The following is a 115343-nucleotide window of genomic DNA, read 5'->3' as shown; positions in this document are numbered from 1 at the left end:
GTTGTGACCGCGTGCTGCATGGGGTACAGTACGCGAACCATTATTTTATCGCCAAGATTTTATTGTTGTGAGTGCCATAGCCAAGTTGAATCGTTCACCGGAAACCAGCGTCAATCAACGCGATTGGCATGCAGAGTTGTTACAACACAATCCTGATGCCATTTATGTGTTTGTTGACAATGTGCTCATGTACGCGAATCCGGCTGGCCTGAGCTTATTAAAAGCCACAACGAGCAGCCAACTGCTAGGACAACAGGCGGAAAACCTGTTTTCCATTCCTGGTGATACCAATCCCATGCCATCTGTTCTTGACTGCCTGTTAGCTCAGCAAAACAAATTATCCTTTCAGCACTGCCACTGCCACTGCCGCCAGATGGATGGTGAATACCGGCAGGTCGACGTACGCGGTACCCGCTTTGTACAAGACAACAAGCAAACGACGCAATTGACCGTCAGGGAGCTCAGCGCATCCGCTCTCGCAAACAGTGCGTCCAATGTGCTCAATGCATCGAACGCTACCGGCACGTCGCATTACGTCACCCGTCAAAAATCTAGCCGCGTCCACGAAGCACTGCATCACGAGAAAGAAATTCTCGAGATGATTGCGCTGGACAAGCCTCTTGCCCATATTCTCGAAGACGTCTGTGACCGCATGGAGCGCTTGCTGGACAACGACGGCATGTGCTCCATCATGTTGTATGACGCCCATAACCAGCGCCTGACGTTAGGTGCAGCGCCATCGTTGCCCATCAGTTTTTGTACTGCACTGGAAAGCGTTCCGGTGGGACTGGAATATGGATCCAGCTCGGCCGCAATTCATTTCAACCGGATTATTCTGGTACCGGATATTGCAGAAAGCCCGCTGTGGGTAAAAGACCGGGCACTGGCCCTGCAACATGGTTTGCAATCCTGCTGGTCGGTACCGATCACAACGGCATTCAATACGGTATTAGGCACTGTCGACGTCTATCATCAGACCACCCGCAGTCCGAGTGAAGATGAGCAGGCGCTGATCAAAGATGCGACCGATCTGATCGCGCTGGCGATCGATAAAAAAAACATGGAGCAGAGTCTGGAAGAAAGCGAGGAGCGTTATCGCTCTGTCGTGACCAACCTGACCGAGGGCATTATGGTGGTAGCGCCAGGCGGCCAGATCCTGACCTGCAATCCTAGTGCTATGCGTATCTTAAAAATTACTGATGATGACGCAAAAAATGCTGGACGCCGTCACCGCTACTTCAAGCGCATCATCAACGAAGATGGCAGCGAACAAAAGATGGGGGACGATCCCGCCTCTAAAGTATTCCGCACCAATGTCCCTATTCTGAATTTATCCGTCGGCCTTGAATTGCGTGACCGCTCCATCGCCTGGTTACTGGTCAATGTATTACCAATCAGTCAGGTCAGTAATAACGCCACGACTGCCGTATTGATTTCGTTCACGGATACGACGGAAGTCAGAGAGACCCAGCGCCAGTTACAATACATTGCCGCACATGATGCCTTGACGGGATTACCGAACCGGCATCAGTTGAACAACCGCTTGCAACATGCCTTGTTTAACGCGCGTCACAGCGAACATAAAGTCGCCGTCTTGTTTCTCGATCTTGACCGTTTCAAAAACGTCAATGACACTGCAGGACATGCTGCGGGCGATACCCTGCTCAAGGATGTCGCAACACGCCTGAATTCATGTATCCGCACCACCGATATGCTAGCGCGTCTGGGGGGTGATGAGTTTGTGATTGTGGCAGAGGCATTTGATAATGCACTGCATCTGAAAGAGTTGGCAGAACGGGTCTTGGCAAGAATGCGCGAGCCCTTCCTGATCGATAACAACGAATACCATTTAGGTACATCCATCGGGATTAGTATTTTTCCGCATGATGCAGAAGACGCACCGACCTTATTACGTTGTGCTGACTCGGCGATGTACCACGCAAAAGAATCGGGGCGTAATAATTACCAGTTCTTTACAACGGAACTCAACGTACGTGCGCAGCATCGTTATACTCTGGAAAAAAATCTGCGCCGGGCGCTGGCTGAGAAAGAATTCCTGGTCTATTACCAGCCAAAAATCAGCCTGAATACCTCCAGAATTGTCGGTGCTGAAGCACTGATACGCTGGCAGATGCCAGAGATGGGGCTGATTCCACCGAATGACTTTATCCCGATCTCAGAAGAAATTGGCCTCATCTTGCCGATCGGACGCTGGGTGCTGGAACAAGCCTGCCAGCAGACAAAGCAATGGCGAGACACCCTGATTCCCGATCTGGTTATCAGCGTCAATATCTCGCCAAGACAATTCCAGGATCCGGGATTGGCACGATTTATTCAGCAAGTGTTAGACGACACAGGCTTGCCTGCTCATGTACTACAACTTGAAATCACCGAAGGCTTGCTAATGGGCGAGATCGATGTATTACGCCCGGTTTTCAATGCGATTAAAAAATTAGGTGTCAGTATCTCGCTAGACGATTTTGGTACTGGCTTCTCATCTTTATCTTACTTACAGCGCTTCCCAATCGATAATTTGAAAATCGATCGTTCATTTATCCGCGATATTCCCCAAAATCAGGATTCCGTGATTTTGACCCGTGCAATTATTGCGATGGCAAACGCGCTTGGTATGAGCGTCACTGCCGAAGGCGTGGAAAAGGCCGATCAGATGTTTTTCCTGACCGATTCCGGTTGTCAGGAAATGCAAGGCTACTACTTCAGCAAACCCTTGCCTAAAGACGAATTCGAAAAACTGTTACAAACCCACGCGATTTAATCTGCAACGATACTTCAGCAGCATCGTCTCTCCCTTACGCGAACCCGTCCCTAAAGTTCATACACAGTACAGACATGGAAACGATGCGTCTCCCCTGTGTCGTGCGTCTGAGCCTGTATCATGAAGCATCCGTGAGCTGCCACAAACTCACTCAAACCTTCTCTTAAAAGTTTGTCGGCAAGCGCATCTCGCGCCGTTTTTGACCCCATTCACACCATACTCCTGCTTTTAATCGCATACGATTTGTCCACGTTGCCGCCTCTGTTTAGTCTGTGCATATCGCTTCACTTACCCATGCACAAAGGAGACCATCATGTACATCACACAAAAAAATAGTGCCACGAAATCCGTTCTTTCTCGTACCTCATTGTCGAAGTTAGCGCTATCTACCTTGCTTGCGCTGAGTATCAGCAGTAATGCAGTAGCCTATTCAGAACCGCAATTTCAATCGGCCTTTCAGCATTTCATGGCTCCCTCAGGTCAGGGGGATGAAGAAAAAGCCGCAGACGCCTTCAACACACTACTCAAGCAAGAACCTGCGAACCCGTTGTTAATGGCCTACGCCGGTGCTACCACCAGCAAATTAGCAACGACGACCATCTTCCCCTGGAAAAAAATGTCGTATGCCGAAGAAGGGCTGGCAATGCTGGATAAGGCACTGCAAATCGCCGCTAATAGCACAGCCCTGCATGACAGCACACCGGTGATACTGGAAGTGAAACTTGTCGCAGCCAATACCTTCCTCGCTGTACCCGGCTTCATGAACCGCAGTGTGCGCGGCAGCAAATTACTGTCTGAAGTAATCGACAATCCTCAGCTGGAAAAAACGCATGTGAGCTTTCGCGGTGCCGTCTGGATGCGTGCGGCAGCCCTCGCCCTTGAGCAAAAGCGACCTGATGATGCGAAACGTTTTCTCAACAACATCATCCAGAACAATGCGCCGCAAGCTGAGGCAGCCAAGGGCATGCTGAAAGGAGTATCGCCATGAGTCTGCCTGCGGCTGTCATCGAGTTAAGGAATGTACATAAATCCTACCAGCTTGGCTCGTATCTTATCCGCGCTTTACAAGGTGTCAATCTGACCGTGCAGCGGGGCGAGTTACTCGCCCTCACCGGGCCATCTGGCAGCGGTAAAAGCACGATACTCAATCTCTGCGGTCTGATCGATCAGGCCGACGCTGGCGAAGTACTATTGAACGGCACACCAGTAGATCAATGGACCGAAACCGAACGTACTTTACAACGACGCGATGGCATTGGTTTTATCTTTCAGAACTTTAATCTGATTCCTGTCATGACGGTCGCCGAGAATGTCGACTACCCCCTGTTTTTAACGGGAGTGCCACTGAACGAGCGGCGTGAACGGGTTGCTGCGCAACTACGTGCGGTTGGCCTGCACGAGCACGCCCAGCATCTGCCAGACGCACTATCTGGCGGACAACGTCAACGCGTTGCCATTGCGCGTGCACTGATTAAACGACCTAGCCTGGTGATTGCGGATGAACCAACCGCAAGCCTGGATTCGCAGACGGCGGATCAGGTTCTGGATCTGATGCGCGAACGCGGCCATGCCGAAGGTGCGGCGTTTGTGATTGCAAGCCACGACGACAGACTGACACGTCGCAGTGACCGTATCGTCTCTCTATTGGATGGACAACTGCAATGAGTATTTCTCCGATTGACCTGACCTGGGTACGCTTCGCTTTTTATAATACTTTGCGCAATCGCCGCCGCTCCAGCGTCACAATAGCCATCGCAGCGCTGGGTACCGCAGCGATTTTACTGGCTGGTGGATTTGCTTATTCGACTTACGAAGGTCTGGCGCAAGCAGCCGCCCGCAGTACCGGACATCTGATTGTCGGTCAACCGGCACATTTCACTACCGATGAAGATGTCCCTCTGCAACATGGCATCACAGATGCCTCAGCGATACAAGCACAGATCCTGAGTGATCCTGCAGTGCGATACGTGCTGCCGCGCGTCGACCTGACTGGTCTGATCAGCAACGGCGAAAAGTCGACCATCATGCTCGCGGTCGGCATTGATCCTGATGCAGAATTTTCAGTGAAGGGGCCATTTCTGAAAGTCATCGAAGGCAGTATTTTAGAAAACAATGCGCAGCAGGCAGAGATCGTACTCGGCGATGCCCTGGCTCGCAGCCTGAAAGCCCGAACCGGGAGCAATCTGACTCTCATGACCAGCACTACGGATGGGGCCTTAAATGCGCTGGATGTCATCGTCAAAGGTATCGTTTCTACCGGCATTCCCGACATGGATAAGCGCCTGGTGTACACCGACATCAAAACTGCACAAAAATTATTGAATACAACAAAAGTATCAAGTCTCGGTGTCTTTCTGAACACGATGGATGCCACAGGACCAGCGCAGCAACGGATTGCCGCGTTATTGCCAGGCATGACCGTGCAAAGCTGGCTGGCGCAGGCATTTTTTTACAAGTCAGTCCGGGATTTATACAACCGTATTTTTGGCGCTTTAGGGTTCATCATCAGCTTCATCGTTGTGTTCGTGGTGGCGAATGCGATGGCCATGGCAATCATCGAACGCACCCGTGAAATTGGCAGCCTGCGGGCGATGGGAACCTTGCCAAGGCAACTGATACGCAGCTTCTCTTTCGAAGGTATGTTTCTTGGCGGCGCCGGTGCGCTTGCCGGTGCTGCACTTGCTTTAATAATTGCCCTGCTGCTGACAATATTCCCAGTAGAAATGCCACCGCCACCGGGACGCTCAACCGGCTATCCGCTGATGGTCAGCATCGATGCGACGCTCTATGTCACCACGATCGTGATGATGATTGTGTTAGCGATGCTGTCGTCCGCCTGGATCGCCCGCCGCACCATGCGTCAGTCCATCGTTGATGCGCTCGCTCACAATTAATCTGGAGATGATAATGAAAAAAAATCCCTTAATCCGTACTGCGACCAGTAGCCTGATCCGGGCAAGCACGCTTGTACTGCTTGCTGCATCGTCTAGCGTCATGGCGGATGATGTGAATAGCTTGCTAAAAGCTGCTGACCAGTTCCGGCTGAATAGCGACAACATGCAAGTGGAAACACAAATCACGACATTTAACCGCGACGGCAGCAAGGAAAAAGAACGACGCTATATTGTGTTTGCACAGGCAAAACGTCAGTCACTGGTATTGATGCAAAGTCCCTCAGAACAAGGCCAAAAAGTGCTGATGCTTGGCGATGATTTCTGGATGCTTTTACCTGGCAGCCAGCGCCCCTTGCGCATCACGCCCATGCAAAAACTGCTGGGTGATGCATCGATAGGCGATATCGCAACCACCAGCTGGGCGCAAGACTATGACGGTAAAGTCGTTGCCGAAGAACGTTGTGATGACAAACCATGTCTGCATTTAACATTAAATGCGAACCGTAAAAGTGTCGCCTATCAGCGCATCGAATTATGGCTTGGCAAATCGCGACATGAGCCTGTCAAGGCAGAGCTTTATGTCCAGTCGGACAAACTTGCCAAGCAGGCGAGCTTTGTCATGGATAAACCAGCTGCACCTACAAGCGTGATCGAGATGGTGCTGCAAGATCAGTTAAGCAGCCATAAAGAAACTCGCATGCGTTACCTGGCCCGCAAGGAGCGCAGCGTGCCGGAACAATGGCTCAATCCTATGTATCTCGCCAAAAATCCATCTCTGGAATAAGCAATGCATTTCTCCTTTTCATTCTCCGCCCCAAGACCTGTATCGATATTGGGTATGATCGTCGCCATCGCTATCCAGACCGGCAACGCCGTTGCAGACGATGTTCAATGGACTGGCCAGGTCCGGGGTTTGGTATCCGCGCAATCGGACAGCATGAACAGTCCATTGACTCTGGCCGGACAACTCGCCCCCGGCTTGATCACCGCCTCCGTCAATACTGCGGTGCTGGAGACAGAACTACACCTCAGTAATCGTCATCTGTCAGTCATCGCTACGGTACAGGGCCGGATTGATGATATTGCACATACCAATACCAGCGCGTCATCCATCTGGGTAAATGAACTGGTGAGCAGTATTGACCGGGGGGCCTGGCAATTTAGTGCCGGCAAAAAAATTGTTGGCTGGGACGTCGCTTATGGTTTCCGCCCCAATGACGTGGTGCAGCAGGAAAAACGTCGCTCGCTGATCAGCACGACAGTGATTGGCCGGCCACTATTGATGGCGGAATATTTCAATGCCGATACCGCAGTGTCTTTCGTCTGGGTCAATCCCCTACGATCCCGTGACACTATCAGCAATAGTGCAGACATCGCCGAAGAGCAGGCGTTTGCAACACGGCTCTACTATCGCGCTGGCAGTCTCGATCTGCATGCATTTACACGCCTGGGTCAGCACACGGGAGGTAGTGTCGGCAGCGCCGCCGCGTGGGTCGCAACAGAAGCGCTGGAACTTCATGCGTCTTTACGCTATCTGCAACGCTGCCCCGTCAGCACTATCGAAACGGATAACAGTCTGATACAGCGTAGCTCTCCCTGGAGCAGCAGTATAAAAAAACATGTAGGTCAAGCTCTCCTTGGCGGGACCTGGACTAGCGAAGACCAGCATAGCTTTTTACTCGAAGCCTGGTGGGATGGTACCGCGCTGTCCGGCCAGCAATGGCGCGCGTGGACCACGAAAAATCAGCAACTGCGTAGCAGCGTCAATACCCTGCCACAACTCAGCCGCGAAATCGCCTATAACCTTGCATGGCAAAGTCAGCCTTTGTCCAGCAGCGCGAATCTGCGGCGCAATAATGTCTTCGCACGCTGGAGCTGGCAGACCTCGACCTGGCAACCAGCGATCGACGTACTCTGGACGCCCGAAGATGGCGGACGCATTGCGACAGCCTCACTTGGCTGGCAAGGCGACCAATGGCGTATCGATGGCGGTTTTCGCCAATATGGCGGCCCGTCCACCGCCGTGCTGGCACAATTACCGGCACGGCAAACGGCCTACGCCTCCGCCAGCTGGTCGTTTTAAAATACAGCCCTTTGAGCGATCAGGGAGCGAATGTTTGCGGTGCCTGTTTCAAAGCGCATTCATGAACGCCTTGTGTATCTGACGACCGCATTTAACAGAAGCGACATAGGCACCCGTTGACCTGTCATGGCGTGACAAGATGCCATAGTCTGTTCTGCCAACCTAAATTCATCCATAAAACTTTCTTTGCCAGAGCCGATACTGACGTCGCCGTCACCTACTCCTAGGATATGCAGCCTGGCAGCATTAATTCGCAGTTGGTCGCATTTAACGAGACTTGTTTTAGTATTGCTTTACAGTACACCGCATATTCTTTTGTGATTGGAAAAAGCATGATATTACGAGTCTCGATGTTGTTGATATACCTGATACCCGGATGGGTGCTGGCGGCAGGAGAAGAACAATGGCTGTTGCAGCTTGATCGCTGGGGCAATATTTCTTACCAGACTATGACTCTGAAAACAGCAGGCAATACCATCAGCGGTCAAATCGACGGGGACAACCTGGCTGGCACTCGCAATGCGGGACGCATCAGCTTTGCCGTGACCGACAAGGATAAGGCCAGCTATACCTACAGCGGCACGGTGACACAGGATGCGATGCAGGGAGTGGCGGATTTTCCCGATACGAATAATCCACAGGCCAGGGCTAGCCATACCTTTAGTGCCCGCCGCTTGCCTGAACGTCCGGCGGGAGCGGCGCGTGTCTATAACTTCCAGCCTAACGATTATTCGAATGAATTCAGCCCGCATCGCTTGCCGGTGCTGACGGTCTGGCCCGGTGATACGGTGCACACCAAGACCATTGATTCAGGTGGTGTGGATGAACATGGCGTGACCAAAGCCCTGTATGGCAACCCGCAGACTGGTCCATTTTATGTGTCCACGGCCGAGCCCGGCGACACCCTCGTGATTCACCTGAAGCGCCTGCGCCTGAACCGCGATTATGCAGACAGCCTGGACAGTATCGTTGGCAGGGCGATGAGTCCTGGCCTGGCCGCCAAAGCTGGCGACCTTGGCAAACCCATACGCTGGAAGCTTGATCGTGAACGCGGGTTAGCCAGCCCGGAAAAACCGACAGCAGGCTTACAATCGCTCAGCCTGCCAGTCCGGCCCATGCTGGGTGGCCTGGCAGTGGCACCTGGCAATGGTTCGCCGCCCATTTCTACCGGTGACACCGGCCGCTTTGGCGGCAATATGGATTTCAATGAAGTGATCGAAGGCAATACCGTTTACCTGACGGTGCAGCAACCGGGCGCCTTGCTTTACCTAGGTGACGCCCATGCCTTGCAAGGCGATGGCGAGACTTCACAATATGCGCTGGAAACTTCCATGGATGTGGAATTTAGCGTTGATGTCATCAAAGGGAAGTCAGTTGCATCACCTAGGGTAGAGTCACCAACCCAGATCATGGTGCTGGGTCAGGCCGGTTCACTGGATGATGCTCTGCGTGTTGCCACCAGCGGCATGGTGCAATGGCTGCAACAGGAGTATGGACTCAGCCTGTCTGAATGCGCCCAGATACTTGGTAGCGCCGTCCATTTCAGCATCCCCAATCTGGCGGGCCGCAGCGTCGGCGTGGCAGCCAAACTCGACAAGAGCGTGCTGGCAACTTTGCGTCGTAAATAAATCAGGTGCATGCGATACATGATCATGTATGCTAGATCTAACCCCAGCATTATCGAGCCAGATTATGCTGACAAACATGAATTTAAGTCCGTGCCAGTGCCAGATACCTGTTCGACCTAACGCAGGATTACCCCCTCAGAGCCGCATGGAATACGCTGACCGGCGAGGCCTATCTCATCAACGCTACACAGGCAGCAGTGGGCGCTCAGGCGCGCTGCATAGGGGTAAATGGCTTGTCCATGGGTATTGAATATGTGTCCTACAAACCGAATGAAGTGGCAGCTGTCAAGATGGTCAGCGGGCCATATATCTTCGATCAGTTTGCCGGCGGCTGGCATTTCAAGGCCTTGTCGGATGAGCCCACCCGTGTGCGCTTCTCGTATAACATCATCGCCAAGCAACGCTGGCTGTCATGGGTGTTGACACCCATCCTGTGCCAGAAATTCAAACGTGAAACTGAAAAGCGCATCGTTGCCCTGACCGCCTATGCGGAACGGCATTTTATTACCGCTCCGGCAGTGCTTTCTTGAATTCCTGCTCTACAGCGCGTTCATAAAAGCCTTACGTATCTGACGACCGCATTTAACGGAAGCAACATAGGCACCAGTTGCCCTGTCATGGCGTGACAAGATGCCATAGTACTTTCTGTCGGGTGAAATCCATGGGTAGAAACCCCATTTTCCGGGACTGGAATAGGCATCAATACTGCCCTTGCCCTGCTCGGATTCTACCCAGTGGTTATTCGAATATGTCCAGGGTTCGTTCAGCAACTGGATCGGCGAATACACTACCTTGCCAGGACAGGCAGATGCCAGTGCGCAGACTGCCTGATCGCCGAGATAGCGGCCGATTTCCAGCTCCTGTTTCATGATTTTTTTCAGGAACAGAGAGTAGTCAGTAGCCGTACCCAGCATACCACCCGCCATCAGCGGGTCTAGCGGCGCCATGTTGAAGCCCTTGCTCAGGCCTATGGTATTTTGGTATTCGGTATCAAGCTGGGCGGCAGTGAAATTGCCCAATCCCAAATCTACGCTGGCGAGTTTCTGATCGTGTCCGCTGTCATAATCAAACAGGTTAACAGTCGTCGGATCAGGCTGACTGGTCTTGCCGCTGGTGCCGTCCATACCAGCAATAAAGCAGCTATTGATAGTGAGTTTACCTGTGCAGGCTTCTTCATCAAAACCGGTATAACCGGACATAAAACGCAGGCCATTACTCAGTGAGGTATTGCTGCGCACCTGGTCTATGCCTTTCTTTTCCAGCACATAGGCACCAAAAATCCATTTCGATGCAGAGGCGATATTGAAATACGTCGTGGCGGTAACGCTGCCTGCACCTTGTGAACCGGATACCACAGGCGCGCTATCCGTCGCATTACCGACTTCCCAGTAAAAATCACCAAGCTTATCAACGCTGCACAGCGGGTCGGTGCTGGCAGCTGTTTTGGCGGCAGCAATCGCAGCAGTAATTCTGGAAATAGTATTTCCGGTGCTGGTGCCCGTTGTTGTTCCGGTTGTTCCGGTTGTTCCGGTTGTTCCGGTTGTTCCGGTTGTTCCCGTCGTACCTGTATTGCTTGTTGTACTTGTAGTACTCGACGGTGGCGTGGTGGCATCAGTACTGCCGGATCCGCCACCACAAGCACTGAGCAGACCGCTGGCGGCGGCAATCGCAGACACAGTCAACACGATAGAAAAAGAGGGATAGTGCATAGTCATCTCCAGTAACGACAAAAGCGTGAGTGAAATCTTGTAGTTACTGTAAACAGCAATTCTGTAATTTTGATGGAAGTCATCCTGAGGAGATTCGCTATGGCAAAATGAAGGCACATTATTTGTTACCACTTGTTTCAGCATCCATGATTCCAGCAATTCACGTTCTGTTTGTCGAAGACGATCCCATGATCGCACGTACCTTAAGTATGGGCTTGCGATATGAGGGTTTTGCGCTCAGTCACGCAGCCAGCGTGGCGGCAGCTATGCAACTACTGCAACAGCAAGCGTTTGAATTACTCTTGCTGGATGTGGGCTTGCCTGACGGTGATGGGATCGCTTTGTGTCAGCAATTGCGGGGGCTGCATCCCACTACGCCGATATTGATGCTGTCCGCCAGAACGGATGAAAGCGCGGTCGTTGCCAGCATAGAAGGCGGTGCGGACGATTACATCCGCAAGCCCTGCGGCCTGCGTGAACTCAGTGCGCGTATGCGACGTTTGCTAGCACGTCACCAGCCTGCCGCCTTACACAGACAGGTGATCAGTTTTGACAGCATCCAGATGGATATTCAGCGCCGTAAGGCGAGTGTCGCCGGTACCTTACTGCAATTAGGTAAGAAAGAATATGAAGTGCTGATGCTACTGGTGCAGGCCAATGGTGATGCCATTACCCGCGAACAGATACTGAATCAGTTTGAAGACAACAACGCTATTTACGACCGTACGATTGATTCTCACCTCAGTCATTTACGTCGCAAATTAAAAGATGCCGGTGCCATCGAACGTATCGTTGCCATCTACGGCGTGGGTTACAAACTGGAGTCAGCATGAGTCGTCCTCTGTGGTTACGTTTTTTGGTAATCAGTGTATTTTTTTCCGTGTTACTGAGCCTGCTGTATCTGTGGATGATCAGGGAGGTAACAACGCGACCGGGGGACGAAGTCCAGCGCAGTATGTATCTGTTTATCGCCCGCATTGTCGAAGGAGATAATTATGCAGAGGGTCTGCGGCGAGTACAGACATATCGCAGTGAATCGCCGGCAATCTCACTGGACATGTGGGTCGTCAATAGGGATAATCAGATGCTGGCAAGCAGTGTGAAAGATGCGCCGCCCGCCAGCCTGCTGGAACGTAAAAAACCTGACCTGATCCATCAGGTGCTGACCCGGGGGCGTTTCTTTTCAGGTAGTGCAGCATCCGGCATCGTGCGCCTGCAATCAGCGGAACCGGTGTACCTTCTGGTGAATAATCCGGGCACACCGGCCCGGGGTGCGGTTTTGACGATGGGAATCCTGTTTGTGGTGACATTGATTACCGCTATTTTGCTGGGATTATTATTGCTGACTCTGTATTTGCGCGGACGCTCTGCCGAAGCACGGCAGGTAATACATAGCATAGAAGCAGGCGACCTGACAGCGCGGTTCACCTCGGGCCGGTTGGATGCTATAGGCGGCCTGATGCAGCACTTTAATACCATGGCCGACGAAATACAGCGGCTGGTGGTCCAGTTACAGACGATTGAAAAAACGCGACGGGAATTATTACAGGAGCTAGGACATGATTTACGCACGCCACTAACAAGTCTGCGTACGGCAATTGACACGATCGCCGTGCATGGTGAAAGCATGGAGCGGCAGGAACGCCAGGAATTTTTTAGTGTCATTACGAGTGAACTGGATTATTTCACCCGCCTGATCGACGATCTGTTTTTTATTGCACATATTGATGAGCCTCGTTATCGCAATATGGCTCATCTGGCTAGCCGTCTGGATTTATGCGACTTGTTAAAAACCGAAACTAGCCATTCACTGCACGCACAGCAGCAGGCAGAGCGACCAATTACTTTCGAATTAGAGCTAAGTGCCGCCTGCGCTCATACTTGCCATATCAGTGGTGATGCCTATCTGATCACCAGGTTGTTGCACAATGTGTTTGATAATGCGGCCAGATATGCCCAAAGCCGGGTGCGCATACGATTGCAACCTGTCGCCGATACGCTGGAGCTGATCGTTGAGGATGATGGCCCGGGTTTGTCCGCCGATGGCATTGCACGCTTTGGACAAAGGCGGGACACGCGACTGATGTTTGCCGGTTTACCAAGCAGGCAGACTGGCATTTCTCTAGGTTTGGGCTCAGTCATCATCAAGACGATTGTCGAGCTGCACGGCGGTGACTACGAGATCAGTAACGGCGAGGCACATCAAGATTTCCCCGGAGCCCGCCTGAGATTGGTTTTTCCTGCGCACCCGTCAGGCTCTTAGCCGATAAAGCGAGTTTGTGTATTTATCTGCCGGATAGGATCAACCCATCGTCTTATAAAGTTGCTTCATCGATTAAGGTCAAACCTCGTTTTACTACGCTAAGTTACGCTTTAAACAAATCGAAATTTGAAGAGTAATAAGCATAAAAAACATCAAAAAATCATAAAAAGCTGAGGTTTTTGTGTCTTTATTACACTTTCAGCAGATATTTTGTGGTTTCTGTTTCTCGCTCCCGGGAGGTTTACGCAGACAGTGAAAAGAAGCCTATAATTTGTCAGCTTTGCGCTACGCGCCGGGCATTTCCCGCTGTAACACTGATCTTGTGTCATGACAAATATTGCAAAAATACTGCCTCTTGCTAACGTCCTTCTGGATCTAGAAGTTTCCAGTAAAAAAAGAGCCTTCGAACAAGCTGGCTTGTTATTTGAAAACAACTGCAGCATTGCCCGCTCTACGGTCTCCGATAATCTGTTCGCCCGCGAACGTTTAGGATCGACTGGCTTGGGTCATGGCGTCGCGATTCCGCACGGCCGTATCAAAGGTCTTAAAGCACCGATTGCTGCTTTTGTGCGTCTGGCAGAACCTATTCCCTTCGAATCTCCTGATGGTGAGCCGGTTAGCATTTTGATTTTTCTTCTGATGCCCGACAATGTCACACAACAGCATCTGGAAATTTTATCGGAAATTGCCGAAATGCTTTCTAATGAAAGCTTCCGCGACACCTTGAATACGGAACCAGGTGCCGAAGCGATTTATGAAAAAATCGTCACTTGGCAGCCGAATCCCCAGTCGGTATCCTGATGAGCCGCGGCCGGTGCTGCGCTGCTTGTTTCAGGCGAATAGTATAAGTCACCTCCGCGTCTCATCACCATAGATTGCATCCCCACCATTTCTCATCAGATTGTGTAAGCCGCCATGCCATTACTGACCGAACTGACTATACAAAAAATCTTCGACGACAATCGTGATGCAATGCAGTTGGGATGGTTTGCCGGTTTCTCTGGCGGCGACAAACAAATTACTGGCGATGCAACCTCATCTGCGGATCAGGTTGGTCATCTGAATTTTATTCACCCAGGACGCATTCAGGTTCTAGGTCATCAGGAACTCGCTTACTATCATCGCCTGTCTACCGTTTCACGCGGTAATTTGATCAAAGAACTGATTGCCGGTGCGCCACCTGCCCTGATCGTTGCACAGGGATTAGAAACACCGCAAGCGATTCTGACCGCTTGTGACGATCACAATATTCCGCTGTTCTCTACACCACTGCCATCCGCGCAGGTCATCGATTTTTTACGCGTCTATCTATCCAAAAAACTCGCACAGCGCACCACGATGCACGGCGTATTTATGGACGTTCTCGGCGTCGGTGTCCTGATCACGGGAGAATCGGGTTTAGGTAAAAGCGAGTTGGGACTGGAGCTGATTTCACGTAGTCACGGTCTGGTCGCTGATGATGCCGTCGAATTTTCACGCATCGCGCCGAACATGATTGAGGGTCGCTGTCCTGAGCTGCTGCAAAATCTGCTGGAAGTACGTGGCCTAGGCTTACTCGATATCAAGGCAATTTTTGGTGAAACCGCTGTGCGTCGCAAGATGCGTCTGAAACTCATCGTGCATCTGGTCAAACGTAGTACATTGGAAGAACATTACGAACGCCTGCCGATTGATTCGCAGAGTCAGGAAGTGCTGGGTCTACCAATACGCAAGGTCGTCATCCCGGTCGCTGCCGGCCGCAACATCGCGGTGCTCTTAGAGGCTGCAGTACGCAATACGATCCTGCAATTACGTGGCATCAACACCCTGGACGAGTTCATGGAACGTCAGCGGCGCGCAATGAACGAAGATTCAGAATAAGTGTCAAACTAACGTTTGGTATTTTTTTCCTTTCTCTTTCTACATCGTCAATGTTCAGGCGACGGCAACAACAGCACTCGTAATGCAGAAACGTCATTAAACACTCTCATCGTTCTCAGTCCACATCATGCGCATATTACTGATCTCAGGTATTTCCGGTTCCGGCAAATCAGTGGCACTGAATGTTGTCGAGGATGCGGGCTTCTATTGTGTCGATAACCTGCCACCGAGCCTGCTTCCGGAACTGGTCAAAACACTGATCAGCGAAGGCATCCAATCTGCTGCGATGGCAATCGACTCGCGCAGCGCGCATCTGCTGACCAGCTTGCCAGACACGGTGCAGACCTTGCGCGCAGAAGGTCATGAAGTCAAAATTCTGTTTTTAACCGCCAGCACCGAATCACTGGTCGCCCGTTTCTCTGAAACCCGCCGCAGCCATCCTTTATCACACCGGCTACAAAAAGATCAGGCCATGGGTGATCGCCTGAGCCTGACCGAATGCATACAGGAAGAACGTGAAATTCTGGCGACGATACAATTCCTGGCTCATGTCATCGACACCTCCAATCTGAGCGCCAACAAACTACGTGAATGGGTCAAAAATATCATTCAGATTCAGCACTCACCGCTGACGCTGATGTTCGAATCCTTCGCATTTAAAATTGGTGTCCCGCTAGATGCTGATTTTGTCTTCGACGTCAGGATGCTGCCGAATCCCTACTATGATCTGCAACTGCGACCACTGACCGGACGCGATCAAGCCGTGATTCATTTCTTGGATGAACAGGCAATGGTGCAGGAGCTGTATCGCGACATCCAGCAATTCATCGAGAAGTGGCTGCCAAATTTCAAGCACGACAACCGCAGCTATCTGACCGTTGCGATCGGCTGTACCGGCGGCCAGCATCGCTCGGTATTTATGGTGGAAAAACTCGCCGAATATTTTGAAGATACAGAGCAAGTCCTCGTTCGACACAGACGTCTTGGTCTTTAGATACTTATCCCCAGTATATAAAACACCCTCAATAAAATCCGGCGGGTAAACATGCATTTTAGAAAATGATGGGGGAGTATATTTTTTCTCTACGTTTTGATATCTTTTCATTCAAAAAAGTAACCTTCTTATCGGAATATCTAGCTGAACACATAAGCTGATTTGACTCCATGCAACATCAATCACAAACCTGCAACATTGTTTAACGATTTCTACTATTTCTTTTAAAAATTTCCTCGTAGACTTAGATCGTTAGAAAATCTGACGACTTCAGGTTTTCTCATTTACTTAAAAACTGAGGGCAAACTCGTTGAAAAGCGAGGACGCAAAGCCACCGGCCTACAGCGCGCAAGCGCCACGGCAGCGGGGTTGCCAACAATGCGATTTATTCTTGCAAACGCTGCAAATTAACCGCCTGTTGTCATGAAGTGGCCCTCGCCCAAATTGGAGCGTTGTTGCCATGAAAAAAACACCCCACGAAACAGAACAATATCGCGCAGGCGGATGGATACTCGCTGCTTGTGCAGCAGCGCTTTTGAGTGCGTGCGGCGGCACATCGACCGGCGAATCAACCACGCAACAAATCAAGGCACAAGTTGCCAGCGGTGTTACGGTATTGCAAGTTGATGTTCCTGCTTTACCTGATGCGGTTGCGATGCAGATCGCACAACCGGCTTTTCATTTAGCACCTGTGTTATTAACAACCCCGGATAATGAAGATGCGAACTTCAACAGTACTTCTGCAAGATTCGCTCCGCGTCAGCAAGCTATCCCCGCAGAATTTCGCCATCTGTCCAGTCGTCACCTAACAGTAGGCACGATGGAAATGGCACGTAACATTCGTACACGCAGTGCGTTGGCACAAAGTCTCGACACGGTTGCAACACCGATGGCAACCAGCAGTGTTGCCACATATACGCCAGCACAAATTCGTGCCGCTTACGGCTTACCCGCCCTTCCGGCGTCCATGACTGGCCTCACAGCGGCCCAAGCAGCACAGCTTGGCGCAGGCCAAACCATCTACATCGTCGACGCAATGCACGATCCTAACGTCGTGGCCGAACTTACCGCTTTTAATCAAAAATTTGGCTTGCCAACTTGTATTACAAAAACGATCGCAACAAATGCCAAGTTACCACTTGCGGCCGCGTCTTCCAGTACGTGTGAATTAGCCATTGTCTACAATACTGCAGCCGGTGGCATGACCAGCGCGGCGCCCGCTTACGACTCCGGCTGGGCAACGGAAATCACCCTAGATGTACAGTGGGCGCATGCAACTGCGCCGTTAGCTCGCATTGTTTTAATCGAAGCGGCAGACGCCTCTCTAAACAGTTTGCTTGGCGCAGTCAAATTAGCCAACGCAATGGGCCCAGGTGTTGTATCGATGAGTTTCGGCGCAAATGAGGGAAGCTGGACAGCATCAGTGGACGCAGCTTTTACCGCAGCGAATATGACCTACTTAGCAGCTACTGGTGATAATGGCGCCGCAGTCGAATGGCCATCCGTTTCTCCTAATGTCGTTGCGGTTGGCGGTACAACATTGACCTATTCAGGAACTGGTGCCCGCAGTGAAATCAGTTGGTCTGGTACCGGCGGTGGTACAAGTGCCTACACAGCAACGCCAAGCTACCAAACATCGTCAGTGCCTGGAATGGGTAGTGTGGCAAGACGCACTGTTGCAGACGTGGCTTTCAACGCAGATCCGTCGAGCGGGCAATATGTCGCCACAATCACTCTTGGCAGCACGGCCGTTAACTGGGTTAGCGCTGGCGGAACCAGTTTATCTACACCACAGTGGGCAGGCATTATTGCGATCGCCAATGCGTCCAGAGCAGCCGCAGCAAAACCAGCAATTGGCGCTCCGCATGCGATGTTGTACGGACAAATTGCAACGGTTCCCGGTACTTATGCAAACGCCTTTGCGGACATTACCAAAGGATCAGATGGTACTTGTACCACATGTACAGCGAAAACTGGCTACGACCAATTAACCGGACTTGGAACACCCAATGTTACCGGGTTACTAAGTAGGCTTACAGGTACCGTAACGGCAGCAGCACCTGTAGTGACGCCGGCAACCATTACCGGTCAGGTAGGCAATGCACTGTCGTTCACAGTATCTGCCACTTCCGCCAATTCATTGAGCTACAGTCTGACTGGTGCACCATCTGGGATGTCGATCAACAGCACCGCCGCGGTCACATGGACGACTCCTGTTACAGGAACCTATTCGGTAACAGTGACTGCAACTGACACCAAATCGGGTCTGAGCGGCAAAGGCGTATATACCGTCACCATCGCCGCAGCAACACCACCATCGGTTGCAGCAGCAACAATTACAGGAAAAGTTGGCACTGCATTATCCTTCTCTGCAGCAGCTACAGCCACGAATCCGGTCACGTACTCAATAACTGGCGCACCAACTGGTATGAGTACAACTACTGCTGGCCTGGTCAGTTGGGCTACCCCAGTTCTCGGGACATATTCAGTCACCGTGACGGCAACGGACAGCAAAACGGGGCTGAGTGGAAAAGGCATTTACACGATCAACATTGCCAACATCCCTGCACCGGTCGTTGCTGCTGGTTCGGCCAATGGTAAGGTCGGTGCTGCTTTGTCTTTTAGCATTGCAGTGACGGCATCTAATCCTGTGACATACGCACTATCCGGCGCACCTTCTGGAATGGCAATCAGCACATCAGGCGTTGTGAGCTGGACTACACCAGTTGTGGGAACATATTCAGTAACTGCAACTGCAAAAGATAGCAAAACTGGCTTAACCGGGCAGGCGATCTATGTAGTCACTATCGTGGCAGCAAGCCCGGCAGGACCAGTAATCACAATACCCGTAATGAATGGTGTAGCAGGTAAAGCGTTAACCGGCACAATTAGCATCTCAGATCCGGGAGTGACCTCACTGTCAATCAGTATTTCCGGCGCACCAATGGGAATGAGTTTTGGATTGAGTGGTATGAACATTATTGCGAGTTGGGCAAGCCCTATAACAGGAGGCTACAGTTTAAAAGTATCCGTTACTGACTCTGCGGGCCGTACCGCGCAAGTCACAATTCCGATCACCGTTGCAGCAAAATAAAGCCAGACAAAAAAAGAGCTGCGCGTTACTGGCAGCTCTTTTTTCTTTGTATCATCAATTTTCTTCTATTAAGGCAACCACTTTCATAAATGCTTAATGAGCGTTAAATGTCTGCAAATTCAATGCGATTGCGGCCGTTTTCCTTTGCTCGGTATAAGGCTCTATCGCTACGCAATAAAGACGCATCAGCCGACACATCATTAGCGTCAATTGAGGCGATACCAATACTGACGGTAATGTGAAGGGCTTTGTCATTGATTATTAGGGGAATATTAGCAATTTCCTGTTGTAGGCGGAGGGCAAAGACATGTGCTTCTTTGGGAGTTACATCAGAGAGAATAACCGCGAACTCCTCTCCTCCAACACGCCCAACCATATCGTTATTGCGCAACTGAACAGAGAGCGTCGAGGCAAAATGTTTGAGCACAAGATCCCCAACCGCATGACCAAAACGATCATTAATACTTTTGAAGAAATCAAGATCACACATTAATACTGTTGTGCGTGTACTCGCAATACGCTTTACTCTCGCCAGCTCCTCCTCCATTCGGCCCATGAAATAGCGGCGATTCGGTAGCTGGGTCAAAAAATCGATTGTGGCAAATTCTTTTAATTCAAGTTCAATTCGCTTCCGCTCGGTAATATCACTTATAAAGCCGTGCCACAAGATGCTGCCATCAGGTGCGCGACATGGCTGCGCGCTTCCATAGCACCACTTCAAACCCTGACGCGGCAATACAACGCGATACTCCAATTGCCAAGGCGTCAGATGGCGTGCAGATATCTCAAGCGAACGCCGATAATTTGCAAAGTCTTCAGGATGAATTCGTTGATGCAATAAAGAAGCATCGGTGGCGATCTGGTCTGGCATAAGTTCATAAATTTGATGAGCACCTTCACTCACATACGAAAAAAACTCCTCTCCGTTCGGATGCAACCGATATTGATATACCAGTCCTGGAATTTCATTAGTAAGTGAAGTAATAAGATCAATACTTTGTTGCAACCGGTCTGAAATTGCACGTATTGCGCTGATGTCAGTAGTCGTTCCAACCATACGTAAAGGTACGCCATAAGGATCACGACTCACTACTTTTCCGCGGCTCGAAATCCACTTATAACTGCCGTCTTTACACAAAATACGATGGTCAACCTCGTAACTATCGGTTTTTTGATCAAAGTGATTCTGTATCGCCGTCCTTACAAAATCAAGATCTTCAGGGTGAACTCTCGTATAACTCTCTTCAATCTTATTGGATAAGGAATCAGAATCACCGTAGCCAAGTATCGCTTTCCACCCTGATGAATAATCTATCTTATTCTTACCAATATCTCTGTCCCAAATCCCTGTTGCACTCCCCTCGATGGCTAGTGCCATTCTATTTTTTTCACTCTCCGTCTCCTCTATTCTAGTCTCCATATGCGCTAACCGAACTCGGCTTTCTTCGGCTGAAATGGCAATCGCAATCAGATTGACCACTTGTGCTACCGCAGGGGGTACATCAACATCGTTGTCGACATTTTCGTTAAAAAGAAAAAAAACGCCTGATAATCGCCCGTCAGCTAGCCGTATTGGCACAATCAAACGCGGAAAAACACCCACCTTTGCAGTGTGATCATAAAAAATATGACGGATCTGGTAAGCAGGGGTACTTCTATCAAATTTACTGTCGATCCAAGTAATGTTTTCCCACTCGGTTGGATCAATTTCTATTTCAGTGATAGAAGTTGATAATTCTTTTGATAGCGAGGGAGCCGCTCCAATTTGTAATTGGTTGTTCCGGTCGAGCAGATAAATGGCCCAAGCTGCACAGGGAATACCGCGTTCACACTCGGTGGCAATCGATAACAAAATGTCAGACAGAACAGCTCCGCAAGCTAGTCTCGCAAGGCCTGTTGAACACAGCGAATTCGTTATAGACATCGAACGGGTATCCCTGATTGAGAAATCGATGGACTCTGAGAGGCGGACAACATTTGATCCGAGATCATGTTATTCAAACCTTAATACTCGACAATTTATCGTAAAAAAACGACAAGCACTAGCGGGCGGTGAATCTGGAGTGTAACAAGAGAAAAACCGCACATACACAATCTAAATTAATATCAAGTAGGCAGTATCTGAGCGGATTTTCAAGAACATTTACCCCATAACGACTCTGCGCATTTTTTGCGCCACATAGGCCAGGCTCACGACAGTCATACCAGCACATACCAGTAGCGCAGTGGTCACCGCTACCATGCTGACGGCCTCTCCTTTTAAGACCTGATTCATCATCTGATTTTGTGCCAGCACAGGAACCCATTGAAACCAGGCGGGCTCGCGTCCGGGAAAAATAATAGGCATCAGCGTAATCATCGGCACAAACATACTGATCATCTGGTTACGGACTTGCGCTTCTTTATACCCTTTACAATCCAGCGCAATCGCAATCTGAATTGCCGCGAGACTGGCGGCAAGCGGCAGCAATACCCATAAAAATCCGAGTGCATCATGGATACCGAACTGAAATTCAGCACGCAGAGTCTCATTACGTATCAGCCATTGCGACGGGAAAAAACTAAAAATGGTTAGCACCACGACACCCATACTCACCGCCGCGACCGCTCCCCATTTGCCAACGGCTAGTTGCCAGCCGGAGACCGGATTCATCATCAGCGGCTCCAGCGAGCCACGCTCACGCTCACCCGCGGTGGTATCGATTGCTGCATACATGCCGCCCAAAACAATCGCCATCAATACCATCATCGGCAACATCGTTGTGATCGTCGCCTTGCGCTCGTCTGCACTTTGCAAATGACGCTCCTTCACTTCCATCAATTGCAAAATTTCTGGCGACACCCCGCGCATCATCAGGCTTAGGGAAGCATTCTCCTGCGAATAGCCATCGAGTATCCGTTTCAATGGCCGCAAACCGAATTCAGCCTGACGGTTCGAGGTATCGTAGGCAATGACCAGAGTGACTTTTTCACCGGCAGATAACTTCTCCTGAAAATGCTCGGGAATTAATAGAACAGGCTGATCAATTTCTTTGTTCCTCGATTTGGCTTCGTAGTCAGAGGGAGCCTGTTTGATCTGATACCCCTGACGAAGAATAAAATTCTCCAACGCGGGAGCGTGCTGCATGCCGACCACCAGCACGCTGCGTTTTTCCTCCTGCGACTCTACTTGAGAGAGCACAACTGAAAAAATAAACAAAATCAGAGGTACGCCGAGCAATGATCCGAGCAGGGCAACCAGCAAAGTGCGGCGGTCGCGCAAGGCATCTTTAATCTCTTTACGAAAAATAGCAAACATAGCGTTCATCCATTGCCTCTTGTGATGGTTGTGGCTGGCGTCAAAAATGCCAGCTTGACGAATGCATCTTCAAAATTTGGTTCAGCCGCGTATTGCAATAACTCGGATACCGTACCACTCGCCACATTACGTCCCTGTGCAACGATCACGACTTGATCGCAGAGCCGTTCAACTTCCTGCATGATGTGCGTAGAAAAAATAATACATTTTCCTCCGCCTTCCGGCGATCTGAGCCAGCGCAAAAATTCACGTAAAGCTCGGGTAGCGACCACATCCAGTCCGTTAGTCGGCTCATCGAGAATGATATTCTTGGGATCATGGATCAAGGCACGTGCCAGCGCTGTTTTCATCCTCTCACCCTGACTGAACCCTTCGGTACGCCGATCCAGCAAGGCCTGCATATCTAACCAACGCGCAAGCTGATGCGTGCGTTGCTCGATCAGGCCGCGCTCCATGCCATGCAAGCTGCCGTAATACTGAATATTTTCCCGCGCAGTCAACCGTGGGTATAAGCCGCGGGCGTCTGATAACACTCCCATTGTTGATTGCGTTCCCTGCTGGCCCGCTTTGACTTGGACGCCATCCACCGTGATGTCACCGCGGTCGGGCGCCAGTAAAGAAGCAATCATCCGCAGACTGGTTGTTTTACCAGCACCATTCGCTCCGAGCAAACCAGTAATCGCGCCGTCTTCAGCGCGAAAACTTACACCATCAACGGCCTTCACTGACTCTTGCTGTCGCTTGCCAAAATTCAGATTGAGCTTAAATACCGGTTTGCCCTGACGGATAAATGCCTTATGTAAATCATTCACGATAATCATGGTTTGACTCCCGGTTGAGTCGCAACTGAGGTGTCAGGCGTACTGACTGGACCAGTCACAGACTTCGCTTTGGGCAGTTGCCATGCTAGCGGTCGCGGAATCTGACGGACACAAGTCGCATCAACTTTGAGCGCATCCGCATCTTCTTTTGCATTCAGATAGCGATACACCACATCCCGGACACAACCCTGTGTCAGCAAGCCATGCCCTGCATTATCAATACTCAGATGCCGCGCATTCGCTCCCAGCGCTTTCGCGACGCCCTCGCCATGGCGGGTTGGAGTAACAGGATCAATCCCCCCGCTCAGCAACAAGACGGGTGCCGGGCTAACAGGAACCGTATAAAAACCTGCCGGGATAGTCGCGTGTGGCCAGGCGCTGCAAACAGATTCATACAGTTGCTCCATGACTTTTTCAAACTCATCGGCAGCAGGCTTGCTGGCTGGCCGGCCAAATGCTTCACCACACCAGACCGAGAAATGCATGCCGTAAGAGATGCCTATCGGCGACGGCAATCCGAAGGAACCGCTGAGGGTGACCAAGGGCGAGTAATTCCCTTGTTCGGCCTGTGTCAGTGCATACGGCAAAGCAGAGACGCTAGTCGGTACATACAAGGTTTTATGCACCATCCCTAATAACATATCCTGCGTAATCGTCGCAGAAACCGGCGATCCCAAACGGGGGTGGATAAACGATGTTTTCTGCGGCAGGCTGGCTAATAATTTTTTCCAGCGCAGCGCCAGCTCAGGATATGCCGCGTTGCACGCACTATCTCTGGTGCAATAAGTAAATAGTCCATCGAGTCCCCTCTGGGCATCTTCAGCCGGCAGGCGCATATCCGGCGGCACCACGCCATCAATCACCATACGCTTCACCGATTGCGGATACTGACGTAAAAATTCCAGACCTGCACGGGTGCCATAAGAGGCGCCAACCAGATTGATCTTGCCGTAGCCCTGATGCAATCGCACGGCCTCTAAATCCTGTACCGAAATACTGGTACTGAAATACCGCAGATCTCCATAAGGCAGTGCTTGCAGGTTTTTCATGCAGGTCAGCGTCAATTGCAGTGATTGTTCTTTGCTGATCAATTCACTGCCGTTTTCTAATTCAGGACATCGCAAGGGTGCACTGCGCCCGGTGCCGCGCTGATCAACAAAGACCAGATCACGGCGACGGTTCAGACGTCCCAATACCAGCTGCCCCCAGGCCGCGACATTGATCGCACTCTGACCGGGACCACCAGCCAAAACAAAGACGGCATCAGATAATTTATTTTTATCCTGAGATGGCACCACAACAAAATGAACATCGATTTTCTTCCCGTCCGGCTGTGCGGGATCAAGCGGTCGCTGTATCTGTCCGCACTGCACTTCCTGAGGAAAATCCGGAATCCGGCATGGCTTGGTCGCCGCCTGATTGGTTGCTGCCTGTACTGCCATAGGACTACTCAGGCTCAATGCCAGACTCAGGCCAGCCATTCTGACGATCGTAGTGAAAAACAAATCCATCTCCTTTCAATAAACTTTTCTGCAACGGCATTGGATCTTGCCAGCTTTATTCTTTGTTATGCAAACCTGCGACGGAACACTGCCTCATGCGACGAACTAGCCTAAATCGACGACTAATAATCAATCAGGACTTACGCAATACGACAAATTATTTATCAATCGCCACATAAAATCCGCAGGCTGGATGCGGCTTGCAGAGGCATTTCGTGCTAACAGGCGCAATCCGCTTGCGGATTAGTTAGGGTTGTAATATTTCATACTGGCGCTTACTCCTGCCTTTTTTCTGTGTCTCTGTGTCTCCGTGCCTCATTGGTGAGAGGTCTTAGTTTTTTGTGCAAGTCCATCAATATTCAATGAGCCGACCACAGTCACTTCTCCGGTATCAGGTATATGGTGTCACATCGACAGCAAATATTTTTTTACAGGTGCGGGTAATGCAGCCTGCTCTACCTGCGCCATATCTAACCAGACCCAGCGTGGTTCAGCGACTTGTAAACTGAGACGAGCCACATTAAATTGCAACACAGATGCGTATAGTTTGAAATGGGTAAATCCATGCGAAAACCCCGGCAATTGCTGAATTCCTTCGATATCACCGAAGCGGGCAGCATACTTTTTTGCGGCCAGACTTTGCTCAGGAAAATCATGTATTTCGTCAGCAGACGCATCAGGATTACGCTCTTGCATACCATCCAGCTCAGGTAAAGAAAGCAAGCCGCCCCAGATGCCACTATCAGGCCGCTGCTCCAATAAGACTTTGCTCTGATACCGCAACACCAGCATCAGCGTATGTTTTTCCTTGGATTCTTTTTTGGGCTTACGTGTTGGCAGCTCGGCGGTGCGCTGCTCTGCATAAGCCACGCAACTCTCCTGCATTGGACAACGCCCGCACGAAGGACTGCTACGCGTACATAAAGTAGCCCCCATATCCATCAATCCCTGGGTATAGGATTCAATATCAGTTTCCGGCAATAGCGCCCGCGCCCGCAGCCACATATCGTCTTCAATTTTCTTCATTCCGGGATACCCGGCAATACCAAAAACCCGGGCGAATACGCGCTTGACATTCCCATCCAGAATTGCCGCACGGGTACCATAAGAAAATGCCGCAACCGCTGCTGCAGTCGATCTCCCTATACCTGGCAATTGCTGTAATAGCTGAGGATCACTAGGGAAGCGTCCCGCGTAAAGCGCAACGACTTGCTTGGCACATTGATGCAAATTACGCGCGCGGGTGTAATAACCAAGCCCGCTCCAATGCGCCATCACATTCTCTGACGCTGCCTCAGCGAGCGCAAAAATGCTAGGGAAGCTATCGAGAAAACGTTGATAGTAGGGAATCACTGCCGCTACCTGAGTTTGCTGCAACATGATTTCAGACAGCCAGACCCGATAGGCATCGCTGGTGTTCTGCCAGGGCAGCTCGTGACGCCCATATTGTTTTTGCCATTGAATTAATGTGGCAGAAAAACTGGGATCGGCATACGCAGATTCTGGCAGCGCACTGACTGCATGGTTCAAGGAGACCGCTTTTGTGGTGCCAGCCGTCATAGAGCATGCCACATCACTCTTCGCCGCACTTGTTTTGGAGGTGCTTGATTTCATTAAACACAAACAGAAAAGAAAGTGCATTAAGTATAAAGGTAATTTTGTCAATTTGATGACAGAAATACCCGAGACTCCCGCCTCAATCCTGCGAGCTCAGAATCAATTCTGTATTCTATTAAGATGAATTTTTACCATCGAATTCCTCTACAAAATTCAAACGCAGACTAGCGCAAAAAATGTGCAACTTAACTTGCAAAGAAAGCCGAAGCCTAGGATAATCGCGTCCTCTGTTCATCCTTGAATAAAGATGAAGAAAGCCCGCTTTCACCAGCGGGCTTTTTTCATCTTTGATTGAGGGACGCTCGCTGATTGGCTTTCAAGCTCCCTACGCGTATTAATTTGTTGTCGTACTAGATTTCGTTACATGAAAAATAATTCAACTGATTCCACTGGCTTACCTCTTCAAAAAAGCGCATCAACTCTTACCCTCGGCATTAAAAAACGTCTGAGCATAGGAACTAAAGAAGCTAAAGAACCGGCTCACTCTGCGATCGAAGCAAAAACAATTGCGGTGCAAGCTGTCGTGCATGAGCAAATCATGGCAGACGCAATGCCCGTTGTATCTGCTCAGGTTACCGTCATCACCAAACGTCGGTCCAAGCTCGCACCCGTGCTGACGCCAGCCTCGCAGTCCGAACCGGAATGCCTGACGAGCACCGAGCTTGACACGCCAGCATTGCCAAGCGAAGAAGTCGCAGAGACGAAGCCAAAAATAGGTGCTGAAAAACAGGCAGAAGAAGCGGTAAAAGAAACAGTACAAGAACAGATAACAGAAACCGCCGCAGCGGACGTCGCGTTATCAGAGGTTTCTGACAACGCAGAGACCATAGCAGATCCGGTCAAACAAGAAATCCTGTCGCAGGTACCGGCGACAGCGGCAGAAAGTGAATTCACTGATTACACCGTGGGCAGCGTTAACAATGTTGCAGCACCGGTTGTTGTCGTAAAAAAATCGAGCTCACGCTTAAGTAAAAAGTTGATCGTGACACCTGAAACTAACGCGGCACTGTCCGTGTCTTCTGTTTCAGTTTCAGCACCACCTGTTGCAGCAAACATCGTACAAAGCGCAGTACAAAGCGAGCCAGCGCAAATTGAATCCAGTACCGTCACCAAACGTGCACCTCGCGTCTGGAAACAAGAAGCGGCACCCGTTGTCAAAGTCAATATCGCGACTGTTGATACCTCGGCTTACGTATTGCCAACGATAAAAGAAGCCGCCAAACGCGGACGTAAGCCAAGTGAATTCCAGTTTGAAAATGACGAAATCCGCGCGCTAAATGCAGTGGAGTCTGCCGAGCTGAAATCCGTTGCCAGAGCCAAGGCAAGAAAAGCGTCAACAGGTACGGCAAGTGCAACATCCGCCGAACAGTTAGAGCAATATCGTAAAAAACTGACCAAGCTGATACAGATCGGTAAGGACCGTGGTTATCTGACGCATGCAGAAATCAATGATCATTTGCCGGAAAACGTCTCCGATCCTGAAATGGTACAAGGCATCATCAGTACACTCAACGATATGGGCGTTGCTGTGTACGATCAGGCACCGGATGCCACGATGCTGCTACTGACTGACAGCGTCGTGACGGCGGTCAGCGATGACGAAGCCGAAGCTACCGCTGCTGCGGCACTTTCAACCGTCGACGCTGATTTTGGCCGCACCACCGATCCTGTACGTATGTATATGCGCGAAATGGGCGGCGTCGAATTATTAACCCGCAGCGGCGAAATCGAGATTGCTAAACGCATCGAAGACGGCTTGAAAGATATGCTGCAAGCCATCTCAGCCAGTCCAAGTACGATTGCAGAAATGCTGGCAATTGCCGACAAGATCGCTAAGGATGACATCAAGATTGATGACATCATTGATGGTCTGATCGATCCTGACGCCAAGGAAGATAATAGTCTGACCAGCATCGCTGCGGCTCAAGATGATAGCGACGAAGCAGATGAGGAAGACGAAGAAGATGCCGTCAGTGCAGACGCTGTCAGTGAAGAGCAATTACTGCAATTAAAAAATGCAGCACTGCTCAAATTTGCCGTCATCGGCCGCCAGTTTGAAAAGATGCGCGAACTGGAATCTAAAGAAGGCTATCAATCTTCCAATTATGTAAAAGCGCAAGAGCGTATTTCGCAAGAGCTGCTGGGCATACGTTTTACCGTAAAGACGACAGAAAAATTATGCGACACCTTACGCAAGCAAATGGCAGAGCTGCGTCAGATAGAGAAAAAAATGCAGGATTTGCTGATTAATAAATGCGGCATGCCACGCGCGCATTTCATCGCTAAATTCCCTGGCAATGAAACGAATGCCACATGGTTGGGTAACGAGATCGACAGTAACCAAGTACATAGCGCGGCCCTGCAACGCCATATCCATGCAGCGAATGAGCTGCAGCAGAAGTTCGTCGCACTGGAAGAAAAAGTGTCCATGCCACTCAGCGATTTGCGTAAGACCAATAAGCAAATGGTGGCAGGCGAAAAACGTGCGGCAGATGCCAAGCGTGCGATGACTGAGGCCAATTTGCGGCTGGTGATTTCGATTGCAAAGAAATATGTGAATCGTGGACTGCAATTCCTTGATCTGATTCAGGAAGGCAATATCGGCTTACTCAAAGCCGTTGATAAGTTTGAATATCGTCGTGGTTATAAATTCTCAACCTATGCGACCTGGTGGATACGCCAGGCGATTTCGCGGGCGATTGCTGATCAGGCCAGAACCATCCGCGTACCTGTGCATATGATAGAGACCATCAATAAGATGAACCGTATCAAACGTCAGTTGATGCAGGAAAGCGGCGTAGAACCTGATCCGGCAATCATTGCGAAGAAGATGGAAATATCCGAAAGCAAAATCCGCGAAATCATGAAGATCGCGAAAGAGCCGGTGTCAATGGATACGCCTATCGGTGACGACGGCGACTCTCAACTCGGCGATTTCATTGAGGATAGTCACACTCTGTCGCCAATGGCTGCGGCAATGCAGGCCTCTGTTCAGGAGAAGTTGAAAGAAGTACTGGACTCACTCAGCCCGCGCGAAGCAAAAGTATTACGCATGCGCTTTGGTCTGGAAATGGTCAGCGACTATACTCTGGAAGAAGTCGGTAAGCAGTTTGAAGTGACGAGGGAGCGGATACGCCAGATTGAAGCGAAGGCAATGAAAAAATTGCGCCACCCTTCTCGCTCAGATCAGTTGAAGAGTTTGCTGGAAAGTCACTAATTCCCGGATGCCAACTCACGCCAGATAAGACTACGCGTGAGTTGGTCTGCGGATACTCCACACAGTTGCGTACCCTGCCCGGGATAAACAGCATCGTTTATCCAAAGTCCTACACTCGGATAACGCCGTGAGCGGCATTTAGACAAACCCGCATTGCAAGATCATATTTATTTATATGATATAAACGACATCCCGGCTTGCAAGACACGAGAGCTTTCTTTAGCATCAACGCTATCAGTATTTTCTTCAGAACTGCCGATTCAGACCACCATGAACAAAGCATTTTTTGCCGGCACCCTCCTCAGTCTGAGTCTTGCATCTGTCTACGCGCAAGACCCTGTGTATCTGATTTATTCAGACCGCGTTCCTTATACAGAAACCAGCAAAGACGGAGATGTGCAAGGGGTCATTGCGGATCCGGTGAAACAAGTTTTTCGACGGGCAAAGATCGACTACCAGTGGAGAAATGTACCGATCAACCGGCAGTTGCAAATCATAGAAAACAATCAGGAAAAAGCCTGTCTGATTGGTTTTTTTAAAAACCATCAGCGCGCATTACTAGGTAAATTTACCCGTGCTATCTATCAGGACGGCCCGACCATCGCTGTTGTCGCCAGCGACAATTCGCAACTGGGTGACATCAAGACAATCGACGACCTGCTCAGTAATCAAAAGCTGATTTTACTTAATAAATCCAGCTATTCTTACGGCGCACAAGTTGATAAAAAAATTAAGCAGTGGGATCCAACGATAGAGCTGACCACCGCGGATAATCTGCATCTGTTTCAGATGATTTCTTACCGGCGTGCAGATTACTTTTTTCTGACACTTGACGAGGCAATGCAATTAGTAAGGCGATTCGAGCTTAATCCTAATGCTTACCGCTACCTGTCTTTTCCGGAATTAGGTCCCGGCAATCAGCGCCATATATGGTGTACCAGGCAGGTCAGTGATACGACCATCGAAAAACTGAACAAAGAAATTGAAAAGCTCACCAATAAATAATTGGTGAGCTTTTTTATGTGGTTTGATCTGTATTGAACTACAGATCAACTTGAAGAAATTTTAAAAAAACTGATTCGTAATACGATCAAAAAAAACAGCCTATCAAGCCGCCTTGAGCGCACTCAACTCGGCTGACAAAGCATTTTTCAGTTTCGCTTCCATCTCATTCAGTTTGCCCTTCTGTGCATCCATCTCTGCCTGAATCGCCTCGAAGGAATTGATTTTTTCTTCCAGACTATCCGTTGCCACATGAATCCGTTGTATCGATTGCATACGGTTTTTCAACTGACCTTTGTGTTCGCGGATCTGCGCCTCTAACGGTGCCATCACAACTTTTTGCCAGGCTTCGACATCACGGTTTGCTTGTAAAAAACTTTGTTTTACGCGCGCGGCAATTGAGTCAAAAAACTTTTGCATGACCACCACACGGGGCTTGGTCAGCAAAGTCGTAGCGCTGAATTGCTTTTGAAATACCGCTTCTACCGCATTGACTTCCTGTATGTATTTTTGCAAAGAAAACGGCATCGGCGCAGTCAATGCCAAGCCGTGTTCTGTCGAAAATTTACGGTACATGATCGTCATCATCTCCGAAATTTCGTCAGTCTTTTTATTTGAGGCCTGGAGATTAAATTTGATATTGCTAAAGAATTGTTTGACCGCATCCTTCAGTCCAGATGAAAAATTACTGCTCTCCATTTCATCACGGGCTTTACGAATCTCTTCACGCAGAATATCCATACCCAGGCTTGTATAAACTTCGGTAGAGAGACGGGTGAAGACTGCGCGCGTTCCCTGCATTTTGATCAGGCTGGCATCAAATTCTTTTTTCTCTGCATCGATACGACGCATCATGTGTTCGATCACATTGACGTTCTTGCCACGCAAGCTTTTCAGCTCCATCATCTGTTCAACAACACTACGGCTGCGGGCAGAGAGAATCGCCTGCTGTCCGCCTGTGATTTCGTTGATATCAGACGACATCTGGGCACGAATAATTTCCTGTTTCGACGGGATTAATTCTTTAGACAGTGCATATTCCAGGGTAGGCAAGCGGCTCTTGGCAAGTAACGGTGCATCTTTATTGATTTTGGCGACCAAGCCTTTTTGTGCAGAGACCGGGAAAATTTGTTTTTCATCGATAGACAGATTATGTGCCACCGTCGAGATCTGATGCTTGATCTGACTCTCGATTTCTTCGGGTGTGCGTAACTCATCCCACATGCTATCAATCTTATTCAGCACAACCATGCGACCTGGACCACCGCCGATGTGATTGCGCCAAACATCGATATCGCTCTTGGTCACGCCAGTGTCGGCAGCCAGAATAAACAAAACCGCATGCGCGTTCGGAATCAGATTCAGCGTCAATTCAGGCTCGGTACCAATCGCATTCAAGCCTGGTGTATCAACGATGATCAAGCCTTCTTTGAGCAAAGGGTGCGGGAAATTCACAATCGCATGACGCCATTGAGAAATTTCGACCATGCCGTTTTCATCGATTTCTAGCGGCGCATCGGGGTCATCTTCGTCAAACAGTCCATAGGATTTTGCTTCTTCTATGGATACTTTTTTCGTCAGGCTAACTTGCTTAAATGCTTCGAGCATACCGTCGCCAGAGCTGATATTCAGCGGCAGCACGGTCCAGACGTTGTGCTGGCCTTTGTAATCGCTGGTCGATTGCGCTTCTTTGCGAGTCTCAATCGGCAGCAGACGAATGCAAGGCGGGATTGTTTCGTCATACAACAACTCAGTCGGGCACATGGTGGTGCGACCGGCTGATGACGGCAAAATACGCTGACCATAATCCGCAAAGAAAATCGCGTTAATTAATTCAGATTTGCCACGTGAAAATTCCGCAACAAAGGCGATAGATAATTTGTCATCCACCAGTCTTTCCAACAAACGCGAAATACGCTGATCGCTGGCGGCATCGGCCATATCCGATCCACTTATCCACGCGCGATATTGTTCAAGCGCGTTCACCACACCTTTGCGCCAATCGCTGTATTCCTGGAATTTTTGAACCAGATTACTCATGTTGCCCTCAAATAATATTTTTAGTATCCGGAGAATCTAGCATTTTGGCCTATTTTTGACAATTTATGCAGTAAAAAGTGCTGCGTTGGCCTTGTTTGATCTGTCGTATTGTTGTTCCGCAGAGCCGACATTGCTCGCCAGCACGATCATATACGAAATATGACTGCTGAAAATAGCCTGTTTGTCCATCAACACCGATGAAATCACGCAAAGTACTGCCACCTTTCTCGATAGCAGCCCGCAACGTCAGGCGAATTTCTTCTGCTAGCAGGCGATATCTTGCCAAACTGATACGATGGGCCGAGATTTTTGGGTTGATTTTTGCCCGGAACAGACTTTCGGATGCATAGATGTTGCCAACTCCGACCACAATATCGCCAGCCAGCAAGACTTGCTTGATCGCTGCCCTGCGCTGGCGTGTCTGCTTGTACAACAACTCAGCAGTAAATACATCCTCTAGCGGCTCAACACCCAAAGCTCGCAATAAGAGATGCTGATTCACGTCGCCGTCCTCAGCATCGTGCCAGAGTACAGCACCAAATCGCCGAGGGTCCGTCATGCGTAAAGCCTGTTTGCCAACAACGATATCAATATGGTCGTGTTTTTGCGCTGGCGTCGTCGCAGGAATGATACGTAAATGTCCCGACATACCCAGATGAATTAAGACTGTTCCGTGGTGAAATTCCAGCAACAGATATTTACCGCGCCGACTGGCAGCAAGAACCGTTTGTCCTAGGAGCAATTCCGGCAAATTTTCAGGAAAAGGCCAGCGCAAACCCGCACGCCGGAGAACTACTTGCGTAACTTGTTGTCCGATAAGATGCGGTGCGACACCACGGCGAGTAACTTCAACTTCGGGGAGTTCTGGCATAATTTTATAGGCTGATTAGCTAACCGCCATGTGCAATCGATCAATGAAAAAATTGCGCACCGCCATTGCTGGCACGTGCGGCAACGAAGAAGGTACAAATAAGTATTACGAAAAAATGCTCTCGTCAGGTTGTTTTATACAAACCCTGCGTGATTACAATTTGACACAGAGTCCCGCATCGAAGGTCCCACGCAGATGCGGCTTCAGCGTAAAATCAATCATCGTCAGTCAAATTTGGATATAGTTTTGAAAACTGTTTCGCACACTCATCGCAGCAAAGTTGCATTGCCTTCCACAGCATCCTCCAATTCCAATAATGGCAAGACCGCGTCTATTGTAACGGCTCTGCGAGCAATTGCTCCGACGCTTGCCATCTCCATCCTGCTATCGGCGTGTAACGGTATGTCCCCGCTGAAGTCCGGCATGTCAGAAGACGCGCATCAGGCAGCCGGTGCAACGGATGCGGCGCAAGCAGCGCTGGCGGCAGAGCATGCGATGGGCGAAGGGCAGATCAGCAAACGTGGTGAAGAGAATTTGCCTTCAGTCGCCCTCACTGACGAATTGCTATATAAAATATTGACCTCCGAAATCGCTTTTCAGCGTGGCAACTGGCAGGCCGCCTATGTCACTATTCTTAGCGTTGCTCAGCAAACCCGCGATCCCCGCCTCGCCCGGCGTGCCTCTGAAATAGCGCTTGCCGCCAAACAACCAGGTGAATCACTAACGGCAATCCGCCTCTGGCGCGAACTCGCTCCCAACTCCAACGAGGCGACGCAGTATTACCTCGGCTTCATGGTGATGAATAATAATCTGGCCGAAATTCAATCAGTCTTTGCCGACAAACTCCGTAGCGCAGAATCTAAACAATACGCCTTGCTCATGCTGCAGGCACAGCGCCTGTTAGCGCGTGCGCGTGATAAGAGCGCCGCATTCGACACGCTGGAAGAAATTGTCGCGCCGTACAAAACCACGCCGGAAGCACATCTGGCGCTGGCTCAGGGCGCTTACGCCAGGGGCGACAACAAGCGCGCAGTAACTGAGGCCGAGCTGGTGCTGCAGGCGAAACCTGATTCTCAACTGGCGGTACTCACGATCGCGCAAGCATCCAAACAAGGCGATGCCATGAAAGCGATGGCAGCATTTTTGCAAAAAAATCCAAAAGCTCGTGACGTGCGCCTGGCCTATGGCAGCATTCTGATCGATCAGCATCAGATGGATAAGGCGACGCAAGAATTTGAACAACTGCTGCGCGACAAACCCGACGATATCAATGTGCTTTACACCCTCGGCATCCTGACCATGGAAGGCAAAAAGAAGCCCGGCAATAATCAACTCGCCGAACAATACCTGAGTCGCTATCTGACCGAACTGGAAGCCAACCCGACCGAAGAACGCGACCCGACGCCAGCGCTACTGAACCTGGCTCAACTCGCCGTCGAGCGCGACGATTATCCTGCAGCACAAGCGTGGCTGGCGAAAGTCGAGTCCTATGATGGCCGCAATGCCGCCTATTTCAACACCCAAATCCGGCGCGCTCAGTTGATGGCAAAAGAAGGCAAACTGGCAGATGCAAGACTGTTTTTACGCGATTACAAAGCCGCTAATGACACGGAGCAAGCGCAACTCGCACAAGCCGAAGCGCAACTGCTACGCGAAGCAAAACAAGCTGACGAGGCAAATCGCGTCATGGAAGCCGCCTTGCAACGCTATCCAGACAACACCGATCTGCTGTACGACTACGCCATGCTGGCAGAGTCGCAGAAAAAAAATGAGCTCATGGAAACCGCATTGCGTCGCGTCATTGCACTGGCACCGAATAGCCAGCATGCGTATAACGCGCTTGGCTATTCATTTGCGGATCGTAATATTCATCTGGATGAGGCGCTGACGCTGATTGAAAAAGCCTCCAGCCTGGCACCAAATGACGCCTTTATTCTTGATAGCCTGGGCTGGGTCAAATTCCGCCTGGCGAGATTGGATGACGCAGAAAAAGATCTGCGCCGCGCTTATGAACTACGTCAGGATGCCGAGATCGCAATTCACTTAGGCGAAGTGTTATGGATGCAAGGTCACAAAGAAGATGCAAAAAAACTCTGGCGCGAAGCGAAGGCTGAAGATCCTGAAAACGAGAGCTTAAAAACGACACTACAGCGCTTAAACGTCAAACTGTAATCAGAAAAACTGCATCAACCCGCGTCAGCAACCGAAGATAATCGCCAGTTGATGCAGCTGGCTCTTAAAATATACTCCACCCCAGCATATACAATCCACATCAAATGCACCAAAAAAACAGTGCGGCATCGCCGCATCCAACAAGATACTCCCCTATTTTTTTATTATTGCTATGCCTGAGCATATGCCTAAGCGGTTGCGCCAGCGCACCACGCAAGCCCGCAGATAATGCACCGGAGCGCCGCTACCACAGCAACATACAGATCAATGGCCGCATTCTGGTCCGTTATCAGCAGAACGATAAACCACAAAGTTTGCCCGGCAGTTTTGAATGGCAACAAACAAGCAGCGACCTCACCATCACCCTGTCCTCTCAGTTAGGACAAACGATCGCCACTATCAAGCAATCAGCGACGGGCGCTAGTCTGCAACAAGCAGGCCAGGAAACTCGCTATGCCAGCGATATCGATAGCCTCCTGACCGAGAGCCTTGGCTGGTCACTTCCCGTCAGCGGCCTGCGTGACTGGCTACAGGCATTTAGCCGCAACCCGCAAGGCCAGCGCACAGCACTGGCCGCGCAAGACAATACAGAAATCGACACCGATGGTTGGCACCTGCGATACGCGACCTGGGATAGCGGCGGCAGCATGGCACACCCTAAACGCATCGACCTGCAACGCACCACGCTGCAAGCAGGAGAACTATCCTTGCGCATCGCGATAGATCAATGGACGCCGCAATGATCCGCAACTTAGTTAATTGCGCGGCACCGGCCAAACTCAATTTGTTTTTGCATGTCACCGGTCGACGTGCGGATGGCTACCATTTGCTGCAAACGGCATTCCAATTACTCGACCATGGCGACTCTCTCGATTTCGAGGTGCGCGATGATGCGCAGATAGTGCGTGTCAACGACATCCCCGGCGTACCCACCGAGAGCGACCTGGTTATTCGCGCAGCAAAGCTATTGCAAGCCAATGCAGGAGTACAACTCGGCGCAAATATAACTTTGCACAAAAAACTTCCCATGGGTGGCGGCCTCGGGGGCGGCTCTTCTGATGCTGCAACAACATTAATCGCACTGAATCATGCATGGCAGTGCGGACTGAGCCGGATCAGCCTCATGGAACTTGGCCTGCAACTGGGCGCCGACGTCCCGTTTTTTATCTTCGGGCAAAACGCTTTTGCTGAAGGCATCGGCGAAAAACTACAGGCGATCAACACTCCCGATAGCTGGTTCGTCGTCATCGAACCGGGAGTGCAAGTCCCGACACCAGCAATTTTTTCGGCAAAAGAGTTGACACGAGACACAAAACCCATCAGAATAGCGAACTTTTCCAGCCATTCAAAAATGGAATGGAAAAACGACCTGCAAATAGTTGCTTGTTCTTTGTTTCAAGAAGTTGATGCAGCCATTAAATGGCTTAAAACTTTCGGTGACGCCAGAATGACAGGATCGGGAGCTTGTGTATTTTGTGCATTTTCTGATGAGGCAAACGCCGATCAAGTGCTGACGCAGGTACCTGACAAATGGACAGCATGGAAAGCAAAAGCAATTCGTCAACACCCGATGACGCATTTGCTGCAGAGTGAAAAAAATTTGGTTTGATGTTGAAATCCCGCTAAAATAGCGGCTCAGAATTCAGCATCAGATAAACGGTTGTGTAGGGGATTCGCCAAGCTGGTTAAGGCACTGGATTTTGATTCCAGCATACGAAGGTTCGAATCCTTCATCCCCTGCCATTAAATATAAAGCCGCCGCATAAAATGTGCGGCGGCTTTTTTCAATTTTACCAGCGGCGTTTTTGCTAAAACACTAAGCAAAGTTTGAGTAAAAACGTCTGACCCTCAATTAAGCCGATAGGTCCTGCCATGGCAAGTGCGCGCGCAAATGACAATATGATGGTGTTCACTGGCAACGCCAATCCTACTTTGGCGGCAGGGGTAGCCAAGCAATTAGGAATCCCACTCGGTAAAGCCGACGTATCCAAATTCTCTGACGGAGAAGTCATGGTCGAGATCAATGAAAACGTCCGCGGTAAAGACGTTTTTGTATTGCAATCGACTTGCGCACCGACCAACGACAACCTGATGGAAATCATGCTGATGGTCGATGCTCTGAAACGCGCATCTGCTGGCCGCATCACCGCTGCGATCCCTTATTTTGGTTATGCACGTCAGGATCGTCGTCCACGCTCTGCACGCGTTGCGATCTCGGCAAAAGTGGTTGCCAATATGTTGGAAGAAGCGGGTGTTGACCGCGTCCTGATCATGGATCTGCACGCAGATCAAATCCAGGGTTTCTTTGATATTCCTGTTGATAATATTTACGCATCGCCTATTTTGCTAGGCGATCTGGTTGCAAAAAATTACGAAGATTTGCTGGTTGTATCGCCTGACGTCGGCGGCGTAGTTCGCGCCCGCGCATTGGCGAAGCGCCTGGGTTGTGATCTGGCGATTATTGATAAGCGCCGTCCAAAAGCAAATGTATCCGAAGTCATGAACATCATCGGTGAAGTCGAAGGCCGCAATTGCGTGATCATGGATGACATGGTTGATACTGCAGGCACCCTGACTAAAGCAGCCGAAGTTCTGAAAGAGCGTGGTGCGAAAAAAGTATTGGCCTACTGCACACATCCGGTATTGTCTGGCCCAGCAATTGCACGCATCTCCAGCTCGCCGTTAGATGAACTGGTGGTAACCGATACAATTCCACTGTCAGACGCAGCAAAAGCCTGCACTAAGATACGTCAGTTGTCCTGTGATAGCTTATTAGCTGAGACCTTCCGTCGCATTACGAAGGGTGAATCAGTAATTTCACTGTTCACCGATTAATTTTTCTGCGCACTGATGTATTTTTAAAAATACATCAGTGCGTTTTTCTGTATCTCTGGTCGCGGAGATACAAAACCGCAAGTTGAGTCTTGCATTTTTTGGAGTAACACCATGAAAGTAATCGCATTTGCACGCAAAGAACAGGGGACCGGAGCGAGCCGCCGCCTGCGCAATGCTGGCCAAACACCTGGCATCATCTACGGCGGCACAGAAGCCCCTGTATCTATCACTTTGGATCACAATGCGCTGTACCACGCATTGAAAAAAGAAGTGTTCCACTCCTCCATTCTGGATCTGGAAGTTGATGGCAAAGTAGAAAAAGTATTGTTGCGCGACTTCCAAGTCCACGCATACAAACAATTGGTATTGCACGCTGACTTCCAACGTGTTGATCCTAACAAAAAGATCCACGTTAAAGTGCCTCTGCATTTCATCAATGCTGAAGTATCTCCAGCCGTAAAATTGAACGCAGCTGTTATCAGCCACGTTGTAGTTGAACTGGATATCTCTTGCTTGCCAGCAGATTTGCCAGAATTCGTTGAAGTTGACCTGTCCAAACTGGAAGCCGGTCAATCTATTCACGTTTCTAGCCTGGTATTGCCAAAAGGTGTATCCGCAGTTGTACACGGTGATGACGCAACCGTCGCTATCGCTGTTGTTCCAGCTGGCGCAACATCCGCTGAAGCAGAAGCGAAGTAATTTTCTGCTCTCCGTAAAAAAACCGCCTTCAGGCGGTTTTTTTACGTCTGTAGAACGGACATCAATCGATACTAAACTCGTAATTTCCATAAGGCAGCGGCGATTGCGCTTCGACCAAAGGATAGTGGTCTAACGGAAAATCCAGACTACGTACGACACGATGAAATTATATAAATTAAATCGAATAAAGTATCCTTACGATTCTTGCGATAAAGTTAAAATCGAATGATGTATTGAGCTTTTCACGAAACGATAACTAAACAAAGGCATGTATGCGAATCAAGATAAAGTCCGATCAAAATCCTCATCCGGCGCTACTCGCCTGCCTGCCGAAAGCACTACTCACATTAATAGCCTTAGCTAGTCTTGTTACACCAATATCACCATCGGCTGCGGCCTCAGCGTCACCCGCCACACCACTCAATCCCGTCATCAAATATGACATAGGCTATGACATCGTCAGCCCTGTCCATGCACAGCATGGGATGGTTGCGAGTGAGCAGGGACTGGCGACACAGGTTGGCATCGATATTTTAAAGCGTGGTGGAAATGCGATTGATGCTGGTGTTGCGGTCGGTTTCGCACTTGCTGTAGTACTGCCCAATGCAGGCAACATCGGTGGTGGCGGTTTTATGTTGATTCATGATGCCAAATCCGGCAAAGATGTTGCCCTCGATTTTCGCGAAATGGCGCCGATACGTGCGACACGCGATATGTATCTCGATCAGTCAGGTCAGGTCATTCCAGGCAAATCCTTATATTCACACCTTGCGGTCGGCGTACCGGGCACCGTTGCCGGTCTCAGTCTCGCGCTGAATAAATTCGGCACCATGACGCTGTCCGACGTCATCGCGCCAGCAATCCGGCTAGCTGAGCAAGGCTTTGAAGTCAGTCCTCATCTGGCCAGTATTCTGGGCGCAGAACGTGATCACTTAGGCGCGTGGGAGTCGAGTAAAGCGATTTTTTTCAAAAATGGACGCCCTTTGCTCGCCGGAGAAAAGTTAGTTCAAAAAGATTTAGCCAACTCACTAAAACTCATTGCGAAAGACGGCCCTCAAGCTTTTTACCAAGGCAGTATTGCAAAAAAAATTGCTGCTGAAATGGCCAAACATCAAGGCGTGATTGGCATTGATGATCTCAACAACTATAAGGTCATAGAGCGCGAACCGGTCAAAGGCAATTATCGCGGCTATCAGGTCATGTCGATGCCGCCACCCAGCTCGGGCGGCATCCACATCATACAGATGCTCAATATGCTGGAGCACTTCCCTATCAAGGAGCAAGCGAGTAATAGCGCGCAGAATTTACATCTGATGACCGAAGTCATGAAGCTGGCTTATGCCGACCGATCCGAATATCTCGGCGATCCCGATTTTTTTAAAGTACCCGTAAAAGCGCTGACCTCAACGGCGTATGCCGACGAGCTCGTCAAAAAAATCAACGCCGATCACGCTACGCCGTCCGCACAAATCAAGCCGGGCAATGTCACGCCATACGAGAGTGATCAGACCACGCATTTTGCGACCGCCGATCAGCACGGCAATGTAGTTGCCACGACTTACACCTTAAACCTGAATTTTGGCAGCGGTATCGTCGCGGCAGGTACCGGCATCACCTTAAACAATGAAATGGATGATTTTTCAGTGAAGGCCGGAACACCAAATGCATTCGGTCTCATTGGCGGCGATGCGAATGCCGTCGCTGCCTATAAACGTCCGCTCAGCTCAATGTCTCCGACGATTATCCTGAAGGATGGAAAACCATTCATGACAACCGGCAGTCCGGGAGGCAGCCGTATTATCTCGACGACCCTGCAAACTATTTTGAATGTCATTGACCATGGCATGAACGTCGCACAAGCCACCATTACGCCGCGGATCCATCATCAGTGGGTGCCCGATCAGATGCGCGCAGAGCGGGGCATCAGCGTGGACACCTTACGCATCTTAGAACTCAAAGGTCACAATCTAAAAATCTCTCCTGCCATGGGGCGGACGCAGATCATACAAATCGGTGCCGATGGCTTCGACGGCTACTCCGATCCGCGTAATCCAGACGGCAAAACCTTGGGTTATTAAATCTTCATTGATCACGCAAATGGCACCAGCCATCATTAAGCAGCACCACTTGCAAGCGCTTGATATGAATCAAGCGCTTTACTGATCTAACGCAATTCCAGAGAGCCCTCGCCCACTACAATTGCCCGATGGAAAATATCTATTCCCTCTGGAGATCGTAGTGGCCATAGAATTATATAAAGACGCTCATCACATCTGTCTGATATTCAATGATCTCGTCAAGGATGCCGGCGATAACGCGGTACAAGCGAACCAATTTTTGATTGTGTCAGACGGACAAGGTGCCCTGCTTGATCCGTCTGGCAATATTACCTATAACAGCCTGGTATTAGCGGTGCAACGCTATTTACCCAAGAAAAATCTCAAATACCTTTTTGCATCACATCAGGATCCGGACATCATCGGCGCTCTGGATAAGTGGTTGTTCAGTACGGAATGCCAGCTCTATGTATCGCAGCTATGGTCGCGTTTTGTACCGCATTTTTGCAATCTGAACCGCTCAGACGGCAGAATTGTCGGCATCCCGGACGAAGGTATGCCTATTCCTATGGGTGTTACGACTATTCATGCTGTTCCCGCACATTTCTTGCATGCCGAAGGTAACTTTCAGTTCTACGATAGCCGCTCCAAAATCTTGTTCTCAGGTGATATGGGGGCATCAATGGTAGACGCACGTGATGTCAGTCAACCCATCACGACAAAGGAGGAATTTTTAGATCAGTTACCAGCCATGCGGGGGTTTCATCAACGTTACATGGTGTCAAATAAAGTCTGCCGTTTGTGGGCAAACATGGTCAGAAGTATGGATATTGCGATGATGGTACCGCAGCACGGACGTTATTTCGTCGGGCGAGAAGCAATTCATGCTTTTCTGGACTGGGTAGAGAACCTGCAATGCGGGATCGATTTATTTACCCAGGAACACTATCGGTTTCACGGGCAGAAGTTAGCCGTATAAACAATCTCTATATCATTAGGATTTACGCAAAAACTAAGACCTCTCACCACAGAGACACTGAGAAAATGTAGGAGTAAGCGATTCCATGACATATCGGTTAAAGAGTTTTTAGACGTTAACAAAACCCAATCCGCATATCCCGTGGGGTTTCTGGGGCAAAAAGCTTCTGGAAGCCGCATCCAGCCTGTGGATTCGATGTCGATGGTTATAAGCCACCGTTCGTTTTGTGTACTCAACGTGTATCCAACGAAAAAGGACGCTTGACGCGTCCTTTTTATTGTACCGGCTACGAACACCGGACTTGATGACTCACACCGACGCCGGGTCTGGCAGATGTTTGATGGCGTCGTGCTGATGATCTTGAATTTTGTCTTTGTGTTTGATGACTTGTCTGTCCAGTTTATCGATGAGGAGGTCGATCGCAGCGTAGAGGTCGTGTGCCAGGCTTTCTACGTGGATATCTTTACCACTGATGTGCAGATTGATGTCTGCTTTATGCCGTTTTTCCTTTTCCCGGAGCTTGTCTACCGTCAGAATGACGGCGATATCAATGACTTGATCGAAGTGTCGCCTGATGCGCTCAAGCTTGTTTTGTACATGTTCACGTATTGCAGGAGTTACTTCGAGGTGATGTCCACTGATGGTGAGATTCATACTACGCTCCTATGGTGATGTTACTCGCTATAAATTTCTTCAGCATTTGCTCTGATGCATCGAGCTAAATTATATATAGCAATACAAAACGTAATTTCAAGGCTTAGTTACAAGACTAAATTACAGGTGTTCATTACAAGGATTTGCGCAGGCTTACTGGAGGAATTTTTAGGGCTTCACGGTATTTGGCAACAGTGCGTCGCGCAATGACCATGCCTTGTTCACCCAGCATGTCTGCAATTTTGCTATCAGAGAGTGGGCTTTTCTGGTCTTCTGCTCCTATCAACTGCTTGATGAGTGCACGTATCGCGGTGGAAGATGCTTCTCCCCCCGTTTCCGTCGCGACATGGCTACCGAAGAAATATTTCAACTCAAACATACCATGCGGGGTAAGCATGTATTTCTGAGTCGTTACACGAGAAATAGTACTCTCGTGTAAACCTAGTGTATCAGCAATTTCGCGCAAAACAAGAGGGCGCATCGCAACCGCACCATGGGTGAAAAAATTACGTTGTCTTTCAACTATCGCTTGTGCAACGCGCAAGATGGTATCGAAGCGTTGTCGCATGTTTTTGATCAGCCAGCGCGCCTCCTGCAACTGCGATCCCATCGTCCCGTCACCACGATTTTGTTTCATGATGTTGGCATACATACTATTGACGCGGAGCTTGGGCATGACATCCTGATTCAGCAAAACCTGCCAGCCGTTCGCTGATTTTCTGACAATTACATCAGGGACGACATAGTCTGATGAAGCCGCTGCAAAATCCGCACCTGGCTTAGGATTACACTGGCGAATCACTACCTGCGCCTCGCGCAAATCTTCATCATCACAATTGAGAATTTTTTTCAGTTTATTGAAATCTCGCTGTGCAAACAACGTGATGTGTTCTTCAACAATCTTCAGCGCCAGGCGACGCGTTACGAAGGGAATCTTAGGTAAGCGTTTGATTTGCAGAGCCAGACATTCCGATGGGGTGCGCGCACCAACCCCGGCAGGATCAAAGCTTTGCAGCATCGTTAATGCGAAAGATAATTCCTCTGGTTCTACACATAGTTCAAGTGGCAAACTCGCATGAATTTCATCCAAGGTCTCCATGAGATAACCACTGGGATCCAGCGCATCAATCATCAGTTCAATTAAAGCACGATCACGCGGTTCGCGAATATTCAGCCGCATCTGTTCCAGCAAATGATCGCGCAAACTGGTTTGCGCAGCTTCTAATTGCGGACGTCCATCTTCTTCCTCTGAGGACTTACTGCCTAGCGGCACATCATCAAAGCTCCACTCTTCTTCGTTGGCGCTGGTGCTATCCGCAGATGAAGCAACTTCCGTGTTATCACTGCTGTCAGCAACTGGAGCGGTAGTCTCGGCACCGACTTCCTGTACTGCAAATTCAGATTCTGAATTATTGCTTGTCGTGCTAATTGCGCCATCGGCCAGCAATCGCACTGCATTATCCATGGGGTCATCAACCCGCTCTAACATGGGATTATCAGTTAATAGATTTTCCAGCTCCTGATGTAATTCCAGCGTGGATAACTGCAAAAGACGAATTGATTGCTGCAATTGCGGCGTAAGCGCTAGGTGTTGTGAGGTACGTAGTTGCAGGCTTTGTTTCATCATCATCTCGCTTCCCGCTACATGCGGAAATGCTCTCCCAGATAAACCCTGCGTACGGATTCATTCGTGATGATATCTTCCGGCTTGCCACTCGCCAGCACCGCACCTTGATTGATGATGTAAGCGTGATCGCAAATGCCCAGAGTTTCGCGCACATTATGATCGGTAATCAGCACACCAATACCGCGTTCTTTCAGGAAGCGTACGATGCGCTGAATCTCAATCACCGCAATCGGATCAACACCTGCAAAGGGCTCATCCAGCAACACAAAGCGAGGATTCGTTGCCAGTGCCCGGGCAATTTCTACCCGGCGACGTTCACCGCCAGACAACGAAAGCGCCTGATTCTCACGTATGCCCTCAATCTGCAAATCGGCCAGCAATGTATCCAGACGTTTCTCAATTTCGGCTGAATTCAGAAACTTGCCCTGCTCATCCTTTTGCAACTCCAGCACCGCACGGATATTGTCCTCGACCGTCAGTTTACGAAATACCGATGCCTCTTGCGGCAAATATGATAAGCCGAGAACGGCACGTTGATGGATCGGCAAGCGGGAGATATCCACACCATCCACATTGATCTCACCGGCATCAGAGGGGACCAGTCCGACGATCATATAAAACGATGTGGTTTTGCCCGCACCGTTCGGTCCTAGCAGACCGACAACGTCACCACTCTTTACTTCAAGCGACACATCGCGCACTACCTGGCGCGCACCGTAACGCTTTTGCAAACCTTTGATCAATAAAGTGCTCATCTTATTCTTTGGTTTGCTTATCGGCTTTAGGTTCTAAAATCAAAGTAACACGACCACCGCCAGGGACTTGTTTTCCAGACGAGCTGTTAGTCGCAACGAAGACATCATTGATGCTATCGTAGGAGAGGTATTCGCCCTCCTGTTCCTGGGTTACATTTTTACCGTCCAGATAGCGAATCTTCGCCTTGGAAATAAATTTCACCAACTCGGATCTATCGTCGTATTCAACTCTATCGGCATAGCCGTCAACCCATAAATCAGGGCCACCATCGCGCTTTTGACGGAACGACACACGACCGCCAGCATTGGCATACAGAACCGATGTCTGGTGTCCGTCAGCTGCCTCTGTCACAACGGCACGATCGGCTTTTACCAGCAACGTACCGCGTACCAGAATGACTTCGCCAAGCAGCGTTGAGGTACTTTTTTTCCCGTCTGAAGTCAGGTGTTCAGCGCTGATTGCTGTCTTCTTCAAGCTATCAGCCTTTTCCGCAAATGCTGCAGGTGGCATGAAAAAAATGCCGATCACCAGCATGGCACAATGACTCAGGCATCTCATTTCTTTATATTGAAAGCGCATTATTTGCTCTCCATCGTGATTAGTTAGTTGATGTCCGCTTAGAATGCGGACGATCGATGAGCATGTGAACTTTGCTGAGCAACTGCACTTCCTGTGTCGCATTGTTCGCGATCATGCCAATCGCATGCGTCTCTGATCTTTCTGTGTATAAGGCGACGGCTTTATCCGTCTTCATCGTATTCACATCCGGTAGCAGCAACAGATATTCGGTTTGCAATCGCATGAATTTTGCCGTTGCACTATCGGGGCGCTCTATATTCACGTTGCCATACAAATGAATTTCATCACTCTCTCTCGGCGTCTGCTGTGATGCTTGTCCTTGCGAGTTTTTTTGCTCAACAACTGCCTTATCCGCCCGAATTGTGACCGGGGTTTTGTCTTCGTCAAAGCTGTTAATACGTGGCTGTTGAATTTCAAAGTTATCGTAACGAGGATGATGCGTCAACCGGTCACCTGCGACGTGGAAATTTGCCTGTCCATCGTTCGATAATTTAATGAAATTAAATTTCTCTACATAATAATCAGGCTCACTCCGGGCCGAAGAACGCGAATTGCCCTCATCATCATTTCGCCGCAATACCTCTAATACCCAGAAACTGCCAAGCGCAATCATCGCCAGCACAGCAACAGCCAGCCAGATACGAAAACGGTCTAAGGAAAATGCATATTTCATGTGAGATAAGTCGCCAGTGCTGATTCGTATTTATCTTGTGCACGTAAAATGAAATCGCAAATTTCACGCGCCGCGCCAGCACCGCCAGTCGCTTTTGTCACATGGTGAACCCTTGCTCTGACCTCGTCATGCCCGTTCGGCACACTGGCAGCAAAGCCAACTCTAGTCAACACGGGCAGATCGATGACATCGTCGCCAATAAAACCACAGTGCTCCGGTGACAGATTCAACTCAGAAATCAACTCCAGAAACGCCGTCTTTTTGTCGTGCATACCTTGCTTAACATGCGTGATCCCAAGATCAGCAGCACGCCTCGCGACGATGGCGGACTGTCGTGCACTGATTATCGCGGTGTGGATCCCGGCCTGTTGCAATAACTTGATGCCCTGCCCGTCAAGGACATTAAAGGTCTTCATGACTTCACCGTCGGGACCAAAATGCAGGCTGCCGTCGGTCAAAATACCATCAACATCAAAAATCATCAGCTTCACTGCCGACGCTTTGGCAACCGCATTTTCTGTGGAATGTCGTGCGTGACTCATCAAATCACCTTGGCCCGGGTCAAATCATGGATATGTAAAGCGCCCACTAATTTGCCACTCTCGTCGGCAACCAGTAATTGGTTAATTCTATGTGTTTCCATGACTTCGACCGCTTCGACGGCCAGTTGTTCGGCACGAATACTGCGAGGATTTTTATGCATGACATCAGCAATGCTGATTTTTGAAAAGTCCTGCACAGTCTCCATCAAACGACGCAGGTCACCGTCGGTGAACACACCGACAACCCGCTGATCCTGATCGACCACGGCCGTCATCGCCATGCCTTTTTTAGTAATCTCCAGCAATGCTGTTGTTAATCTGGTATCCGGTGACACTTGAGGAATGGCATCTCCGGTACGCATCACATCACGCACATGTGTCAGCAGCCGCCGGCCTAGAGCGCCGCCGGGATGAGAGCGGGCGAAATCCTCTTCGCGGAAACCGCGCGCATCGAGTACCGCGACCGCCAGAGCGTCGCCAAGCGCCAGAGTGACCGTCGTACTGGCAGTCGGAGCTAGATTTAGGGGGCAGGCTTCTTTCGCGACCCAGACATTCAGGTGCACATCAGCGAGATTCGCCAGACTAGAGGCCGGATTACCCGTCATCGTGATCAGTTTGACACCCAGGCGTTTGATAATGGGCAAAATCGACATCAATTCAGACGCCTCGCCCGAATACGAAATACCGATAAAGACATCTTGTGGCGTGATCATGCCCAGATCGCCGTGCGCAGCTTCTGCCGGATGCACAAACAAGGCGGGCGTGCCGGTAGACGCAAAAGTGGCAGCGATCTTACGCGCAATATGGCCAGATTTACCGATACCGGAGACAACCACACGCCCCTGGCAATGCAGCAGCAGTTGTGTTGCCACAGCAAAAGCAGCGCCATGATCATCAGACAGCCTGGCCTGCATTGCCTGTATCGCGTCGGCTTCAATTTGCAGGGTTTCACAGGCCAGTTGCAATGCCCGGCTTGTTGCCGCTTCTGGAGCGACGGGGGAGGAAATAAGCTTAGAAGTACTCATTCCCAAAGTATAAACGAAATTGAGTAAGCAAAAACTCTGCCAGTTAATTGAGTCCAGATAAAGTTGCTGGAAGGTGAATATTGTTCGTTTTTTTGAACAACTAAGCAATAATAGTCACCATGAATGCACTGGATATCACACTACTTTTGCTGGCAGCATCCGTTCTTGGGGTAGTTGCTTTCCGCATGCTGCAATTACCTCCCATGTTAGGTTATCTGGTGGTTGGCATCCTCATCGGTCCATTTGGATTAGGTCTGGCACAAAATAGCAAAACCACAGAAGAACTCGCTGAGTTCGGCGTAGTGTTTTTGATGTTTTCTATCGGTTTGGAATTTTCTCTGTCCAAACTAATGTCAATGCGCAATACCGTATTTGGACTTGGGCTGGCGCAGGTCGTCCTCACCATCGCAACCAGTATCGGCTTTGGCCTGGCAGCGAGCTACTGGCTGCCGCATTATTTTCACATCGGCTGGGAAGCAGCATTTGCGCTGGGTGGCGCCCTAGCGATGTCATCGACGGCCATTGTGTCCAAAATGCTCACGGAAAAACTGGAGCTGGAAAGCCCGCACGGCAGAAAAATCATCAGCGTCCTGTTATTTCAGGATCTGGCTGTTGTCCCTCTGTTAATTCTTGTACCGGCTCTGGCATCCAAATCGGGCGACCTGATCGAAACTCTGGCATGGGCTAGTGGCAAAGCCGCACTGATCCTGTTTCTACTACTGTATCTGGGTCAAAAAATAATCCGGAGCTGGTTCAGCGTCGTGGTGAAGCGCCGCTCACAAGAACTGTTCATGCTGAATCTCTTGCTGATTACGCTCGGTGCGGCCTGGCTGACTGAGCACGCGGGACTCTCAATGGCGCTTGGCGCCTTCGTTGCCGGGATGCTGATTTCTGAGACAGAATACAAACATCAGGTCGAGGAAGATATCAAACCTTTCCGTGATGTTTTACTTGGCCTGTTTTTTATTACGATAGGCATGTTGCTGAACCTGCGCCTGGTATCAGAACATCTAGGGCTGGTCAGCATACTGCTCATCGGCCCGGTGCTACTCAAATTTGCCCTGATCGCCGGGCTGGCAAGGTTATTCGGCGGCACGACCAGTGTGGCACTCCGGACTGGGCTTGGTCTTGCACAAGCGGGCGAGTTTGGTTTTGTCCTATTAAATCAGGCGGGCGGCCTGCATATGATTGACCCGTTGCTGGTTCAGCTAATCCTTGCCTCAATGGTGCTGTCAATGCTGGCGTCGCCCTTCATTCTGGCGAAATCTGATGCCATCGTAATGAAGCTCTCTGCCAATGAATGGATGATGCAGTCACTGGCGCTGACCCAAATCGCCTCACGCAGCATGAGCACAAAAAAACATGTGATCATTGCCGGCTTCGGCCGTAGCGGTCAGAGTCTGGCGCGCTTATTGGCAGAAGAAAAATTTGATTACCATGCACTCGATCTTGATCCAGATCGCATCCGCGAAGCCCAGGCCGCAGGTGCCAACGTGTCTTATGGTGATGCCGGACGACGCGAGAGTCTGGTAGCCGCAGGTATTAAACGGGCAGCAGCTTTAGTGGTGACCTATACCGACACACCGTCAGCGCTAAAAATCCTGCACCTGGTACAAGAACTCAACCCCAGTCTGCCAGTGATCGTGCGCAGTCATGATGATACGGATCTGAATAAATTACGTGAAGCCGGCGCGACGGAAGTCGTACCAGAATTAATGGAAGGCAGCCTGATGCTCGCATCCCACGCGCTGGTGCAGCTTGGCGTGCCGCTGCGTCGCGTAGTGCATCGTGTTCAGGCTGCCAGGGATGAGCGCTATGAATCCCTGCGCGGATTTTTCCACGGTGCCAGCGATCTGGCGGATGGTCCGGAAAACATGCAAATCCGTTTGCATACCGTGTTCCTGACCGAACGTGCCAAGGCCATCGGCAAAACACTCAACGAATTAGAACTGGCGAATCTGGATGTGGACGTCTCTGCCGTCAGACGCGGCACCAATCGCCTCGATCAAAGCAGAGAAATCATCTTGCAGGAAGCTGATGTCGTTGTAGTAAGGGGTACAGCAGAAGCAGTCGCAAGAGCCGAGCTGAGGCTGTTAAAATAGCGGGTTGTCTTTTAGAAGCCACAACCCAGAGCTTCTTTAACTGACTATAAATAACTGACAGAACATATATAGATACGGCCCAGCAGGCAGAGATAAGGCCACGGGGGAGTTTTCTGAAAGTTCGTTCTAAACGATTGACACTCTGATCAAACATATCAGGATGAATCAATTCAATATAATCAATACCTTCAAGGACAAGCTGTGATGTTCAATCCATCCGACTACATTAAAGAACATATCCGTACTGTGGAGAACTGGCCGCAACAAGGCGTCATGTTCCGTGACATCACGCCATTACTGCAAAATCCCAAAGTGTTCCGTGTCCTGATCGATATGTTTGTCCATCGCTATATGGATGCCAAACTCGATGTCGTCGCAGGCCTCGATGCACGCGGATTCATCATTGGTTCCGTGGTCGCCTACGAACTCAATCTCGGTTTTGTCCCTATCCGTAAAAAGGGCAAGTTACCGTTTCATACGGTCTCTGAACAATATGAACTGGAATATGGCAGTGCAACGGTAGAGCTGCACTCTGACGCCTGCAAAGCAGGTGATCGCGTCGTCCTCATCGACGATCTGATCGCTACGGGTGGCACCATGATGGCCGGCAAAAAATTGCTGGAGCGTTTGGGTGCAACGGTCGTCGAAGGTGCCGTCATCGTCGACTTGCCAGAGCTAGGCGGCTCAAAATTGATTAAAGAAAGTGGCTTACCGGTGTATACGGTCTGCGATTTTGAAGGTCATTAGACTGTATCGATAATTTAGATAAAAAAGAGCAAACAAATAAGCCCCGCCAAACCAGCGGGGCAAATAAAAAGAGCAACTTCCTTCCGGAACTTGCTCTTTTATTTTTCACAGCACTACAAGTTACTTAGTCTGCCGCACATGGGGAGGGATGCGCGGATGAATAATCCGGAACCACAACGGCGGGCAAAAAGACAGCATCACCATCGCGCCATACCCGCCGGGCAACTGCGGCGCATCTTCAAAATGCCGCAATTCCTGATAGCGTCGGGACGCATACGAATGATGATCAGAATGCCGTGCCAGATTCATCAAAAACCAATTCATCAGCCGGTAGCTCGAATTCCAAGAATGCTCTGGCCGGACGCGCTCATAACCATTCTCGGTACGCTGCCTGGTCAAGCCATAGTGTTCAACATAATTAATTGCCTCCAGCTCGCAAAAAGCCACTATCGACTGGCCAATAAAAAATACCACACCAACCCAGCCAAAGAAGGCAAAAGCAACGAGCGCAAACAATACCGAACTCATTGACCATAACAAGACCTCATTACGCCACCACGGAAATTCGCGCTTCTTGAGTCGTTTTGCCTCTAGCCGCCATGCATTACGCATGTTGTGCCACACTGCCTGAGGAATAAATGTGTAGACAGTCTGGCCCAGTTTCGCGGAGGATGCATCAAGCGGGGTCGAGACATTTACATGATGTCCATACACGTGTTCGATCTTAAAGCCCCCGTAGCACACCGAAGAAAGCAAGACACCGCCAACCCATTGCTCCAGCCGAGTCGGCTTGTGTATCAACTCATGCGCCACCGTAATCGCCAGCGTGCCAGATACCGCACCGACAGACAGAATCCAGCCCGCCTGTCCTATCCAATTAAAATTCGCCGTCGTAAATACAAGCAGCCCCCACCACAACGACAAAAGCTGCACAGGCAAAGCTGCGAGTGCAATCCACCGGTACAAGGAAATCGTCCGCACATTCTCAGCGGGTTGAGAAGTATCTTTACCGACCAGATAATCAATCGCCGTCAAAATGCCATACATCACAAAGACGGGCCAGAATGCGAACAAATTCGGCATTTGACTTGCCTGGCCGAAACGCAGCGCGTCAAACAAGGATAGAGGAATTGTCAGGATTAGCAGAAAACGTAAAGGCCATAACCAGCGCGCAACAAATGTGGTGCCAGGCGGATTCAGCGTAGGGCTAGTGTGGGACATCGACGCACCTTCACATTCAGGAATATAAATTACACGTACCAATATAGCACCAAAACTTCATTGATTTTTGATGATTCATTGCTTGCCAGCTTGACACTAAGTGGCCACGATGAACCGCTAACAGCGCCAGTGCCGTGAATTAAAGTGATGAATTTCAGCATGCATTTGCGCTATAATTGATTTAATCCGAGGAGCGTTGCGACGAAATCAAGCTATTTCGCCAGGCTCGGATGATTAACACCGCAACCGCGCTCACGTTACTTTTTTCACTTTGAAAGGAGGGCGTGATGAACGCCACTGCCATGACTACCGCTACCACCACTGCACCTACAGCAGCAAAAACTTCCCAAGACTTTTTCGTCGCCGATATCAGCTTAGCCAGCTGGGGTCGTAAAGAAATCCAGATCGCAGAAACAGAAATGCCAGGTCTGATGGCAATTCGTGAAGAATTCGCTGCCAGCCAACCGTTAAAAGGCGCCCGCATTACCGGCTCCTTGCACATGACGATCCAGACTGCGGTACTGATCGAAACGCTGAACGCACTCGGCGCACAAGTACGCTGGGCCTCCTGCAATATCTACTCCACGCAGGATCATGCGGCTGCGGCAATCGCTGCGGGCGGCACACCAGTATTCGCATTCAAAGGTGAAAACCTGGATGAATATTGGGATTTCACACACCGTATTTTTGAATGGACCGACGGTGGTTATTCCAACATGATTTTGGATGACGGCGGCGACGCAACATTGTTGTTGCACCTCGGCACACGTGCAGAGAAAGATATTTCTGTTCTGGCAAATCCGGGCTCAGAAGAAGAAATCTGCCTCTTCAATGCGATCAAATCAAAGCTTGCAACTGACCCGACCTGGTACTCCAAACGTCTGGCCGCCATCAAAGGCGTGACCGAAGAAACGACTACCGGCGTACATCGTTTGTACCAGATGCACAAAGAAGGCAAACTCGCCTTCCCAGCGATCAACGTCAATGATTCCGTCACTAAATCCAAGTTCGACAATCTGTATGGTTGCCGTGAATCTTTAGTCGATGGCATCAAGCGCGCAACCGACGTCATGATCGCCGGTAAAGTAGCCGTGATCGCTGGCTATGGTGATGTAGGTAAAGGTTCAGCACAAGCAATGCGTGCCCTGTCTGCGCAAGTCTGGGTAACAGAAATCGATCCTATCTGCGCATTGCAGGCCGCGATGGAAGGCTATCGCGTTGTGACCATGGAATATGCAGCGGAACACGGCGACATTTTCGTGACGACAACAGGCAATTACCACGTTATCAGCCATGCCCACATGCTGAAGATGAAAGACCAGGCAATCGTCTGCAACATCGGTCACTTCGATAATGAAATCGACGTCGCCGCACTGAAGCAATACACCTGGGAAAACATCAAGCCGCAAGTCGATCACGTGATCTTCCCAGACGGCAAACGCATTATCTTGCTTGCAGAAGGTCGTCTGGTCAATCTGGGTTGCGGCACCGGTCACCCATCCTATGTGATGAGCTCGTCTTTCGCGAATCAAACCATCGCGCAAATCGAACTATTCATCAACAATGACAAATACCCAGTCGGCGTCTACACATTGCCAAAACATCTGGACGAAAAAGTCGCTCGCCTGCAATTGAAAAAACTCAATGCCCAGTTAAGCGAACTGACAGATGAACAAGCAGCGTATATCGGTGTCAGCAAAAATGGCCCTTACAAGCCAGAGCAATATCGTTATTAATCTCTGGTATTAATCTCTAGCATTACGTTGAACGCAGCCCCTCCTCAATTTATTGAGGAGGGGTTTTACACTGCGGTATTATGTGCACCTCACATCATCTCAACTGGAGAACCCATGCGTCTGCTAGCCACTTGGATCATTAACGGCCTTGCCTTACTCGCCCTACCCTACCTCATGCATTCTGTGTCTATCGACAGCTTCGCTACCGCTCTGGTTGTTGCCTTGGTGCTGGGTTTTGTGAATACCATCATCCGTCCTATCCTCGTGATTCTGACGCTTCCTGTCACGGTTATTTCGATGGGACTCTTCATCTTCGTGATCAACGGTCTGATGTTCTGGGCAGTCGCTAACATGGTCAACGGATTTCATGTCGCCGGATTCTGGGCCGCCGTCGGTGGTGCTTTGCTCTATAGCGTGATCTCCTGGACGCTCTCAACTTTACTTCTGCAAAAATAATGTCTTCCCATAATTTCAGCATTGAATTTTTCCCGCCAAAAACTGCAGAAGGCGCAGAAAAATTGCGCGTCACCCGTGCCAAGCTCGCCGAACTGCAACCGAAGTATTTTTCAGTCACCTTCGGTGCTGGCGGTACGACACAGCAAGGAACTCTGGATACCGTCGTCGAGATCCGTAAAGAAGGTTATGCCGCGGCACCGCACCTGTCCTGCGTCGGCGGCACACGTGAATCGATCCGTGACATCCTCAAGCAATATCAGGCTCACGACATTCATCGCCTAGTCGCCCTACGCGGTGATTTGCCCAGCGGTTACGGCGCAGCGGGCGAATTCCGTTATGCAAATGAATTAGTCGAATTTATCCGCGCTGAAACCGGTGACTGGTTCCATATCGAAGTCGCCGCCTATCCAGAAATGCATCCGCAAGCACGCTCGCCACAAGACGACTTGCACAGCTTCGTACGTAAAATGAATGCCGGCGCCAACGCGGCTATCACTCAATATTTTTATAACGCTGACGCCTATTTTCAGTTTGTCGAACTTGCTCAAAAAGCAGGCGTCACCGCTCCTATCGTGGCCGGCATCATGCCCATCACCAACAGCAGTCAATTAATGCGCTTCTCAGAAATGTGTGGCGCAGAAATTCCGCGCTGGGTTCGTTTAAAACTAGCTAGCTTCGGTGACGACGCTGCCTCGATTAAAGCGTTTGGTTTGGACGTCGTCACACAGCTCTGCGAACGACTGCTGGCGGGTGGCGCACCGGGTCTGCATTTCTACTCGCTGAACCAAGCTGCGGCGACTACGGCGATCTGGCAAAGGCTGGTGTAATTTGCTGCCTTAGTTTGAAGTCTCCAAAACGGAATCCGCAATATCAATACATATCTCGGAGCAAAAAATCGTCAGGAGCTGCATAGAGATATGCGCGTTTTATTTTACTATTTGTCCGACCGATATCGAATTAAGAGGCCGCATTTTAGTGTCACTTGCGTAACAAACAACCGACACCAAACAGATCAGAATTATCCAAACTCCCCTGAGCTGCCTAATCTACAACCGAGATAATTTTTATATATCTTATTCAAACAAAAATCAGAAACTTGCATATCTACGCCAAATAGATTGGATGATCAAAAAAATGTATGAATTAAAATTTCAAAAACTTATTTCAATAGCGGTATTTATTGTTTCAGGATTTTCACCGTTACTTGCCCACGCCCAATCCACTACATGGACTTCAGAATTTCGCTTCCCTGGAACTTTTTTCCCGTCGTTTGCAATTTCCTCAGCGGGGAAAGATTCAAAAGGCCCAATAGACAACAATCAAGCTTATGGGTATTTGAATTCAAGCTCTTTTGCTGTGAAAATCACAAATTTACCGATTGGCAGCAAAGTAAAAGTGGAGATTGCGATACCAGAAATTGGAATTTCTGGTGAGTTAGAATCCTCAACATCCACCTCAAGTGAACCAAAAGTAATAGCACCAAGATTGTCTTTCTCACAGGATCGACTGACTAAAATTTTACAACCACAGTCTAGTGAAATTATTTTTCGTGTTTATATAAATGGCGCCTTAGATAGGGAAGAAAAAAAGCCACTTAGAATAAGAGCTATTACAGATGCGCCCCTCAAGTCGTGCAAAGAACCATCAAAATGCCAAGACTACTCAACTTATATAGCTGCGTACGTAAATGAAAATCATCCTGCCATTGATAATGTCCTGAGAGCTGCACTCAATATTCCAGCAATTCCAGTGAAAAACTGGACTGGCACTCAAGGAACAGAGCAAGACGTGATGCAACAAGTATGGGCAATTTGGTACTTATTTCAACGTAGTAAAGTAACTTATTCAAGTATCACAACAGTATCGGATCAACTGCCAAATATTTCTTCTCAAACAATTCGACCACTATCTCAGTCGCTAAGAACAGCACAAGCAAACTGTATAGATGGCACAGTACTTTTTTCCTCCATTCTTAGAAAAATAGGAATTGAACCGATAATTGTGTTAATTCCTGGCCATGCATTTCTTGGGTTTTTCGTCGATAAACAACAACAACATCCAATTTTTCTTGAGACTACGATGATTAACAATCCAAATAATCCTTTTTATCAGAAAGGCCCAACTCCAGGTGGAGAAAATTTTGCCCGGATGCTAGGATCGGACGTCCATATGAAACAAAGTTGGGGATCTTTTATTGCAGCAATTAATGAGGGCGGTAAAAAATATAACGAAGCTGCTCCAAATTTTGGAAAAAATCCGGGCTACATTTTAGTTCCAGTTATAAAAGCAAGAAAAGATGGGATTTTGCCTCTTCCTTTGTAACGAATAGATTAATCAATTTCCTAAATATATTATCTTTACTGCTCTTTAGTTTGTCATTCAAACGAAACACGACTGTAAATCAGGAAATTCAACAAACTATACTAACTCATACTCAGGTCATCTTAGTAGAAGATGGAAAGCAACGTAACGTTGGTTACTCTGGCGGATAAAGAGCGTTCACAATCAATCTCACAAATTCAAAACAGAATCCGCAATCCGGATGCGGTTTTTCAAGTATTTTCGCGCCACAACCCGCATGAACATTGCGTGACTGCTGTTGAAACTGGCGTCAATCTGACGTCAAACTGATACAAGATCGATAGGAATAAAAAAGGCAGAACCCATTACTGAGTTCTGCCTTTTTATCGTTCTACTTGCAACAAGAGAGCGGCATACATCGACATCATGCCCGCACTCACTCGCTAGTACATGATTACTTCGCCGCAGCGTCCTTCGTTACTTTGGCAAAATCACCGGCACTGATGACCGAGACGTTCGCTGGTTTCAGGTTCTGACGCAAGGCCTCATTGACTTGCGCCAATGTCAGTGCTGCGACTTTGGCTTCCAGATCTTTATCGAATGCCATGGTGCGATCAATCGTCAGATAACTCGCCAGACGGCGTGCCAGTGACGGATCCTGAGTACGCACAACTTCTGCCGATTGCTTCCAGCCTTTTTTGGCTTCGGCTAATTCATCTTCGGTGAAGCCATCACTGATCGCTTTTTGAATCTCTTCACGCAACGCTGCTTCGACTTTGGCTGTGTTTTGCGGCGCGCTGATTGCGTAAGCTAGCCAGAGTGCGGCCGGATCAAGTGCCGGTGCGCTGAATTGTGAACCGACGCCGTAGGAGAGACCTTCTTTCTGACGGATGCGATCAGCCAGACGGCTGCGCAATGCACCACCACCCAGCATATGATTCGCGATCAGCAAGGCAGGATAGACATCGGCGCTATCTTTCATCGCCAATGGATGGATCGCCAGCATGAAGCTATTCGCTTTGTCCGGAGTCTCCAGAGCGACCTTGGCACCGGCAACCGGTTTCATCACGCCTGGAATACGGACATAGGCTTGCGGTGATTTCCATCCGTCAAACAATTTACCTAACTGCGCCTTTAGTGCAGCCGGATCAAAGTCGCCGACTGCAGACAAAGTCGCATTATTCGCGCCATAGAATGCGGCGTGGAAGGCTTTGACGTCTTCTACCTTGACGGCTTTGGTATCGGCCAGCTGCTCTTGCAAGGTACCTACATGGCGCACATGACCAGCCGGTGTGGCATCGATCAGGCGGGACATGCTGTTGGTGGCTTGTGGTTGTGGCTCAGGAATATTTTGCTCGGCACGATTGATGGCTTCCAATTGCTTCTCTTGGAATTCTTTCGCAGGGAAGGAAGGCTTCTTCAAGACCTCACCGAGCAAATCCAGCGTCGCTGGCAAGTTCTCACGCGTGGTCGTGATGGAGGCACTGAGTCCTTCTGCGTTGCCATTGATACTGACCTGTGCTTTGAGCTTATCAAAGGCGTCTTTGATTTCTTCGCGTGTCATACGATCAGTACCGCTCATCAACATGCTGGCGGCAAACTGACCTGTCTGTGCTTTACCACGCAAACTTTCATCCGCACCAAAACGTAATTGCATGACGACGCTGACGGTGGCACCTTTGGTTTTTTTCGACAGCAACGCTGCTTTCATGCCGCCAGACAGAGTGAAGCGTTGTGTACGCGCTTCGATATTTGCCGGGCTTGGATCAAAGGCTTCACCTTGCGCGACGACAGCGCGACCCGCGTAGTCTTTGACCATCGCCAGGACATCAGGTTTGCCCGGAACTTCCGTGCGATCTGCCGTATCTGTCGGGATAAAACGACCTAGGGTGCGGTTTGTCGGTTTCAGATATTTGATCGCTGCGGCTTGTACGGCGGCAGCATCTACTTTTTCCATCTGATCACGTTGCAAGAAGAACAAACGCCAGTCGCCTGCTGCCATGGATTCTGTCAACGCAATTGTCAGGCGCGCCGTATCTGCGGTAGCGAGTTCGATGGACTTATTGATCTGCTGTTTGGCACGTGCGACTTCAGCGTCGGTGATCGGTTGTGACTTCAGATCTTCCAGTACTTTCAGCATGGCGTCCTGAGTCTGATCGAGGTTGCCGTCTTTGGCGACTACAGCCCCGAAGATACGAAAGCCCGGCTCCAGATTGCTGACAGCTTCGTAATCCACTTTCGTTGCGAGCTTAGTTTCGACCAAGGCTTTATGCAGACGGCCACTTGGTGCATCGACTAAAATGCGCCCCAGAATATTCAGCGCGACAGCATCAGGGTGACCTGACGGTGCTACGTGATAACCGGCACCGACGAATTGAGTGCCGCCGCTGCGACGTACCGTCACTGAGCGCTCGCCATCTTGCGTCGGCTCTGCGGTGTATGTCGGTTGAATCACCCGATTTGGTTTTGGAATACGACCAAATAATTCGTTCACTTGTTTCAGGATTTTCGCTTCGTCAAAACGACCAGCAACCATCAATACAGCATTATCCGGCTGATAGTAATTTTTGTAGAACGCACGCAGACGAGGGATGTTGACTTGCTCGATATCCGAACGCGCACCAATCGTCGATTTGCCATAGTTGTGCCAGTCGTAGGCAACGGCTTGAATACGCTCGGTCGTTACGCCGATAGGGTCGCTCTCGCCCATCTCGAACTCATTACGTACAACCGTCATTTCGCCTTTATTGGTCTTGGGATTCCACAGATCGTTTTGATCAATGGCCGCGTTCACCATGCGGTCAGCTTCCATCGCCAACATCTGACGCAGATTGTCTTCATTCGCCGGGAAAGTCGCATAGTAGTTAGTGCGGTCATACCAGGTCGTGCCATTGAATTGGGCGCCAGTAGAATTCAAGATCTCGACAGGGGTGCGTGTGCCTTTTTTCACGCCAAAATTCGCACTTGGCTTGAACAATAAATGTTCCAGCAAATGCGCCATCCCGGTTTCGCCATAATTTTCGTGACGCGAGCCAACCATATAAATAATATTGGTCGTCAAGGTCGGCTTACTCGCATCGGGAAATAACAATACGCGCATGCCATTGGCAAGGCGATACTCAGTCAGACCTTCGACCGAAGTGACTTTCACGGCAGCGGCTACAGGGCCAGACTTCATTTGTGGAGCAGCTTCAACAGGTGTCGCGGCATATCCTAAACCTGGGGACAAGATGCCAGCGCTAAGCATGAGTACAGTAAGCAATTTCACGAAATATTTTCCTTTAAAAAGAACTGAAGTTGCAAAATAGGCTATAACGCTTTTTTTTGCAATCAAGATTGTTGCTACAGGTAAATTGCGATGAATAATTTTGTTTTTAACCAGGTTCAGCAAATAAAGTTGGCGTTCTTCGTGAGTATTCAATTGAATGAAGAGAGTGATATTGGTTTTTTCGCTGGCACCTGTCGCCTCTTTGTAGAGGGGATTTTCTGATAAAGACGACCTTGCTTGGAAAGGGCCGAAGACAGAAAGTTCCGTCGTTCAAGGGTGGGATATTAATTCACGGCATGAATTGTCCGGTGCGGCCAGTCCAAATAAAAACGACCGCAGGAATAAAGCGATCGTGAGTGGGTCGTCATTGACTTGTAATCGGATTGCAACCCGATACAGCGACGAGCAGATAAGCGAACAGATGAGTAAGTCAGCACACATATCTACTCACCAGCGACCGCTTATTCTGTAAAACTCAGATTCCGTGGACCGTAGGCGGGAATCCCTGACCGGAAGGATGGCATATCTAATGTTTTTTTCGGGTCTGGCGGTGGTACTGGCTTTGCCGACAGTTTGATATCTTTGATCCAGATTTTTCCGGGAGACCCTAAGCCTATGCCGATTTCAAAATGATTATCGTAATGTGATTCGACTTTGCCAGGAAAATAACTCGTTAAAGTCATCTCTTGCCAGCCTTTGCCATCAGGGATGGTCTTGTCTGTCACCTGTAAATAACGGGACATTCCCATATGCCGTATCCAGATTTTATTTTTCTCTGCACCGACGGCACGCACCATCATTTTGAATTCGATGAGCTTACCTTGCCATTCCGTTGCATCGATATCCTGAGTAATTGCCAGCGCCTCGTCAGTGGGTTGCGTTTTGCTGGCGATGAGCAGAACGGGATGATCCGCGCTGCCCTCGGCAGTATCAATACCAATCTCGTATTGATCACCCTCCGGCCCCCATAACTGCCAGCCAGCGGGGGCACCGGCTTTAACCGCTCCGGCAAAAGAGACATTCACCGCAAGTGCTACCGCCAACGCCGCCACCACTATTTTCCAATGCCGCATGATCATGCTCCGAATATGATTGATAACGTGGCGGAGTGTAAAAGGAGTCTCCTGTTTGAGCATGTGGTTTGCGATAAGTGAAGCAGATTCTTTGATGGAAAGGGGATTTGATGCGATTAAGCGAACCGAATCTTAAAAAATTTTTGAAACAGTCAAAAAATGAATCCACAGTATTTATGCGCCTTACCAAGCATTTTCATTCCAGAAGGCGCATAAATACTGCGGACTCTATTTTGATTTCTAAAATCAGATCCTCACTACTGCCAGACTAATGTAATTTAATCCGCGGATTGCGGACGCGGTCGATGGTCTCTGCCCAGGTCGATAACCATGTATGGAACAAGCCATTCACTGCCACTTGGTGATGCTTGTGTAGCGACCAGTACATCCATTTGGCGATGGTGCCTTCAATGAATACTGAGCCACTGGCAAGCGCCCCCATCAGACTGCCTACCGTGCTGTAATTGCCGAGTGACACCAGCGAGCCATGATCTTTATAGGTGAACTCTTTCAGTGATTTACCCTGCAGCATCCGCGCCAGAGAATCTGCCAGCATGCTGGCTTGCTGATGAGCCGATTGTGCACGCGGTGGCACTGCCGGGAGCCCGTCTCCTTGTGGGCAGGCGCAACAATCGCCGAGGGCGAAAATCGAGGCGTCACGGGTGGTTTGTAAGTGCCGGTTCACTACCAGCTGGTTGATACGGTTACTTTCTAATCCATCGAGATCTTTTAAGAATTCTGGCGCTTTGATTCCAGCGGCCCACACAACGATGCCACTAGGAATGAACTTACCACTGGACATGCTGACGCCTTCTTTGCTGACTTCGACGACTTTTTCATTCGTATGAATTTCGACAGCAATACTGCGCAATTCTTTCGCGACGGCGGCGGATAAGCGTTCGGGTAACATTTGCAGCAGACGTGGTGCCGCATCAACGATCACAATCTTGAGATCTTTTTCAGGATGGAAATTCACCAGGCCATAACTAGACAGAATTTTGGTAGTCATATGTAACTCAGCCGCTAGCTCAACACCTGTTGCGCCACCACCGATAATCGCTACAGTGAAGCGCCCCTCACCAACAGCTTGTGCTTGGGTCTGGGCACGCAGACAGCAGTTGATCAGTTTTTGATGGAAGCGCTCGGCGGCCGCAAGCGAATCAAGCATGATGCAATTCTCACGCGCTCCTGGCGTGCCAAAATCATTCGTCTGGCTGCCGAGTGCAATCACCAGCGTGTCATAGGCAATCGCCTGACGCGGTAATAATTCGCTGCCGTCTTCGTCATGGGTTGCCGTCAGATAAATTTCTTTTTTATCGCGGGACAAAGCATCCATGCGCCCCAGCCGGAATTCAAAATGATTCGAGCGTGCCAGAGCGAAATATTCGCGTTCATCCGCGTGACTATCCAGCGTTCCGGCAGCGACCTGATGCAGCAGAGGCTTCCACAAATGCGTGCGGCTGGCATCGACCAGCGTGATCAGGGCTTTGTTTTTCTTGCCGAGCTTTTTCCCTAGTCTGACAGCGAGCTCTAAGCCACCGGCGCCACCACCAACGATGGTAATTCTATGCAGGCCCTCTTCCTTTTCATGTTGCTGACTACTTTGCAAACGATTGCTCACGATTACTCCTTCAAGTTTAAAACGCATTTTTCCCTTGACCAGTCAGGGGTGCCATGGGGTGGAATCTGGCGCGGAAAAACTGATCAGTGGAGAGATACGCTCTAGTGGTCCAGGGGGCAGACATCGTCTGCGAACAGACTCTATATGCAGGATCAGAGAGAAGCAACGACAATATACACAAACTCGGATCGAGATTGGTTTCCCGGCAACACAAGCCGCCGAATTTGAATGACAAGTCGAAAAAGAAGCTATTGGTGAATGCGTATAAATAGATAAAATTATTCTGTTCGACAGGCCGTTAAATTGCTAATTATTTAGGCACAATTCAGGTAGAATACACATCCTTGTCGCTTCCAATGGTGACAGCCCTGTCTAACCCATCCATCACTTTCAGTTCACACTATGCAAATCGGTCCTCACCAATTGCGGAATAATCTTTTTGTCGCGCCGATGGCAGGTGTGACGGACAGACCATTTCGTCAATTATGCAAAGAGTTGGGAGCTGGTTATGCCGTATCGGAAATGGCGGCATCGAATCCAAAGTTGTGGGATACCGAGAAGTCTTCACGACGCACCAATCACGAAGGCGAAATGGAGCCAAAAGCCGTCCAGATCGCGGGTGCAGATCCAAAGATGCTCGCAGATTGCGCCAGGCATAATGTGGACCGCGGTGCGCAGATCATCGATATTAATATGGGCTGCCCGGTAAAAAAAGTGTGTAATGCCTGGTGCGGCTCTGCCCTGTTGCAACACGAAAAACTCGTCGCAGAGATTCTTGACGCGGTGGTCAAAGCAGTGGACGTACCAGTTACGTTGAAGTTCCGTACAGGCTGGGATCGTGCCAACAAAAATGCTTTAAATATTGCCCGTATCGCCGAATCGGCAGGGATAGCGATGCTGACCTTGCACGGACGCACGCGCGCCGATGGCTACAAGGGAGATGCGGAGTACAAGACGATTGCCGCCGTCAAAGCGGCAGTGAATATCCCGGTTGTCGCGAATGGCGATATTACGACACCTGAAAAAGCCAAATACGTTTTGCAAGTCACCGGTGCTGATGCGATCATGATCGGGCGCGCTGCGCAAGGTCGCCCCTGGATCTTTCGCGAAATAGAGCATTTCCTTAAAACAGGGACTTATTTGCCACCACCATTGGTATCCGAGGTCAGCCGTTTGATGGATGAACATTTGCGTGGTCACTACGCTTTCTACGGTGAATTCATGGGAGTAAGAACGGCACGCAAGCATATCGGTTGGTACGTGCAGGATCTAGTTGGTGGAGAAGATTTTCGTCAAGAGATGAATTTATTGACCTCATGCGAAGACCAGTTAAACGCAGTAAAAATGTTTTTTGATCGTCAGACCAGTGAGCGGTTACAATACCGCCCCTCCGAAGAAAAGTTGGCAGCGTAGTTAATTTTTTCTGTTTGCATCTTCGTCAAAAGCGAAAGAGAAACCGTAAAAATTTAAGAAAAAACGTATTCAACAAGAATAAGTCAAACAAGCACTGATAGAAAATTAAAAGCATGAGCAAAGATAGCATTCAAGAAGCCGTTCACAAAAATCTGGAAAAATATTTCCGTGATCTGGGTGAACAACCTGCCTCCAATATTTACGACATGGTCGTATTGGCAGTAGAAAAACCCATGTTAGAAATGGTCATGACACGAGCGGAAAGCAATCAGTCGCAAGCAGCAGATATGCTGGGCATCAACCGCAATACGTTGCGTAAAAAATTACAGCAACACGGTTTGTTATAACGTGCTGTAACGCTTAGATATACGGGCGCGGTTAGTACTTGCGCCGCATCCGACCAGTCTGACCTGCAATACCTGATCTGTTATTTCGATACCGAATTCTTTCACTTCACAAGCTCCTAAGCTCCTTATCATGATCAAACAAGCTCTCATCTCCGTTTCCGACAAGACCGGCATTCTTGAGTTCGCACGTGCGCTGTCTGGCATGGGCGTCAAGTTATTGTCCACGGGTGGCACAGCAAAACTACTGGCTGACAACGGCTTGCCAGTGACCGAGGTTGCTGACTACACCGGTTTTCCTGAAATGTTGGATGGTCGTGTAAAGACTTTGCATCCGAAAGTCCATGGCGGCATTCTGGCGCGCCGTGATTTTCCTGAGCATGTGGCGGCATTAGAGAAGCATGGTATTCCGACCATCGATATGGTCGTCGTGAATCTGTACCCGTTCCAGCAAACCGTTGCCAAAGGCGAATGCTCTCTGGAAGATGCGATTGAGAATATCGATATCGGCGGCCCGACGATGCTGCGCTCGTCTGCCAAGAATCATAAAGATGTTGTAGTGATCGTTGACCCTAGCGACTATCAGGTCGTGCTGGAAGAAATGACCGCAAATCAAAACGTCGTCAGCTATGACACTAAATTCACTTTGGCGAAAAAAGTATTTGCGCATACCGCACAATACGATGGCGCAATCACGAATTATCTGACTAGCCTCGGCGAAGATAAAGCGCATGCGACTCGCAGCAGTTATCCACAAACGCTGAACCTGCATTTTGAAAAAGTACAGGAAATGCGTTACGGCGAAAACCCGCATCAGTCCGCTGCTTTCTACCGAGATTTGGTCAGCCTGGATGGCTCGCTGGCGAATTACACACAATTGCAAGGCAAAGAACTGTCATACAACAATATCGCTGATGCCGATGCCGCATGGGAATGCGTCAAATCCTTCGCAGAATCTGCTTGTGTGATCGTCAAACACGCAAACCCATGCGGCGTTGCATTAGGCGCGACTCCATTTGAAGCGTATAGCAAAGCCCTGCAATCAGACCCGACTTCCGCATTCGGCGGCATTATTGCTTTCAACCGCGAACTCGATGGCAAAGCAGCAGAGATCGTTGCAAAACAGTTTGTCGAAGTACTGATCGCACCGTCATTTACCGCCGAAGCGAAACAAATTTTTGCAGCAAAACAAAACGTGCGTTTGCTCGAAATTTCCCTCGGTAAAGGCATCAACACTTATGATCTGAAACGGGTTGGTGGTGGCCTGCTGGTACAGGCACCAGATTCTAAAAATGTCGGCCCTGAAGAATTACGGGTAGTCTCAAAACTGCAACCAACACCACAACAAATGGCAGACATGATGTTTGCATGGCGCGTTGCCAAATTTGTGAAATCGAATGCGATCGTCTTCTGTGGCAATGGCATGACACTCGGCGTTGGCGCTGGTCAGATGAGCCGCATTGATTCTGCCCGCATCGCATCGATCAAAGCACAAAATGCGGGCTTGACGCTGACTGGTTCAGCGGTGGCATCCGACGCGTTTTTCCCGTTCCGCGATGGCCTTGATGTAGTTGTAGATGCAGGTGCCACCTGCGTGATTCATCCGGGCGGTTCTATGCGTGATCAGGAAGTCATTGATGCGGCGGATGAGCGGGGTGTCGTTATGATTTACACTGGAACACGTCATTTCCGTCATTAATACTGCATTCATGCATCACTTCAAAAATCATCCCATGTGCGTCGTCATCACCACGTGTTCATGTGATCGATTTTTGGAGGTGACGCAATGAAAATTCTCGGTATCGACCCTGGCCTGCGCACTACCGGCTTTGGCGTCATCGATAAACAAGGCAACAAGTTAACCTACATCGCCTCCGGTACGATCAAGACGGCGGATGAGTCCTTGCCAGAACGCCTCAAAACCATTTTGCTCGGCGTTTCTGAAATCATTCAAACCTACCAGCCCGATTGTGCGGCAGTGGAAAAAGTCTTCGTTAATGTCAATCCCCAGTCAACGCTACTGCTAGGGCAAGCACGCGGTGCGGCGATCTGCGCCTTAGTGAGTGCTGACCTTAGCGTGGCGGAATACACAGCGCTGCAAGTCAAACAAGGCGTGGTCGGTCACGGCAAAGCAAAAAAAGAACAGGTACAGGACATGGTACAGCGGCTGCTGAGCCTGTCTGGCATGCCAAGTACAGATGCTGCCGATGCGCTGGGTGTGGCGATTTGTCACGCCCATAGCGGCGATACACTGGCGATGCTCGGCAAGCTCGCTCCGGCTTTAGCAAAAAAAGGTTTGCGCGTACGTGCCGGGCGCTTGATAGGATAAGGTATCATTACTGCTTATTTATACAGTAATGTGCAACTCCATTCTCGTCTTTAGTAAATTTAGTAAAGCTAGCTAAAAGGGCCAATATGATAGGTCGTATCGCAGGGACTCTGCTCGAAAAAAATCCGCCTCAGTTATTGGTTGATTGCCAGGGCGTCGGCTATGAAGTCGATGTACCGATGAGTACGTTTTATAACTTGCCGGCGCTAGGCGACAAGGTCGTTTTACTGACACATCTGGCAATACGTGAAGATGCTCATGTCCTGTTCGGCTTTGGCAGCGCAGAGGAACGCAGCACCTTTCGCCAGTTAATTAAAATCAGCGGCGTTGGCGCGCGTACAGCTCTGTCTATTTTATCGGGCATGTCCGTCAGCGATCTGGCACAGGCCATTACCTTACAAGAAGCAGGCAGGCTGACACGAGTGCCGGGGATAGGCAAAAAGACGGCTGAGCGTCTCTTACTGGAATTAAAAGGCAAGCTAGGTGCCGATATCGGCGCTGTTACTGGGGGTACGCATGTACCGGATCATCAGTCCGATATCCTGAATGCCTTGCTGGCTCTGGGTTACTCAGACAAAGAAGCACTGATGGCCTTAAAAGCCTTACCAGCTGGTACGGGCGTCTCTGATGGCATCAAATTAGCCCTGAAATCCCTGTCGAAAAGTTAATCGATCATGAGCATACAAACTGACAATTTCAGTAGTAATCCCGGTGGCAATTTAAGTGACGCACGGATTATTGCAGCGACACCGGCATCGCCAAATGAAGAAGCAATAGAACGTGCGCTACGCCCCAAACAATTAGATGAGTATGTCGGTCAGGAAAAAATTCGCGGTCAATTAGAGATTTTCATCACCGCTGCCAGACAACGCAAAGAAGCACTCGATCACACGCTATTATTTGGCCCACCGGGTCTGGGCAAAACTACGCTTGCACACATCATCGCACGCGAAATGGGCGTGAATCTGCGGCAGACCTCAGGTCCGGTCTTAGAAAGAGCGGGAGACCTTGCTGCACTTCTGACCAACCTGGAAGCCAATGATGTACTGTTCATCGACGAAATCCATCGCTTATCACCGGTCGTCGAAGAAATACTGTATCCGGCACTGGAAGACTATCAGATCGACATCATGATCGGCGAAGGGCCTGCTGCCCGTTCGGTCAAACTGGATTTGCAGCCCTTTACCTTAGTCGGCGCAACCACCCGTGCCGGCATGCTGACGAACCCTTTACGCGACCGCTTTGGTATCGTGGCACGACTTGAGTTTTACACACCAGAAGAACTGACTCGCATTGTCACCCGCTCGGCCTCTTTACTGAATGCCCCGATCAACGCTGACGGCGCGCATGAAATTGCCAAACGCGCACGTGGCACACCACGGATTGCGAATCGCCTGCTGCGTCGCGTCAGGGACTACGCCGAGGTGAAGGGGAACGGTGACATTACTAAAGCGATGGCGGATGCGGCACTTAAAATGCTGGATGTGGATAGCGTCGGCTTCGATCTGATGGACAGAAAATTACTAGAAGCTATTTTGTTCAAATTTGGTGGCGGTCCCGTTGGCCTGGATAACGTGGCAGCAGCCATTGGCGAAGAACGTGACACGATTGAGGATGTGCTGGAGCCTTATCTGATCCAGCAAGGTTACCTGCAACGCACACCGCGTGGGCGGATCGCAACCCCGTCTGCTTACGAGCATTTTGGCGTAACCGCACCAAGAACCAATCCTAATGGCGATCTGTGGGGAAACAATTAAGATGAATGCGTGCAAATGAAAATTTGGGTAGATGCTGATGCCTGCCCTAATCCGATCAAGGATATTTTATTCAGGGTAGCTGATCGTTTAGGTGTCACGACAACCCTGGTCGCGAATCGCCTGCTCTCTGTACCGCCGTCTCGTTTTATCAAGGCGATACAAGTTCCTTCTGGTTTTGACGTGGCGGACCAGGAAATTGTGCGCTTAATGGAGGCTGGTGATCTGGTGATTACCGGTGATATTCCTCTCGCATCCGATGTGCTGGACAAAGGAGGTCATGCGCTCAATCCACGTGGCTCGTTTTATACCAAGGACAATATTCGTGAATATCTGACCATGCGACAATTCATGGATGAACTCCGGAGCAGCGGTGTAGAAACAGGTGGCCCAAACGCTTTCAGTCAGGCGGACAGACAGGCGTTCGCCAACCAACTGGATCGTTTTATGGCAAAAGCGATACGCGTTGAACCGTAGGATCAGAAGATCTTTTGTTCAGATTTATACAAAAGTCCCTGACTGAGTGCGACGCCCATACTAGCCGAGGATACAATGTTGCGAACGAATTTTGTGAAAGATCAATATAAATGCAACCAGACAAAATCTGATGGCCACATTGATTTCTTAAGCGTTTTTTATCTTCGTGCTTGCACATTCAACATAGCTCACCGACAATAAGTGTCCCCTCAAACCTAGTGGTACGATCATGCTAATGTCTTCCCAAGCCGACCGTTATGCACATCAGTTCCTCGAGGCGCGTGCATCTGCACAGACCCTTGCACCTATCTCCTCTCACATTGAATTAAGTATCGCTGATGCATACGACATTTCCCAAAGTCTGGACAATATCAGGATTGCGGAAGGAGAGATTCCCGTTGGCAGAAAATTAGGATTTACCAACCGGACTCTCTGGCCAAAGTACGGCGAAAAAGAGGCTATACATGCTCCGATCTGGACTACCTTGTTCGATACGACCGTCCGCTATCTGGACGATACTCACGTGAACCAAAGTCTGGCTGGCGCAGTGCAACCGCGAGTTGAACCTGAAGTGGTATTCAAGCTAGGGCGAACTCCGGCAATAGATGCCAGCTTAGACGAACTCGCGGCTTGCCTGGAATGGATGGCGCACGGACTAGAGATAGTTGTCAGTCCCTATCCTGATTGGAAATTCGAAGCTGCTGACGCGATTGCCGCACTTGGTCTGCATGGCACTCTGCTAATTGGTGAGCCACGCATGTTATCCAGCGCAAGCCGCCATCATCTCGGCGATATGCTGGCAAACGCCAGTGTGTCTCTGTCCTGCGACGGATCGCTATTAGGCGCAGGCTTTGGGAGTAATGTTCTTGACAGCCCATTGCACGCGATTTGGCATCTGCATCAATTATTGAAAACTCAACCGCAATTCTTGCCTTTACGCGCCGGAGAAATCATTACGACCGGCACCTGGACAGACGCTTATCCCGTTTCTCCCGGACAAACCTGGTTCACTGCTTTCTCTGGAATTACCCTGGCGGGACTTTCCGTTTCTTTCGCTTAACTATCACTCAACTATTGCCAACCTACATGATCATCGTTCATCACCTTAATAATTCGCGCTCTCAGCGCGTACTCTGGTTGCTCGAAGAACTTGGACTGGAATACCAGATCAAGTTTTATGAACGCGATCCCAACACCATGCTAGCACCCGCATCTTTAATGGAAGTCCATCCTTTGGGCAAATCTCCCGTCATTACTGATGGTGACCTGACAATTGCGGAATCCGGTGCCATTGTTGACTATCTAGTTACCCGTTACGGAAATGGGAAGTTGATGCCCGTTCGCGAGTCCAGGGATTATTTGCGCTACAATTATTGGCTACATTATGCCGAGGGTTCGGCGATGTCACCTTTGTTAATGAAATTGGTCTTCGATAGAATCGAGAGAAGTCCCATGCCTTTTTTTGTAAAGCCGATTGCACGCGGAATTGCTCAAAAAGTGAAGGCAGTTTTCATCTCGCCACAGATCACCCGACATCTCGACTACTTAGAAGCAGAAATCATTAAAACGGGCTGGTTTGTTGGCGAAGACTTCAGTGCGGCAGATATTCAAATGAGTTTCCCGCTGGAAGCGGCCGCATCACGTGGCGGCCTGAATGATAGTCGTCCGAATTTAATGGCGTGGCTAGCAAAAGTACATGCTCGTAACGCCTATGTCGCCGCGTTGCAAAAAGGTGGCAAGTACGACTTGTTAACCTGAACATCGATTGTTTCAAGCGCTAAATCGACACTATCTGAACCTGATTCAACAATAAAAAAGCACCCGAAGGTGCTTTTTTATTGGTAGTTATAAATAGCCTGAAGCTATTTATTCCTTAGAACAGGTGACGGATACCAGCGTTAACCAAGCGATCAGTCAAACCATTACCAGCAGCTAAACCACCTGCATTGGAATTGGCATCATTAGCTGTACGGGAAATGGATGCGAACAAGTTTGTACGCTTAGACAAAGAATGAGTGTAACCCAAGGCAAATTGGCTGCCTTTGTTAGCCGTCGCCGCATCATTAGTCATACGTGTGTATGTACCCATGATTGCATCAGCAGCAGTAACTGGCACTGTTGCACCCAAAGTCCATGCTTTAACGTCTGTTGAAGAAGACAATGCGTCAACAGTTGTTTTACCGTAAGCAGCTACTGCTTTTGCTACGCCAAAATCATATGTACCGGCCAAGAAAACGGTCTTAGCGCTAACTGCAGGAGTACTAGTAGCACCCAAGATGTTATTTTCTTTGTTATAAACGGCTGTTACATACAACGGACCTGCTGCATATGCGCCGGCCAAGCTAACTTGACGAGAGTTGCTAGTATCACCGGCAACTTCACCGAATGTATAAGATGCAGAGCCAGTAAAGCCGCTCAAATCGTTTGTTGTGTAAACTGCTGTGTTATTAGCACGTGGGTTAGTAGGAACATAAAATGCTGCCAGACCGTAACCGCTTGTGCCAACACCAGCTGCACCGCTTGTGATACCAGTACTAAATGGGTCAATGTTATCAACTGCAACAAACAATGGCTTCATTTGACGACCAAGAGTCACAGAACCGAAATCACCAGTCAAACCAACAAAAGCCTGACGACCAAATGCCAGTCCACCTTGAGCGGAAGCGCCATTATCAGCATTAACGCCCATTTCCAGCTTGAAAATTGCTTTCAAACCGCCACCCAAATCTTCAGTGCCTTTAAAACCCAAACGTGAACCTGACTGGATACCACTATCCAATGCTGTTTTAGCGCCAGCTGCAGCACCGTTGTTCTCGTTTTGAATTGCCATATCCAATACACCGTAAATAGTTACGTTGGATTGTGCTTGGGCTGCGCCTGAAATTGCTGCTAATGCTGCCAGAGCTAAGAGTGATTTTTTCATTGATATTTCTCCAAAGGTTTTCATGTTGACATGAACTACATTGAGCCAAATTCATGCAAGTAAGACAACTAACATATTGCACAAAAACAGCTAATTCTTAAAAACTTACAAGACCGCTAAAAAGAAGTTAACGTATTTGACCAAAATTAAACGCGGACAGCCAAGCTAAATCGGCTTTGGAGGGGATGTAAAACGTGGAATGTCGTTAATAAGCAACGGAAAATTGCTTATTAAACATTAATTTGATGCGATCAATTGGCGATAAGAAACTATTTGAAATACAAAATATCTGCTTAAAACAAGAAAGAAGCTCCGTGCCAACAGAGCTTCTTTTTCAATTTATATCAAGCGAAGCCACGTAGGCAATTTCAAATTAGAACAGGTGCATTATCCCGATTGACAAACCGTTTTGAGTACCAGTGTTGATACTGCCACTGCTTAAAGTCAACGGCAATGCAGTCAAAGCATTTGTCAGTTTTCTATTATCAGCTTCCACATAGAAATTTGTTCTCTTTGACAATGAATAAGTAGCTGCCAATACCAAGTTTTTACGATCACTATCAATTTTCGCCACTGTCGCTTTAGTTACATAATAGGCACCGGTCAATTCAACCTGAGGAGATATCGCATAGCTCACCCCACCCCAATACGACTTCTGTTCCGAATCCACTTTTGATAATGTTTCTTGTATTTCCTTAACGTAACCGAAGGAAACGCGAACACCAGCCTCCTTGTACGCGCCGCCGACGGTATAGTATTTATTACCAAAACCGTTGTTGTCACCGGACATGTAAGTACCGCCAAAATTCAAAGGCCCCGTTGCATAAGTCGCTGCAACGGACTTAACAGAATTTTTGCGCATATCACCTGCTTGTTCACCCAAAGAATATTCAGCGCTCACCTTGACACCGCTCAATATCGCTGTGTATTGAATGTCATTGTTAAAACGGGTTGCTGCAGCCGGATAAAATAGCGCTACGCCAGCTACAGGTGAAGTAACGGAGGGGAATTTAAAATTAAATGGCTCATAAGTACCAATTGTTTTAAATGCCAGAGAGTATTGACGACCTAAATCTATGTTACCAAACTCGCCTGTCACACCAACGAAAGCGGACCGATTAAACATCGCTGCTGAATCTAGCGTGCCAGTACCTGTATTAAAGCCTGATTCAAGAACAAAATGCGCATTCATACCGCCGCCCAAATCTTCTTGACCTTTAAATCCCAAGCGATTCGAGTTCGAAATACCGTTACCAGTAGCTCCAGGAGTTGCGCCACCCATGGCTAATTTACTATCGCCAGCAGCATTAACGTTAGTTACGTTTCTAATACCTGCGTCGATAGAGCCATAGACTGTTACATACGATTGTGCAGAAGCAGTAGCTGCAGATGCGCTAAGAACAGCAAATGCGATAAGCGTTTTTTTCATTGAGAAAGTCTCCAGGAATATTATTTTTTAAGAAGTACTGATATGTATCAGTTCATTTACTAGCAGTGCAAAGGGTATTCGGTCTTGCCAAGACTTCGAAACCTGTTGATTAAGAAGTTGTAGTCAATTGAAACAAATAACCAGAAATAGGGCAAAGAGAATTTGCGAACGATCGTATTTAAGCAAATTTTATGTGGCGTCTCCACAACAATTAAGGTTTTTCACAATGCAACTGTTGCAACTATTTTAGTGGTATCGAGTCGTGGCATGCCAATGCAAACGAGATCCTTTATTGAGGATTACAATATAGAAATTGAACCAGCAACGAACGGAAGCAGCGGATTATGATAAATCTGAACAACTTAATCATCAATTTTGACCGCGCCTTACGCGTGGTCAGCGGGCAAGCCCATGCATCGCGACTGAATCCTGGCAATTTGCAAGCAGATGCTGAACTTGACGATTCTGAGCGCCAGCACAGTGCTGGTCTGATGCGTGTCAATCATGTTGGTGAAATATGCGCTCAGGCACTTTATGATTCTCAACGACAATTTACTCAAACGAAGGCGATTCAAGAACAATTTCTGCATTCCGGCGTTGAAGAGGAAGATCATCTAGCCTGGACCGCAGACCGGTTGCGCGAACTGAATTCACGTATCAGTCTGCTCAGCCCGCTCTGGTATGTCGGTGCCTATGCTTGTGGCGCCATCGCGGCCAAATGTGGCGACGCGGCCAGCCTGGGGTTTGTCGTGGAAACAGAGAAACAGGTTGAAGCTCATCTGGCTAGTCATTTGCAGCAACTACCTCCACAAGATGCAAAATCCCGTGCCATCGTCGAACAAATGCGCGTCGATGAAATTGCTCATGGTGCAGCGGCAGATGCACTTGGTGCAAGCCAGCTACCGACGCCAGTGCAATTTGCGATGAAAGGCTTGGCTAAGGTCATGACCACTACCGCTTACTATATATAAACAAAATCAGACTAGAGCCGTGATGCTGACCGGTACAAAACTGTTCATATCAACAATAAAAACCGCTCACTACCACTTGGCGGTTTTTTTAGTGTCCTGAAAAACAGGCCTACAGCAAAAAGAAGCATGTAGCAGCAATGGTCGTCGGTAATAAAGCCGCCAGCAACAAACCCAATGGACTGATTGCCTGCTCATCAAATGAATCTTTTAAAATTGCAAAGCCCGCCGGGTTAGGTGCATTCGCAATCACCGTTAATCCGCCACCAGTGACCGCTCCTGCTACCAGCGCATATTTGGCGCTATCAGACAATCCCGCCACCAAAGAGCCGAGGTAGGTCAATGCGGCATTGTCCGTAATCGCCGTCAGCCCCATCGCGCCAAAGAATAAGAGCGTCGAGTTCATCCCGGCTAATATAGGTTGTAGCCACCATTGCTGTTTGCCCCCAATACGACTAGCCCCGCCAGAAAAAAGGCGACCAGCAAACCCTCACGCAACATCAGCTTGTCCTGATACCGCTGATAAGCATCGGCAAAGCCAAGAAAAAACAAAAACAATCCCATAAATACGACCGGGTAATGCGCAAACACAACGGTCGCTGCCAGAAACACATAATGAATCCCGACTACCGTCATCGGTATTGCCGTTGTATTGTCAGTTATTGCGGCGTCACGCTCATCAACCGCATCGACGGACTTAATTTGCGAGCGAAACAGGAAGGTCGCCAGCAACGCGTTGATAGCTACGGCAATCGCTGCTTTCCAACCAAATACACCCGACATGAATGCAACATCCCATTGCCATTTTTCGGCCACCATCAATACCGGAGGTGCGGCAAACGGTGTCAGCACGCCACCTATTGAAATATTCACGAACAAGACCCCGAGGGTTGCATATTTCAGGTGCTGAGAAATACCTTTGCTATAAAACCGATCCCGCAACATCAAGGCCGCCAGCGTCATAGCCGCCGGCTCCGTAATAAAGGAACCGAGCAAAGGAATCAAAAACAAACACAAGAAATACGCACTCAGAGCCGGGCTGACGGGCAGCAACGCAGCTAGCCGATGCACCAGACTTTGTACCGAATATAAAATCGGTTTAGTACCCGCAATGACCAGAATCACGAAGACGAACAAGGGCTCAGTAAAGTTCTGACTCTCAAGATAGGTGATCGCAGCTTTCTGCTTTTCAATCAGCGCGATACAGGTCACCAGCACCAGCGCCCAGAATCCAAACACGACCTCCACTTCACCGAGAAGATGCCACAAACCAGCGTGGTGCCGGCTCGTATGTGCCAGGTGTAAAAAATATTTGGTTGAAAACGTATGCAATACCGCCAGACCAAAAATAACAGCTCCGACGTAATTAATTAACTGCGTGCTATCCATAGTGACTTTGCCTAATTCGTTTCAGAAAAGTTAATGCGTTCATTGCGGATCTGCTGAGAATTGACAGAACATCAGACAGCTCTCTCTCGCAGGGAACTTCCAAAAACCCGTTCATCGACATTTCATGGAACCACATACTCATGCCACTCCTGCCTTTTCTCTTTGCCTCCATACCTCTATGGTGAGGGGTCTTGGTTTTTGCGTCAGTCCGTCAGTCCTACCGATGTGATTTTTCAATTTAGAGGTTTTTAGAAGTTCCCTGCATTAAATCCGCAACAGGGACGGGGCTTTCAGAGGCATTTCAGGCTAGAAGGCGCAGCTACATTGCGGATTCACTTTTTAAATTTTTTTCAACTCATTTGAGCCAAAATACGGCGCTGTATGGACGCCGCACGCACGACATAGCGATATGCCGTCATAGGAAGCCATAGAAAAGAGAGTCTCACTCGTACCAGTACCGCAGCGCTAGTTTTTTGCGTCAATCTCGTTTCAAAAACCTCTGCCTTACATTTTTTCCAGCTTCGCAATACTCAGATCCAGCAACTTCATTCCCTCACGGCCAAAGTTAATATGCGCCCGGCTGTTAGTGCCGCTGCCTTCGATATTCACAATCACGCCCTCACCAAACTTCGCGTGCTTCACTGACTCGCCTATGCGCCAGCCAGGCTTGCCCGAAGACGACTGTGTACCTTGAAAACTTTGTGCAATACGATTGGCCTGATCGGTCGGATCCTCATCCCATGCCGATTTTTTGTTGCCAAACCAGGATGCCTGAATTTTTGGCGACAACCATTTCAGGGACTCTTCCGGCATCTCATCAAAAAAGCGTGAGCGCAAGTTGTAGCGCGTCTGGCCATGCAGCATGCGTGTTTGCGAGAAGGTCACATACAAGCGTTTCCGCGCGCGTGTGATCGCTACATACATCAAACGACGCTCTTCCTCTACACCACTTTCTTCCTTCGCGCTGTTCTCATGCGGGAATAAACCTTCTTCTAAACCCGTGATAAATACATTATCGAATTCGAGTCCTTTGGCAGAGTGCACCGTCATCAATTGCATTGCATCCTGCCCGGCTTGAGCCTGATTGTCACCGGCCTCTAGAGAGGCGTGGGACAAGAACGCCGACAGCGGTGACATCACCGTTGCCATCGCGGCATCGGCATCGATAATCTCGACGCCATTTGCCAGCGTAATCACATTCGTTGTCGCCTGTGATTGCGGACCAAGCAACGCTGGCGCATCATGACCAAAACCTTCTTCCGTAATAAACAAGGTCGCTGCACTGACCAACTGCTCCAGATTTTCGATACGGTCTGCGCCTTCTTTTTCGTTCTGATAGTGCGTGATGAGCGTACTCAGATCGAGCACAATTTGTACCATTTCAGGTAAAGGCAGGCGCTGTGTTTCAAAGCGCGCTGACTCAATCATTTTCACAAAATTACCAAGCGAAGTGCCGGCCTTACCTGCGACATAGGGCACGGCGGCATAGAGCGAAATCCCATACTGTTTAGCGGCATCCTGCAATTGCTCCAGTGAGCGGGCACCGATACCACGGGCGGGGAAATTCACGACGCGCAAAAAAGCAGAATCATTATGCGGATTGTCCATCAACTGCAAATAGGCAATCGCATGCTTAATCTCGGCGCGCTCAAAAAAACGCTGACCACCGTAGACACGGTAAGGCAACCCTGCACTGAACAGGGCATGCTCGATCACACGTGACTGAGCATTCGAGCGATACAGAATCGCGATTTCGCTACGCATCGCACCATCACGTATCAGGTTTTTTGCCTCTTCAATGATCCACTGTGCTTCCTGAATATCGCTGCTCGCTTCAAAGATCCGCACAGGCTCACCATGTCCGGCATCGGTACGGAGGTTCTTACCGAGACGCTTGCTATTGTTCGCGATCAGGGTATTTGCCGTATCCAGAATATGACCATGCGAGCGATAATTCTGCTCAAGCTTAATCAGATTCTGCACTTTAAATTCTTGCTCAAACGCCGACATATTGCCAACATTCGCTCCGCGAAACGCGTAGATACTCTGATCATCGTCACCCACGGCGAAGACAGCACTGGCATTGACTGTGCCCTGACCAGACATCAGCTTCAACCATTTATATTGCAGGTCATTGGTATCCTGAAACTCATCAACCAGAATATGGCGGAAGCGCGCCTGATAATGTTCGCGCAAGGGCTGGTTGCGGCTCAACAACTCAAACGTGCGCAACAACAATTCGGCAAAATCCACAACACCCTCGCGCTGGCATTGCGCGTCATATAGCGAATACAGCTCAACCATGCGACGATTAAAATCATCATAGGCGTCAACCTCATGCGCACGCAGCCCCTGATCCTTCGCGCTATTGATGAAGTACATCAAAGTGCGCGGCGGAAATTTTTCGTCATCGACATTATTCGCTTTGAGCAAGCGCTTGATGAACGAAAGCTGATCTGAAGAATCGAGAATCTGAAACGTCTGCGGCAAACCTGCATCACGATAATGCGCACGCAGCAAACGGTTACACAGGCCATGAAAGGTACCGCTCCACAAACCGCGCGTATTGATCGGCATCATGGACGATAGGCGCGTCAGCATTTCTTTCGCGGCTTTATTCGTGAATGTCACAGCCAGAATGCCATGCGGCGACACTTGACCAGTCTGGATCAGCCAGGCAATACGCGTCGTCAAGACACGGGTTTTACCGGAACCGGCGCCGGCCAGAATCAAGGCGGACTGAGAGGGTAAGGTGACAGCGGCGAGCTGCTCTGGATTCAAATTATGGAGGAGATTTTGCATCCCCCGATTATACGGGAGTGCAGCGTCTGATTCCTTTTCTAAATCACGACCATGCCGCTAAAGGTGAACACCAGATTCAGGACAAAGGAAAGCGCCAGGTCGTCGTTACAGTGTCAATAGCAGATGACGAAGAAGCCGCACAATAGCGATACTCCCCCCATTATTTCAAAAAACCTATGCTTTTCCGCTGCATTCTATTAGTGCATAAAAATATACTCTGACTGAGTATATTATTTTATTCTGAAAACAAGCGGACAAACTCTTGCGCCGCAAGACGTGGATTATCCGCCAGATAAATACTGCTAATGACTGCCACCATATCCGCTCCAGCCTTGACCAAGGGACGCGCATACTCGACAGTCATGCCGCCGATCACAACATTGGGCAAATCGATCTGCACTTTGGCGTGATGAATGATGTCGTGCGGTGTAGTGACAGCATATTTCTTTACCCTTGATGGATAAAATCCGCCAAACGCAACATAGCTCGCCCCCTCTTGCTGCGCGCACTGTGCCAGAGTCAGATCGCCATAACAAGAAGCACCGACTATCCTATCGAGACCGACTACAGCGCGAATCTCGGCAACCGATGCATCCGTGCCGCCTACGTGAACACCGGCTGCGTCCAAGTCCACGCATAAATCCACATGATCATTAATAATCAACGGCTTATCATGAACGCGACACAGATCGAGCAAGGCACAGGCTTGCTGTCTACGTAAATCAGGACCGGCGGTTTTATGCCGGTATTGCACAATATTCGCGCCGCCAAATAAAGCTTGTTCCGTCACATCGAGCAACCGATCTGTATCATCCCAATCGGGCGTCACAATATATAAACCAGCCAAGGCACGCATTATGTTTTCTCTCAGAATTGGTGTTGAACGATGTTGAACCGTCGTGAACCGTGTTGAATCGTTTTGAATCCAGATTTTTAATTTGAGCGGCGATGGGAAGAGCGGCAAGTACGCTGCACTCTCACAGCTCTTATCCCTCACGACCCAAGAAATAAGTCCGTCGCCACCCTTTGCGGTATCTGCTGCCCTGTCGCGATGGCATAGGCATTCTCCAAGCTGCGCTGAGTAAATTCCTGAGCGCGCTGCAAACTTTCAGACATCGTCTTGCCAGAGGCAAGCTGCCCTGCAATCGCTGCCGCCAGCGTGCAGCCGCTGCCGTGAAATTCACCAGCCAATTTCGGCCATTGCCACTCATGCAAAGAATGCCGGGTGAACCAGCTATTGCGGACATAATCCACATCCGGCTCGCCATCCGCATGCCCGCCCTTTATCAACACATCCGTACAACGATGCTGGAGCAAGGCCTGCGCCCAGCGATGGCGATCTTGCAGGCCATGAATAGCTTGATGAGCTTGACGAGCTTGACTTTCCAACTGATTTCGCTGGCTCCCGTTTTCCGGAGATAGCCGCTGCGCCTCGGGCAGGTTCGGCGTGATCAGCGTCGCGAGTGCTAATAAAGAATGCAGCGAGGGCACCGCGTCGTCACGCCCCAGCGCATCACCGTGACCGCTTCCCAACACAGTATCGAGCACCACGGGCAGTACCGGATTAATCACCAGAGACTGCTGCACACAACGCGCAATCGCCTCCGCATTGTCGCGGCTCCCGACAATACCGATTTTGATTGCGGCGATTGCCATCTTGCTCATCAGCGCTGCTGCCTGCCGGACAATCAGTCCGGCATCAACCGGATGCACTGCGTAGACGCGATCATTGTCTTGCACCGTCAGCGCCGTAATGACCACCAGAGGATGAGCGCCCTGTCCGGCGATTGCCTCAATATCAGCCTGAATCCCTGCCCCACCGCTAGGGTCGTGACCGGCAAATACCAGCACACAAGGACGCTGCACTACCTGACTCATCAGTTGATCCGCCCTGCCATCGGGGATGAGGGTGAGGCAGCGAATTTACGAGCGATACGTCCAGCCAAAAAGGCTTCTCGCCCTGCCTCTACTGCCAGACCCATCGCTCTAGCCATGCGAACCGGATCATGCGCACCGGCGATGGCGGTATTCATCAGCACACCGTCGCAACCAAGCTCCATTGCAATCGCCGCATCGGACGCCGTACCGACCCCGGCATCAACCAGTACCGGCACCGTCGATTGTTCGATAATCAGCGACAGATTCCAGGGATTCAGTATGCCCATGCCAGAACCGATCAGTGAGGCCAGCGGCATGATCGCGACGCAACCGATGTCTTCCAGCATGCGCGCCTGAATCGGATCGTCGCTGCAATACACCATGACATCAAAACCGTCATTCACCAACGTTTTCGCTGCCTTTAAGGTTTCTGGCATATTCGGAAATAAGGTCTTCTCATCACCCAGCACTTCCAATTTACAGAGCTGATGTCCGCCCAATAATTCACGTCCCAGTTGCAGCGTGTAGACCGCATCTTCAGCGTTGTAGCATCCCGCAGAATTCGGCAGAATGGTGTATCGGCTCGGCGGTACTGCATCCAGCAAACTCGGCGCGTTGGGATCCTGTCCAATGTTCACCCGGCGAATGGCAACCGTAATAATCTCGGCACCACTGGCCTCGGTAGCCAGACGCGTCTGCTCCAGATCCTTGTATTTACCGCTGCCAACCAGCAAGCGCGAGCGATAGGTTTTGCCCGCGATAGTCAGGCCGGAAATATTTTCTGTTTGCATAAAAATCCTTCTATGTAAGGTGCGCCATGCGCACCAATGCGGGTGAATACGATGGTACGCAAGACGCACCCTGGCGCTTCATCCACCACCGATCGCGCGTACCACATCGACCCGGTCTTGCGCCTGCAAGCGATAGTCAATCCATTGAGCGCGCGCGATAATCTGGCGATTTACAGCAACGGCAATTGTCTGCCCCGACAAGTTCAGTGTAGTGATCAGCTCAGCCAGGCTTCTCTCCTGACCTAGCTGATAGTTTTCACCATTCAATATGATCTCAGTCATGACAACGGCTTATTGCTTGCGATAGATCTCAGCACCGGATTTAACGAACTCGATCGCCTTCACCTCCATGCCTTGCTTCAATGCCTGTACTTCGCTGATCCCCTGATTCGCTGCATAGTCGCGCACCTCTTGCGTGATTTTCATCGAACAAAAATGTGGTCCGCACATCGAGCAGAAATGGGCGACTTTTGCCGAATCTTTTGGCAAAGTCTCGTCATGAAATTCACGCGCTTTATCCGGATCCAGCCCGATATTGAATTGGTCTTCCCAACGGAATTCAAAACGCGCTTTCGACAAGGCGTTATCACGGATTTGCGCACCCGGATGTCCCTTCGCCAGGTCGGCCGCATGCGCGGCAATTTTGTACGTAATGATGCCGTCTTTGACGTCGACTTTATTCGGCAAACCCAGATGTTCTTTTGGCGTGACATAACACAGCATCGCCGTGCCATACCAACCAATTTGTGCGGCACCGATGCCGGACGTTATATGGTCGTAACCCGGGGCGATATCGGTGGTCAATGGTCCGAGTGTATAGAACGGCGCTTCATGACATTGTTCTAGTTGCAGATCCATGTTTTCCTTGATCAGGTGCATAGGCACGTGACCCGGACCTTCGATCATGACTTGCACATCATGCTTCCAGGCGATTTGCGTGAGTTCGCCCAGTGTTTTTAATTCACCTAATTGCGCCTCGTCATTGGCGTCGTAAATCGATCCGGGACGCAAACCGTCACCGAGACTAAACGAGACATCATAGGCTTTCATGATCTCGCAGATATCTTCAAAATGGTCGTACAAAAAACTTTCTTTGTGATGTGCGAGACACCATTTCGCCATGATGGAACCACCGCGTGACACGATGCCTGTCATACGTTTTGCCGTCATCGGGACATATTGCAAACGCACGCCTGCATGGATAGTGAAATAATCGACACCCTGCTCCGCCTGCTCGATCAGCGTATCGCGGAAAATCTCCCAGGTCAGATCTTCGGCCTTGCCGTTGACTTTTTCCAGCGCCTGATAAATGGGTACAGTACCAATCGGCACAGGCGAATTACGGATGATCCATTCACGGGTTTCATGTATGTGTTTTCCCGTCGACAGATCCATGACGTTATCGCCGCCCCAGCGAATTGCCCAGGTCATTTTTTCAACTTCTTCGCCGATGCTGGATGTCACGGCAGAGTTGCCGATATTGGCATTAATTTTGACCAGGAAGTTACGGCCGATAATCATCGGCTCGACTTCTGGATGATTGATATTGGCAGGAATAATCGCACGGCCACGAGCGACCTCTGAGCGAACGAATTCTGCGGTAATTTCGTCGGAAATCGATGCGCCAAATGATTGGCCCGGATGCTGACGCCCCATCAGATCAGCCAGCTTATTGCCCATGGGTCCGGAGGCTTTCAGCTTAGCCAAATACTCTTTACGTTGCAGATTTTCGCGGATCGCGATGTACTCCATCTCGGGCGTGATAATGCCCTGCCTTGCGTAATGCATCTGACTGACATTTTTACCTGGAAGAGCGCGACGTGGCCTACGTTTAAGATTAAAACGCAGCTCCGCCAGCTTGGGATCATTCAATCTTTCTATGCCGTATTCCGATGACGGTCCTGACAATTCTTCGGTGTCATTGCGCTCAGCAATCCACGCTACCCGTACCGATGCCAAGCCTGAACGAATATCAATATTGACAGCAGGATCGGTGTAAGGACCAGAGGTGTCGTAGACATAAATCGGGGGATTTTTTTCCGAGCCGAACATGGCCGGCGTATCGGATTGACTGATTTCACGCATCGGTACGCGAATATCAGGCCGACTTCCCTGAACGTAGATTTTGCGTGAGTTAGGCAAAGGCTGTATTGCAGCCTGGTCGACTGTCGCGGTAGCGGACAGAAATTGTGGATTGGCGTTCATTTTGCTCCCATTAACGTGCACATTATTGATGGCAGCTTGGGAGGCTTGAGGTACGCGCAAGGGTGTTGCGATACAATTTTGCTTCCCTTCGCTGGCATTATCCAGATCAGGTTCGAGGGTATTTCTCACCCGACAGCGGCTATTGCTGTCAGGACCCCTAGCAGTTCTACATTACATTTTACAAAGCTTATTTCGTACGACTATGACCAGTACAATTTTCTTTCCGACTTGCAAAGACTCACAGCCAGCGTCATATTCGTTTGCCGTGGCAATTGGTTAGTAATCAAAATTAATAACCAGCTTACGGTCAGCGGCATTATATAGCGAGTAGGGCTTAAAAGTCTGTGCGTTTATTTCAACTTACATAGTGATGTTTTCTTCTATTTCGTTGGATTTGCGTCGTGCCGGGCCAACAACTTCGATCAATTCGACCATACCTGCATTCAAAGCAGCAGACAAATCATGATCAAGTACATTCATTGCCTGATCGTGGGGAACCAGCAATTTCGCCAATCCATAGGCACGGTTTCGTCCGTGGGCTTTACCAAGGTATAAGGCCATATCAGCCATTTGAATTGCTTTTTCCCAATTGCATATTTCTTCAGGAATATCAGAAAACGGCAATGGAATAAATCCTGCAGTAACGGTGACAGAGATTGCTAGTTCGCCAATTTGAATATCCTTTTCACCAATCGCAAGTAGGATACGTTCAACTAATTTAGTTAATTGTGAGGGATGCGATTTAGGCGAATAAATTAGAAATTCCTCGCCGCCCCACCGCAATACCATATCAGTATCCCTGACCGCACGCTTCAAACGATGTGCAACCTCCATCAATACACTGTCGCCTACCGTATGGCCCCAGGTGTCGTTAATCTGTTTGAAGTGATCAATGTCCATGAGTATCAAACAGTCAGGATTGCCTGCATCATCTTCACGACGTTCTTTTTCGGAAGCAAGCGTGCGCGTCTTCATCATGTCGACAAAGGATCTTCGATTGTACAAGCCGGTTAGCGGATCTCTGACTGCATGAAACGCAAGTTGTAAATTAGCTTCCAGAAGCTTTTCGTTCGCATTGCGAACTCGCCTGTATAGTAAGAACACAAAGATACCGGCCATCACTGTTACTGCTGCTGCTAACATGGTAATGATTTGCTGAAGTCGGCGATTTTTAATCTCCGCATCTTTTAACTGATTTTCTCGCGCCAGAAGTTCTATTTGTTTTTTTCGCTGGTTGGCATCAAATTGCTCCTGCATTGCAGCAACCGCTTTAGCCGTGCTTGCTCTAAAGAGTTCACTCGCAAGATTTTGCTGCTCTCGAACAGTTTCCAGAGCCTCCTTATACATGCCAGCTTTTTCATACATCCGCCCAAGCTCACCCAACATGGACTCGATATCCGTTTTGATACCTAAGTCCCTCAATTCCTTCATCACGCCGTTAATAAAAACCATCGCTTGCTGAATTCTTCCCTGGCCGCCAAGAGCAAATCCTATGTTTGCCCGGGAGTTTAATATCGCTGTTTTATCCTCCGCCGCTTCCGACTTAACAAGAGCCTGTCGCGCTGTCCGTTCGGCTTCAATGTAGTTGCCAATGTGGAGATAATAGTCGGCAATATTACTCAAGGTCAGGGCTTCCATACCTATGGATTTGGTTTCTTTAAATATCTTTAAAGCATGTTGGTACGACTTCAGCGCATCGTCAAATCGTCCCAGATCAATCAAGGCTAACGCCTGAGTTGAATACAAAGAACCAATTAATTTTGGAGAATTAGCGTCAGCAGACAATTCAAGTGCTGTGGCTATAGTTTCCAGAGATTTCTCCGGATTATGCATATCGAGGTAGAGACCTGCCAGTGAAGATAACCGATATAGCTTTGATTGAGTGCGACGTTTCGTCAAAAGATCAGATAAACGCAATGCCTCCAGCCGGTGGGAAAGAGACGGCTCAAATTTCCCTAGTGACGAATATGTACTACCGTAAGCCACTTCAATCCGCATTAATAATTCTTGATTTTTGGTGCCGTCAACTGACCTTTTAATATCGTCTAATTTCGTAAGCGCAACATCCTGCTTACCTTTTTCAACTAGATCGTAAATTTCTGCCAAGCTAGCGAATGCAATGAGTTCTTTATCTTTGCGTTCAAAAGCAAGCTTCAACAAAGCTTCCTGTGTCGCTGCGGCATCCTTTGGCCTACCTGCGTCATACAATAAAGTAGCTAACGTTCTATATGTTTGAGCACGAACTTCGTAATCTGCATCTGGCGGCAGTGTGTCTTTAAACTTGCTTAATTGCTTTAAGCCTTCATCGTTATCGTTATCGGACAAGGCTCGAATCGCGTCCAGATGTTCCATATCGTGCTGATCTTCAGCATGGGCGATTCCAACATGCAAAATCAAAAAGAGAATTATCAACAGACGATAGGTTAACAATTGAAGCACGGTCGTTTACCCTTAAAAAGTATGAACCTTTGGTACAGCAGTCTATTTGTCTCAAGCGCCGGGCTAATACGCTTATACGAGATTATTTTAATAATGCGACCAATCCTAGCATTTCCTTAATAATAATTGCCAATAATTAAGGCATTTCACCTTGGAAATAAGTTAAATAAAGCAAAGTATTGTGGCTAATGAGACTGTTATTGCTCATTGGCCAAAGACTAACAATAAATTACCAGCGTAAGTAACTTCGATTAAACGCCTAAAATTTTTGTTGAGTCATTTATAATCAACGGTTTAGCAAACTAAGCACATATCATCATGGAATTAGCCAAGTCATTTGAGCCCGCCGAAATCGAAGCATTCTGGCGTACGGAGTGGGAAAAACGTGGGTATTTCACGGCCAGTACCGATGCCAGCAAACCATCGTTCAGCATACAACTGCCACCGCCAAATGTAACTGGCACCCTGCATATGGGACATGCGTTTAACCAGACGATCATGGACGGTCTGACCCGCTACTACCGTATGCGTGGCCACAATACCGCCTGGATCCCGGGCACGGATCACGCCGGTATTGCTACCCAAATTGTGGTGGAGCGCCAGCTCGATGCACAAAAAATCTCTCGTCATGATTTGGGCCGCGAAAAATTCCTTGAAAAGGTCTGGGAATGGAAAGAAAAATCTGGCTCTACGATTACCGGTCAGATGCGACGCATGGGCGCATCGGCTGACTGGGATCGTGAATACTTTACGATGGATGCACCACGCTCCAAAGTCGTCACAGAAGTGTTTGTGCGCCTGGTAGAGCAAGGCCTGATCTATCGCGGTAAGCGCTTAGTGAACTGGGATCCTGTGCTCGGTACCGCTGTTTCAGACCTTGAAGTGGTATCGGAAGAGGAAGATGGTTCGATGTGGCATATCCGCTATCCGTTTGCGGATGGCAGCGGTCACCTGACGGTCGCAACCACACGTCCTGAAACCTTGCTGGGTGACGTCGCCGTTGCCGTCGATCCTACGGACGAACGCTACATCCATCTGGTTGGTAAGATGTTGAAATTGCCGCTGACTGACAGAGAAATTCCTGTCATCGCCGACAGTTATGTAGACAAAGAATTTGGTACTGGCTGCGTCAAGATCACGCCAGCGCATGACTTTAACGATTATGCAGTCGGTCAGCGCCACAAGCTGGACATGATCAGCATCTTGACTCTCGATGCAAAGATCAACGAAAACGGTTCCGCAGCTTACCAAGGCATGGATCGCTTCATCGCCCGCAAACAAATCGTTGCCGATCTCGACGCGCAAGGTTTACTCGAATCCGTCAAACCGCACAAACTCATGGTACCGCGCGGTGACCGCACGAACGTCGTGATTGAACCGATGCTGACAGATCAGTGGTTCATGGCAATGAGCAAACCCGCACCGGAAGGTACTCACTTTCCAGGCAAATCCATCGCCGAAGTCGCGCTGGAAAAAGTCGCCAGCGGCGAGATCAAATTCGTACCGGAAAACTGGAACACGACTTACAACCAATGGCTGAACAATATCCAAGACTGGTGCATCTCACGCCAGCTCTGGTGGGGCCATCAGATCCCAGCATGGTACGGTGACAATGGTGAAATTTTCGTCGCCCGCAATGAGGAAGAAGCAACAGCAAAAGCCGCGGCAGCAAACTACACCGGTGCACTGAAGCGCGACGACGATGTACTCGACACCTGGTTCTCATCCGCCCTTGTTCCGTTTTCGACGATGGGCTGGCCGGAAGAAACCAAGGACATGCAAATGTTCTTGCCCTCATCCGTCTTAGTCACCGGCTTCGATATCATTTTCTTCTGGGTGGCGCGCATGGTCATGATGACCGCGCATTTCACTGGCAAGGTACCGTTCCATACCGTCTATGTACATGGACTGGTACGCGATTCCAGTGGTCAGAAAATGTCTAAATCCAAAGGGAATACGCTAGATCCTATCGATCTGATCGACGGCATCAGTGTCGACGATCTGGTTGCCAAGCGCACCATCGGCTTGATGAATCCCAAGCAAGCAACCGCGATTGAAAAAGCTACCCGCAAAGAATTTGCTGATGGTGTCCCCGCCTACGGCACCGATGCTTTGCGTTTCACGATGGCAAGCTACGCGTCTCTCGGTCGCAATATCAATTTCGATCTGGGTCGTTGCGAAGGTTATCGTAATTTCTGCAATAAACTGTGGAACGCTACCCGCTTCGTGCTGATGAACACCGAGGGCAAGGACTGCGGTTTTGATGCCGGAGTGACGGATGCCGATCTCGATTATTCACAAGCTGACAAATGGATTATCTCAATGCTGCAACATGCAGAAGCAGATATCGAAAAGGGGTTCAGTGACTATCGCTTCGATAACATCGCTTCATCCATTTATAAGTTTGTCTGGGACGAATATTGCGACTGGTATCTGGAAGTCGCGAAGGTACAGGTACAACACGGCAGCGAGGCGCAGCAACGCGCGACCCGTCGAACCTTATTGCGCGTACTCGAAGTTATTTTGCGCCTCGCGCATCCAGTAATTCCATTTGTAACAGAAGCATTGTGGCAGACGGTAGCCCCGCTGGCAGGCAAACATCTAGATCCGGCGGGCGACTCCATCATGCGTCAGCCTTATCCTTTGGTGAATGCGGCGAATATCCATACCGGCGCAGAAGAATGGATGGCCGCCCTCAAATCGCTGACCGATGCGTGCCGCAACCTGCGCGGTGAAATGCAGTTGTCACCCGCCCTGCGCGTTCCCCTCCTCTTGCAGGCAGGTAGCGCAGTAGAGAAATTGCAGTTGCAATCCTTCGCACCATATCTGCAAGCGCTGGCAAAGCTTTCAGAAGTTCAGGTCCTTGACGAACTGCCAGAATCACCGGCACCTGTATCTATCGTCGGCACTGCCAAACTGATGTTAAAAGTTGAGATTGACGTGGCGGCTGAACGCGAGCGCCTGGGTAAAGAGATCGCAAAACTCGATGCAGAAATCAGCAAGGCACAAGCCAAACTCAGCAATGAGAGCTTCGTCGCCCGCGCTCCGGCAGAAGTCGTCACCCAAGAGAAGGAACGAGTCGCAGGTTTCACTGCAACCTTAGAAAAAATGCGCGAGCAATTTGCCAAATTACCGGCCGCATAATTGAACTAGACCTTTGGAAAGCAGCCAGCAGGCTGCTTTTTTTTGCCTCGACTAAACTATGATGTTGTGTTTTACCGTCATTAAAGTAGACGCTCTAATTATTTAGTACATAACAAAAAAACTGGCACGTACAATCAAGCGCAGAATGAAATTGGTCAATCTAAGGACGGAGACAATATGAACAAAAAAACTGGCATCGCCGCACTGCTTTTGTTGTGTATCAGTTCAGGCGCATTCGCTCAGGACACCCCTATCGGACTGTGGAAAAATATCGATGACAAGTCCGGCAAACCAAAAGCACTTATCCGTATTGTCGAAAACAGTGGCGAGTTAACGGGCAAAATTGAAAAACTCTTTCTTGAACCCGAAGAAGAACAAAATCCAAAATGCGATAAATGCGATGGAGTGAATAAAAATCAGCCTATCATCGGTATGACGATTTTGTTTGGCTTGAAAAAAGACGGCGACGAATATAACGGCGGCCGCATTCTCGATCCGGCTAATGGCAAACTGTATCGCAGCAAACTCTCGGTCACCGACAACAATAAAAAACTCAATGTCCGTGGCTATATCGGCACACCACTATTCGGTCGTTCACAAGTCTGGGTACGGGAACAATAATTGCCATGTTGACGTCAGCAAACTGTGCTGACGTCTTTGTTTGATCTGTTTGATCTATATCAGCACTGGCAACGCTACTCACTTTAAGCTGGAGATGTGATGTATTTTCATCTCACCCACTGGAGGAGTAGTTATGCAAGTAGAACACCATCCGCTGTCGACTGAACTCCCCGAATTCAAAGATACGATCCATGCATTGAAGCTCAGCAACGCACATTTTAGTAAATTGTTTGATGAATATGCAGAAACGGACAAGGCCGTGAATCGCGCAGAAAACGGCGTCGATCATTTAAATGATGCGGCATTAGAAGAATTGAAAAAAGTACGCGTTGTGCAGAAGGATCATTTATTTCAGCTCTTACAAACTGCCAGCGCCGCCTAGTTCGGTTTTGCTTAAAGCGGCACCACTGATCAAAGAAAAAGGATAGCGATGTCGCTATCCTTTTTTTTATTGTGTTGAATTCTCGATTATATGTCCGCTATTTAATGCCTATCTGATAAAGAACGTTTCTTTGCACGAAACACCTGTGTATCTGCATAAAACTCATGACTCTGATTCTGCCACCACCCAGGAATGCCTAGCACGGGTAACGGCGTGTAATCCGCGGTGCTTAAACTGATTTCACTTAAACGTGTTGCGACCTCTTGATCTAACCATTGCCTTTTTCCTTCATCGCTGGCCGTAAAAAATTGCGCATCCGCCCGAACCACAAAAGTATGTGCCGTAATTGCTTTATACGGATTCACCAGCTTTTCCATCAACGCATGCCCAAATGTCCAGACCTCGGCTTGCCGCCCGAACAGGGCGCGTTGCTGGACGAAAGCCTGTTGCCATTCATGCCCGCGCAATGCGGCGATCAGAGCGTCACCTTGTGCGCTATTATCCACCACCAGCAACGCGGCATTTTCATCAAAAATCGTTGCCGCATCACGAGCTGAACCGCGTGACTTGCCAATGCCATGCAGAGCTATTTGAGCAGCTTGCATGGCATTTAATTGTCGTTTAATTTTTGGAAAAGTCAGCCATACCAAAGCGTTAAAAAAGTCGTGCAAATTTTCACGCGTCGGCACTTGCCCTGTATCGCTGATGAAGGCTTCATAAGCGACACCCTCGGGCAGACATTCTTGTGCGATAAAAGAAATCCGTTGCTGGGCATGATTCTGCACGAGGTTGATCTGCGCGCTCTCGTTAAGATAGCGGCGCCAGTCGCCTGACGCTTGCAAGGCAAGCGCGGTTGCACGGACCGGCGCATACCAGCCATGCGACCAGTCAATAGCGGAATAAAATAAGGCAGGTTCTGGAGTTTCGGACATTACATCGCCGGGCAGCTGACTTACACTCACCATACAAATACAATCGGATTCAGGAATAGCAGATTTGGAAATTTCAAACTTGAAGGATTCAAACTTGAAAGTCTGCAATGGCCTGCATTTTCCAATGAATAGTTTCGCCGCCGTTCAATGGCACAATCGTCGTGTCAACGAAAGGCAATTCAGCGGGCAAAGTCCAGTCCTCGCGCGTCAATATAATCTTGCCGGTATTGCGTGGTAACTGATAAAAATCAGGGCCATTGAAACTGGCGAAGGCTTCCAATTGATCCAGTGCACCAGCCTGATCAAACGCCTCCGTGTAGAGTTCCATCGCATGCAGCGCCGTGTAGCAACCGGCACAACCGCAGGCGTGCTCTTTCAATCCCTTAGCATGTGGCGCCGAATCCGTTCCCAGGAAAAAACGGGCGCTACCTGAAGTCGCCGCCTGCAGCAAAGACAGGCGGTGTGTCTCGCGCTTCAGCACAGGCAAACAATAGTAATGCGGGCGAATACCGCCTTTAAAAATCTCGTTCCGGTTATACAGCAAATGATGCGCCGTAATCGTGGCGGCAATCGGACCGGAGGCACTGGCAACATATTGCGCGGCTTCCGTCGTAGTGATGTGCTCGAAAACCACTTTCAGCTCAGGCATATCGCGGCGCAAGGGTTGCATTACGCGATCGATGAACATGGCTTCACGATCAAATAAATCGATCTCAGGATTCGTAACCTCACCATGAACCAGAAACGGCATGCCGACTTCTTGCATCGTTTCCAAGGTCTTGTAGCACTTGGTCAGGTCCGTCACACCGGCATCAGAATTCGTCGTCGCACCAGCCGGATACAGCTTCACGGCATGCACAAAACCACTGTCTTTGGCACGACGAATTTCATCCGGCGGCGTATTGTCGGTCAGATATAAAGTCATCAGCGGCTCAAACTGCATCCCTTCAGGTAAAGCAGCCAGAATACGCTGGCGATAAGCCGCAGCCTGCTCTGTCGTGGTCACAGGCGGCTTCAGATTCGGCATCACGATCGCACGCGCAAATTGACGTGCGGTATCAGGCAAGACGCTGGCGAGTGCGGCACCATCGCGCAAATGCAGATGCCAGTCGTCTGGACGAGTGATGGTAATCTGCTGCGGATACTGCCCAGCGTTACGGGAGGTCGGTGAGGTTTGCTGAGTAATCTGAGAGGTCATGGCGGCTCGCTTTTTCAAGTAAGCATCATTTTACCTTTTTTGCCTCAGCACCTATAGGATGATAGATACTCTATCCCAGTATATTTTTAATGCCTATATAAAACCTGCGGGATAGTGCCTGTTTTATATAAAAAAAGAGGGAGTATTGGATTTTCAGCACCACAGTAACTTAGGCGATAGCGTCCGGCATTGCCGGAACAGTCTAGGGAATCGCCTTCCTCAGCCTCGCAGGTGGTTCGCGAAGCTGAGGTTGTGGTATGCCACTATCGAACTGAACTACAGAACTTGGTGGCGAACTTAACAATGCAGGCAGTGCAATACTGACAGTGACCTAGTTTAATGAATAATCTTGGCAAGGAAATCACGTGCACGCTCAGAACGCGCCGCATTAAAGAATTCATCCTTGGCACAATCTTCGACGATCAAGCCCTTGTCCATGAACACAATACGGTTCGCCACTTTTTTCGCGAAACCCATTTCATGCGTCACTACCATCATGGTCATGCCTTCTTGTGCGAGACCCACCATCACGTCCAGCACTTCATTGATCATTTCCGGATCCAAGGCAGACGTCGGTTCGTCGAACAACATCGCGATTGGATCCATGGACAATGCACGAGCAATCGCTACACGCTGTTGCTGACCACCAGAAAGCTGACCCGGGAATTTATCTTTGTGCGCAAGCAGGCCGACACGGTCGAGGTATTTCAAGCCTTTTTCAGTCGCTTCGTCTTCGCTGCGACCAAGCACTTTCACCTGACCGATGGTCAGATTCTGACGGATCGACAAGTGCGGGAATAATTCAAAATTCTGAAATACCATACCAATACGGGCACGTAATTTGGACAAGTTAGTTTTTGGGTCGCCGACAGAAATACCATCCACAGTGATGTCCCCTTTTTGAAAAGGTTCAAGACCGTTGACCGTTTTAATCAGAGTAGATTTACCAGAACCGGACGGTCCGCAAACTACTACAACTTCACCCTTCGACACTTCGGTAGTGCAGTCCGTCAGAACCTGAAACTGACCATACCATTTGCTGACATTATTTAATTTAATCATTCTATTCTCCGGTGCATCCACGATGCTGATCGCGGATGCCTTTCTCAAATGTGTTAACTAGTAGCGGATGAACTATGCCGTCATCTCTTTATCGGATAATCGCAAATTTGGTCTGCAATTTCTTCACCAGAGAAGACAAGGCAAAACACAAAATAAAATATACGACAGCGACGAAAGAATACATTTCAACCAAGCGGCCATCACGCTGCGCAACTTTGGATGCAGCACCGACAAAGTCAGTAATCGACAGCACATAAACCAGCGACACGTCCTGGAACAAGACGATGGTTTGTGTCAGCAATACCGGAATCATGTTACGGAAAGCCTGCGGCAAAACAATATTGCCCATGGTTTGCCAGTAGTTCATCCCGATCGCATAACCCGCCCAGATTTGACCTCGTGGAATCGATTGAATACCCGAACGCATGATTTCGCAATAGTAAGCAGCTTCAAACATCACAAAGGTAATCAGGCACGAAGAGAACGCACCGACTTGCACAGGCTCGTTCGCACCGATAATCCATGCGCCGATATAAGGTACAAGAAAGTAGAACCAGAAAATCACCAGTACCAGCGGAATAGAACGCATGATATTGACATAGGTGGTCGCAAATACTTTGACCGCTTTAATGCTGGACAAACGCATCATCGCCAGCAAAGTGCCGAGAACAATTCCGCCAGTCATCGCAAGGAAAGTCAGTTCCAGAGTGAAGGACATACCTGTCTTGAACAGGTACAACCAGGAACGCTGAATGACATCAAAATCAAAATTACTCAACATGATTAGTGCCCTCCCGCATTCGCCGAGCCGGACGTAATAAATCCTGGCACAGTCAGTTTTTTCTCAAGCACATTCGACAAGACGATCGCAATCACAGAGACCATCAGATAAATCAGAGTCGCAGCCGTAAATGCCTCAAACACCTGAAAAGAAAACTCTTGCATAGACCGTGCACTCGCCGTCAGTTCCATCAGACCGATGGTCAATGCAACAGAACTGTTTTTGATAATCGCCGCCAGTTCATTGGTCAATGCAGGAATAATAATGCGGAAGGCCATCGGCAATAAAACATAACGATAAGTCTGCGGCAAAGTCAGTCCCAATGCTGTGCCTGCCATTTTCTGACCGCGTGGCAACGCATTAATGCCTGCAGATACCTGTACCGCTACGCGTGCAGAGGTAAAAAATCCCAGACTTAAAACAGCAGTAATAAAAGGCGCATTTGGCAAAGACTTTAACCAGTTACCCATACTCGCAGGCACCAGCTCCGGCATCACGAAATACCACAGGAACATTTGCACCAGCAAAGGAATGTTCCTGAATAATTCGACATAGCCATTGGCAAAACGTGCAGCCCATTTATTCGGTGCGGTACGGATGGTACCAATCACCGCGCCCAATACCAAGGCAATAACCCACGCTAATCCGGCCGTTGCTAAAGTCCATAGCAAGCCAGAAATCAGCGCATCCAGATAGGTGCCGCCGCCATCCGGCGCAGCCTCCCAAAAGATATTCCAATTCCAGTTGTAATTCATCTCCGTCCCTTTACTCGAAATCCATGCGCGTTGCCTGCATGCAGCATATCGCTGTCACTTTAAACAAAACGGGAGGCGTGCCTCCCGTTGTGCGCTGGCTTATTTCAATTTTTCAATGACTTATTTTTTCTTTTTCAATACAGCTTTTTGCGCCTCTGGTACCGCGGCATAAGCAGATGGCTCACCAGAATCAGTTGGCTTAGCAACGACCGCTTTGAATTGATCTGACATAGGCCAGTTCAAAGCGATACCTTTTGGCGGGATCGGTTGCAAGAACCATTTGTGGTAGATGCGGTTGATGTCGCCGGAAGTCAGTACGTTCGAAATCGCTTTATCAACAGCGGCTTTGAAAGGAGCATCGTCCTTGCGCAGCATGATGCCGTATGGCTCAACGGACAAAGCTTCTTTACTGATCTCGTAATCAGCCGGAGATTTAGAATTGGCAGCCAGTGATGCCAGCAAAATATCATCCATCACGAAAGCCACCGCACGACCGGTTTCCACCATCAGGAAGGCTTCGGCATGATCTTTCGCTGGCAAAATATTGATGCCCAGATTTTGATCGGCGTTCAATGTCGTCAATTGTTTCAGGTTGGATGTGCCTGAAGTAGAGACTACGGATTTGCCTTTCAGGTCCGCCAGAGTTTTTACGTTTGAGGATTTTTTGGACAACAACCGATTGGCTGTCACAAATGTAGTCGGCGCAAACGAGACTTGCTTTTGACGTTCCATATTGTTCGTTGTGGAACCGCACTCCAGGTCAACGGTACCGTTCGCCATCAGCGGGATACGGGTTGCCGATGTCACCGGATTTAATTTCACGTTCAGGCTGGATAAGCCCAATTGTTTTTGCACCGCTGTGACGATTTTCATGCACAGATCGATGGAGTAACCTTGATACGACTGTTTGTCGTCGAGGTAAGAAAATGGAATGGAGGAATCACGTACACCAAGTGTGATCGTGCCAGTATCTTTAATCTTTTTCAGTGTGCCAGTTTCTTGCGCCTGTGCTGCACCTGCAATCACGCCGGCAGCAATCAGGAAAGCGAACATATTCGTTAATTTCATACCATCTCCAAAAGTTACGTCAAAAGATTTACGACAAAAAGTCACCTGCTGAGTTTACCAAAATCGACCAAATGACACTGTCTTTTTTTGGCTTAAGCGATACGTATAACTACGTAAATACATCGATAAAATCGAGAAATTAACTCTTATTTCTCGATAACAGCGTCTAACTAATCCGCGACCTTGTCTGAGGGGAAGCGTATCGTGTCACGCAATAAAAAACCCATCGGCATATTCAGGTTAGCGCCCTTAGGCGGAACCGGCTGCTGAAACCATTTGGTATAAAATTTATTGATTTCACCATCGCCCATCATGCGCGAAATTTCACGGTCGACAAAGGATTTAAATGCGGGATCATCTTTACGCAACATGATGGCGTAAGGCTCAGTAGATAAAGAGTCTCCGACGATGGCGAACTTCGCTGGCTCTTTAGAGTTGGCGCGAAAACCATACAGCAATACGTCATCCATCGTAAAGGCGTCTGCCTGAAAAGATTCAACCATGGCAAAGGAATTATTATGGTCATTACCCTCAACCAGTTTCAACCCCAGCGAGCGCACTTTATCCCGGTCATTCAAGAGTTTGACTGAGGTTGTTCCTTTGGTGGTGACGACTTTTTTGTCTTTCAGGTCAGTCCAGTTGGTGATCCCGGAATCGGCACGAACCAGCATTCGCGCAGTCGCAAAAAAATGTGGGATCGTGAACGCGACCTGTTTGCGTCGCTCAGCATTATTGGTCGTAGAGCCACACTCAAGATCCGCCTTACCCTCTGCGATGCTTGGAATACGTGTGCTTGCTGTAACCAGCAGATAATTCACGGTTAGTTGCGGGCTCTTTAATTCCTTCTTGAGCGCATCGACAATTTTTTGACAAATGTCGACGGAATAACCGATTGGTTTTTTGCTTTCGGATAAATACGAAAATGGAAAAGACGCTTCTCTGTGGGCAATCGTGATGGTCTGCGTTTCTTTGATACGGGCCAGTGTATCAATCGCCTGGGCAGCAGACATGAAACTCGCCAAGCCGCTCAGCGCCGCTATTTGTACGATCCAGAACTTAGCTTTCATAATCATTCCCCAGGTGAGACGACGATGGCTTGCGCCCGAATTTTAGAATGGTAAATACATTTACGCGATCTTTTATATTGAAATATTCTATTTTCACAAACTTTTATTCTGTTTTAAATGCGTGCTGACTGTTTTTTCATGGTAAGGAAACAGCACTTTAAATAAAACAATACATCCATCGATGCGTTTGCATTGATGGATGTATTTCTCTTACCGTTGCTCTAAGGCACTGGAAGATACACTAAAGCGTCGAGCCTTGCATAAAACTACGGCGCTCAGTAATGTTAATCAAACCGGTTAATCAGGCTTTAAACTCTGCGCTGGTCTTATGGATACAGACCGCGAACTTCACGTGCTTGCAATACGCGCGAACAACCGATGATGAAGGCTGCCGTCCGCAAAGAAACTTTCTTATCTTCAGTCACATGCCAGACCGAGTTAAATGCCTCTTTCATAATACGAGTCAGACGCTGATTGATTTCATCTTCGCTCCAGAAATAACTGGAAAAATCCTGTACCCATTCAAAATACGACACAGTCACGCCACCCGCATTTGCGATTACGTCCGGCACAACCAACACACCTTTGTCGCTCAAAATATCATCCGCTTCTGGTGTGGTTGGACCATTCGCACCTTCGAGAATAATTTTGGCACGAATCTTGTTGGCATTCTTTTCCGTGATTTGCTGTTCCAGCGCAGCAGGGATCAAAATATCGCAATCCACTGACCAGAACTCATCGTTCGGGATCACGGCTTCTGCACCACTAAAGCCCGCCACACTGCCATTGGCTGCGACATGTTCGAGCAATTTATGCGCATCAAGTCCGTTGGAGTGGAAAATCGTACCGCCATGATCTTGTACCGCGACGACTTTAGCACCGGCCTCAGAGAACAGGCGCGCTGCGATGCCGCCGACGTTACCAAAACCTTGTACGGCAATCTTTGCTCCAGCAATATTCAGGCCACGTTTTGCTGCGGCTTCGCAACCGACGACAAAAACACCGCGTCCCGTTGCTTCGCGACGGCCTAGGCTGCCGCCGAGTGAAATTGGCTTACCTGTCACGACACCAGTTGCTGTGCGGCCTTCGTTCATGGAATAGGTATCCATCATCCATGCCATGGTCTGCTCATTGGTGTTGACGTCCGGTGCAGGAATATCCTTGTCCGGGCCAATAATGATGCCGATCTCGGAGGTATAACGGCGCGTCATGCGCATCAGTTCGCCACGCGATAAAGTTTTTGGATCAACGCGGATACCGCCTTTGGCACCACCGTATGGCACATTGACTGCGGAGTTTTTAATGGTCATCCAGGCAGACAGGGCCATCACTTCTGACAGTGTCACATCCTGATGGAAACGCACGCCGCCTTTACCAGGGCCGCGTGATGTATTGTGCTGTACACGATAGCCTTCAAAATGAGAAATGCTGCCGTCGTCACGCTCGATAGGCACGTCAACAATCAAAATACGCTTAGGACGCTTCAGCGTCTCTACCCAGCGGGACAGATGGCCGAGGTAAGGCGTAACACGATCGATTTGCTCTAGATAAACTGACCAAGGACCTGTCTCATGCGGGGTAAGATAAGAGGGTATTTGGTGATGGCTGGACATGGTATGTCTCCTTCCTGTGTAAGTTAACTATGTTGACGACCATTGGTGACCAATGAGGTGATGCATAGTAGGACAACAGGCCATTTTATCGCCAATGCTTTGTTTGCATGCATGTATGCAACAAATGCATAGATATATTTCACCCTGATTTCGCTACAGACTTGCAGAAAAAAACTCACCGCTTTTTTCATATACCGGCATCAGATCAGCATCAACCATATTAGCGACGAAACTCAGCCACACTGAGGAATAGCTTAGGACAATTTAAGTCAAATTTACAGTGACTTATTCGGGACAAATCACCACAACACTTTGCGCCGGATGGCACTCATGCGGGCTTGCGGCGTTCTTTTTTGCCACTCTTGACTGCGGTACTGGCATGCGGTGAATGCAGTTGCTCCAGATACTCCCACAAGCGGGAGACGATTGCCTTGCCGGGCCGCTGCACCGATGGACGCTCGCGATACAGACGAATTTCCATCTCAACTTCCCATGCGCTGGAGTGGCCGTCAGCACGCGCCAGCTGCTTTTGTTTTAGTTCGCGCGTCACTGCAGATTCGGGTAAAAATGCGACGCCACGACCCTCGAGCGCCATCATTTTTAACCCCTCGGCCATATCGGTTTCATAGCACTTATCGAGATGCAAAGGAATACGGGCATCATTCAGAATCAGATCGACCATCCGTCCCAGATACGCGTTATTGGCGTAGGCTAAAAATGGTAAAGGTGATTTTTCTGAGCCTGGCAAAAGCAACTCGGACTTACCGGATTTATCGCAACGGGCATAAGCGCGCAAGGCCTCAGTTCCCATACTGATCATGTCGTACTGACTGGCATCCAGCAGCAAAGGCTGGCGCGGGTGGTGGTAGCAGAGCAGCAGATCGCAACCGCCCTCGACCAAGCTCATCACGGCATCATGCACATTCAGCGCAAGCAGGCGGCTGTTGATCTCGCCAAAGGCTGACTCAAGTTCGGTCAGCCACTTTGGCACGTAGGTCAGCGATAAAGTATGGGGTACCGCGAAGTCGACAGTGGTCTGGGTGGTGGTGCGCTTGCCCCGCAATAAAGCACGGGCGTTATTGATCTGCCCGAGCATGGCAATCGCTTGCTCGTAAAATACCTCGCCCGCATGTGTTAAGCGGGTCGGATATGAGGTGCGGTCGATCAGGTCGCTGCCAAGCCACGCCTCCAGCGATTGTATGCGACGCGAGAACGCTGGTTGCGTGACATGACGCAATTCAGCAGAGCGGCTGAAACTATTGGTTTCAGCTAAAGAGACGAAGTCTTCCAGCCATTTGGTTTCCATTTCGCCATGATAATCGCAGCACGAAAAAAAAGCGTCAACTTGTGCGGGATATCCACACAGTTTGACGCTTATTTTATGGTACTACGAGTGCTTAGAAGATATTCGTTTGCTCAGTCAAGCTACCGCCAACCGACTCATAGATCACGACGGTGCCGTCTTTCAGATCGCCTTTGGCATCAAACTCTATCGTACCCTGGATTTTGCCATCGAAAGAGGTTTTCTTCATTTCTGGCACAAAGACTTTAGGATCGATAGAACCGGCTCTCTGCATCGCCTGCGCATACACGTGAATACCATCGTAAGAGATCGGCGACATCGCGCCCGGCTCACCGAATTTGGCACGATACTTCTGCATGAAGGCAGCGCCGCCAGACAACCAGGATGGCGGTACCCCGGCAACCGTACAAAAGTAGCCACGATCCGCATTACCAGCTGCTGACTTGATAATTGCGGCATCGCACATGGAATCACCGGTCACGAATTTCGCAGTGATACCTGCGGCGCGCATGGCCTTCAGCAATCCCAAACCAACCGGCTCATCACCGCCGTAGATCACCACATCCGATTTGCTGTCACTGATTTTTTTCACAAGCTGCGGATAGTCGACCGTCAGTGGATTGACCGACTCCTTACCCGGGACGATTTTTTTTGATTCCAGAACCTTTAATACTTCTGCTGCCAGACCGAGTCCAAACAATGATGCATCATCGACCACGAACACCGTTTTTGCTTTTAGCTTATCGACTGCGATACGCCCCAATGTTGTGCCCTGCTCGATATCATCCGCACCAATACGGAACGCACTGGGAATACCCATCCGCGTGTATTGGGGGTTGGTTGAGGCTGACATTTGCGGGATGCCTGCTTTGGCATAAATCGGCGCGGCGGGAATCGTCACACCGGAATTAAAGTGCCCATACACAGCGACGACACCGGCATCAACCAGACGCTGCGCAGCAGCTTTACCGTCTTCCGGATTCGCTTTATCGTCTTCTATCATCAAGGAGAAATGGGCACGCTTGCCCTGGATGTAGATGCCCTCCTCATTTAATTCATCGGCGGCGATTTGCGCACCGCCGGCAATACTTTTACCGTTATGAGCGAGATTGCCCGTCATCGGCGCAACAACACCGATTTTGACTTCGACCTGACGACTACAGGCACTGACCAACAAAACTACAGCGAGGCCAATTAGTTTTTGTGACAAGACTTTCATCGTTGCTCCTGAATAGAGAGGCAGATTATAAGAATAATTCTTTCTGATAGTAGGACTGGACAGGACGAATAAAATTTTGAAATTCCAAGAATTTCAAACACTTTATATCGTATTGGCAATTCCACCAGAAAAGCTAAATTCTCTAAAGCAATCTTTGTGCCGCACATTTCTTACATCAATACAATTGGTCTTGCGCTGAGAGATTTTTATCATTCATCTTGCCATTCAATCAGCATTGCACTACGCCACGCTCACTTCAGCATCAGTGTCATCGAAGTCATCTGCTCGCTCATCACTGCGATTTTGTTGTCGTTTCCACATCTGTGTGTACACACCGTTTAGCATCAATAACTGCTGATGCGTACCACGTTCAATAATGCGTCCGTTATCCATCACCAGAATCTGCTCCGCATCGACGATGGTAGATAAACGATGAGCAATCACCAGGCTGGTTCTGGTCTTGGCAATCTCTTTAATTTGCGCTTGTATCATTTGCTCAGACTTAGAGTCGAGCGCCGACGTTGCCTCATCAAAAATCAGGATGGAAGGATTCTTTAATACAGTTCTGGCAATAGCGACACGCTGTTTTTCGCCGCCTGACAATTTCAAACCACGCTCACCGACGGTGCTTGCGTACCCGTCCGGTAAGCTTTCAATAAAATCGTGAATATAAGCGGCCCGCGCCGCAGCGACGACTTCGTCTCTGGTCGCTCCTGGCTTACCATAAGCAATGTTGTATTCAATACTGTCATTGAACAACACCGTATCCTGCGGCACGATACCGATCGCATTGCGTAGTGAAAGTTGAGTAATCGCGCGAATATCCTGGCCGTCAATCCGAATGGCGCCGCCCTGAATATCGTAGAAGCGAAACAGCAAACGCGACAGGGTAGATTTACCCGATCCGCTATGCCCGACAACCGCCGTCGTGGTACCGGCAGCGATCGTAAAATCGACATCAAATAAAATCTGCCGCTTACTTTCGTAGCTGAAATCGACATGGGCAAACTGAATCGCTCCGCCCTTGCTATGATCCATGCTGAGAGGAATCGCGTCTGCCGTATCGGAAATCTCTTTATGCTGATCCAGCAAAGAAAACAACTTCTCCATATCTGCCAGACTTTGTTTAATTTCGCGGTAGAGAACACCAAGAAAATTCAAGGGAATATATAGCTGGATCATAAAAGTGTTCACCAGCACCAGATCGCCCAGGCTCATAGTTCCATCGATCACGCCTTGCGTGGCACGCCACAAAATTAGCGTGACCGCCGTCGCAATAATCAGCGACTGACCCGTATTTAGCAAGGACAAACTGGACTGAGATTTGACTGCGGCGAATTCAAATTTTTGCAGACCTTCGTCGTAACGTTGCGCTTCGTATTCTTCGTTACAAAAGTATTTAACCGTCTCATAATTCAGCAGAGAATCGATCGCCTTTGTACTCGCTTTAGAATCGAGTTCGTTCATGGTACGACGAAAATGCGTACGCCATTCAGTCACCGCAATCGTGAACGTAATGTAGGTCACCAGCGCCACCAGAGTGATCACAGAGAACCAGATATCGTAATGCGTTGAGAGATAAATCAATACCAGCGTAATCTCAAGCAGCGTCGGAAAAATACTGAACAGGGCATACGACACCAGCGATGAAATACCGCGGGTGCCTCGCTCGATATCACGCGTCATACCACCGGTCTGGCGGTTCAGATGAAAACGCAGCGATAAGGCATGCAAGTGCCGGAATACCTTTAGCGCAATTGTCCGTACTGCACGCTGAGTGACCTTAGCAAAAACAAATTCACGCAACTCGGTGAATAACGTGGTCGACAAGCGCAAAGCGCCGTAGCCAATCAAAATCCCGACTGGCAACACCATCAATGCCGCCGGATTCTGGGGACTGATCGACATGCTGTCGATCAATTGCTTCAATACGAGCGGCACGCCCACACTGGCGAGTTTGGCGCCAACCAGAAACAACAACGCCAGCGAGACGCGCCATTTATATGCCCACAAATACGGTAATAAAGTTTTAACAGTTGACCAATCGCCGCGAGGTGATGGCGCTGAATTTGCAGAGGCAGGAGCATCGGCAGATGAGTTACGGCGCATAGAATTGCCTAAGGTGAAGTAGGGATATGGTTTATGATTTGCTGAAATTATCTAAGCGAATTGTATCTTTGAAAGGAAATACCATGTCTGACCAGATGAAAAACACACTCCCCGCCGGCATGCCGCAATTGCGTGTCATGCCGATGCCCGCCGATGCGAATGTTCACGGTGACGTATTTGGCGGATGGATCATGGCGCAGGTTGATATCGCCGGAGCGATCCCTGCCGCGCGCCGCGCCAATGGCCGGGTTGCGACGATTGCGGTGAATTCATTCTTGTTTAAACAACCTGTTTTTGTGGGTGACTTATTGTCGTTTTATGCAGAAGTTGTTAAAGTCGGCAATACCTCAATCACCGTGTCTGTTGAAGTCTATGCAGAGCGTAATCGCCTGCAAGCGAGTACTGTCAAAGTCACTGAAGCGACATTAACTTATGTCGCAACAGGTGAGGACAGAAAACCTCGTCCGATTCCACCGTTAGACGCTATCTGAGCCGATTTTGAGTCGATTTTGAGCCTGCTCCGCTGCATTGCCATTTCATGATGATCTGAATGATGCATCTTCGCCATACTGCAAGCTGACAAAAGCAATGGCAAGATTCATGATGAAAAAATGCCATAGCGCCAGTGCAGCATCACTTGTCTATATTCCGAATAATTTATTAAGTGCGGCCTGCACTGACTACTATGCAACGACGGCAGTTTTTACAGCAATCTCTACAGCAGTCCTTACGCCTTGCCGTACTTGCGGCATCGGCGTATCAGCTACCCAGTTTTGCCGCAGATAAGTCATCAGCCTACCCCTTCACGCTGGGCGTTGCTTCCGGCTCGCCCCGGCATGATAGCGTGGTGATCTGGACCCGTCTGCTGCCAGAACCATTGAATGCTCTGGCGTTGCCGGCAGTGCCTTACAAAGTACGATGGGAAATCTCGGAAGACGAGACTTTTCATCACATTGTAGGGCGGGGGGAACATACCGCCTTGCCTGAGCTCGCACATAGCGTGCACGTTGATGTTACCGGCTTGCAGGCGGAACGCAATTATTGGTACCGTTTTATGCTGGGTGAGGCGATCAGTCCGGTAGGACGCACACGCACTGCGCCAATCGCAGAGGCCATGCCCTCTGGCTTGCGACTGGCGGTCGCCTCCTGTCAGCACTGGGAGTTTGGTGAATATGCAGGGCACCGGCATATCGCTGCGGCATATCCGGATCTGGTGATTTTCCTCGGTGATTATATTTATGAATGGGGACCTTACGATTTAAGTCATCCGTCCAAGCCACGCAGGCGCGATGTCGAGAGTATGAATCTGGCCGGCTACCGTAGTCGCTATGCCCAGTACAAATCAGATCCGCATCTACAAGCAGCGCATCACGTCGCACCATGGATCGTGACGTGGGACGATCATGAAGTCTGCAATGATTACGGCAACGACAGGGATGAACGTTTATCGGTCGATTTTTTGCAACGACGCGCAGCGGCATATCAGGCGTTTTATGAGCATATGCCGGTACGCCTGCCGAATCTGACGGCGCTCATGAGTGAAGCAGGACGCTTTGCTCATATGCGGATTTATGAGCGTTATGACTGGGGCAAGCTTGCGCGTTTCCATGTACTTGATGACCGTCAGTATCGCTCACACCATGCCTGCCCGAAACCAGGGATGGGCGGCTCAAATTCAGTCACGAATGCCGAGTGTCGTGAACTGCTTGATCCAAACAGAACTCTGCTGGGGCAAGAACAGGAGAAGTGGCTGGCACAGGGATTTGCCAGCTCCGGTGCCAAGTGGAATGTCCTGACACAACAAACTCTGATGGCACAATCTAGCCAGACGCCAGTCGCTAAAGAAGGTGATGGAAAATTCTGGACCGACGGCTGGGATGGCTACCCGCTTGCACGGCAGCGTGTATTAGACGATCTGCAAAAACATAAACCGGCGAATCCTGTGATTATTTCCGGTGACGTCCATACGTTTTATGCGGCGAACATCAAACGTGATTTTTATAGTAAAGCCTCGGCAAGCAATCCGATCCTGGCAACAGAGTTTTGCGGCACCTCGATTACGTCCAGCTCACGTCCGCAAGACCGCACAGATCAATACGTCGCGCAAAATCCTCATATCAAATTCGGACGTAGTGATAAGCGCGGCTTTATCCTGATGGATATCACGCCGAAACAAATGACAACCCGCTTTATGGCGTTGGACGACGTATCCCGAGCTGACTCTGGCATATCAACCTTGGCGAGCTTTGCGGTCGAAGACGGCAGGACTGGCGTAGTATCAGTCGCATAAAAAAAGGGCGGTCCACGGCCGCCCTTCTTTGCAACAAGTCCAACGTTACCGCTATCCTCACCTCACCCGTGGTGAGTTAATTTAAAAACATGGACTTCATTAACTAGCTCGACTGCCAAATCGCGGAGTGTATCTGCGGATGCTGAGGTTTCTTCTACCAGAGTCGCATTTGCCTGCGTTACAGAATCAAGTTCCTGCACAGCCTGTTCAACTTCTTTTACCCCAATCGATTGTTCACGCGCGCTGGCGCTGATATCGCTTAGAAATTGACTAATACCGGCCGCAGATTGCACAACTTGTGCCATTGTGGTTCCTGCGTTATGCACTATGTGGCCGCCTGTTTCCACTGTATTCACACTGACCGTAATCAGGTTTTTAATTTCTTTTGCTGCGTCAGCAGACCGGTGTGCTAACGCTCTGACCTCGGTCGCCACCACGGCAAATCCTCTTCCTGCCTCACCGGCGCGAGCTGCCTCAACAGCGGCGTTTAAAGCGAGAATGTTGGTTTGAAATGCGATTCCGTCAATCACTCCGATGATGTCATTGATTTTGCTGGAAGAGGTTCGAATCTCCTCCATCGTGCTGACCATTTCCGCAATCACTTCACCACCGCGCGTCGCAAGTTGCGCATTTTCTATCGCTAATTGTGTTGCCTGCTGAGCACTGTCTGCAGTCGATTGAATTGTCCCCGATATCTCGACCATTGCTGCAGCAGTTTCTTGTAGTCGCTGTAAGGTCTGTGAAGTTCTCACAGCCATGTCAGCAGAGCCTTGCGCCACTTCACCGCTACTATTACCGATTTGCTCCGAACTGCTTCTCATCACACTTACCATATTAACCAATGAGTTTTGCATCTCAGCCATAGAGAACATCAGTTTAGTAATCTCATCATTTCCCTTCGGTGCAATTTTGGTCCTCAAATCGCCACTAGCCATCGTATGCAGGTTGTCGTTTGCATGCCGCAGGCCAGACTCCATCACCCGATAGAACGCGACAAACATGTATACAGCCGACAGTAAAAAAAATGTGACGATGGCAGCGGTGATATATAAACTTTGGCTTTGTTGTTTTACCCGGGAAATTAACAGCTCGTTTAAATGGTTCAACGAAACATGCTGAATTTTCTCAAAGGCATCAACAACTTTTTTACCCTGTGCATCAATTATGAATGCACGCTCATTCCCGCCCTGCCCCGGATTTTCCTTTGACATTTGCAATAAGCTCGCCACATCTTTCATCGGTTCTTGAATATCCAGTTCGGACCGAAAATCTGGATGTTCGCTCGCCACTTTTGTTAAGTCACTGGCAATCACATCGCTCAGGTAACTGATCAGTCCTTCCTCCTGCAGAAGTTCTTGGGTGGCTAGTTCGATATCCTTGCCGGAGCGGGCAATCGAGGAGGCAAGTACTCGCATCTTTGCGGTTGACTCGAGCAAAGTAGCCATTGCATTGATACTGGCATCCATCAGGTAATAGGTATCAATCTCTGGATCCAGAGTGAGTCCACTCCCATCCGCGACAGCAGTCAACATCTGGCCAAGTCCTTCATTGAACTTACTATGTGTATTAAACACCGTCAGCAATCCTGACGATGCTGGCGTTGAGGACTGGTAGAGTTGCTCAACTTTTCTCAGGACCTCTGTGGTTTTGAATTGCTCGCCATAGATTGCATCCAACTGTTTGATCTTCACAATCTGTGCGTCCAATCTCGCCTTTACTTCAGCCAATTCAGCGGGCGTTGACCCGGTAGCTTGCTCTTGCATCGTGTAGCGTCGATATTGACGAGCCCATTTGATTGCGGGCACGAGTTCTTTTGCGTAAGTAACGCCGTCTATCTCAAGTGCAGCAACATTGATTGCCGCTCTTTTTGCCTGGATAAAGGACCAACTCAACAGCACAATTGGCGCTAAAAACGCGATGGAGATTAATACTGCTTTTGTCCGGAATTGTATGTTGCGAAAAAAATTGACTCCAGGACGCATGATCCACGGTTGGCTAGTCGTACTACTTTGTTTCATACCTCACTCCAAATTTGATTGCCTGTAATGCGGCAGTAATCCAAAACAAGATCGCCTTTCCGGTAGCAATACATTGCCTTAGACTTGATGTAAACAGCAGATATAAAATGTTATGCAGATTATTTTTTGGTAATTCGGACAAAAATTCAATCGATTGCAAATAATTAGCCATAGTAAATTATTTTCATGAAAGTAACATTTTTGAAATGCTTTGTGGCAACCTATCTTCTGTTTTGTTGAAGAAAAACCTCAAAATTTAACAGTCCGTCACATAAAAAATAGACGAATCTGACCATCCTTTTTTGTTTTAATCGACTGTTTTAGTAGTTTGAAAACAAAAAAAGGAAAGCTAAAAGCTTTCCCTTTTTAAATACTCTAGTGGAGTATATTCTTACATCCCTCGTCTTCTATGCGAGCAAGAGGGTATTTCATCCCACCATTAGGGGAGTATATTAATCAAGCGGCCTTCTTTTCGTCGCGTAATTCACGACGCAAAATTTTGCCGACATTGGTCTTAGGCAGTTCCAGGCGAAACTCAATGAACTTCGGTTTTTTGTAAGCAGTGAATTGTTCTTTGCAGTAATCCATCAATTGCTCAACGGTCAGCGTCGGATCTTTACGCACCACAAACAACTTGACTGCCTCGCCTGAGTTAGCATCTGGTACGCCAACGCAAGCGCATTCCAGCACGCCCGGATGCAAGGCAACCACACCTTCAATCTCGTTCGGATAGACATTAAAGCCAGAGACCAAGATCATATCTTTCTTACGATCGACAATCGTGGTGTAGCCGCGGAAATCCATAATCCCGACGTCACCCGATTTGAAAAATCCATCGGCAGTCATTACCTTGGCAGTCTCATCAGGACGATTCCAATACCCGACCATGACTTGCGGCCCACGGATGGCAATCTCTCCAGGTGAACCTAGAGGCACATGATTACCGTCATCGTCGAGAATCGCAATTTCAGTCGACGGAATCGGGAGTCCGATCGTACCGGAAAATTCTTTAGTTTTTGCCGGATTCGCGGTGGCAACTGGCGATGTCTCTGACAAGCCGTAACCTTCTGCGATTGCACAACCGGTAGTTTTCAGCCATTTGTCGGCGACTGCTTTTTGCACTGCCATACCGCCGCCGCTACAAATCTCATAGCCGGAGAAATCGAGTTTGGCGAAATCGGGATTATTCAGCAAACCGTTGTACAAGGTGTTCACTGCCGGGAAAATATTAACCTTATATTTTGCCAATTCTTTGATAAATCCCGGAATATCGCGTGGATTCGGAATCAGCAAATTCATCGCACCAATACGCGTACCCAGCAAGCTGCAAACAGTCAACGCGAAGATGTGATACAGGGGCAAAGCACAGACGATTACTTTTTGCTCAGAGCTGGCCTGATTCTCCATACCGGACATCAGCCATGCGTCGTTTTGCAAAATATTGGCAATGACATTGCGGTGAGACAGCGTCGCACCTTTCGACACACCCGTGGTTCCGCCGGTATATTGCAGGAACGCGATATCGTCGTGACCGAGATTGACTGGCTGAAAATTCAGGCGACTGGATTCAGCGAGCATCTGCTTAAATCGCACCGCACCCGGCAGCGAGAATGCCGGTACCAATTTTTTGACATTACGGACAACGAAATTGACGATCGCGCCCTTCACGCCTCCCAACATATCACCCATGGTGGCGACGACGATATGCTTGATCGGTGTATTGCTCAGAACATGTTCCAGCGTCACGGCGAAATTTTCTAAAATGAAAATCGCTTCAGCGCCCGAATCTTTTAACTGATGCTCTAATTCGCGAGGTGTGTACAAAGGATTGACGTTGACGACGGTGTAACCCGCGCGCAGCACTGCCGCCATCACGACCGGGTATTGCAAGACATTCGGCATCATGATCGCAACGCGGGCACCTTTTTGGAGCCCCTTACTTTGCAACCAGGCACCGACTTTCTTTGACAGCGTATCCAGCTCGCCGTAAGTCAGGAATTTATCCATGCAAGCGTAGGCATTACGTGCCGAGTATTTATGGAAAGACTCTTCCAGCACCTGCACCAGCGATTGATATTGAGAGAAATCGATTTCTGCCGGAACGCCTTGCGGATATGATTTCAGCCAAAACTTGTCCATACGGTTTTCCTTGTCTCTGAGTGTTGTTTTGATTTATTCAGCGTCGGTGCTGCAAATGATGCGCGAAGCACTGCTCGCCGGCAAGCTGGTCGAATGATCTGCTAGACTGGCTAGCATGAATATACTGCGCCGATAGTCGATGCTATCGGCAATGATAAACCAAGGCAAGTCTTTTGCAGCCAACTTGAAAGCATCCTCTACTAATTTGCTGCAACGCACAATCAACTGACTCGTTGAATGAATCTGTGATTTGGCCAAATTCACCGCCGTTCTGCACAAAAAATCTTAAGCCACCGGTGCGTTTTGCAAGCACACTGGCTCACTGATCAGCCCTTCTCGACCTGCACCAGTACGTCATAGAAGGTAGGTCCGCCGCCCATGTCTGTTAAGCGCTGACTGGTGAGCTCATTCGCATTTTTGTGATCGGAAGCAAATTTTTTCCACCAGATCGATAAGCCGACCACCAGACCTCGCCGGGCTTTATCAGTAACTCTTGCAAGTGCCACAAAAGAACCACGGTCATTGAAAATTCTGACGGTATCACCAGAAGCAATCTGGCGATGCTGAGCATCTTCAGGATGGATATCTATATGCGGTTCGCCTTCGGTATCACGTAAACTTTGTACATTGACGAAACTCGAATTCAAAAAATTCCGCGCAGGCGGCGAAATCATGGCCAATGGATATTTACCGGCAAGCACGGGATTGCTCGCAACCGACTCATAAGGGGGAATATACGTGGGTAAGGGATCATAACCATCGCGTTGCATTTGTTCGCTATAGAACTCACATTTTCCGGACGGTGTCAGGAACCCGCCCTGTGCAAAAGGAGCGTCGGGAACACGTAATTTCGCCCATCCCGTTTTCTTCAGTGAACTCCAGTCGAAATGTACAGCACGAACATCGGATTGCTTAAATGCTTGCGCAGCCAGTTCATCATCACTTTCACGAAAGCACGGGTCATCAAAACCTATGTGATACGCCAGAAGGCGAAAGATTTCTGTATTCGGTTTTGCCTCTCCCATGGGGGCAATCGCGGCATTATTCGCCATCATGTACAAATGCCCATAGGCGCTGTGCGCATCCACATGCTCAAGCTGAGTTGTCGCAGGTAAAACGATATCTGCATAGTCTGCTGTGTCGGTCTGAAAATGCTCAAGCACTACAGTGAATAAATCCTCGCGGGCGAATCCCCGGGCCACCGCATCCGATTCCGGCGCGACGGCAACTGGGTTTGAATTATAGACAATCACAGCCTCAATCCTGGGGCCGAAACTGACAGAAGTCTCGTGTAATAAATCATCACCGATCGTACTCATATTAATCGTACGTGGAGTCAGTGATTGCGGGAATAAGTCTGGTCGCTGTAAGCCGGCAAGATTTTTAGGAAAAGCATCCGACAATGATAATTGCACACCTCCTGCAGCGTGACGCCATGCCCCGACCAATGCTGGCAGACAGGCGATATTGCGCACGGCCATGCCACCACCACGGACTCTTTGCATTCCGTAGTTCATTCGTATCATACTGGCCTCACCCCGTTGCGCGCATTCGCCATATACTCGTGCCAGATTCGTCACCTCTTCTGCACTGATTCCACAAGTTTCTGCGACGCGCTCAGGTGTCCACTCTGCTACGCGCTGTTTAAGTTGCTCAAAGCCCAGTGTGTAGGCTGAGATATAGTCATGATCAAGCAAGTCTTCTTTGATCAGGACATGCATCATGCCCAGCACTAAGGCCGCATCAGTGCCTGGCAATAAGGCGATATGCTGATGGCATTTTTCAGCCGTTAAAGAGCGGTAAGGATCGATCGCAATAATCTTCGCACCATTGCGTTTTGCTTCTTGTACACGCATCCAGAAATGCAGATTGGACGCAATAGGATTACCACCCCAGATGAGAATTAATTGTGCATTTTGTGTTTGTTCAACATCCGTGCCAATGCGAGCACCCAAAGTGTATTTGTAGCCTGTCCCGCCAGCAGTTGCACATATTGTGCGGTCAAGAAAAGACGCACCGATTTTATGAAAAAACCGTTGCGACATGCTATCTCCCTGCACCAGTCCCATGGTGCCTGCGTAGCTATAAGGCAGTATGGCCAGGGGATTATGATCCGCAATTTTCTTAAGCTTTGTAGCAATCGTCGTCAGCGCTTCGTCCCAGCTAATTTGCTCAAATTGACCTTCACCTTTTTTGCCGATACGTTTCAACGGATGCAGTACACGGTCTTTGTGATAGGTGCGCTCTGTATAACGCGCGACTTTAGTACACAAGACGCCAGCCGTCGTCGGGTGATCTGGATCTCCGCGCACCTCGGTGGCGATCCCGTCTTGTACCGTGACATGCAAGGCGCAGGTATCCGGGCAATCGTGAGGACAAACGGCGCGGACGATGGCGGTGGTCATACTCATTCCTAAATTTTTAACTTTGATGAAATTGTCTGCTTACGAATCACATAGGCGCTGCATGAAGCGCTCGCACTGAACGACCTGCGCCAGCTCCACATATTCGTTAGGCGAATGTGCCTGCTCGATACTGCCGGGTCCGCAGATGACGGTCGGAATACCTGCCTGCTGAAATAAACCGGCCTCTGTACCATAGGAAACAGCGCCGTCAGGTGAGTTCCCCGAGAGTTGTGCTGCTAGCTGGACGATGGCGTCTGACTCTTGCATTTGCAAACCAGGTGCGGAGGCCAGCCATTCAAAATCGATGCGTGCAAGCGGCTCTACCGCTAGCATCTCTGGCATTAATTTGCGGGCATATTCCTGAATTTCTTCAAACAGTATGTCCGCCTTCATGTCGGGTAATGTCCGCGCCTCAAATTGAAAATCACAATCTTTTGGCACGATATTAGTTGCGAGTCCCCCGTGGATCAGACCCGTTTGCAAGGTACTGTAAGGGACCGTATAAGAATCATCGCGCGTCTCTTGTAAGGCAAGGCGATCAGCTAATTCTCGTATATACACAACAATTTTAGACGCATACTCAATCGCATTAACACCCTGCGTCGTATAGCTCGAATGCGCTTCTTTACCGCGTACACAGCAACGGAAACGATGTGTGCCCTTGTGTGCGATGATTGGCCGCATCATGGTGGGTTCACCGACGATACACGCAGCGGGCTGCAAACCGATTTCGTCCAGATCACGTATCAGGCTTCGTACGCCAAGACATCCCACTTCTTCGTCATAGGAAAAAGCCAGATGTAATGCCTGACCCCTGTCAGCAGCAATGTACTGCGGTATGGCATGTAGCGCCGCGGCGATATATGTTTTCATGTCGGCTGCACCGCGTGCATATAAGCGATCACCATTAATCACTGCAGTAAAAGGATCGGTATGCCATTCCTGTCCGTCAACGGGTACTACATCAGTATGCCCAGAAAGAATAATTCCCGGCTTTTTTCCGTCACCTACCGTAGCAAATAAATTAGCTTTTTTCCCAGTACTGTCATAAGTCAGTCGGGCACTGACGCCGTATTGCTTAAGGTAAGTTTGAATCCAGTCGATCAGTTCGAGATTAGAATCTCGAGAAACCGTTTTGAAAGCAATTAATTGCGCCAGAATTGCAAGTAACTCCGGAGATACTGTAGATATGACTGTCATTGGATAATTCTTATGTTTGCTTGTGCTTCAGTAGCAGTGGAGGAAATGTGCTGCCGCGGATAATTCGTCTTGGCTAATTTGGCTAATTCCATACTATATCGCTGAACTACAAGCATGGCAGATAATCCCCGCGCGTATTCAGTGTACCTCTGTCTATGCAGGCAAGATATCTGGCTGATCTCCAAGACGCTGGCATGGATTTTTCTTTTCCAATTCGAGTATCGCGGCAGAATGATCTGCAACAGGTTGATACGTGAGAAGTTGTTGATAGATTTCTGCAATCATTTCTGTGACAGGTAGTTGCAAGTCATGGCTGTGTGCCGCCTGTAAGATATTTCGCATATCTTTCGACTGGCTTTTGACTTGACCTCCAGGCAAAAAATTCCTGTCCAGCATACGCTGCCCATGTACCTCTAAAATACGACTCTCTGCAAATCCACCCCGCAAAGCTTGACGTACTGCGACAGGATCAGCGCCTCCGGCCTGTGCCAGCAATAAAGCTTCTGCAACGATATTAATCGTCCCACCAACGATTAACTGATTGCACAGCTTCGATAACTGTCCGGAACTGGGCAATCCGACCAAAGTCGCTTTTCCCAGTACGTCAAGGACAGGCTTGATTTTGCTAAATTCGTCCGGATACGCACCGACCATAATTGCTAAAGACCCGGCTTCTGCACCGATGACGCCGCCAGATACCGGCGCATCGATAAAAATAATGCCCTTGGCTCGTAACAAGGCATTGAATTCTTGCGCCTCCTGTTGCTGCGTAGAACTCATATCTATCCAGATCTGCCCCCCCTTTAATGTGATTAAGGTTTGCTTAATAATGTCCCCCACCACGTTACCCGCTTCCAGCATACTGATCACGATATCGGTATCACCACGCGCAGTCGACATAGCGTCTTGTGGCGCGATAACGATCTCTGCTCCCAATATTCTCAAAGGCTCACATTTGGAAGATGTACGATTCCAGACAACCACGGGATATCCGGCATTGAGTAATCTAGCAGCCATCGGTAAGCCCATCAGACCAATACCCAAAAATGCAATTCGTGGTTTGTTCATACTATTCATTGTTGTAGGTTGTTGTGAGTGAATGACATTGACAAGGTGTTGGCATATTTTGCCTATCGCCGATATGATTTGTAGCGAATTGATACAATATCTTAAGAATTCTTCTTTCACCTCTGATCAGGACATCGTTTTATGAAATTTTCGCTTAAAAAATCCTTGCTGTGTGGGCTTATGCTGACTCTTGCGCAATCAGTATCTTATGCTGCAGATTCAGCATCACTGGAATTCGCTACCGGGAATAAAACAAAAATGCTTCGGGCCGGAGCCCAATGGACTTGGGATGAGCAATGGTATAAATCAAACGGAACCCACATCGGTGGTTACTGGGACGTCACATTAGCAAGCTGGCAGGGTGATAATTACCAAGGAAGTGGTGCAAAACAAAATATCGTCGATGCTGGCATTACCCCTGTATTCCGGCTACAAAATGACAATAAGAAGGGAGCTTACGCCGAAGCAGGAATCGGTTTGCACATGTTATCGGACATATACGACAATAACGGTAGGAAGTTTTCGACGAATTTTCAGTTCGGCGACCATATTGGAGTTGGCTATGTACTGGCAAACGGCTGGGACATTGCGGTCAAGATTCAGCACTATTCCAACGGAGGGGTTAAGCATCCGAACCCTGGTGTGAATTACGCGGTGATCAAGACGGGGTTTGCGTTCTAGGCTGACGTTTTAGTAAGGCGTTAAAGCGTGCTGAAGAGATAGTCTCAGGGTCCTCGGTTTTTTTTGAGAGAGCGATACGAGATCAGAAAGGAGCTTCGGCTCCTTTTTTATTGGAAATTTATTGAGTAAGCGGTCAGCGAGAGCTAGCGAGAGGCTAAAGTAAGACTAATGGCAGGGCAAGAAGAAGGGCCGGCAGCAAATAAAAGTGAGCGTACAAGTGATGCTAAAAAAGCAAGACCCCCGGTCAATTACTTGAGCGGGGGTATGCGGAATAAAAGCCTGACGATGACCTACTTTCACACTGGTTGCAGCACTATCATTGGCGCGGAGTCGTTTCACGGTCCTGTTCGGGATG

91 protein-coding genes, 1 tRNA gene, 1 pseudogene and 3 riboswitches (1 of these 96 running past the window's edge) are annotated in these 115343 nt (G+C 49.2%); of the genes and pseudogenes, 48 read left to right on the top strand and 45 right to left on the bottom strand.

The genetic code is table 11. The annotated features are described in order from the left end of the window. From ACO0LE_RS11850 to ACO0LE_RS11810, 9 genes are all read left to right on the top strand, one after another. A protein-coding gene (locus ACO0LE_RS11850) for a hypothetical protein (RefSeq protein WP_422960557.1) crosses the window boundary here: on the top strand, position 1 shows a 1-nt sliver of it. 596 nt of this gene lie to the left of the window's left edge; just 1 of its 597 coding nucleotides falls inside the window; its start codon lies beyond the left edge, outside the window; its stop codon straddles the left edge of the window (only 1 of its three bases is visible, at position 1). Between the two features lie 66 nt (positions 2–67). Further along, positions 68–2776 carry an EAL domain-containing protein gene (locus ACO0LE_RS11845; RefSeq protein ID WP_422960556.1) on the top strand — a complete coding sequence of 903 codons (2709 nt, stop codon included), beginning with the start codon at positions 68–70 and terminating at the stop codon, positions 2774–2776. A gap of 313 nt (positions 2777–3089) precedes the next feature. Continuing rightward, positions 3090–3764: a hypothetical protein gene (locus ACO0LE_RS11840; protein ID WP_422960555.1), complete on the top strand. Its 675-nt coding sequence runs from the start codon at positions 3090–3092 to the stop codon at positions 3762–3764. After that, positions 3761–4441, top strand: coding sequence for an ABC transporter ATP-binding protein (locus tag ACO0LE_RS11835; RefSeq protein ID WP_422960554.1), 681 nt, complete (start codon positions 3761–3763; stop codon positions 4439–4441). Before ACO0LE_RS11840 ends, ACO0LE_RS11835 begins: the two co-directional genes overlap by 4 nt. After that, entirely contained in the window at positions 4438–5670 is a 1233-nt protein-coding gene (locus ACO0LE_RS11830; protein WP_422960553.1) for an FtsX-like permease family protein, read from the top strand. The genes ACO0LE_RS11835 and ACO0LE_RS11830 overlap by 4 nt, the downstream gene beginning before the upstream one ends. A 13-nt stretch (positions 5671–5683) precedes the next feature. Further along, positions 5684–6454: an outer membrane lipoprotein-sorting protein gene (locus ACO0LE_RS11825; protein WP_422960552.1), complete on the top strand. Its 771-nt coding sequence runs from the start codon at positions 5684–5686 to the stop codon at positions 6452–6454. Positions 6455–6457: 3 nt separating this feature from the next. Continuing rightward, a complete protein-coding gene (locus tag ACO0LE_RS11820) occupies positions 6458–7753 on the top strand; it encodes a hypothetical protein (RefSeq protein WP_422960551.1) in 1296 nt (431 codons plus the stop codon). 332 nt (positions 7754–8085) lie between these two features. Beyond that, positions 8086–9381 (top strand): acetamidase/formamidase family protein, encoded by a 1296-nt coding sequence (locus ACO0LE_RS11815; protein WP_422960550.1) that lies wholly within the window; start codon positions 8086–8088, stop codon positions 9379–9381. Positions 9382–9614: 233 nt separating this feature from the next. Next, positions 9615–9911, top strand: coding sequence for a hypothetical protein (locus ACO0LE_RS11810; RefSeq protein ID WP_422960549.1), 297 nt, complete (start codon positions 9615–9617; stop codon positions 9909–9911). Between the two features lie 9 nt (positions 9912–9920). Here the strand turns inward: ACO0LE_RS11810 and ACO0LE_RS11805 are convergent, their stop codons facing one another. After that, positions 9921–11090: a hypothetical protein gene (locus ACO0LE_RS11805; protein WP_422960548.1), complete on the bottom strand. Its 1170-nt coding sequence runs from the start codon at positions 11088–11090 to the stop codon at positions 9921–9923. 146 nt (positions 11091–11236) lie between these two features. Between ACO0LE_RS11805 and ACO0LE_RS11800 the strand changes: the two genes are divergently transcribed. From ACO0LE_RS11800 to ACO0LE_RS11775, 6 genes are all read left to right on the top strand, one after another. Beyond that, positions 11237–11923: a response regulator transcription factor gene (locus ACO0LE_RS11800; RefSeq protein ID WP_422960547.1), complete on the top strand. Its 687-nt coding sequence runs from the start codon at positions 11237–11239 to the stop codon at positions 11921–11923. Continuing rightward, entirely contained in the window at positions 11920–13353 is a 1434-nt protein-coding gene (locus ACO0LE_RS11795) for an ATP-binding protein (RefSeq protein ID WP_422960546.1), read from the top strand. The genes ACO0LE_RS11800 and ACO0LE_RS11795 overlap by 4 nt, the downstream gene beginning before the upstream one ends. A gap of 327 nt (positions 13354–13680) precedes the next feature. Then, complete coding sequence (locus tag ACO0LE_RS11790) at positions 13681–14154, top strand: PTS sugar transporter subunit IIA (protein ID WP_422960545.1); 474 nt, start codon at positions 13681–13683, stop codon at positions 14152–14154. 114 nt (positions 14155–14268) lie between these two features. Further along, entirely contained in the window at positions 14269–15213 is a 945-nt protein-coding gene (gene hprK, locus ACO0LE_RS11785) for an HPr(Ser) kinase/phosphatase (RefSeq protein ID WP_422960544.1), read from the top strand. Positions 15214–15340: 127 nt separating this feature from the next. After that, entirely contained in the window at positions 15341–16207 is an 867-nt protein-coding gene (rapZ, locus tag ACO0LE_RS11780; protein WP_422960543.1) for an RNase adapter RapZ, read from the top strand. A 290-nt stretch (positions 16208–16497) separates the two neighbouring features. Further along, positions 16498–16584: riboswitch (cyclic di-GMP riboswitch) on the top strand. A gap of 83 nt (positions 16585–16667) precedes the next feature. After that, positions 16668–19301 (top strand): putative Ig domain-containing protein, encoded by a 2634-nt coding sequence (locus ACO0LE_RS11775; protein WP_422960542.1) that lies wholly within the window; start codon positions 16668–16670, stop codon positions 19299–19301. 103 nt (positions 19302–19404) lie between these two features. Here the strand turns inward: ACO0LE_RS11775 and ACO0LE_RS11770 are convergent, their stop codons facing one another. From ACO0LE_RS11770 to mutY, 5 genes are all read right to left on the bottom strand, one after another. Next, on the bottom strand, positions 19405–21225 hold the full coding sequence (locus ACO0LE_RS11770; RefSeq protein WP_422960541.1) for a sensor domain-containing diguanylate cyclase: 1821 nt from the start codon (positions 21223–21225) through the stop codon (positions 19405–19407). Between the two features lie 219 nt (positions 21226–21444). After that, on the bottom strand, positions 21445–22608 hold the full coding sequence (locus ACO0LE_RS11765; protein WP_422960540.1) for an ABC transporter permease: 1164 nt from the start codon (positions 22606–22608) through the stop codon (positions 21445–21447). After that, a complete protein-coding gene (locus ACO0LE_RS11760) occupies positions 22605–23420 on the bottom strand; it encodes an ATP-binding cassette domain-containing protein (protein ID WP_422960539.1) in 816 nt (271 codons plus the stop codon). The genes ACO0LE_RS11765 and ACO0LE_RS11760 overlap by 4 nt, the downstream gene beginning before the upstream one ends. Further along, entirely contained in the window at positions 23417–24925 is a 1509-nt protein-coding gene (locus tag ACO0LE_RS11755) for an alpha/beta hydrolase (RefSeq protein ID WP_422960538.1), read from the bottom strand. Before ACO0LE_RS11755 ends, ACO0LE_RS11760 begins: the two co-directional genes overlap by 4 nt. Before the next feature lie 402 nt (positions 24926–25327). Beyond that, positions 25328–26536 (bottom strand): A/G-specific adenine glycosylase, encoded by a 1209-nt coding sequence (gene mutY, locus ACO0LE_RS11750; RefSeq protein WP_422960537.1) that lies wholly within the window; start codon positions 26534–26536, stop codon positions 25328–25330. A gap of 829 nt (positions 26537–27365) precedes the next feature. Between mutY and rpoD the strand changes: the two genes are divergently transcribed. Further along, the gene (rpoD, locus tag ACO0LE_RS11745) at positions 27366–29756 is read left to right on the top strand and encodes an RNA polymerase sigma factor RpoD (protein WP_422960592.1); all 2391 of its coding nucleotides are present in this window, start codon (positions 27366–27368) and stop codon (positions 29754–29756) included. A 270-nt stretch (positions 29757–30026) separates the two neighbouring features. Then, positions 30027–30761: a substrate-binding periplasmic protein gene (locus ACO0LE_RS11740; protein WP_422960536.1), complete on the top strand. Its 735-nt coding sequence runs from the start codon at positions 30027–30029 to the stop codon at positions 30759–30761. A 102-nt stretch (positions 30762–30863) separates the two neighbouring features. On the opposite strand, the gene ACO0LE_RS11735 is transcribed toward ACO0LE_RS11740, so the two are convergent. Next, entirely contained in the window at positions 30864–32798 is a 1935-nt protein-coding gene (locus ACO0LE_RS11735; RefSeq protein ID WP_422960535.1) for a dynamin family protein, read from the bottom strand. 49 nt (positions 32799–32847) lie between these two features. Next, a complete protein-coding gene (gene mutM, locus ACO0LE_RS11730; protein ID WP_422960534.1) occupies positions 32848–33669 on the bottom strand; it encodes a bifunctional DNA-formamidopyrimidine glycosylase/DNA-(apurinic or apyrimidinic site) lyase in 822 nt (273 codons plus the stop codon). Positions 33670–33915: 246 nt separating this feature from the next. Between mutM and ACO0LE_RS11725 the strand changes: the two genes are divergently transcribed. The 8 genes from ACO0LE_RS11725 (at position 33916) to ACO0LE_RS11690 (ending at position 42411) form a co-directional block, all read left to right on the top strand. Further along, positions 33916–35841 (top strand): tetratricopeptide repeat protein, encoded by a 1926-nt coding sequence (locus ACO0LE_RS11725; protein ID WP_422960533.1) that lies wholly within the window; start codon positions 33916–33918, stop codon positions 35839–35841. 104 nt (positions 35842–35945) lie between these two features. After that, positions 35946–36584 (top strand): lipoprotein insertase outer membrane protein LolB, encoded by a 639-nt coding sequence (gene lolB, locus ACO0LE_RS11720; protein ID WP_422960532.1) that lies wholly within the window; start codon positions 35946–35948, stop codon positions 36582–36584. Next, on the top strand, positions 36581–37450 hold the full coding sequence (ispE, locus tag ACO0LE_RS11715; RefSeq protein ID WP_422960531.1) for a 4-(cytidine 5'-diphospho)-2-C-methyl-D-erythritol kinase: 870 nt from the start codon (positions 36581–36583) through the stop codon (positions 37448–37450). Before lolB ends, ispE begins: the two co-directional genes overlap by 4 nt. A gap of 57 nt (positions 37451–37507) precedes the next feature. Then, positions 37508–37584 (top strand) — tRNA-Gln (locus tag ACO0LE_RS11710). Between the two features lie 129 nt (positions 37585–37713). Next, on the top strand, positions 37714–38676 hold the full coding sequence (locus tag ACO0LE_RS11705) for a ribose-phosphate pyrophosphokinase (protein ID WP_422955793.1): 963 nt from the start codon (positions 37714–37716) through the stop codon (positions 38674–38676). 111 nt (positions 38677–38787) lie between these two features. Further along, the gene (locus ACO0LE_RS11700; RefSeq protein ID WP_422960530.1) at positions 38788–39375 is read left to right on the top strand and encodes a 50S ribosomal protein L25/general stress protein Ctc; all 588 of its coding nucleotides are present in this window, start codon (positions 38788–38790) and stop codon (positions 39373–39375) included. A 272-nt stretch (positions 39376–39647) separates the two neighbouring features. Continuing rightward, positions 39648–41453: a gamma-glutamyltransferase gene (ggt, locus tag ACO0LE_RS11695; protein WP_422960529.1), complete on the top strand. Its 1806-nt coding sequence runs from the start codon at positions 39648–39650 to the stop codon at positions 41451–41453. A gap of 160 nt (positions 41454–41613) precedes the next feature. Beyond that, positions 41614–42411 (top strand): MBL fold metallo-hydrolase, encoded by a 798-nt coding sequence (locus ACO0LE_RS11690; RefSeq protein ID WP_422960528.1) that lies wholly within the window; start codon positions 41614–41616, stop codon positions 42409–42411. 309 nt (positions 42412–42720) lie between these two features. Here the strand turns inward: ACO0LE_RS11690 and hpf are convergent, their stop codons facing one another. The 7 genes from hpf to ACO0LE_RS11655 all read right to left on the bottom strand — a co-directional run bounded on the left by hpf (position 42721) and on the right by ACO0LE_RS11655 (position 48267). Continuing rightward, positions 42721–43065, bottom strand: coding sequence for a ribosome hibernation-promoting factor, HPF/YfiA family (gene hpf / locus ACO0LE_RS11685; protein WP_262835086.1), 345 nt, complete (start codon positions 43063–43065; stop codon positions 42721–42723). A 133-nt stretch (positions 43066–43198) separates the two neighbouring features. Then, entirely contained in the window at positions 43199–44689 is a 1491-nt protein-coding gene (locus tag ACO0LE_RS11680; protein ID WP_422960591.1) for an RNA polymerase factor sigma-54, read from the bottom strand. 17 nt (positions 44690–44706) lie between these two features. Continuing rightward, positions 44707–45447: an LPS export ABC transporter ATP-binding protein gene (gene lptB, locus ACO0LE_RS11675; protein ID WP_422960527.1), complete on the bottom strand. Its 741-nt coding sequence runs from the start codon at positions 45445–45447 to the stop codon at positions 44707–44709. Position 45448: 1 nt separating this feature from the next. Beyond that, complete coding sequence (lptA, locus tag ACO0LE_RS11670; protein ID WP_422960526.1) at positions 45449–46027, bottom strand: lipopolysaccharide transport periplasmic protein LptA; 579 nt, start codon at positions 46025–46027, stop codon at positions 45449–45451. Between the two features lie 19 nt (positions 46028–46046). Beyond that, positions 46047–46700, bottom strand: a complete 654-nt coding sequence (gene lptC, locus ACO0LE_RS11665) for an LPS export ABC transporter periplasmic protein LptC (RefSeq protein ID WP_422960525.1) — start codon at positions 46698–46700, stop codon at positions 46047–46049. Next, complete coding sequence (locus tag ACO0LE_RS11660; protein ID WP_422960524.1) at positions 46697–47242, bottom strand: KdsC family phosphatase; 546 nt, start codon at positions 47240–47242, stop codon at positions 46697–46699. Before ACO0LE_RS11660 ends, lptC begins: the two co-directional genes overlap by 4 nt. After that, a complete protein-coding gene (locus ACO0LE_RS11655; RefSeq protein WP_422960523.1) occupies positions 47242–48267 on the bottom strand; it encodes a KpsF/GutQ family sugar-phosphate isomerase in 1026 nt (341 codons plus the stop codon). The genes ACO0LE_RS11660 and ACO0LE_RS11655 overlap by 1 nt, the downstream gene beginning before the upstream one ends. A 119-nt stretch (positions 48268–48386) precedes the next feature. Here ACO0LE_RS11655 and ACO0LE_RS11650 point away from each other — a divergent pair, with 119 nt between their 5' ends. Together ACO0LE_RS11650 and ACO0LE_RS11645 are read left to right on the top strand one after the other, a co-directional pair. Continuing rightward, complete coding sequence (locus ACO0LE_RS11650) at positions 48387–50369, top strand: monovalent cation:proton antiporter-2 (CPA2) family protein (RefSeq protein ID WP_422960522.1); 1983 nt, start codon at positions 48387–48389, stop codon at positions 50367–50369. Positions 50370–50573: 204 nt separating this feature from the next. Further along, the gene (locus tag ACO0LE_RS11645; protein WP_422960521.1) at positions 50574–51116 is read left to right on the top strand and encodes an adenine phosphoribosyltransferase; all 543 of its coding nucleotides are present in this window, start codon (positions 50574–50576) and stop codon (positions 51114–51116) included. A 120-nt stretch (positions 51117–51236) separates the two neighbouring features. Here ACO0LE_RS11645 and ACO0LE_RS11640 read toward each other — a convergent pair whose 3' ends face one another. Then, positions 51237–52337 carry an alkane 1-monooxygenase gene (locus tag ACO0LE_RS11640; RefSeq protein ID WP_422960520.1) on the bottom strand — a complete coding sequence of 367 codons (1101 nt, stop codon included), beginning with the start codon at positions 52335–52337 and terminating at the stop codon, positions 51237–51239. A gap of 182 nt (positions 52338–52519) precedes the next feature. After that, a riboswitch (S-adenosyl-L-homocysteine riboswitch) is annotated at positions 52520–52598 on the top strand. Positions 52599–52624: 26 nt separating this feature from the next. Between ACO0LE_RS11640 and ahcY the strand changes: the two genes are divergently transcribed. The 5 genes from ahcY to ACO0LE_RS11615 all read left to right on the top strand — a co-directional run bounded on the left by ahcY (position 52625) and on the right by ACO0LE_RS11615 (position 57160). Beyond that, positions 52625–54073 (top strand): adenosylhomocysteinase, encoded by a 1449-nt coding sequence (gene ahcY, locus ACO0LE_RS11635; RefSeq protein WP_422960519.1) that lies wholly within the window; start codon positions 52625–52627, stop codon positions 54071–54073. A gap of 114 nt (positions 54074–54187) precedes the next feature. Further along, positions 54188–54529, top strand: coding sequence for a phage holin family protein (locus ACO0LE_RS11630; RefSeq protein WP_422955805.1), 342 nt, complete (start codon positions 54188–54190; stop codon positions 54527–54529). Continuing rightward, entirely contained in the window at positions 54529–55356 is an 828-nt protein-coding gene (gene metF / locus ACO0LE_RS11625) for a methylenetetrahydrofolate reductase [NAD(P)H] (RefSeq protein ID WP_422960518.1), read from the top strand. The genes ACO0LE_RS11630 and metF overlap by 1 nt, the downstream gene beginning before the upstream one ends. Before the next feature lie 295 nt (positions 55357–55651). Then, positions 55652–56851 carry a hypothetical protein gene (locus tag ACO0LE_RS11620; protein ID WP_422960517.1) on the top strand — a complete coding sequence of 400 codons (1200 nt, stop codon included), beginning with the start codon at positions 55652–55654 and terminating at the stop codon, positions 56849–56851. A 132-nt stretch (positions 56852–56983) separates the two neighbouring features. Continuing rightward, positions 56984–57160, top strand: a complete 177-nt coding sequence (locus tag ACO0LE_RS11615; protein ID WP_422960516.1) for a hypothetical protein — start codon at positions 56984–56986, stop codon at positions 57158–57160. A 124-nt stretch (positions 57161–57284) separates the two neighbouring features. Here the strand turns inward: ACO0LE_RS11615 and ACO0LE_RS11610 are convergent, their stop codons facing one another. The 3 genes from ACO0LE_RS11610 to ACO0LE_RS11600 all read right to left on the bottom strand — a co-directional run bounded on the left by ACO0LE_RS11610 (position 57285) and on the right by ACO0LE_RS11600 (position 62792). After that, positions 57285–60098: a M16 family metallopeptidase gene (locus ACO0LE_RS11610; protein WP_422960515.1), complete on the bottom strand. Its 2814-nt coding sequence runs from the start codon at positions 60096–60098 to the stop codon at positions 57285–57287. 461 nt (positions 60099–60559) lie between these two features. Further along, the gene (locus ACO0LE_RS11605) at positions 60560–61171 is read right to left on the bottom strand and encodes a hypothetical protein (RefSeq protein WP_422960514.1); all 612 of its coding nucleotides are present in this window, start codon (positions 61169–61171) and stop codon (positions 60560–60562) included. Positions 61172–61439: 268 nt separating this feature from the next. After that, positions 61440–62792, bottom strand: a complete 1353-nt coding sequence (locus tag ACO0LE_RS11600) for an NAD(P)/FAD-dependent oxidoreductase (RefSeq protein WP_422960513.1) — start codon at positions 62790–62792, stop codon at positions 61440–61442. A 402-nt stretch (positions 62793–63194) separates the two neighbouring features. Here ACO0LE_RS11600 and dusB point away from each other — a divergent pair, with 402 nt between their 5' ends. From dusB to ACO0LE_RS11555, 9 genes are all read left to right on the top strand, one after another. Continuing rightward, on the top strand, positions 63195–64205 hold the full coding sequence (gene dusB, locus ACO0LE_RS11595) for a tRNA dihydrouridine synthase DusB (protein WP_422960512.1): 1011 nt from the start codon (positions 63195–63197) through the stop codon (positions 64203–64205). A gap of 113 nt (positions 64206–64318) precedes the next feature. Continuing rightward, positions 64319–64552 (top strand): helix-turn-helix domain-containing protein, encoded by a 234-nt coding sequence (locus tag ACO0LE_RS11590; protein ID WP_322120168.1) that lies wholly within the window; start codon positions 64319–64321, stop codon positions 64550–64552. 130 nt (positions 64553–64682) lie between these two features. Beyond that, positions 64683–66248: a bifunctional phosphoribosylaminoimidazolecarboxamide formyltransferase/IMP cyclohydrolase gene (gene purH / locus ACO0LE_RS11585; RefSeq protein ID WP_422960511.1), complete on the top strand. Its 1566-nt coding sequence runs from the start codon at positions 64683–64685 to the stop codon at positions 66246–66248. A gap of 87 nt (positions 66249–66335) precedes the next feature. Then, positions 66336–66878: a crossover junction endodeoxyribonuclease RuvC gene (gene ruvC / locus ACO0LE_RS11580; RefSeq protein WP_422960510.1), complete on the top strand. Its 543-nt coding sequence runs from the start codon at positions 66336–66338 to the stop codon at positions 66876–66878. An 86-nt stretch (positions 66879–66964) separates the two neighbouring features. Continuing rightward, positions 66965–67546, top strand: a complete 582-nt coding sequence (gene ruvA / locus ACO0LE_RS11575; protein ID WP_422960509.1) for a Holliday junction branch migration protein RuvA — start codon at positions 66965–66967, stop codon at positions 67544–67546. 6 nt (positions 67547–67552) lie between these two features. After that, positions 67553–68635 (top strand): Holliday junction branch migration DNA helicase RuvB, encoded by a 1083-nt coding sequence (gene ruvB, locus ACO0LE_RS11570; protein ID WP_422960508.1) that lies wholly within the window; start codon positions 67553–67555, stop codon positions 68633–68635. Positions 68636–68650: 15 nt separating this feature from the next. Continuing rightward, entirely contained in the window at positions 68651–69109 is a 459-nt protein-coding gene (locus ACO0LE_RS11565; RefSeq protein WP_422960507.1) for a YaiI/YqxD family protein, read from the top strand. 229 nt (positions 69110–69338) lie between these two features. Continuing rightward, entirely contained in the window at positions 69339–70169 is an 831-nt protein-coding gene (locus ACO0LE_RS11560) for a 2-keto-4-pentenoate hydratase (RefSeq protein WP_422960506.1), read from the top strand. Positions 70170–70195: 26 nt separating this feature from the next. After that, positions 70196–70867, top strand: coding sequence for a glutathione S-transferase (locus ACO0LE_RS11555; RefSeq protein WP_422960505.1), 672 nt, complete (start codon positions 70196–70198; stop codon positions 70865–70867). A gap of 115 nt (positions 70868–70982) precedes the next feature. Here ACO0LE_RS11555 and ACO0LE_RS11550 read toward each other — a convergent pair whose 3' ends face one another. Then, positions 70983–72056, bottom strand: coding sequence for a porin (locus ACO0LE_RS11550; RefSeq protein WP_422960504.1), 1074 nt, complete (start codon positions 72054–72056; stop codon positions 70983–70985). Positions 72057–72405: 349 nt separating this feature from the next. Further along, entirely contained in the window at positions 72406–73461 is a 1056-nt protein-coding gene (locus ACO0LE_RS11545; RefSeq protein WP_422960503.1) for a porin, read from the bottom strand. A gap of 344 nt (positions 73462–73805) precedes the next feature. On the opposite strand from ACO0LE_RS11545, the gene coq7 reads away from it, so the two are divergent. Next, the gene (gene coq7, locus ACO0LE_RS11540) at positions 73806–74432 is read left to right on the top strand and encodes a 2-polyprenyl-3-methyl-6-methoxy-1,4-benzoquinone monooxygenase (protein WP_422960502.1); all 627 of its coding nucleotides are present in this window, start codon (positions 73806–73808) and stop codon (positions 74430–74432) included. A gap of 109 nt (positions 74433–74541) precedes the next feature. Here coq7 and ACO0LE_RS11535 read toward each other — a convergent pair. From ACO0LE_RS11535 to ACO0LE_RS11500, 8 genes and pseudogenes are all read right to left on the bottom strand, one after another. Continuing rightward, positions 74542–75818 (bottom strand): annotated as a pseudogene (locus tag ACO0LE_RS11535) (putative Na+/H+ antiporter). 504 nt (positions 75819–76322) lie between these two features. Beyond that, positions 76323–78620: a UvrD-helicase domain-containing protein gene (locus ACO0LE_RS11530; protein ID WP_422960501.1), complete on the bottom strand. Its 2298-nt coding sequence runs from the start codon at positions 78618–78620 to the stop codon at positions 76323–76325. A gap of 235 nt (positions 78621–78855) precedes the next feature. Beyond that, positions 78856–79476, bottom strand: a complete 621-nt coding sequence (gene thiE / locus ACO0LE_RS11525; RefSeq protein WP_422960500.1) for a thiamine phosphate synthase — start codon at positions 79474–79476, stop codon at positions 78856–78858. A 137-nt stretch (positions 79477–79613) separates the two neighbouring features. Next, positions 79614–80498, bottom strand: a complete 885-nt coding sequence (gene thiD, locus ACO0LE_RS11520) for a bifunctional hydroxymethylpyrimidine kinase/phosphomethylpyrimidine kinase (RefSeq protein WP_422960499.1) — start codon at positions 80496–80498, stop codon at positions 79614–79616. Then, the gene (locus ACO0LE_RS11515) at positions 80498–81289 is read right to left on the bottom strand and encodes a thiazole synthase (protein ID WP_422960498.1); all 792 of its coding nucleotides are present in this window, start codon (positions 81287–81289) and stop codon (positions 80498–80500) included. Before ACO0LE_RS11515 ends, thiD begins: the two co-directional genes overlap by 1 nt. Positions 81290–81367: 78 nt before the next feature. Continuing rightward, positions 81368–81571, bottom strand: a complete 204-nt coding sequence (gene thiS, locus ACO0LE_RS11510) for a sulfur carrier protein ThiS (protein WP_422960497.1) — start codon at positions 81569–81571, stop codon at positions 81368–81370. A gap of 9 nt (positions 81572–81580) precedes the next feature. Beyond that, positions 81581–83494, bottom strand: coding sequence for a phosphomethylpyrimidine synthase ThiC (gene thiC / locus ACO0LE_RS11505; RefSeq protein ID WP_422960496.1), 1914 nt, complete (start codon positions 83492–83494; stop codon positions 81581–81583). Positions 83495–83560: 66 nt separating this feature from the next. Continuing rightward, positions 83561–83663: riboswitch (TPP riboswitch) on the bottom strand. Between the two features lie 191 nt (positions 83664–83854). Then, the gene (locus ACO0LE_RS11500; protein ID WP_422960495.1) at positions 83855–85933 is read right to left on the bottom strand and encodes a diguanylate cyclase; all 2079 of its coding nucleotides are present in this window, start codon (positions 85931–85933) and stop codon (positions 83855–83857) included. Positions 85934–86251: 318 nt separating this feature from the next. Between ACO0LE_RS11500 and ACO0LE_RS11495 the strand changes: the two genes are divergently transcribed. The 3 genes from ACO0LE_RS11495 (at position 86252) to ACO0LE_RS11485 (ending at position 90080) form a co-directional block, all read left to right on the top strand. Next, positions 86252–89077 carry a valine--tRNA ligase gene (locus ACO0LE_RS11495; protein WP_422960494.1) on the top strand — a complete coding sequence of 942 codons (2826 nt, stop codon included), beginning with the start codon at positions 86252–86254 and terminating at the stop codon, positions 89075–89077. A 177-nt stretch (positions 89078–89254) separates the two neighbouring features. Then, positions 89255–89698, top strand: a complete 444-nt coding sequence (locus ACO0LE_RS11490) for a DUF2147 domain-containing protein (RefSeq protein WP_422960493.1) — start codon at positions 89255–89257, stop codon at positions 89696–89698. Positions 89699–89831: 133 nt separating this feature from the next. Next, on the top strand, positions 89832–90080 hold the full coding sequence (locus ACO0LE_RS11485) for a YdcH family protein (RefSeq protein ID WP_422960492.1): 249 nt from the start codon (positions 89832–89834) through the stop codon (positions 90078–90080). Between the two features lie 101 nt (positions 90081–90181). On the opposite strand, the gene ACO0LE_RS11480 is transcribed toward ACO0LE_RS11485, so the two are convergent. The 11 genes from ACO0LE_RS11480 to ACO0LE_RS11430 form a co-directional block, all read right to left on the bottom strand. Continuing rightward, positions 90182–91012, bottom strand: coding sequence for a DUF3025 domain-containing protein (locus tag ACO0LE_RS11480; RefSeq protein ID WP_422960491.1), 831 nt, complete (start codon positions 91010–91012; stop codon positions 90182–90184). An 88-nt stretch (positions 91013–91100) separates the two neighbouring features. Continuing rightward, positions 91101–92210, bottom strand: a complete 1110-nt coding sequence (pyrC, locus tag ACO0LE_RS11475) for a dihydroorotase (protein WP_422960490.1) — start codon at positions 92208–92210, stop codon at positions 91101–91103. 336 nt (positions 92211–92546) lie between these two features. Next, positions 92547–93272 carry an amino acid ABC transporter ATP-binding protein gene (locus ACO0LE_RS11470; protein ID WP_422960489.1) on the bottom strand — a complete coding sequence of 242 codons (726 nt, stop codon included), beginning with the start codon at positions 93270–93272 and terminating at the stop codon, positions 92547–92549. Positions 93273–93360: 88 nt separating this feature from the next. Continuing rightward, positions 93361–94053, bottom strand: a complete 693-nt coding sequence (locus ACO0LE_RS11465; RefSeq protein WP_422960488.1) for an amino acid ABC transporter permease — start codon at positions 94051–94053, stop codon at positions 93361–93363. A gap of 2 nt (positions 94054–94055) precedes the next feature. Continuing rightward, positions 94056–94808 carry an amino acid ABC transporter permease gene (locus ACO0LE_RS11460; protein WP_422955838.1) on the bottom strand — a complete coding sequence of 251 codons (753 nt, stop codon included), beginning with the start codon at positions 94806–94808 and terminating at the stop codon, positions 94056–94058. 120 nt (positions 94809–94928) lie between these two features. Continuing rightward, positions 94929–95876 (bottom strand): amino acid ABC transporter substrate-binding protein, encoded by a 948-nt coding sequence (locus ACO0LE_RS11455; RefSeq protein WP_422960487.1) that lies wholly within the window; start codon positions 95874–95876, stop codon positions 94929–94931. A 170-nt stretch (positions 95877–96046) separates the two neighbouring features. Then, positions 96047–96943, bottom strand: a complete 897-nt coding sequence (locus tag ACO0LE_RS11450; RefSeq protein WP_422960486.1) for an amino acid ABC transporter substrate-binding protein — start codon at positions 96941–96943, stop codon at positions 96047–96049. Positions 96944–97269: 326 nt separating this feature from the next. Continuing rightward, positions 97270–98556: a Glu/Leu/Phe/Val family dehydrogenase gene (locus tag ACO0LE_RS11445; protein ID WP_422960485.1), complete on the bottom strand. Its 1287-nt coding sequence runs from the start codon at positions 98554–98556 to the stop codon at positions 97270–97272. 328 nt (positions 98557–98884) lie between these two features. After that, the gene (locus tag ACO0LE_RS11440) at positions 98885–99862 is read right to left on the bottom strand and encodes a LysR family transcriptional regulator (protein WP_422960484.1); all 978 of its coding nucleotides are present in this window, start codon (positions 99860–99862) and stop codon (positions 98885–98887) included. Between the two features lie 91 nt (positions 99863–99953). Then, positions 99954–101078, bottom strand: coding sequence for a branched-chain amino acid ABC transporter substrate-binding protein (locus ACO0LE_RS11435; protein ID WP_422960483.1), 1125 nt, complete (start codon positions 101076–101078; stop codon positions 99954–99956). A gap of 240 nt (positions 101079–101318) precedes the next feature. Further along, complete coding sequence (locus ACO0LE_RS11430) at positions 101319–103187, bottom strand: ABCB family ABC transporter ATP-binding protein/permease (RefSeq protein ID WP_422960482.1); 1869 nt, start codon at positions 103185–103187, stop codon at positions 101319–101321. Positions 103188–103270: 83 nt separating this feature from the next. On the opposite strand from ACO0LE_RS11430, the gene ACO0LE_RS11425 reads away from it, so the two are divergent. Together ACO0LE_RS11425 and ACO0LE_RS11420 are read left to right on the top strand one after the other, a co-directional pair. Next, on the top strand, positions 103271–103678 hold the full coding sequence (locus tag ACO0LE_RS11425; RefSeq protein ID WP_422955845.1) for an acyl-CoA thioesterase: 408 nt from the start codon (positions 103271–103273) through the stop codon (positions 103676–103678). Between the two features lie 194 nt (positions 103679–103872). Continuing rightward, on the top strand, positions 103873–105477 hold the full coding sequence (locus tag ACO0LE_RS11420; protein ID WP_422960481.1) for an alkaline phosphatase D family protein: 1605 nt from the start codon (positions 103873–103875) through the stop codon (positions 105475–105477). A 62-nt stretch (positions 105478–105539) separates the two neighbouring features. Here the strand turns inward: ACO0LE_RS11420 and ACO0LE_RS11415 are convergent, their stop codons facing one another. The 5 genes from ACO0LE_RS11415 to ACO0LE_RS11395 form a co-directional block, all read right to left on the bottom strand. Then, the gene (locus ACO0LE_RS11415) at positions 105540–107495 is read right to left on the bottom strand and encodes a methyl-accepting chemotaxis protein (protein ID WP_422960480.1); all 1956 of its coding nucleotides are present in this window, start codon (positions 107493–107495) and stop codon (positions 105540–105542) included. Between the two features lie 456 nt (positions 107496–107951). Then, complete coding sequence (locus ACO0LE_RS11410; RefSeq protein WP_422960479.1) at positions 107952–109634, bottom strand: long-chain fatty acid--CoA ligase; 1683 nt, start codon at positions 109632–109634, stop codon at positions 107952–107954. 326 nt (positions 109635–109960) lie between these two features. Beyond that, a complete protein-coding gene (locus ACO0LE_RS11405; RefSeq protein ID WP_422960478.1) occupies positions 109961–112039 on the bottom strand; it encodes a molybdopterin-containing oxidoreductase family protein in 2079 nt (692 codons plus the stop codon). 39 nt (positions 112040–112078) lie between these two features. Then, the gene (gene argE, locus ACO0LE_RS11400; RefSeq protein ID WP_422960477.1) at positions 112079–113239 is read right to left on the bottom strand and encodes an acetylornithine deacetylase; all 1161 of its coding nucleotides are present in this window, start codon (positions 113237–113239) and stop codon (positions 112079–112081) included. Between the two features lie 153 nt (positions 113240–113392). Next, entirely contained in the window at positions 113393–114316 is a 924-nt protein-coding gene (locus tag ACO0LE_RS11395) for an NAD(P)-dependent oxidoreductase (protein ID WP_422960476.1), read from the bottom strand. Positions 114317–114448: 132 nt separating this feature from the next. On the opposite strand from ACO0LE_RS11395, the gene ACO0LE_RS11390 reads away from it, so the two are divergent. Continuing rightward, a complete protein-coding gene (locus ACO0LE_RS11390; RefSeq protein WP_422960475.1) occupies positions 114449–114988 on the top strand; it encodes an acyloxyacyl hydrolase in 540 nt (179 codons plus the stop codon). Positions 114989–115343 lie beyond the last annotated feature (355 nt).

The organism is Undibacterium sp. Xuan67W (assembly GCF_049340165.1).
GTDB lineage: Bacteria > Pseudomonadota > Gammaproteobacteria > Burkholderiales > Burkholderiaceae_D > Undibacterium.
This window is presented reverse-complemented; position numbering and strand designations above follow the sequence as displayed.

What these genes read in the sequence shown, in the direction of transcription:
- ACO0LE_RS11615 (WP_422960516.1), top strand. Translation starts at nt 56,984, where the DNA reads ATGGAAAGCAACGTAACGTTGGTTACTCTGGCGGATAAAGAGCGTTCA.
- ACO0LE_RS11450 (WP_422960486.1), bottom strand. Translation starts at nt 96,943, where the DNA reads ATGAAAGCTAAGTTCTGGATCGTACAAATAGCGGCGCTGAGCGGCTTG.
- lolB (WP_422960532.1), top strand. Translation starts at nt 35,946, where the DNA reads ATGCACCAAAAAAACAGTGCGGCATCGCCGCATCCAACAAGATACTCC.
- ACO0LE_RS11455 (WP_422960487.1), bottom strand. Translation starts at nt 95,876, where the DNA reads ATGAAATTAACGAATATGTTCGCTTTCCTGATTGCTGCCGGCGTGATT.
- ACO0LE_RS11705 (WP_422955793.1), top strand. Translation starts at nt 37,714, where the DNA reads ATGGCAAGTGCGCGCGCAAATGACAATATGATGGTGTTCACTGGCAAC.
- ACO0LE_RS11660 (WP_422960524.1), bottom strand. Translation starts at nt 47,242, where the DNA reads ATGAGTCACGCACGACATTCCACAGAAAATGCGGTTGCCAAAGCGTCG.
- ACO0LE_RS11560 (WP_422960506.1), top strand. Translation starts at nt 69,339, where the DNA reads ATGCTAATGTCTTCCCAAGCCGACCGTTATGCACATCAGTTCCTCGAG.
- mutM (WP_422960534.1), bottom strand. Translation starts at nt 33,669, where the DNA reads ATGCCAGAACTCCCCGAAGTTGAAGTTACTCGCCGTGGTGTCGCACCG.
- ACO0LE_RS11815 (WP_422960550.1), top strand. Translation starts at nt 8,086, where the DNA reads ATGATATTACGAGTCTCGATGTTGTTGATATACCTGATACCCGGATGG.
- ACO0LE_RS11465 (WP_422960488.1), bottom strand. Translation starts at nt 94,053, where the DNA reads ATGTTGAGTAATTTTGATTTTGATGTCATTCAGCGTTCCTGGTTGTAC.
- ACO0LE_RS11530 (WP_422960501.1), bottom strand. Translation starts at nt 78,620, where the DNA reads ATGCAAAATCTCCTCCATAATTTGAATCCAGAGCAGCTCGCCGCTGTC.
- ACO0LE_RS11565 (WP_422960507.1), top strand. Translation starts at nt 68,651, where the DNA reads ATGAAAATTTGGGTAGATGCTGATGCCTGCCCTAATCCGATCAAGGAT.
- ACO0LE_RS11740 (WP_422960536.1), top strand. Translation starts at nt 30,027, where the DNA reads ATGAACAAAGCATTTTTTGCCGGCACCCTCCTCAGTCTGAGTCTTGCA.
- ACO0LE_RS11805 (WP_422960548.1), bottom strand. Translation starts at nt 11,090, where the DNA reads ATGCACTATCCCTCTTTTTCTATCGTGTTGACTGTGTCTGCGATTGCC.
- ACO0LE_RS11420 (WP_422960481.1), top strand. Translation starts at nt 103,873, where the DNA reads ATGCAACGACGGCAGTTTTTACAGCAATCTCTACAGCAGTCCTTACGC.
- ACO0LE_RS11435 (WP_422960483.1), bottom strand. Translation starts at nt 101,078, where the DNA reads ATGAAAGTCTTGTCACAAAAACTAATTGGCCTCGCTGTAGTTTTGTTG.
- ACO0LE_RS11800 (WP_422960547.1), top strand. Translation starts at nt 11,237, where the DNA reads ATGATTCCAGCAATTCACGTTCTGTTTGTCGAAGACGATCCCATGATC.
- ACO0LE_RS11830 (WP_422960553.1), top strand. Translation starts at nt 4,438, where the DNA reads ATGAGTATTTCTCCGATTGACCTGACCTGGGTACGCTTCGCTTTTTAT.
- ACO0LE_RS11590 (WP_322120168.1), top strand. Translation starts at nt 64,319, where the DNA reads ATGAGCAAAGATAGCATTCAAGAAGCCGTTCACAAAAATCTGGAAAAA.
- ACO0LE_RS11770 (WP_422960541.1), bottom strand. Translation starts at nt 21,225, where the DNA reads ATGTCTATAACGAATTCGCTGTGTTCAACAGGCCTTGCGAGACTAGCT.
- rapZ (WP_422960543.1), top strand. Translation starts at nt 15,341, where the DNA reads ATGCGCATATTACTGATCTCAGGTATTTCCGGTTCCGGCAAATCAGTG.
- ACO0LE_RS11795 (WP_422960546.1), top strand. Translation starts at nt 11,920, where the DNA reads ATGAGTCGTCCTCTGTGGTTACGTTTTTTGGTAATCAGTGTATTTTTT.
- ACO0LE_RS11480 (WP_422960491.1), bottom strand. Translation starts at nt 91,012, where the DNA reads ATGTCCGAAACTCCAGAACCTGCCTTATTTTATTCCGCTATTGACTGG.
- ACO0LE_RS11415 (WP_422960480.1), bottom strand. Translation starts at nt 107,495, where the DNA reads ATGAAACAAAGTAGTACGACTAGCCAACCGTGGATCATGCGTCCTGGA.
- thiS (WP_422960497.1), bottom strand. Translation starts at nt 81,571, where the DNA reads ATGACTGAGATCATATTGAATGGTGAAAACTATCAGCTAGGTCAGGAG.
- ACO0LE_RS11490 (WP_422960493.1), top strand. Translation starts at nt 89,255, where the DNA reads ATGAACAAAAAAACTGGCATCGCCGCACTGCTTTTGTTGTGTATCAGT.
- ACO0LE_RS11760 (WP_422960539.1), bottom strand. Translation starts at nt 23,420, where the DNA reads ATGATTATCGTGAATGATTTACATAAGGCATTTATCCGTCAGGGCAAA.
- ACO0LE_RS11775 (WP_422960542.1), top strand. Translation starts at nt 16,668, where the DNA reads ATGAAAAAAACACCCCACGAAACAGAACAATATCGCGCAGGCGGATGG.
- ACO0LE_RS11470 (WP_422960489.1), bottom strand. Translation starts at nt 93,272, where the DNA reads ATGATTAAATTAAATAATGTCAGCAAATGGTATGGTCAGTTTCAGGTT.
- ACO0LE_RS11605 (WP_422960514.1), bottom strand. Translation starts at nt 61,171, where the DNA reads ATGCGGCATTGGAAAATAGTGGTGGCGGCGTTGGCGGTAGCACTTGCG.
- ACO0LE_RS11630 (WP_422955805.1), top strand. Translation starts at nt 54,188, where the DNA reads ATGCGTCTGCTAGCCACTTGGATCATTAACGGCCTTGCCTTACTCGCC.
- ACO0LE_RS11645 (WP_422960521.1), top strand. Translation starts at nt 50,574, where the DNA reads ATGTTCAATCCATCCGACTACATTAAAGAACATATCCGTACTGTGGAG.
- ACO0LE_RS11825 (WP_422960552.1), top strand. Translation starts at nt 5,684, where the DNA reads ATGAAAAAAAATCCCTTAATCCGTACTGCGACCAGTAGCCTGATCCGG.
- ACO0LE_RS11410 (WP_422960479.1), bottom strand. Translation starts at nt 109,634, where the DNA reads ATGGACAAGTTTTGGCTGAAATCATATCCGCAAGGCGTTCCGGCAGAA.
- thiE (WP_422960500.1), bottom strand. Translation starts at nt 79,476, where the DNA reads ATGCGTGCCTTGGCTGGTTTATATATTGTGACGCCCGATTGGGATGAT.
- ahcY (WP_422960519.1), top strand. Translation starts at nt 52,625, where the DNA reads ATGAACGCCACTGCCATGACTACCGCTACCACCACTGCACCTACAGCA.
- argE (WP_422960477.1), bottom strand. Translation starts at nt 113,239, where the DNA reads ATGACAGTCATATCTACAGTATCTCCGGAGTTACTTGCAATTCTGGCG.
- dusB (WP_422960512.1), top strand. Translation starts at nt 63,195, where the DNA reads ATGCAAATCGGTCCTCACCAATTGCGGAATAATCTTTTTGTCGCGCCG.
- pyrC (WP_422960490.1), bottom strand. Translation starts at nt 92,210, where the DNA reads ATGACCTCTCAGATTACTCAGCAAACCTCACCGACCTCCCGTAACGCT.
- ACO0LE_RS11790 (WP_422960545.1), top strand. Translation starts at nt 13,681, where the DNA reads ATGACAAATATTGCAAAAATACTGCCTCTTGCTAACGTCCTTCTGGAT.
- ACO0LE_RS11440 (WP_422960484.1), bottom strand. Translation starts at nt 99,862, where the DNA reads ATGGAAACCAAATGGCTGGAAGACTTCGTCTCTTTAGCTGAAACCAAT.
- ACO0LE_RS11445 (WP_422960485.1), bottom strand. Translation starts at nt 98,556, where the DNA reads ATGTCCAGCCATCACCAAATACCCTCTTATCTTACCCCGCATGAGACA.
- ACO0LE_RS11390 (WP_422960475.1), top strand. Translation starts at nt 114,449, where the DNA reads ATGAAATTTTCGCTTAAAAAATCCTTGCTGTGTGGGCTTATGCTGACT.
- ACO0LE_RS11485 (WP_422960492.1), top strand. Translation starts at nt 89,832, where the DNA reads ATGCAAGTAGAACACCATCCGCTGTCGACTGAACTCCCCGAATTCAAA.
- ACO0LE_RS11765 (WP_422960540.1), bottom strand. Translation starts at nt 22,608, where the DNA reads ATGAACGCTATGTTTGCTATTTTTCGTAAAGAGATTAAAGATGCCTTG.
- ACO0LE_RS11550 (WP_422960504.1), bottom strand. Translation starts at nt 72,056, where the DNA reads ATGAAAACCTTTGGAGAAATATCAATGAAAAAATCACTCTTAGCTCTG.
- thiC (WP_422960496.1), bottom strand. Translation starts at nt 83,494, where the DNA reads ATGAACGCCAATCCACAATTTCTGTCCGCTACCGCGACAGTCGACCAG.
- ACO0LE_RS11835 (WP_422960554.1), top strand. Translation starts at nt 3,761, where the DNA reads ATGAGTCTGCCTGCGGCTGTCATCGAGTTAAGGAATGTACATAAATCC.
- ACO0LE_RS11840 (WP_422960555.1), top strand. Translation starts at nt 3,090, where the DNA reads ATGTACATCACACAAAAAAATAGTGCCACGAAATCCGTTCTTTCTCGT.
- lptA (WP_422960526.1), bottom strand. Translation starts at nt 46,027, where the DNA reads ATGCGCTTTCAATATAAAGAAATGAGATGCCTGAGTCATTGTGCCATG.
- ACO0LE_RS11700 (WP_422960530.1), top strand. Translation starts at nt 38,788, where the DNA reads ATGAAAGTAATCGCATTTGCACGCAAAGAACAGGGGACCGGAGCGAGC.
- ACO0LE_RS11430 (WP_422960482.1), bottom strand. Translation starts at nt 103,187, where the DNA reads ATGCGCCGTAACTCATCTGCCGATGCTCCTGCCTCTGCAAATTCAGCG.
- ACO0LE_RS11515 (WP_422960498.1), bottom strand. Translation starts at nt 81,289, where the DNA reads ATGCAAACAGAAAATATTTCCGGCCTGACTATCGCGGGCAAAACCTAT.
- ACO0LE_RS11405 (WP_422960478.1), bottom strand. Translation starts at nt 112,039, where the DNA reads ATGACCACCGCCATCGTCCGCGCCGTTTGTCCTCACGATTGCCCGGAT.
- ACO0LE_RS11555 (WP_422960505.1), top strand. Translation starts at nt 70,196, where the DNA reads ATGATCATCGTTCATCACCTTAATAATTCGCGCTCTCAGCGCGTACTC.
- ACO0LE_RS11650 (WP_422960522.1), top strand. Translation starts at nt 48,387, where the DNA reads ATGAATGCACTGGATATCACACTACTTTTGCTGGCAGCATCCGTTCTT.
- ruvA (WP_422960509.1), top strand. Translation starts at nt 66,965, where the DNA reads ATGATAGGTCGTATCGCAGGGACTCTGCTCGAAAAAAATCCGCCTCAG.
- ispE (WP_422960531.1), top strand. Translation starts at nt 36,581, where the DNA reads ATGATCCGCAACTTAGTTAATTGCGCGGCACCGGCCAAACTCAATTTG.
- mutY (WP_422960537.1), bottom strand. Translation starts at nt 26,536, where the DNA reads ATGAAATCAAGCACCTCCAAAACAAGTGCGGCGAAGAGTGATGTGGCA.
- ruvC (WP_422960510.1), top strand. Translation starts at nt 66,336, where the DNA reads ATGAAAATTCTCGGTATCGACCCTGGCCTGCGCACTACCGGCTTTGGC.
- ggt (WP_422960529.1), top strand. Translation starts at nt 39,648, where the DNA reads ATGCGAATCAAGATAAAGTCCGATCAAAATCCTCATCCGGCGCTACTC.
- coq7 (WP_422960502.1), top strand. Translation starts at nt 73,806, where the DNA reads ATGATAAATCTGAACAACTTAATCATCAATTTTGACCGCGCCTTACGC.
- ACO0LE_RS11395 (WP_422960476.1), bottom strand. Translation starts at nt 114,316, where the DNA reads ATGAATAGTATGAACAAACCACGAATTGCATTTTTGGGTATTGGTCTG.
- ACO0LE_RS11425 (WP_422955845.1), top strand. Translation starts at nt 103,271, where the DNA reads ATGTCTGACCAGATGAAAAACACACTCCCCGCCGGCATGCCGCAATTG.
- ruvB (WP_422960508.1), top strand. Translation starts at nt 67,553, where the DNA reads ATGAGCATACAAACTGACAATTTCAGTAGTAATCCCGGTGGCAATTTA.
- purH (WP_422960511.1), top strand. Translation starts at nt 64,683, where the DNA reads ATGATCAAACAAGCTCTCATCTCCGTTTCCGACAAGACCGGCATTCTT.
- ACO0LE_RS11640 (WP_422960520.1), bottom strand. Translation starts at nt 52,337, where the DNA reads ATGTCCCACACTAGCCCTACGCTGAATCCGCCTGGCACCACATTTGTT.
- ACO0LE_RS11460 (WP_422955838.1), bottom strand. Translation starts at nt 94,808, where the DNA reads ATGAATTACAACTGGAATTGGAATATCTTTTGGGAGGCTGCGCCGGAT.
- ACO0LE_RS11680 (WP_422960591.1), bottom strand. Translation starts at nt 44,689, where the DNA reads ATGAAACAAAGCCTGCAACTACGTACCTCACAACACCTAGCGCTTACG.
- metF (WP_422960518.1), top strand. Translation starts at nt 54,529, where the DNA reads ATGTCTTCCCATAATTTCAGCATTGAATTTTTCCCGCCAAAAACTGCA.
- ACO0LE_RS11495 (WP_422960494.1), top strand. Translation starts at nt 86,252, where the DNA reads ATGGAATTAGCCAAGTCATTTGAGCCCGCCGAAATCGAAGCATTCTGG.
- ACO0LE_RS11620 (WP_422960517.1), top strand. Translation starts at nt 55,652, where the DNA reads ATGATCAAAAAAATGTATGAATTAAAATTTCAAAAACTTATTTCAATA.
- thiD (WP_422960499.1), bottom strand. Translation starts at nt 80,498, where the DNA reads ATGAGTCAGGTAGTGCAGCGTCCTTGTGTGCTGGTATTTGCCGGTCAC.
- hpf (WP_262835086.1), bottom strand. Translation starts at nt 43,065, where the DNA reads ATGAATCTCACCATCAGTGGACATCACCTCGAAGTAACTCCTGCAATA.
- lptC (WP_422960525.1), bottom strand. Translation starts at nt 46,700, where the DNA reads ATGAAATATGCATTTTCCTTAGACCGTTTTCGTATCTGGCTGGCTGTT.
- ACO0LE_RS11545 (WP_422960503.1), bottom strand. Translation starts at nt 73,461, where the DNA reads ATGAAAAAAACGCTTATCGCATTTGCTGTTCTTAGCGCATCTGCAGCT.
- lptB (WP_422960527.1), bottom strand. Translation starts at nt 45,447, where the DNA reads ATGAGCACTTTATTGATCAAAGGTTTGCAAAAGCGTTACGGTGCGCGC.
- hprK (WP_422960544.1), top strand. Translation starts at nt 14,269, where the DNA reads ATGCCATTACTGACCGAACTGACTATACAAAAAATCTTCGACGACAAT.
- ACO0LE_RS11820 (WP_422960551.1), top strand. Translation starts at nt 6,458, where the DNA reads ATGCATTTCTCCTTTTCATTCTCCGCCCCAAGACCTGTATCGATATTG.
- ACO0LE_RS11655 (WP_422960523.1), bottom strand. Translation starts at nt 48,267, where the DNA reads ATGAGTACTTCTAAGCTTATTTCCTCCCCCGTCGCTCCAGAAGCGGCA.
- ACO0LE_RS11735 (WP_422960535.1), bottom strand. Translation starts at nt 32,798, where the DNA reads ATGAGTAATCTGGTTCAAAAATTCCAGGAATACAGCGATTGGCGCAAA.